At 66.4% G+C, this 115,343-nt stretch carries 96 protein-coding genes, 2 tRNA genes and 1 riboswitch; of the genes, 43 read left to right on the forward strand and 55 right to left on the reverse strand.

Annotated elements, in window-relative coordinates; genetic code table 11:
- Positions 1-20 precede the first annotated feature (20 nt).
- From clpP to ACX12D_RS08080, 6 genes are all read left to right on the forward strand, one after another.
- On the forward strand, positions 21-671 hold the full coding sequence (gene clpP / locus ACX12D_RS08055) for an ATP-dependent Clp endopeptidase proteolytic subunit ClpP (protein ID WP_043345919.1): 651 nt from the start codon (positions 21-23) through the stop codon (positions 669-671).
- A 246-nt stretch (positions 672-917) separates the two neighbouring features.
- Entirely contained in the window at positions 918-2,192 is a 1,275-nt protein-coding gene (gene clpX, locus ACX12D_RS08060) for an ATP-dependent Clp protease ATP-binding subunit ClpX (RefSeq protein WP_006160855.1), read from the forward strand.
- Positions 2,193-2,441: 249 nt separating this feature from the next.
- Positions 2,442-4,853, forward strand: coding sequence for an endopeptidase La (gene lon, locus ACX12D_RS08065; RefSeq protein WP_459373965.1), 2,412 nt, complete (start codon positions 2,442-2,444; stop codon positions 4,851-4,853).
- A 282-nt stretch (positions 4,854-5,135) separates the two neighbouring features.
- Positions 5,136-5,211: transfer RNA gene (locus tag ACX12D_RS08070), tRNA-Val, on the forward strand.
- 56 nt (positions 5,212-5,267) lie between these two features.
- Positions 5,268-5,344 (forward strand) — tRNA-Asp (locus tag ACX12D_RS08075).
- A 245-nt stretch (positions 5,345-5,589) separates the two neighbouring features.
- Positions 5,590-7,539: a SurA N-terminal domain-containing protein gene (locus ACX12D_RS08080; RefSeq protein ID WP_459373571.1), complete on the forward strand. Its 1,950-nt coding sequence runs from the start codon at positions 5,590-5,592 to the stop codon at positions 7,537-7,539.
- 72 nt (positions 7,540-7,611) lie between these two features.
- Here ACX12D_RS08080 and ACX12D_RS08085 read toward each other — a convergent pair whose 3' ends face one another.
- Positions 7,612-8,295, reverse strand: coding sequence for an arylesterase (locus ACX12D_RS08085; protein WP_459373572.1), 684 nt, complete (start codon positions 8,293-8,295; stop codon positions 7,612-7,614).
- On the opposite strand from ACX12D_RS08085, the gene ACX12D_RS08090 reads away from it, so the two are divergent.
- Positions 8,294-8,992: an ABC transporter ATP-binding protein gene (locus ACX12D_RS08090; RefSeq protein ID WP_441630817.1), complete on the forward strand. Its 699-nt coding sequence runs from the start codon at positions 8,294-8,296 to the stop codon at positions 8,990-8,992. The genes ACX12D_RS08085 and ACX12D_RS08090 overlap by 2 nt on opposite strands.
- Positions 8,993-9,004: 12 nt before the next feature.
- Here ACX12D_RS08090 and pgi read toward each other — a convergent pair whose 3' ends face one another.
- The 8 genes from pgi to ACX12D_RS08130 form a co-directional block, all read right to left on the reverse strand.
- On the reverse strand, positions 9,005-10,639 hold the full coding sequence (gene pgi, locus ACX12D_RS08095; protein ID WP_459373573.1) for a glucose-6-phosphate isomerase: 1,635 nt from the start codon (positions 10,637-10,639) through the stop codon (positions 9,005-9,007).
- 238 nt (positions 10,640-10,877) lie between these two features.
- Positions 10,878-11,843: a DMT family transporter gene (locus tag ACX12D_RS08100; RefSeq protein WP_459373574.1), complete on the reverse strand. Its 966-nt coding sequence runs from the start codon at positions 11,841-11,843 to the stop codon at positions 10,878-10,880.
- Positions 11,840-13,465, reverse strand: coding sequence for an NAD(P)H-hydrate dehydratase (locus ACX12D_RS08105; protein ID WP_459373575.1), 1,626 nt, complete (start codon positions 13,463-13,465; stop codon positions 11,840-11,842). Before ACX12D_RS08105 ends, ACX12D_RS08100 begins: the two co-directional genes overlap by 4 nt.
- A gap of 2 nt (positions 13,466-13,467) precedes the next feature.
- Positions 13,468-14,757, reverse strand: coding sequence for a D-amino acid dehydrogenase (locus tag ACX12D_RS08110; RefSeq protein WP_459373577.1), 1,290 nt, complete (start codon positions 14,755-14,757; stop codon positions 13,468-13,470).
- A gap of 13 nt (positions 14,758-14,770) precedes the next feature.
- Positions 14,771-16,081: a TRAP transporter large permease gene (locus tag ACX12D_RS08115; protein ID WP_459373578.1), complete on the reverse strand. Its 1,311-nt coding sequence runs from the start codon at positions 16,079-16,081 to the stop codon at positions 14,771-14,773.
- Positions 16,081-16,632 (reverse strand): TRAP transporter small permease subunit, encoded by a 552-nt coding sequence (locus tag ACX12D_RS08120; protein WP_459373579.1) that lies wholly within the window; start codon positions 16,630-16,632, stop codon positions 16,081-16,083. Before ACX12D_RS08120 ends, ACX12D_RS08115 begins: the two co-directional genes overlap by 1 nt.
- A 169-nt stretch (positions 16,633-16,801) precedes the next feature.
- Complete coding sequence (locus ACX12D_RS08125; RefSeq protein WP_441630916.1) at positions 16,802-17,764, reverse strand: TRAP transporter substrate-binding protein; 963 nt, start codon at positions 17,762-17,764, stop codon at positions 16,802-16,804.
- Positions 17,765-17,910: 146 nt separating this feature from the next.
- On the reverse strand, positions 17,911-19,254 hold the full coding sequence (locus tag ACX12D_RS08130; protein WP_459373580.1) for an amidase: 1,344 nt from the start codon (positions 19,252-19,254) through the stop codon (positions 17,911-17,913).
- A 315-nt stretch (positions 19,255-19,569) separates the two neighbouring features.
- Between ACX12D_RS08130 and ACX12D_RS08135 the strand changes: the two genes are divergently transcribed.
- The 8 genes from ACX12D_RS08135 to ACX12D_RS08170 all read left to right on the forward strand — a co-directional run bounded on the left by ACX12D_RS08135 (position 19,570) and on the right by ACX12D_RS08170 (position 33,844).
- Positions 19,570-20,238, forward strand: a complete 669-nt coding sequence (locus ACX12D_RS08135) for a winged helix DNA-binding protein (protein WP_459373581.1) — start codon at positions 19,570-19,572, stop codon at positions 20,236-20,238.
- A gap of 106 nt (positions 20,239-20,344) precedes the next feature.
- Positions 20,345-23,995: a hydantoinase B/oxoprolinase family protein gene (locus tag ACX12D_RS08140; protein WP_459373582.1), complete on the forward strand. Its 3,651-nt coding sequence runs from the start codon at positions 20,345-20,347 to the stop codon at positions 23,993-23,995.
- Positions 23,996-24,464: 469 nt separating this feature from the next.
- Entirely contained in the window at positions 24,465-26,828 is a 2,364-nt protein-coding gene (locus ACX12D_RS08145) for a hypothetical protein (protein ID WP_459373584.1), read from the forward strand.
- A gap of 21 nt (positions 26,829-26,849) precedes the next feature.
- A complete protein-coding gene (locus tag ACX12D_RS08150; protein ID WP_459373585.1) occupies positions 26,850-28,724 on the forward strand; it encodes a GMC family oxidoreductase in 1,875 nt (624 codons plus the stop codon).
- A 40-nt stretch (positions 28,725-28,764) separates the two neighbouring features.
- Entirely contained in the window at positions 28,765-28,905 is a 141-nt protein-coding gene (locus tag ACX12D_RS08155; protein ID WP_459373586.1) for a hypothetical protein, read from the forward strand.
- On the forward strand, positions 28,905-31,181 hold the full coding sequence (locus ACX12D_RS08160; protein ID WP_459373587.1) for a xanthine dehydrogenase family protein molybdopterin-binding subunit: 2,277 nt from the start codon (positions 28,905-28,907) through the stop codon (positions 31,179-31,181). Before ACX12D_RS08155 ends, ACX12D_RS08160 begins: the two co-directional genes overlap by 1 nt.
- Before the next feature lie 16 nt (positions 31,182-31,197).
- Positions 31,198-31,656, forward strand: coding sequence for a (2Fe-2S)-binding protein (locus ACX12D_RS08165; protein WP_459373588.1), 459 nt, complete (start codon positions 31,198-31,200; stop codon positions 31,654-31,656).
- 259 nt (positions 31,657-31,915) lie between these two features.
- The gene (locus ACX12D_RS08170; RefSeq protein WP_459373589.1) at positions 31,916-33,844 is read left to right on the forward strand and encodes an alkyl/aryl-sulfatase; all 1,929 of its coding nucleotides are present in this window, start codon (positions 31,916-31,918) and stop codon (positions 33,842-33,844) included.
- 56 nt (positions 33,845-33,900) lie between these two features.
- Here the strand turns inward: ACX12D_RS08170 and ACX12D_RS08175 are convergent, their stop codons facing one another.
- Positions 33,901-34,041, reverse strand: a complete 141-nt coding sequence (locus ACX12D_RS08175; protein ID WP_459373590.1) for a hypothetical protein — start codon at positions 34,039-34,041, stop codon at positions 33,901-33,903.
- A 222-nt stretch (positions 34,042-34,263) separates the two neighbouring features.
- On the opposite strand from ACX12D_RS08175, the gene purL reads away from it, so the two are divergent.
- The 3 genes from purL (at position 34,264) to ACX12D_RS08190 (ending at position 39,101) form a co-directional block, all read left to right on the forward strand.
- On the forward strand, positions 34,264-38,310 hold the full coding sequence (gene purL, locus ACX12D_RS08180; RefSeq protein WP_459373591.1) for a phosphoribosylformylglycinamidine synthase: 4,047 nt from the start codon (positions 34,264-34,266) through the stop codon (positions 38,308-38,310).
- A gap of 240 nt (positions 38,311-38,550) precedes the next feature.
- The gene (locus tag ACX12D_RS08185; protein ID WP_459373592.1) at positions 38,551-38,820 is read left to right on the forward strand and encodes a CopG family ribbon-helix-helix protein; all 270 of its coding nucleotides are present in this window, start codon (positions 38,551-38,553) and stop codon (positions 38,818-38,820) included.
- On the forward strand, positions 38,820-39,101 hold the full coding sequence (locus tag ACX12D_RS08190; RefSeq protein WP_459373593.1) for a type II toxin-antitoxin system RelE/ParE family toxin: 282 nt from the start codon (positions 38,820-38,822) through the stop codon (positions 39,099-39,101). Before ACX12D_RS08185 ends, ACX12D_RS08190 begins: the two co-directional genes overlap by 1 nt.
- Positions 39,102-39,112: 11 nt before the next feature.
- Here the strand turns inward: ACX12D_RS08190 and ACX12D_RS08195 are convergent, their stop codons facing one another.
- The 4 genes from ACX12D_RS08195 to ACX12D_RS08210 form a co-directional block, all read right to left on the reverse strand.
- The gene (locus tag ACX12D_RS08195) at positions 39,113-39,433 is read right to left on the reverse strand and encodes a hypothetical protein (RefSeq protein ID WP_459373594.1); all 321 of its coding nucleotides are present in this window, start codon (positions 39,431-39,433) and stop codon (positions 39,113-39,115) included.
- Positions 39,434-39,686: 253 nt separating this feature from the next.
- Positions 39,687-40,439 (reverse strand): molybdopterin-dependent oxidoreductase, encoded by a 753-nt coding sequence (locus tag ACX12D_RS08200; RefSeq protein ID WP_459373966.1) that lies wholly within the window; start codon positions 40,437-40,439, stop codon positions 39,687-39,689.
- A 29-nt stretch (positions 40,440-40,468) separates the two neighbouring features.
- Positions 40,469-41,116 carry a cytochrome b/b6 domain-containing protein gene (locus ACX12D_RS08205; protein WP_459373595.1) on the reverse strand — a complete coding sequence of 216 codons (648 nt, stop codon included), beginning with the start codon at positions 41,114-41,116 and terminating at the stop codon, positions 40,469-40,471.
- Between the two features lie 61 nt (positions 41,117-41,177).
- Complete coding sequence (locus ACX12D_RS08210; protein WP_459373596.1) at positions 41,178-41,819, reverse strand: hypothetical protein; 642 nt, start codon at positions 41,817-41,819, stop codon at positions 41,178-41,180.
- 147 nt (positions 41,820-41,966) lie between these two features.
- Here ACX12D_RS08210 and ACX12D_RS08215 point away from each other — a divergent pair, with 147 nt between their 5' ends.
- On the forward strand, positions 41,967-42,638 hold the full coding sequence (locus tag ACX12D_RS08215; protein WP_441630866.1) for a heavy metal response regulator transcription factor: 672 nt from the start codon (positions 41,967-41,969) through the stop codon (positions 42,636-42,638).
- Positions 42,635-44,059, forward strand: coding sequence for a heavy metal sensor histidine kinase (locus tag ACX12D_RS08220; protein WP_459373597.1), 1,425 nt, complete (start codon positions 42,635-42,637; stop codon positions 44,057-44,059). Before ACX12D_RS08215 ends, ACX12D_RS08220 begins: the two co-directional genes overlap by 4 nt.
- A 96-nt stretch (positions 44,060-44,155) precedes the next feature.
- Here ACX12D_RS08220 and ACX12D_RS08225 read toward each other — a convergent pair whose 3' ends face one another.
- A complete protein-coding gene (locus ACX12D_RS08225; RefSeq protein ID WP_459373598.1) occupies positions 44,156-45,367 on the reverse strand; it encodes a globin domain-containing protein in 1,212 nt (403 codons plus the stop codon).
- A gap of 301 nt (positions 45,368-45,668) precedes the next feature.
- Here ACX12D_RS08225 and ACX12D_RS08230 point away from each other — a divergent pair, with 301 nt between their 5' ends.
- Positions 45,669-46,193 carry an RrF2 family transcriptional regulator gene (locus ACX12D_RS08230; protein ID WP_459373599.1) on the forward strand — a complete coding sequence of 175 codons (525 nt, stop codon included), beginning with the start codon at positions 45,669-45,671 and terminating at the stop codon, positions 46,191-46,193.
- A 44-nt stretch (positions 46,194-46,237) separates the two neighbouring features.
- Here the strand turns inward: ACX12D_RS08230 and ACX12D_RS08235 are convergent, their stop codons facing one another.
- The 8 genes from ACX12D_RS08235 to ACX12D_RS08270 all read right to left on the reverse strand — a co-directional run bounded on the left by ACX12D_RS08235 (position 46,238) and on the right by ACX12D_RS08270 (position 55,857).
- Complete coding sequence (locus ACX12D_RS08235; protein WP_459373600.1) at positions 46,238-46,675, reverse strand: carboxymuconolactone decarboxylase family protein; 438 nt, start codon at positions 46,673-46,675, stop codon at positions 46,238-46,240.
- A 96-nt stretch (positions 46,676-46,771) separates the two neighbouring features.
- Positions 46,772-48,223: a MocR-like pyridoxine biosynthesis transcription factor PdxR gene (pdxR, locus tag ACX12D_RS08240; protein ID WP_459373601.1), complete on the reverse strand. Its 1,452-nt coding sequence runs from the start codon at positions 48,221-48,223 to the stop codon at positions 46,772-46,774.
- Positions 48,224-48,335: 112 nt separating this feature from the next.
- Positions 48,336-49,550 carry an NnrS family protein gene (locus ACX12D_RS08245; protein WP_459373602.1) on the reverse strand — a complete coding sequence of 405 codons (1,215 nt, stop codon included), beginning with the start codon at positions 49,548-49,550 and terminating at the stop codon, positions 48,336-48,338.
- Positions 49,551-49,805: 255 nt separating this feature from the next.
- Positions 49,806-51,371, reverse strand: coding sequence for a DHA2 family efflux MFS transporter permease subunit (locus ACX12D_RS08250; RefSeq protein WP_459373603.1), 1,566 nt, complete (start codon positions 51,369-51,371; stop codon positions 49,806-49,808).
- Positions 51,372-51,480: 109 nt separating this feature from the next.
- Complete coding sequence (locus tag ACX12D_RS08255; protein WP_459373604.1) at positions 51,481-52,758, reverse strand: HlyD family secretion protein; 1,278 nt, start codon at positions 52,756-52,758, stop codon at positions 51,481-51,483.
- An 80-nt stretch (positions 52,759-52,838) separates the two neighbouring features.
- On the reverse strand, positions 52,839-54,365 hold the full coding sequence (locus tag ACX12D_RS08260; RefSeq protein ID WP_459373605.1) for an efflux transporter outer membrane subunit: 1,527 nt from the start codon (positions 54,363-54,365) through the stop codon (positions 52,839-52,841).
- 41 nt (positions 54,366-54,406) lie between these two features.
- Entirely contained in the window at positions 54,407-54,844 is a 438-nt protein-coding gene (locus ACX12D_RS08265; protein WP_441630886.1) for a MarR family winged helix-turn-helix transcriptional regulator, read from the reverse strand.
- 146 nt (positions 54,845-54,990) lie between these two features.
- A complete protein-coding gene (locus ACX12D_RS08270; protein WP_459373607.1) occupies positions 54,991-55,857 on the reverse strand; it encodes an AraC family transcriptional regulator in 867 nt (288 codons plus the stop codon).
- A 112-nt stretch (positions 55,858-55,969) separates the two neighbouring features.
- Between ACX12D_RS08270 and ACX12D_RS08275 the strand changes: the two genes are divergently transcribed.
- Positions 55,970-56,446 carry a hypothetical protein gene (locus ACX12D_RS08275; RefSeq protein ID WP_459373608.1) on the forward strand — a complete coding sequence of 159 codons (477 nt, stop codon included), beginning with the start codon at positions 55,970-55,972 and terminating at the stop codon, positions 56,444-56,446.
- Positions 56,447-56,495: 49 nt separating this feature from the next.
- Positions 56,496-57,731: an FAD-dependent oxidoreductase gene (locus tag ACX12D_RS08280; RefSeq protein WP_459373609.1), complete on the forward strand. Its 1,236-nt coding sequence runs from the start codon at positions 56,496-56,498 to the stop codon at positions 57,729-57,731.
- 203 nt (positions 57,732-57,934) lie between these two features.
- Here ACX12D_RS08280 and ACX12D_RS08285 read toward each other — a convergent pair whose 3' ends face one another.
- Complete coding sequence (locus ACX12D_RS08285) at positions 57,935-58,258, reverse strand: hypothetical protein (protein ID WP_441630894.1); 324 nt, start codon at positions 58,256-58,258, stop codon at positions 57,935-57,937.
- Between the two features lie 662 nt (positions 58,259-58,920).
- Here ACX12D_RS08285 and ACX12D_RS08290 point away from each other — a divergent pair.
- A complete protein-coding gene (locus ACX12D_RS08290; RefSeq protein WP_459373610.1) occupies positions 58,921-59,433 on the forward strand; it encodes a copper resistance protein CopQ in 513 nt (170 codons plus the stop codon).
- Between the two features lie 311 nt (positions 59,434-59,744).
- Positions 59,745-60,311, forward strand: a complete 567-nt coding sequence (locus ACX12D_RS08295) for a TetR/AcrR family transcriptional regulator (protein ID WP_441631845.1) — start codon at positions 59,745-59,747, stop codon at positions 60,309-60,311.
- Positions 60,312-60,635: 324 nt separating this feature from the next.
- Here the strand turns inward: ACX12D_RS08295 and ACX12D_RS08300 are convergent, their stop codons facing one another.
- Both ACX12D_RS08300 and fliD read right to left on the reverse strand, forming a co-directional pair.
- A complete protein-coding gene (locus tag ACX12D_RS08300) occupies positions 60,636-62,342 on the reverse strand; it encodes an MBL fold metallo-hydrolase (protein ID WP_459373611.1) in 1,707 nt (568 codons plus the stop codon).
- Between the two features lie 140 nt (positions 62,343-62,482).
- Positions 62,483-63,913, reverse strand: a complete 1,431-nt coding sequence (fliD, locus tag ACX12D_RS08305; RefSeq protein ID WP_459373612.1) for a flagellar filament capping protein FliD — start codon at positions 63,911-63,913, stop codon at positions 62,483-62,485.
- 607 nt (positions 63,914-64,520) lie between these two features.
- Between fliD and ACX12D_RS08310 the strand changes: the two genes are divergently transcribed.
- The gene (locus tag ACX12D_RS08310; protein ID WP_459373613.1) at positions 64,521-64,784 is read left to right on the forward strand and encodes a hypothetical protein; all 264 of its coding nucleotides are present in this window, start codon (positions 64,521-64,523) and stop codon (positions 64,782-64,784) included.
- A 29-nt stretch (positions 64,785-64,813) separates the two neighbouring features.
- Here the strand turns inward: ACX12D_RS08310 and ACX12D_RS08315 are convergent, their stop codons facing one another.
- Positions 64,814-65,278 (reverse strand): DUF4126 domain-containing protein, encoded by a 465-nt coding sequence (locus tag ACX12D_RS08315; protein WP_459373614.1) that lies wholly within the window; start codon positions 65,276-65,278, stop codon positions 64,814-64,816.
- Positions 65,279-65,658: 380 nt separating this feature from the next.
- Here ACX12D_RS08315 and ACX12D_RS08320 point away from each other — a divergent pair, with 380 nt between their 5' ends.
- The 9 genes from ACX12D_RS08320 (at position 65,659) to ACX12D_RS08360 (ending at position 75,033) form a co-directional block, all read left to right on the forward strand.
- Complete coding sequence (locus tag ACX12D_RS08320) at positions 65,659-66,321, forward strand: porin (RefSeq protein ID WP_459373615.1); 663 nt, start codon at positions 65,659-65,661, stop codon at positions 66,319-66,321.
- A 166-nt stretch (positions 66,322-66,487) separates the two neighbouring features.
- Positions 66,488-67,675, forward strand: a complete 1,188-nt coding sequence (locus ACX12D_RS08325; RefSeq protein WP_459373967.1) for an alpha/beta fold hydrolase — start codon at positions 66,488-66,490, stop codon at positions 67,673-67,675.
- 145 nt (positions 67,676-67,820) lie between these two features.
- Positions 67,821-69,521 carry an AMP-binding protein gene (locus ACX12D_RS08330; RefSeq protein ID WP_459373616.1) on the forward strand — a complete coding sequence of 567 codons (1,701 nt, stop codon included), beginning with the start codon at positions 67,821-67,823 and terminating at the stop codon, positions 69,519-69,521.
- 1 nt (position 69,522) lies between these two features.
- On the forward strand, positions 69,523-70,395 hold the full coding sequence (locus tag ACX12D_RS08335; RefSeq protein ID WP_459373617.1) for a VOC family protein: 873 nt from the start codon (positions 69,523-69,525) through the stop codon (positions 70,393-70,395).
- Positions 70,396-70,415: 20 nt separating this feature from the next.
- Entirely contained in the window at positions 70,416-71,573 is a 1,158-nt protein-coding gene (locus tag ACX12D_RS08340) for an FAD-dependent monooxygenase (protein ID WP_459373968.1), read from the forward strand.
- Positions 71,570-72,034, forward strand: coding sequence for an acyl-CoA thioesterase (locus ACX12D_RS08345; RefSeq protein ID WP_459373618.1), 465 nt, complete (start codon positions 71,570-71,572; stop codon positions 72,032-72,034). Before ACX12D_RS08340 ends, ACX12D_RS08345 begins: the two co-directional genes overlap by 4 nt.
- Before the next feature lie 28 nt (positions 72,035-72,062).
- On the forward strand, positions 72,063-72,818 hold the full coding sequence (locus ACX12D_RS08350) for a maleate cis-trans isomerase family protein (protein WP_459373619.1): 756 nt from the start codon (positions 72,063-72,065) through the stop codon (positions 72,816-72,818).
- Positions 72,819-72,847: 29 nt separating this feature from the next.
- Positions 72,848-74,110 (forward strand): MFS transporter, encoded by a 1,263-nt coding sequence (locus ACX12D_RS08355; RefSeq protein ID WP_459373969.1) that lies wholly within the window; start codon positions 72,848-72,850, stop codon positions 74,108-74,110.
- Positions 74,111-74,205: 95 nt separating this feature from the next.
- Positions 74,206-75,033: a TetR/AcrR family transcriptional regulator gene (locus ACX12D_RS08360; protein ID WP_459373620.1), complete on the forward strand. Its 828-nt coding sequence runs from the start codon at positions 74,206-74,208 to the stop codon at positions 75,031-75,033.
- A gap of 109 nt (positions 75,034-75,142) precedes the next feature.
- On the opposite strand, the gene ACX12D_RS08365 is transcribed toward ACX12D_RS08360, so the two are convergent.
- From ACX12D_RS08365 to ACX12D_RS08390, 6 genes are all read right to left on the reverse strand, one after another.
- Positions 75,143-75,589, reverse strand: a complete 447-nt coding sequence (locus tag ACX12D_RS08365; RefSeq protein WP_441631864.1) for a MarR family winged helix-turn-helix transcriptional regulator — start codon at positions 75,587-75,589, stop codon at positions 75,143-75,145.
- Positions 75,586-75,810, reverse strand: a complete 225-nt coding sequence (locus ACX12D_RS08370) for a hypothetical protein (RefSeq protein ID WP_459373622.1) — start codon at positions 75,808-75,810, stop codon at positions 75,586-75,588. The genes ACX12D_RS08365 and ACX12D_RS08370 overlap by 4 nt, the downstream gene beginning before the upstream one ends.
- A gap of 14 nt (positions 75,811-75,824) precedes the next feature.
- A complete protein-coding gene (locus ACX12D_RS08375; protein ID WP_459373623.1) occupies positions 75,825-77,483 on the reverse strand; it encodes an FAD-dependent monooxygenase in 1,659 nt (552 codons plus the stop codon).
- Between the two features lie 81 nt (positions 77,484-77,564).
- Positions 77,565-77,990, reverse strand: coding sequence for a rubredoxin (locus ACX12D_RS08380; RefSeq protein ID WP_459373624.1), 426 nt, complete (start codon positions 77,988-77,990; stop codon positions 77,565-77,567).
- 64 nt (positions 77,991-78,054) lie between these two features.
- On the reverse strand, positions 78,055-78,759 hold the full coding sequence (locus ACX12D_RS08385) for an alpha/beta hydrolase (RefSeq protein ID WP_459373625.1): 705 nt from the start codon (positions 78,757-78,759) through the stop codon (positions 78,055-78,057).
- A 65-nt stretch (positions 78,760-78,824) separates the two neighbouring features.
- Entirely contained in the window at positions 78,825-79,655 is an 831-nt protein-coding gene (locus tag ACX12D_RS08390) for a dioxygenase family protein (protein WP_459373626.1), read from the reverse strand.
- 152 nt (positions 79,656-79,807) lie between these two features.
- Between ACX12D_RS08390 and ACX12D_RS08395 the strand changes: the two genes are divergently transcribed.
- The gene (locus ACX12D_RS08395) at positions 79,808-80,704 is read left to right on the forward strand and encodes a LysR family transcriptional regulator (protein ID WP_441631876.1); all 897 of its coding nucleotides are present in this window, start codon (positions 79,808-79,810) and stop codon (positions 80,702-80,704) included.
- A gap of 20 nt (positions 80,705-80,724) precedes the next feature.
- On the opposite strand, the gene ACX12D_RS08400 is transcribed toward ACX12D_RS08395, so the two are convergent.
- The gene (locus tag ACX12D_RS08400) at positions 80,725-81,582 is read right to left on the reverse strand and encodes an IclR family transcriptional regulator (protein ID WP_459373627.1); all 858 of its coding nucleotides are present in this window, start codon (positions 81,580-81,582) and stop codon (positions 80,725-80,727) included.
- A 102-nt stretch (positions 81,583-81,684) separates the two neighbouring features.
- On the opposite strand from ACX12D_RS08400, the gene ACX12D_RS08405 reads away from it, so the two are divergent.
- The 6 genes from ACX12D_RS08405 to ACX12D_RS08430 all read left to right on the forward strand — a co-directional run bounded on the left by ACX12D_RS08405 (position 81,685) and on the right by ACX12D_RS08430 (position 90,364).
- Positions 81,685-82,689, forward strand: coding sequence for a Bug family tripartite tricarboxylate transporter substrate binding protein (locus ACX12D_RS08405; RefSeq protein WP_459373628.1), 1,005 nt, complete (start codon positions 81,685-81,687; stop codon positions 82,687-82,689).
- Between the two features lie 21 nt (positions 82,690-82,710).
- On the forward strand, positions 82,711-84,282 hold the full coding sequence (locus tag ACX12D_RS08410) for a class I adenylate-forming enzyme family protein (RefSeq protein WP_459373629.1): 1,572 nt from the start codon (positions 82,711-82,713) through the stop codon (positions 84,280-84,282).
- The gene (locus ACX12D_RS08415; protein WP_459373630.1) at positions 84,279-85,076 is read left to right on the forward strand and encodes a citryl-CoA lyase; all 798 of its coding nucleotides are present in this window, start codon (positions 84,279-84,281) and stop codon (positions 85,074-85,076) included. The genes ACX12D_RS08410 and ACX12D_RS08415 overlap by 4 nt, the downstream gene beginning before the upstream one ends.
- Position 85,077: 1 nt before the next feature.
- Positions 85,078-85,950 carry an SDR family NAD(P)-dependent oxidoreductase gene (locus tag ACX12D_RS08420; RefSeq protein ID WP_459373631.1) on the forward strand — a complete coding sequence of 291 codons (873 nt, stop codon included), beginning with the start codon at positions 85,078-85,080 and terminating at the stop codon, positions 85,948-85,950.
- Positions 85,951-86,320: 370 nt separating this feature from the next.
- Entirely contained in the window at positions 86,321-87,895 is a 1,575-nt protein-coding gene (locus tag ACX12D_RS08425) for a methyl-accepting chemotaxis protein (protein ID WP_459373632.1), read from the forward strand.
- 75 nt (positions 87,896-87,970) lie between these two features.
- Positions 87,971-90,364, forward strand: a complete 2,394-nt coding sequence (locus tag ACX12D_RS08430; protein WP_459373633.1) for a DNA polymerase II — start codon at positions 87,971-87,973, stop codon at positions 90,362-90,364.
- Between the two features lie 149 nt (positions 90,365-90,513).
- Here the strand turns inward: ACX12D_RS08430 and ACX12D_RS08435 are convergent, their stop codons facing one another.
- Together ACX12D_RS08435 and ACX12D_RS08440 are read right to left on the reverse strand one after the other, a co-directional pair.
- On the reverse strand, positions 90,514-91,146 hold the full coding sequence (locus ACX12D_RS08435) for a LysE family translocator (protein ID WP_459373634.1): 633 nt from the start codon (positions 91,144-91,146) through the stop codon (positions 90,514-90,516).
- 20 nt (positions 91,147-91,166) lie between these two features.
- Positions 91,167-91,250: riboswitch (ZMP/ZTP riboswitch) on the reverse strand.
- A gap of 129 nt (positions 91,251-91,379) precedes the next feature.
- Positions 91,380-92,333: a LysR family transcriptional regulator gene (locus tag ACX12D_RS08440; protein ID WP_459373970.1), complete on the reverse strand. Its 954-nt coding sequence runs from the start codon at positions 92,331-92,333 to the stop codon at positions 91,380-91,382.
- A 161-nt stretch (positions 92,334-92,494) separates the two neighbouring features.
- On the opposite strand from ACX12D_RS08440, the gene ACX12D_RS08445 reads away from it, so the two are divergent.
- A complete protein-coding gene (locus tag ACX12D_RS08445; RefSeq protein ID WP_459373635.1) occupies positions 92,495-92,860 on the forward strand; it encodes a nuclear transport factor 2 family protein in 366 nt (121 codons plus the stop codon).
- A 31-nt stretch (positions 92,861-92,891) separates the two neighbouring features.
- Here ACX12D_RS08445 and ACX12D_RS08450 read toward each other — a convergent pair whose 3' ends face one another.
- From ACX12D_RS08450 to ACX12D_RS08540, 19 genes are all read right to left on the reverse strand, one after another.
- Entirely contained in the window at positions 92,892-93,389 is a 498-nt protein-coding gene (locus ACX12D_RS08450; protein WP_459373636.1) for a VOC family protein, read from the reverse strand.
- Positions 93,390-93,529: 140 nt separating this feature from the next.
- Complete coding sequence (locus tag ACX12D_RS08455; protein ID WP_459373637.1) at positions 93,530-94,375, reverse strand: aldo/keto reductase; 846 nt, start codon at positions 94,373-94,375, stop codon at positions 93,530-93,532.
- Positions 94,376-94,505: 130 nt separating this feature from the next.
- Positions 94,506-95,951 (reverse strand): MATE family efflux transporter, encoded by a 1,446-nt coding sequence (locus ACX12D_RS08460; protein WP_459373638.1) that lies wholly within the window; start codon positions 95,949-95,951, stop codon positions 94,506-94,508.
- A 110-nt stretch (positions 95,952-96,061) separates the two neighbouring features.
- The gene (locus tag ACX12D_RS08465) at positions 96,062-98,026 is read right to left on the reverse strand and encodes a sigma-54-dependent Fis family transcriptional regulator (protein ID WP_459373639.1); all 1,965 of its coding nucleotides are present in this window, start codon (positions 98,024-98,026) and stop codon (positions 96,062-96,064) included.
- Positions 98,027-98,152: 126 nt separating this feature from the next.
- Positions 98,153-99,727 carry a GMC family oxidoreductase gene (locus tag ACX12D_RS08470; RefSeq protein ID WP_459373640.1) on the reverse strand — a complete coding sequence of 525 codons (1,575 nt, stop codon included), beginning with the start codon at positions 99,725-99,727 and terminating at the stop codon, positions 98,153-98,155.
- A 79-nt stretch (positions 99,728-99,806) separates the two neighbouring features.
- A complete protein-coding gene (locus ACX12D_RS08475; RefSeq protein WP_459373641.1) occupies positions 99,807-100,391 on the reverse strand; it encodes a gluconate 2-dehydrogenase subunit 3 family protein in 585 nt (194 codons plus the stop codon).
- 144 nt (positions 100,392-100,535) lie between these two features.
- Positions 100,536-101,315: a lipoyl protein ligase domain-containing protein gene (locus tag ACX12D_RS08480; RefSeq protein ID WP_459373971.1), complete on the reverse strand. Its 780-nt coding sequence runs from the start codon at positions 101,313-101,315 to the stop codon at positions 100,536-100,538.
- On the reverse strand, positions 101,315-102,052 hold the full coding sequence (locus tag ACX12D_RS08485; RefSeq protein WP_459373642.1) for a 2-oxo acid dehydrogenase subunit E2: 738 nt from the start codon (positions 102,050-102,052) through the stop codon (positions 101,315-101,317). The genes ACX12D_RS08480 and ACX12D_RS08485 overlap by 1 nt, the downstream gene beginning before the upstream one ends.
- Positions 102,049-102,300, reverse strand: coding sequence for a lipoyl domain-containing protein (locus tag ACX12D_RS08490; RefSeq protein WP_276264419.1), 252 nt, complete (start codon positions 102,298-102,300; stop codon positions 102,049-102,051). Before ACX12D_RS08490 ends, ACX12D_RS08485 begins: the two co-directional genes overlap by 4 nt.
- Positions 102,297-103,370 carry an alpha-ketoacid dehydrogenase subunit beta gene (locus tag ACX12D_RS08495; RefSeq protein ID WP_441631911.1) on the reverse strand — a complete coding sequence of 358 codons (1,074 nt, stop codon included), beginning with the start codon at positions 103,368-103,370 and terminating at the stop codon, positions 102,297-102,299. The genes ACX12D_RS08490 and ACX12D_RS08495 overlap by 4 nt, the downstream gene beginning before the upstream one ends.
- A 22-nt stretch (positions 103,371-103,392) precedes the next feature.
- Positions 103,393-104,421: a thiamine pyrophosphate-dependent dehydrogenase E1 component subunit alpha gene (locus ACX12D_RS08500; RefSeq protein ID WP_441631913.1), complete on the reverse strand. Its 1,029-nt coding sequence runs from the start codon at positions 104,419-104,421 to the stop codon at positions 103,393-103,395.
- A gap of 312 nt (positions 104,422-104,733) precedes the next feature.
- The gene (locus ACX12D_RS08505) at positions 104,734-105,882 is read right to left on the reverse strand and encodes a hypothetical protein (protein WP_459373643.1); all 1,149 of its coding nucleotides are present in this window, start codon (positions 105,880-105,882) and stop codon (positions 104,734-104,736) included.
- 168 nt (positions 105,883-106,050) lie between these two features.
- Positions 106,051-107,124, reverse strand: coding sequence for a 2,3-butanediol dehydrogenase (locus ACX12D_RS08510; RefSeq protein ID WP_459373972.1), 1,074 nt, complete (start codon positions 107,122-107,124; stop codon positions 106,051-106,053).
- A gap of 345 nt (positions 107,125-107,469) precedes the next feature.
- Positions 107,470-109,509, reverse strand: coding sequence for a sigma-54-dependent Fis family transcriptional regulator (locus ACX12D_RS08515; RefSeq protein ID WP_459373644.1), 2,040 nt, complete (start codon positions 109,507-109,509; stop codon positions 107,470-107,472).
- 251 nt (positions 109,510-109,760) lie between these two features.
- The gene (locus ACX12D_RS08520; protein WP_459373645.1) at positions 109,761-110,474 is read right to left on the reverse strand and encodes an orotate phosphoribosyltransferase; all 714 of its coding nucleotides are present in this window, start codon (positions 110,472-110,474) and stop codon (positions 109,761-109,763) included.
- Positions 110,475-110,530: 56 nt separating this feature from the next.
- The gene (locus ACX12D_RS08525; protein ID WP_459373646.1) at positions 110,531-111,784 is read right to left on the reverse strand and encodes a hydantoinase/carbamoylase family amidase; all 1,254 of its coding nucleotides are present in this window, start codon (positions 111,782-111,784) and stop codon (positions 110,531-110,533) included.
- Positions 111,785-111,857: 73 nt separating this feature from the next.
- On the reverse strand, positions 111,858-112,808 hold the full coding sequence (locus ACX12D_RS08530) for a dihydroorotate dehydrogenase (RefSeq protein WP_459373647.1): 951 nt from the start codon (positions 112,806-112,808) through the stop codon (positions 111,858-111,860).
- The gene (locus ACX12D_RS08535) at positions 112,801-113,649 is read right to left on the reverse strand and encodes a dihydroorotate dehydrogenase electron transfer subunit (RefSeq protein WP_459373648.1); all 849 of its coding nucleotides are present in this window, start codon (positions 113,647-113,649) and stop codon (positions 112,801-112,803) included. Before ACX12D_RS08535 ends, ACX12D_RS08530 begins: the two co-directional genes overlap by 8 nt.
- An 81-nt stretch (positions 113,650-113,730) precedes the next feature.
- On the reverse strand, positions 113,731-115,002 hold the full coding sequence (locus ACX12D_RS08540) for an MFS transporter (RefSeq protein ID WP_459373649.1): 1,272 nt from the start codon (positions 115,000-115,002) through the stop codon (positions 113,731-113,733).
- Between the last annotated feature and the right edge of the window lie 341 nt (positions 115,003-115,343).

Consider the following 115,343-nt stretch of genomic DNA (forward strand, 5'->3'; position numbering starts at 1 on the left):
CGAACTCCAGGAGAACTTGCATGACCCGCAATGATTTGCTTGACCGTCTGGCCACCACGCAGGCCTCCGCCCTGGAAACGCAGGGACTGGGGCTGGTGCCGATGGTGGTTGAGCAGTCCGGTCGGGGCGAGCGCGCCTATGACATCTATTCGCGCCTGTTGAAGGAGCGTCTGATTTTCATGGTCGGCGAAGTCAACGACCAGACCGCTAACCTGGTGGTCGCCCAGTTGCTGTTCCTGGAAAGCGAAAATCCCGACAAGGACATCTCGCTCTACATCAACTCGCCGGGTGGCTCGGTGTCGGCTGGCCTTGCCATCTACGACACCATGCAGTTCGTCAAGCCGGACGTGGCCACGCTGTGCATGGGCATGGCAGCCAGCATGGGTGCCTTCCTGCTGTCGGCTGGCGCCAAGGGCAAGCGTTCGGCGCTGCCCAACTCGCGCATCATGATCCACCAGCCGCTGGGCGGCGCGCGCGGCCAGGCCTCGGACATCGAGATCCAGGCCCGCGAGATCCTGTACCTGCGCGAGCGGCTCAACACGATCCTGTCGGAAGTCACCGGCCAGCCGGTCGACAAGATTGCCCGCGACACCGATCGCGACAATTTCATGAGCGGCGAGCAGGCAGTGGACTACGGCCTGATCGACAAGGTGCTCGCCCGCCGTGCCTGACAGACCGGCCCGGCTGCCGCAAGGCGGGCCGGGCAGGGGCCGGGTGGCGATCCTTCGGGTATCGCCGCCCGGCCGCAACGAAGAAGGCTATACAGAAACGAGGCCTTGTGCCTCGTTTTTTGCTTTTGCCCCACAGCTTGGGGGTCTACCCGCCGCGCCATTTTTTTTGGCGTATGATGCGTTTGAAGCGTATCCCCGCAGCGCTCCGGCACTGCGGCACGCACACTGCTAATGTGACTGATTCCTATGGCGGATAAAAAAGGTTCATCCAGCGAGAAGCTCCTTTACTGCTCGTTCTGCGGCAAGAGCCAGCACGAGGTAAAGAAGCTCATCGCGGGCCCGTCGGTGTTCATTTGCGACGAATGCATCGACCTGTGCAACGAGATCATCCGCGACGAGGCTGCTGCATCCGACAAGGACGCGGGGGCCTCGGCCAAGTCCGATCTCCCCACCCCGCACGAGATCCGCGAAAGCCTGGATCAATACGTGATCGGGCAGGAGCAGGCCAAGAAGATCCTGGCCGTAGCGGTGTACAACCACTACAAGCGCCTGAAGCACCTCGGCAAGAAGGACGACGTCGAGTTGTCCAAGAGCAACATCCTGCTGATCGGTCCCACCGGTTCGGGCAAGACGCTGCTGGCGCAAACGCTGGCGCGCCTGCTCAATGTGCCGTTCGTGATCGCCGATGCCACCACGCTGACCGAAGCCGGCTATGTCGGCGAGGACGTGGAAAACATCATCCAGAAGTTGCTGCAGAACTGCAACTACGAGGTGGAAAAGGCACAGCGCGGCATTGTCTACATCGATGAGATCGACAAGATCTCGCGCAAATCCGACAACCCGTCCATCACCCGCGATGTCTCCGGTGAAGGCGTGCAGCAGGCCCTGTTGAAGCTGGTCGAAGGCACCATGGCTTCGGTGCCCCCGCAAGGCGGCCGCAAGCACCCGAACCAGGACTTCCTGCAGGTGGATACCACCAACATCCTGTTTATCTGCGGCGGTGCGTTCGATGGCCTCGAAAAGGTCATCATGCAGCGTTCGGACAAGACCGGTATCGGTTTTGCCGCGCAGGTGCAGAGCAAGGAAGAGCGCGAGGCCAGCGAAGTGCTGCCGCAGGTCGAGCCGGAAGACCTGATCAAGTTCGGGTTGATCCCGGAACTGATCGGCCGCCTCCCGGTGGTGGCTACGCTGGCCAAGCTGGACGAAGCCGCGCTGATGCAGATCCTGGTCGAGCCGAAGAACGCGCTGATCAAGCAGTACCAGAAGCTGCTGGCGATGGAAGGCGTTGAGCTGGAAATCCGCCCGGCCGCGCTCTCCGCGATTGCCCGCAAGGCAATCCGCCGCAAGACCGGTGCACGTGGCCTGCGTTCGATCCTCGAACAATCGCTGATGGATGTGATGTACGACCTGCCTAACTACAAGGGCGTGCAAAAGGTGGTGATCGATGAGAACACCATCACCGGGGACGCTCCGCCGTTGCTGATGTACGAGGAACAGCCTAAGGTGGCTGGTTCGAACTGACGCGAACGCCGGCGCTTATGACGATGCCAGGCCGGCAGCGAGTCCTGAGAGGCCGTTCGCGAAAAGCGAGCGGCTTTTTTTCTTCATTTTCGTAAAACGAAGGGGAGGAAACGGGGGTATGCTGTTTGGACGGGTCTTGCAAGTGCGGGGAGCAGCATTTTGCAACTAGCATCGAATCGCGCGCAAAGGATGTCTTGCAATCGATTCATGAGACCCAATTTACGCCTAAATGACTGACTGGGGAAAATGATGTCCGGAACACAACTCCTCCCGGCTGAGCCGATTCGCTTGCCACTGTTGCCGCTGCGCGACGTGGTGGTGTTTCCGCACATGGTGATCCCACTGTTCGTGGGACGTCCGAAGTCCATCAAGGCGCTAGAAACTGCGATGGAGGCGGGCAAGAGCATCATGCTTGTGGCCCAGAAAACGGCGGCCAAGGATGAGCCGACCGCCGACGACCTCTATGAGGTGGGCTGCATCGCCAACATCCTGCAAATGCTCAAGCTGCCCGACGGCACCGTCAAGGTGCTGGTGGAAGGCACGCAGCGCGCGAATATCCGCGAAGTGAGCGAAGACGAATCGCACTTCATGTGCGAAGCCGTGCCCGTGCCGCCGGGCCCGGTCGAGACCGCCGAGACGGAGGCGCTGCGCCGCGCCATCGTGTCGCAGTTCGACCAGTACGTAAAGCTGAACAAGAAGATCCCGCCCGAGATCCTGACGTCGCTGTCGGGCATCGACGAGCCGGGTCGCCTGGCCGACACCATCGCCGCGCATCTGCCGATCAAGCTCGAGCAGAAGCAGAAGATCCTGGAGATGGTGAATGTCACCGAGCGCCTGGAGAGCCTGCTGTCGCAGCTCGAAGGCGAGATCGACATCCTGCAGGTGGAAAAGCGCATCCGTGGCCGCGTCAAGCGCCAGATGGAGAAGAGCCAGCGCGAGTACTACCTCAACGAGCAGGTCAAGGCCATCCAGAAGGAACTGGGCGAGGGCGAAGAAGGCGCCGACCTGGAAGAACTCGACAAGCGCATCAAGGCTGCGCGCATGCCGAAGGAAGCCAAGAAAAAGGCCGACGCCGAATTCAAGAAGCTCAAGCTGATGTCGCCGATGTCGGCGGAAGCCACGGTCGTGCGCAACTATATCGACACGCTGGTCAACCTGCCGTGGCGCAAGAAGAGCAAGGTCAACAACGACCTCACCAACGCCGAGCGCGTGCTGGATGAAGACCACTACGGTCTCGAGAAGGTCAAGGAACGCATCCTTGAGTATCTTGCGGTGCAACAGCGCGTGGACAAGGTGAAGGCGCCGATCCTCTGCCTGGTTGGGCCCCCCGGCGTGGGCAAGACCTCGCTCGGGCAGTCTGTTGCACGTGCCACGAACCGCAAGTTCGTGCGCATGGCGCTGGGTGGCGTGCGCGACGAGGCCGAGATCCGTGGCCACCGTCGTACGTACATCGGCTCGATGCCCGGCAAGATCCTGCAAAGCCTGGCCAAGGTCGGCGTGCGCAATCCGCTCTTCCTGCTCGACGAGATCGACAAGATGGGCATGGATTTCCGCGGCGATCCGTCGTCGGCATTGCTCGAAGTGCTGGATCCGGAGCAGAACCACACGTTCCAGGACCATTACATCGAGGTCGATTTCGACCTGTCCGATGTGATGTTCGTGGCGACCTCCAATTCGCTCAACATTCCGCCTCCGTTGCTGGACCGGATGGAAGTGATTCGCCTGTCGGGTTACACCGAGGAAGAAAAGGTCAACATCGCCCAGCGCTACCTGCTGCCCAAGCAGATCAAGAACAATGGCCTGAAGCCCGGCGAGATGGAAGTGAATGAAGACGCCCTGCGCGACATCATTCGCTACTACACGCGGGAAGCGGGCGTGCGTTCGCTCGAGCGTGAAGTGTCGAAGATCGCCCGCAAGGTGGTGAAGCTGCTGCTGCTCAAGAAGGAAACCGGCACGGTCAAGGTCGCGTCCGAGAACCTGGACAAGTTCCTTGGCGTGCGCAAGTACGACTTCGGGCTGGCCGGCAAGGAAAACCAGGTGGGCCAGGTGACCGGTCTGGCGTGGACGGAAGTGGGCGGCGATCTGCTGACCATCGAAGCCGCGATCATGCCGGGCAAGGGCAACATCACCCGCACCGGTTCGCTGGGCGACGTGATGAAGGAGTCGGTCGAGGCAGCACGTTCGGTGGTGCGCTCGCGGGCACGTCGTCTGGGCATCACGGACGAGATGTTCGAGAAGCGTGACATCCACATCCACGTGCCTGAAGGCGCCACCCCCAAGGATGGCCCTTCGGCAGGCGGTGCGATGACCACGGCGCTGGTGTCGGTGCTCACGGGCATTCCGGTGCGCGCTGACGTGGCCATGACCGGTGAGATCACGCTGCGCGGCGAAGTCCTGCCGATCGGTGGCCTCAAGGAGAAACTGCTCGCGGCGCATCGCGGCGGTATCAAGCTGGTGCTGATCCCCGAAGAGAACGTGAAGGATCTCGCGGAGATTCCGGACAACGTCAAGAACGCCATCGAGATCATCCCGGTGCGCTGGATCGACAAGGTCCTGGAACTCGCGCTCGAGCGCAAGCCCGAGCCTCTGCCTGAAGAAGTGGCCAAGCCTGCCGATGTGGCGGACAAGGGCGCTGCCAAGGTCGAGATGATTCATCACTGATGATGTCTCGCTGATGCTGCCGTAGCTTCCTGGCAGCGCATGAAAAACGCCGCGGGTGTCCCCCGCGGCGTTTTTCTATTTTGTCTCCTGTTCCGCCTGCGATCCGTGCCACCTTGCGCAAGGTGCAGGTGCATTTTCCGGCCTGTAAAAATGCCTGCGAAGAATACTTGGCAAAACGCCAAAGGCTGTATTACACTTGCGCCCTCGCAACGCAAACAGCAGTAATTACTCTGATATGTGCGCGGCGATGCTTGCAGCATGCAGTGCGGCTGCGGTACGAGCGGGTGCTTAGCTCAGTTGGTAGAGCGGCGCCCTTACAAGGCGTAGGTCGGGGGTTCGAGCCCCTCAGCACCCACCATCGCTCCTGCCGCAAGACAAGCCCGACACACGGATGCATCCTGCAACACCGATTCAGGAGTGGTAGTTCAGTTGGTTAGAATACCGGCCTGTCACGCCGGGGGTCGCGGGTTCGAGTCCCGTCCACTCCGCCAAACAAGCAGTCAGCAAAACGGGCCCTTAGTGGCCCGTTTTGCTTTTTGCGCATCGCATCGCTTTACCCATTCCGCGCTCCGTTCTTGATCAAACCGGCTCCGGCTTGCAGTGTCCCGGAGCACCCGTCCGGCAAGGGCAGATATGGCTCGCCAATTGCGCCGCAGGGCTGCAAATCGCGTGAAGCCTGCCGCTCCTGATAGAATCCCGGAGTTTGCCGTTCGTACAACCCTTTTCCTGAGTCAGCATGCTTGATTTCGTACGCAACAACCGGCGCTTGATGCTTTTGCTGCTGCTGGTGCTTGTCTTCCCGTCGTTTGTGTTCTTCGGCGTGGAGAGCTACTCGCGTTTCATGGACAGCTCGCACGACCTTGCCAAGGTCGACGGCCGCGCTATCACGGCGCAAGAAGTGGATAACGTGGTGCGTGACCAGAGCGAGCGCATGCGCCAGATGCTTGGCACGAACTACGACCCGCGCCAGTTCGAAGGCGCGCAGGCACGCCAGCAGGTGCTCGACCAGCTGATCCTGCAGCGCGTGGTAGCGGATGAGGTGGCCAAGAAGCACCTGACCGTTTCCAATGAACGCTTGCTCGAGACGATCAGCAGCATTCCCGCCATCGCCCAGTTGCCGAAGAAGACAGACGGCACGATCGACGACAAGGCCTACGTCGGCCTGCTGGCCCAGCAAGGCATGACGCCCGAGCAGTTCGACGCCCGCATGCGTTTCGACCTGGCCACGCAGCAGCTCAGCTCCTCGGTTGGCGCTACCGCCTTCGTGCCGAAGTCCTTGCTGGACCGCCTGATCGCCATTCGCGACCAGCAGCGCGACGTGCAGGCGCTGCAGATCAAGCCGGCCGATTTTACCGCCAAGGTCAATCCGGATGACGCCGCGCTGAAGGCGTACTACGAAAGCCACAAGGCAGCGTTCTCGGTGCCCGAGCAAGCCAAGGTCGAATACCTGGTGCTGTCGGCCGACGCGCTGGCCGCCTCGACGCCGGTCACGCCCGAAGAGCTCAAGTCCTACTACGACAGCAACATCGCGCGCTTTCGCACCGACGAGCAGCGCCGCGCCAGCCACATCCTGATTGGCTCGCCCAAGGATGCCCCGGCCGCGGAGCGCCAGGCCGCCAAGGAAAAAGCCACCAAGCTGCTCGAGGACCTGCGCAAGCATCCCGAGACGTTTGCCGACGTGGCCCGCAAGCAGTCGCAGGACCCGGGCTCGGCGGAGAAGGGCGGCGACCTCGGCTTCATGGGCCGTGGCGCGCTGGTCAAGCCGTTTGAAGACGCGATGTATGCGCTCAAGGATGGCCAGATCAGCGACGTGGTCGAGACCGACTACGGCTATCACATCATCAAGCTCACCGGCATCAAGCCGGCCGAGACCAAGCCGCTTGACCAGGTCCGTACCGAACTGGAAGTGGAGTTGCGCAAGCAACTCGCCGCCAAGAAGTACACCGAACTGGCCGACACGTTTGGCAATACGGTCTATGAACAGTCCGACAGCCTCAAGCCGGCTGCCGACAAGTTCAAGCTGACGATCCAGAGCGCCGACAACGTGACCCGCCAGCCGAACCCGGCCCTGGGCGCGCAAAACCCGCTCAATAACGAGAAGCTGCTCAAGGCGCTGTTCAGCGATGAATCCGTCAAGAACAAGCGCAACACCGAGGCCGTGCAGGTTGGCCCCACCACGCTGGTGGCGGCGCGCATCGTCGACTACCGCCCGGCCACGGTGCGCAAGTTCGAAGACGTGCAGGCCAAGGTGCGTGAAGGCTATATCGCGCAGCAGGCAGCCGAGCTTGCCGCCAAGGCAGGCGCTGAACGTCTTGACGCGTTGAAGAAGAGCGGCGGCGCCGACGGCTTCGGCGCATCGGTAACCGTCTCGCGTGCCAAGGCCGACGGCCTGGCACCGAAGGCGGTGGAAGCCGTGATGCGTGCCGATACCGCCAAGCTGCCCGCGTATGTCGGCGTGGATCTGGGTGCCGACGGCTACGCGATCTATCGCATCGGCAAGGTCAGCCAGCCTGCGCAGGCGGATGCCGCGCAGCGCCAGGGCGAGGCGCAGCAACTGGGCCAGATGCTGGGCCAGAGCCAGCTGGAAGCCTTCTACGAAGGCCTGAAGGACCGGGCCAAGGTGAAGCTGCTCAAGCCCGCTGCCACGACGGAAGCGGCTCCGGCCAGCGGCGCTGGCGCGCAGTAATACTGCCGCTCGCAGCCATAAAGAGAAAGGCGCCTTCGGGCGCCTTTCTCTTTATGGCAAAGCCGCCGACAACTACCGGGCAGCTGTCTCGGCCGCTGGTGCCTTCAGCAAGGGCTTGAGCTGCGGCCAGACGGTATCGAGCAGCGTGCCCTGCGCCTGCGCCGTGGGATGGAGGCGGTCCGCCTGGAACCACTCTGGCTTGGCGATGACTTGCTCCAGCAGGAAGGGCACCAGCCGGAGCTTGTACTCGCCGGCCAGCTTGGGGTAGATCGAGAAGAATCGCTCGGTGTAGTCCAGCCCGTAGTTGGGCGGGATGCGCATGCCCACCAGCAGCACGCTGGCCTTGGCTTGCTGCGCGCTGGTGACGATGCTGCGCAGGTTGGCCTCGGTGGTCTGCAGCGGCAGGCCGCGCAAGGCATCGTTGGCGCCCAGCTCCACGATGACCACGGCCGGATGGTGCCTTGCCAGCAGGTCGGGCAAGCGCGTCTTGCCGCCCACCGTGGTCTCGCCGCTGACGCTGGCGTTCACGACGCTATAATCGAAACGTTCCTCCCGCAGCCGCGCCTCCATCAGCTTGACCCAGCCTGTATTGCGGGCCAGGCCATACTCGGCGGACAGGCTGTCGCCCAGCACCAGGATGGCGGGCGTTGCCGCCCGCGCCATCGACGCCGTGGCCGGCACCATCGCGGGCAGCAGCGTGGTCACGCACACCGCCAGCGCCAGTTTTCGCCAACCGCACCAGAACTTCTTGCTCATGTCTTCATCCATTCTTGCAGTCGAGTCATTAGGAAAGACCGTAGCCGACACGACAGGTTCGCTGACGATTTTGCACGACGTGACGTTTTCCGTCACGCCCGGAGAAACGCTGGCCATTGTGGGCGCATCCGGCTCGGGCAAATCAACCCTGCTGGGCTTGCTGGCAGGCCTGGACCTGCCCACCACGGGCACCGTCAAGCTCAACGGGCAGGACCTGTTCCAGCTCGACGAAGACCAGCGGGCAGCGCAGCGCGGGCGCCATGTGGGTTTTGTGTTCCAGTCGTTCCAGCTGGTCGGGCACCTGAGCGCCCTGGAAAACGTCATGTTGCCGCTGGAGTTGCGCGGAGAGACCGCGGGCGTGCGCGAGCGCGCCGCCGACATGCTGGCCCGCGTGGGGCTGAGCGGGCGCCTTTCCCACTATCCGCGCACGCTCTCCGGCGGCGAGCAGCAGCGCGTGGCGCTGGCGCGGGCGTTTGTGGCCCGGCCCGACATCCTCTTTGCCGATGAGCCTACCGGGAGCCTGGATACGGCCACCGGGGAGGCCGTGATTGCGCTGATGTTCGAGCTGAACCGCGATGCCGGTTCCACCCTGGTGCTGGTCACGCACGATCGCTCCGTTGCGGCCCGTTGCGGCCGCATCCTGACCATCGAAGCCGGACGGGTTGCCAGCGACGAGTGGATGACCGCGCCGGTTTGATAAAACGCTGCGTCAGGCGCTGCCGAGCGCCGCGCGCGCGCGCGCAATCAGGCTGCCGGTCGATGCATCGTGCTGCCCGGCGGCGGCACTTGCCGCATTGTTAAGCTCGCCCTCGATCGGCTTGGCCAGGATCTTGCCGAGCTCCACGCCCCATTGGTCGAACGAGTTGATGTTCCAGACCACGCCTTGCACGAAGGTGCGGTGTTCGTAGAGCGCGATCAGCGCGCCGAGCGTATGCGGCGTGATGTCTTCCATCAGCAGCGTGTTGCTCGGCCGGTTGCCCTCGAACACCATGTGGGCGATACGGATCTCGTCGGTGAGGCCCGTGGCGCGCAGTTCCTCGGCCGTGCGCCCGAGCATCAGCGCCTCGGCCTGGGCAAAGCAGTTGGCCAGCAGCTTGGCGTGATGGCCGGGCAGCAGGCGCGGCGGGCGCAGCGGCGCCACGAAATCCACCGGCACGATCTGCGAGCCCTGGTGGATCAGCTGGAAATAGGCGTGCTGGCCGTTGGTGCCGGCGGAGCCCCAGACCACCGGTGCGGTATGGGCACGCACGTGGCGGCCGTCAAGCTGCACCGATTTGCCGTTGCTCTCCATTTCCAGCTGCTGCAGGAAGGCAGGGAACAATTCGAGCGAGGTGGAGTACGGCGCCATGCAGCTGGTCGGCATGCCGAAGAAGTTGCGGTACCAGATGCCGAGCATGCCCAGCACCACGGGCATGTTCTGCGCCAGCGGCGCGCTGCTGAAATGCGCATCCATGGCGCGGCCACCGATCAGCAGGTCTTCAAACGCGTCGAAGCCCACCGCTAGCGCAATCGACAGTCCGACCGAGGACCACAGCGAGAAACGCCCGCCGATCCAGTCCCAGAATTCGAACATGTGCGCCGGGTCGATGCCGAAGGCGCGCACCGCCTCCACATTGGTCGACACCGCGGCAAAATGGCTGGCCAGCTGGTCCAGGGCCACGCCTTTGTCGAGGAACCACTGGCGCGCGCTGCAGGCGTTGGCCATGGTCTCGAGCGTGGTGAAGGTCTTGGAGCAGACGATCACCAGGGTTTGCTCGGGGTCGAGCCGGTCCAGGCATTCGGCCAGTTCGGTGCCGTCCACGTTGGAGACGAAATGCATGCGCGGGCCGCTGCCGGCCAGGTGCGAGAGCGCGCGGCACACCATGCGCGGGCCCAGGTCCGAGCCGCCGATGCCGATGTTGATGACATCGGTGATGCGCTTGCCGGTGAAGCCGGTCCAGTCGCCGCTGCGCACGCGCTGCGAGAACACGCGCATGCGGTCCAGCACGGCGTGGATGGCGGGCATGACGGGCTTGCCGTCGACCTTGAACGTTGCGCCGGCACTGGCGCGCAGCGCGATGTGCAGGACCGCGCGGTCCTCGGTGGCGTTGATGTGGTCGCCGGCGAACATGGCATCGCGGCGTTTGGGCACGCCAGCTTCATCCGCCAGTTGCATCAGCAATGCCATGGTCTGCGGCGTGATGCGGTTCTTGGAGTAATCGAGATACAGGCCTGCGGCTTCCAGCGAGAACTGCTCGACGCGTTGTTCCGCGGAGCCGGCGGCAAACCACTCGCGCATCGGCGTTTCGCGAATGGCGTCGTGGTGTTGCAGAAGGGAGTGCCAGGCGTGGAGGTCTGTGGGCATGCGTGCGGAAATCTTTGAAGGACAGCGCGGAAGTACCGTGTCAAGCTTGGTGTTTCCGCTAGATATCAATGCTCCCCGGCAGCCAGCCCGGCTGGCCTTGCGCAACGGTCAGGAGCGTCTCAAGTATAACGCGCCCGTCTGGCACGACTCGGCGTTTTGGCGGCAAAAGACGGCATTAGTGCTTCCGAGGGGATCGATCGCCGGGCGCATTCCTTCGCGCGCCGGCGCTGTGCTCCCGTCAGCCGGGGCGCCCGAGCCGGCGCGCGACCGCCCGCAGCGCTGACTCGCCCCCCGCCACGCACACCCCGCCCACGCAGATCACCGCCACGCCGAGCGCGGTGATCCAGTCCGGCAACTGGCCGAACGCCAGGTAGCCGATGGTCGTCGCCGACAGGATCTGCAGGTAGAGGAAGGGGCTGAGGAACGACGCATCCGCGTACTGGAACGCGCGAATCACAAAATAGTGGCCAATCGAGCCGGTGATGCCGGTGCTCAGCAGGAGCACGGCTTGCAGCGGCGTGGGTGCCGCTTCGAACCAGAAGAAGGGCACCAGCAGCGTGGTCAGGACGGCGCCGGTCACGCCGCTCTGGATCAAGGTGGTCATGGGCGCGTCATGGGCGGCAATGCGCCGCGTCAGCATCTGCATCAGCGCGAACACCAGTGCCGACAACAAGCCCAGCGCAATGCCGGCCCCGCTCAGCTCGCCGCCGGGGCGCACCACGATCAGCATGCCGACGAAGCCGATAGCCACGCCGCTCCAGCGGCTGACGCGCGCATGCGCGCTCGGGCGCTCGCCCAGCAGCCAGGGCGACAACGCCACCACGAACAGCGGCGCGCAGAAATTCAGCGCCGTGGCCTCGGCCAGCGGCATCAGCTTGAGCACGCTGAAGAACACCAGCGTCGAGACCAGCATCATCCCCCCGCGCAGCCACTGCAGGCCCGGCTTCGCGGGGCGCCATTGCTGGCGCAAGCGCGCCGGCCCCAGCAGCAGGAAGATCGCGGCCACATGGCCCACGTAGCGTACCCAGGCCACGCCCACCACCGGCAGGCCCTGCTGGGTCAGCGTCTTGCTGCTGGCATCCAGCAGGCTGAGGATCCATTGGCCGAGCACCAGCAGGGCCACGCCGGTGAGCAGCTGGCGCCGGGCCGGCGAGCGGCTGGCGGCGGCCTGCAGGCGGGCGCCGCTATCCGTCGCCTTGCTCATGCCTGCTGCGCCCGCAGCAGGGCATTGAACAGGTCGCGCACCGGCAGGTAGAGCTCGCTCGCGGTCAGGCCGGCGGGGCCGGTGCCCTGCGCCACCAGGTGGTCGGCGGCGCGCCCGTGCAGCCAGACCGCAGCCTGCGCGGCTTGCAGCGCCGGCATGCCCTGGGCCAGCAGAGCGCCGATCATGCCGGCCAGCACGTCGCCGGTGCCGGCGGTGGCCAGCCCGGCATTGCCGGTCGGGTTGATCGATAACGACACGCTGCCGAGCGCATCCGGTGGCGACGCGATCACCGTGCCCGAGCCCTTGAGCACGACCACGGCCTGCCACTGGGCCGCCAGCGAGCGCGCCGCCGTCAGGCGGTCACGCTGGATCTCGGCCACGCTGATGCCGGACAGGCGCGCGGCTTCGAGCGGGTGCGGCGTCATCACGCGCACCGGCGGGCCGCCGCCAAGCATGGCGGCAAGCGCGGGGTCCGCGGCCAGCAGGTTCAGCGCATCGGCATCCAGCACCAGCGCGGGCGGCTCGGTGGCGGCCACGCTGGCTTGCAGCAACTGCGCCAGCTGCTTGCGCGCCGCCGTGCCTGTGCCCATGCCCGGGCCGATCACCAGCGCGGACATATTGGTCAGCTCGATCTCCGCGATCGGGTGCAGCATCAGCTCCGGGTGCACGGGGTCGATTAGCGGCGCGGGCTGCGCCAGGAAGGCGATGTGCACGCGCCCGGCGCCAAGGTGCTGCGCGGCACGCGCGCCAAGCAGCGGTGCGCCGGTCATGCCGATGCCGCCGCCGATCACGGCGAGCGAGCCGAACGTGCCCTTGTTGGTGGCATGGCGCCGCGTGGGCAGCGCCGATGCGAACGACGCCGGCACGTTGACCGTGGCGCAGGCAGGCTGGGCCGGCGGATAGTTCAGGCCGAGCGGGGCGATATCTACCTCGCCCGCGCAATCGCGCCCGTCGAGCGTGAGCAGGCCCGGCTTGGCGCCGATGAAGGTGAGAGTGCGCGAAGCGCGTACCGCCGGCGCGCCGGCGCCGGTATCGGCGAACAGCCCGCTCGGGATATCGAGCGAGAACACGGGCAGCCGGGACTCGGCAAGGTGCGCGATCCACTGCGCCGTGAAGCCATCGGCGGTGCGGTTCAGGCCAATGCCGAGCAAGCCGTCGACCAGCGCGCAGGTGTCCGGGGGAAACGGCGGCAGGGTGCCATGGCAGGCGGACTCCGGCATGGCGTGCAGTATCACGCCAGCCGCGCGCGCCTCCAGCCAGGCTCGCCCGGCGTCGGCGGGCAGGCGATCGGGCTCGGCCGTCAGCCACACCTGGACCTGGCGCCCGGCCTGGTGCAGGCGGGTGGCGGCCACCAGCGCGTCGCCGCCGTTGTTGCCCGGGCCGGCCAGCAGCAGCAGCGGGCCCGCGGGCGCGTGGTGCGCCAGCCAGGCCGCCGCCGCGGTGCCGGCCCGGGACATCAGCGCGAAGGCGGGCAGGCTGGCCATGGCGGCCGCTTCGATGTGGCGGATGGCCGCCACGTCGTACAGCGGGATCGCGCTGGCGCTTGCCGCGTCCAGCGGGAGCCAGGCATCGTCGGGCGGCGCAGCGGCAAGCGTGGGAGACGTCGGGGCAGAGCTTTGCATGGTCAGCGTGGGCCTAAGCCGTAGCGGTCGGGGGTCAGGCCATCCAGGTCGATGCCGGGGCGATTGCCTGCGATCAGGTCGGCGGCAATGCGCCCGGAGCCGCATGCCATCGCCCAGCCGGTGGAGCCGTGGCCCAGGTTGAGGTACAGCCCGGGCACGGCCGTGGCGCCGATCAGCGGCGGGCCATCGGGCAGCATCGGGCGGGCGCCGGCCCACAGCGTGGCCGTGCCATAGTGGCCTGCAACCGGGAACCAGTCGCGCGCCACCTTGAGCAAGGTGTTGATGGCTGCGGGGCGCAGGTCGAGCTTGCGCGAGCCGAGCTCGGCGGTGCCGGCAATACGCAGGCGGTTGCCCATGCGGGTGATGGCGACCTTGTAGGACTCGTCCATCAGCGCGCCCAGCGGCGCCTGCAGCTCGTCGCTGACCTGCACGGTGGCGGAATAGCCTTTGACGGGGTAGAGGGGGATGCGCAGGCCCAGCGGGCGCAGCAGCGCGGCGCTGGCTATGCCTGCACTGACCAGCACGCGATCGGCGGTGAGTGTTTCGCGCGCGCTGCGGGCATCGCCGGCACCGGTGCCGCGCAGGTCAAGCGAGAGCTTGCCGCCCGGCAACGGCCGCAGGGCGCTGGCGTCGCTGTCCATGAGAAAGCGCACGCCCGCGGCCTCGGCGAGCACGCGCAGCCGGCGCACGAACATCGGGCAGTTGCCGGATTCGTCCTCGGGAAGGTGCAGCCCGCCGGCCAGCGGCGTGTCGGTGGTCAGGCCAGGCTCGATGCGCCGGCAGCCGTCGGCGTCGACCAGCCGGTGCGGCACCTTGTGCTCGCGCAGCAGGGCCAGCGCCGGCTCGGCGAGGTCCCGGTCGCGCTGGGTACGGAACAGCTGCAGGTAGCCTTGAGATTGCTCGTAGTCGATCTGGAGCTGGCCGCGCAGCGCATGCAGGCACTCCCGGCTGTAGAAGGCCAGGCGCTGCATGCGCAGCTTGTTGATGCGGTAGCGCTCCAGCGTGCATTCGCCCAGCCAGCGCGCGATCCAGCGCCACATGGCCGGATCGGCGCTGGGCCGGAACAGCACGGGCGAGGTGCTGGCGAAGAGGTTGCGCAGCACCTTGCCCGGCATGCCGGGCGCCGCCCAGGGGGTGACATAGCCCGGCGCGATCACGCCGGCATTGCCGAAGCTCGACTCCTGCGCAGGCGCCGCGCGGCGCTCGACCACGGTTACGTCGAAGCCAGCCTCGCGCAGGTACCACGCGGAGCACACGCCGATGACACCGGCGCCGATGACGATCACATGCATGGCGCTCCGTAGATTACTTCAGCTCTTTTTGCATCACCACATCGGGCAGCCAGGTGACGATCTGCGGCCACACCGTGACGATGCCGATGGCCACCACCATCATCATGAAGAACGGCAGCGAGACCCGCGCTATGTAGTTACTGTCCTTGCCAGTCATGCTCTGCAGCACAAACAGGTTGAACCCTACGGGTGGCGTCACCTCGGCGATCTCCACCAGCAGCACGATGAATATCCCGAACCATACCAGATCGAAGCCCGCGGCCTGCACCATCGGCAGCACCGTGGCGGTGGTCAGCGCGATCATGGAAATGCCATCGAGCGCGGTGCCCAGCAGGATGTAGATCACGGTCAGCACGGCGATCAGCGCCCAGGGCGACAGGTGCATCGAGGCCACCCATTCCGCCAGCGCGCGCGGAATGCCCGTAAAGCTCATGGTCACCGACAGGAACGAGGTCGCACCCAGCACGAACATGATCATGGCGGTCAGCCGGGTGGCCGACATCAGGCTTTCCCAGAATGCCTTGCGCGTGAGCGAGCCGCCCACCCACGCCAGCGCCAGCGACACCACCACGCCGTAGGCGGCCGCTTCCGTGGCGGTGGAGTAGCCGGTGATCATGATCCAGGTGATAAAGGCGATCAGCACGATGCACGGCATCAGCTGGCGGATCGAGGCGAGCCGCGAGCGCCAGTTGAAGATTTCTGCCTTCGGCGTCTTGTCCGGGTTCGACAGCGCCCACACCACGATGTAGCCGGAGAACAGCAGCATCAGCAGCAACCCGGGCAGGAAGCCGGCCAGGAACACGCGGATGATCGACACATCGGCCGAGACCGCGTAGACCACCATGGTGATCGATGGCGGGATCAGGATGCCGAGCGTGCCGGCGCACGACAGCGAGCCCAGCGTCACGCGCTCATCGTAGCCGCGCCGGGTCAGCTCGGGCAGCGCCGACTTGGCGATGGTGGCGCAGGTGGCGGCGGACGAGCCCGACACCGAACCGAAGATGCCGCAGCCCAGGATGTTGACGTGCATCAGGCGCCCGGGGAGCCAGTTCAGCCAAGGCGAGAGCCCGTTGAACATCTGCTCGGACAGCTTGGTGCGAAACAGTATCTCGCCCATCCACACAAAGAGCGGCAGCGAGGCCAGGGTATACGACGCGCTGGACGACCACCACGCATTGGCCAGGTTGACCAGCGCATCGCGATCGGCAAACACCACCAGCCCCACCCAGGAGGTGACGGCAATGGCTACGGGAATCCACGCGCCGATGACCAGGAAGCCGATCATCACCACCAGCAGGATCAGGGAAATCAGGACGGTGCTCATCAGACGGTCTCCCCGAAGTCGCCGGCGGCCAGCTTGGCTTCCTGCGCCAGCTGGTAGCGCGGCTTTTGCTTGCGCGCCACGCGCAACAGTTCGTCCAGCACCGCCAGCATGAAGCCGGCGCAGCCCAGCACCGCAAAGCTCTGCGGAATCCACAGCGGCACGACGATCTGGCCCTGCGACACATCGCCGATCTCCCAGCTCTGCCAGGCGAAGCTGAACAAGGCCCAGGTCGCATAGGCGGCGAACACCACGCAGATGGTCAGCGAGATCAGCTCCAGCCACCAGCGCACGCGCGGCTTGACGGCCTCCAGCAGCATTTCCACGCGGACGATGCCGCCGTGCTGGAAGGTCTGGCCCAGTACCAGGAAGGCGGAGGCGGCGCACAGCCATGCAACGATATCGTCGCCGCCCTTGAAGATAAACGTGGTCTCGCGCGAGAACGACATCAGGATCATGATGAGGCAGACCCCGAGGATGCACAGCGCGCCGAGCACGGCGAACAGGTCAAGCAGCCGGTCCAGCCAGCGCTTGTTGACGGAAGTGGCTTCCATGGCGAGTGGGGAGGGTTGATGCGGTGAAAAAGAGGGTGCGGGAGGCTTGCGGCAGCAAGGCCAAGGCGGCGGGCAACGCCGCCGTGGCCGGATACGGATCGCTTGTTTCTCGCTAGGGCGCCAACTACAGCATTGGCTACGGCGCAAACTACGGCAATGACGGCAACGCCTACTTCTTGTATGCGTCCAGGATGGCCTTGCCGTCGTCGCCGGCGCCCTTGGCCCATTCGTCCACCATCACCTGGCCAAGCTTCTGCATGTCTTGCTTCAACTGGGGCGAGGGCGGCTGCACCGCCATGCCGTTCTTGCCGAGCACGGCCAGGTATTCACGCGTCTTTTGCTCCGAGATCTGCCAGCCGCGCTTCTCGGCTTCGGCCACCGTCTTGAGCAGGGCGTCCTGGGTTGGCTTGTCCAGCGCGGCGAAGGACTTCTTGCTGACCACCAGCATGTTCTTCGGCAGCCAGGCATCGACGGTGTAGAAGTACTTCACGCTCTCCCAGACTTTGGTGTCCACACCCGTGGCGCCCGAGGACATGAACGAATTGACGGTGCCGGTGGCGAGCGCCTGCGCCAGGTCGGCGGCCTGGATGGTGACCGGCTGCGCGCCCACCAGTTCGGCGATCTTGGAGGTGGCGGGGTTATACGCGCGCCACTTCAGGCCTTTCATGTCGGCCGCGGCGTTGATCGGCTTGTTGGCGTAGATGCCTTGCGGCGGCCAGGCCACCGCGTACAGCAGCTTCATGCCTTGCTTGTCCAGCACCTTGTCGGTGACCGCGCGCGAGGCTTGCCACAGCTTGTAGGAGTCCTGGTAGCTGGTCGCCAGGAAGGGCACCGCATCCACGCCGAATACCGGGTTCTCGTTGGCCAGCAGCGACATCAGGATCTCGCCCATCTGCACCTGGCCGGTCTGCACGCCGCGCTTGATCTCGTTGGCCTTGAGCAGTGAGCCGTTGGGATGGATCACGATCTTGAGCTTGCCGCCCGTGGCCTTCTCCACATCGGTGGCCATCTGCTGCAGGTTTTCGGTGTGGAGGTTGCTCACCGGGTAGCCGGTTGGCAGGTCCCATTTGGTGTCCGCCTGCGCGGCCGGCGTCATCACGGCAGCGGTGGCAAGCACCCCGCCCAGCAACATGCACTTCAGTGTGGCCTTCCCTTGCATCGATCTCTCCTGGTTAGTCGTTGCGGCTACGTCTGTCTTGGTTTTTGTTCTGAAGTCGTCTTGCCCGCGCCACCTGGCTCAGGGGTGGCGCGGGTTACCTCTGCTCTTGCCGCGGCGCCTCAGGCGGCCGGCTTGATGATGGATTCCAATGCAATTGCCGTGCCTAGCAGTTGCGCGTCGCGCAGCGCACCGTGCGAGAGCATCAGGCCTACGGGCAACTCGTCCGGCTGGTGGCAAGGCAGCGAGATGGAGCAGCCATCGAGGAAGTTGAACGCCGACGTATTGCGCAGCAGCAGGGCGTTGGTGCGGAAGAACAGCGCGTCGTCCGCCACCAGCGGGGCGATCGGCGGCGCCACCATCGGCACGGTGGGGCAGGCCACGGCGTCGAAGCCTTCGAGGCGGGCGGCAACCCGCGTGATCCAGTCGAGGCGGGCGCGCATCAGGTCCACGTAGTCGGCCGCGCTCATGGCCGCGCCGCGGTCGATGCGCGACGCTACGCGCGGATCGTATTGCTCGCGCCGCGTGGCCAGCACGTGGCGGTGGATGGCATGCGCCTCGGCGGCGGTGAAGCCGCCGCTGGCGTTGATGGTGGCCAGCTCGGCCAGCTCCGGCAGGTCGATGTGCTCGATCTGCACGCCGGCCGCGGACAGCCGGCCGAGGGCGCGGTCGAACGCGCGCGCCACCGTGTCATCGAGGTCGTCAAGCAGGACCTGGCGCGGGATGGCCAGGCGGATGCCCGCTGCGCCCTTGATGACGGGGAGCACCGCCTGGTCGGCGATCACGCTGTCCACCAGCACGCAATCCTGCACCGTGCGCGCCATGGCGCAGGCGGTGTCCAGCGTATAGGAGAGCGGGAAGGCGCCGTCCAGCGGCACGCGCCGGGCGGTCGGCTTGAAGCCGGTCAGCCCGCACAGGGCAGCCGGGATGCGGATGGAGCCGCCGGTGTCACTGCCCAGCCCCGCCACCGCCAGGCCTAGCGCCACGGACACCGCGGCGCCCGACGACGAGCCGCCGGGAATGCGCGCGACCTGCTTGTCCACCGGGTTGACCGGGGTGCCGAAATGCGGGTTGATGCCCACGCCCGAGAAGGCGAACTCGGTCATGTTGGTGCGCCCGACCAGCGCCGCGCCGCTCTCGCGCAACCGGCGCACCACCGTGGCGTCGGCCGTGGCCGCCAGCGCGTCGCTGCGCACCGGCGAGCCGGCGCGCGAGGCTTCGCCGGCGATGTTGAACAGGTCCTTGACCGAGACCGGCAGGCCTGCCAGCGGATGCAGCGGCTTGCCCGCCAGGCAGGCCGCGTCGGCGGCCTTGGCGACCTGCGCGGCGGTGTCGAAGGTGGTGTGCAGGAACACGGCGTGCGCGTCCGGCTGCTGCGCGTGCTGCGCAGCCTGGGCGATCACGTCGGCGCGGGAGATCGCGCCATCGTGAAGTCTTGTCTGTAATGTCTGGATATCCGTAGGCATGGGGCTCGCGATCAGTCGCGCTCAGGAGGGGTCCGATCGAGTCTATCCAGTGCGTCCGCGCTGCGCAACCAGCCCATGGCGGGGCACGCCGGCGTCCCCGCGATAGTGCGCAATCCGCGCTTCCCGCGTTCCCCGCCCTTTTTTCGTGCAGAATCCACGGTGACATCCCCGATGTTTTGCTTGGATTTATTTTGTGTTTATCCTCATAATTTGTTAATAAACTGTCAAGCCAAATATGGTGGCCAGGACATCGGGGATACACCTAGTCATCCTTGTCGTTCGCTGCGCACACCAACCCCTGAAAGGAGTGAAGACATGGCGCGTAAGCCAGCAATCGAGCCAGCAATCGAGCCAGTAGCGCAGCCAGCAATCGAGCCAGTAGCCCAGCTGGCAACCGGGCCAGCAGCCGGGCCAGCGGCCGTTCACGCCGAGGGTGGCCAAGCGAGCGCCAGATCCGCGGCCAGCGCGCTGGCGCGTCCGTTGGGCCCCAATATCGTTTCGTCTTCGCACCTGGTGTCGGAGCGCAGCCCGGAGCTGTCGGAGTTCGAGTTCGGCCTGAACACGGCCTACAACGCCTACAGCCGCTGGGTGGTGCGCTGCATGGGCGCCTCCGGCGTGCGCGACCTGACCTTCCTGGACGTGCTGGTGCTGCATCACGTCAACCACCGGGCGCGCCCCAAGCGGCTCGCCGATATCTGCTTCGTGCTCAACGTCGAGGACACCCATCTCGTCACCTACGCGCTCAAGAAGCTGCAGGGCCTGGCGCTGGTGGAGGGCGAGCGCATCGGCAAGGAAGCCACCTACATCACCACTCCCGCCGGCACCGAGGCCTGCGCGCGCTACCGCGAGATCCGTGAGCAATGCCTGACCAGCAACTTCTCCGCCGGCAGTGCCGAGAACGTGGAGATCGGCGAGCTGGCACGGCTGCTGCGTGTGCTGACCGGCCTGTACGAGCAGGCCGCACGCTCGGCGACGTCCCTGTAGCAGCAAGGAAACCGCGCGCGGCCGGCCTGCATCCCGGCCGCGCCGCCGCCTGAGCGCCCGTTTTTTTCCCCGACATCTCCATCACGCCCTAGAAGGAAGCCCCCGTATGCCGCAGTCGCTGCCATCCTCCGCTGCCGTTGTTTCGGACCGCCGCCGCTGGCAATTCTGGATCGATCGCGGCGGCACCTTCACCGATGTGGTGGGGCTCCGGCCGGATGGCACGGTGGTCACGCACAAGCTGTTGTCCGAGAACCCGGAGCAGTACAGCGATGCCGCCGTGGCCGGCATCCGCCACCTGCTGGGGCTGGCCCCGGGCGAGCCGGTCACGCCGGCGCAGGTGGAAGTGGTGAAGATGGGCACCACCGTTGCGACCAATGCCTTGCTGGAGCGCAAGGGCGAGCCGGTGGCGCTGTTCATCACGCGCGGCTTTCGCGATGCGCTGCGCATCGCCTACCAGAACCGGCCGCGCCTGTTCGACCTGAACATCGTGCTGCCGGAGCTGCTCTACCGCGAGGTGGTGGAGGTGGGCGAGCGCCTGGATGCGCAGGGCGAAACGGTGACGCCGCTCGACGAAGCCGCGCTGCGCGCCGATATGCAGCGCGTGTTCGACAGCGGCATCCGCGCCATCGCCATCGTGTTCCTGCACGGCTACCGCCAGGCGGTGCACGAGCAGGCCGCCGCGCGGATCGCCCGCGAGACCGGCTTTACGCAGATTTCCGTCTCGCACCAGGTGTCGCCGCTGATGAAGCTGGTCTCGCGTGGCGACACCACGGTGGTGGACGCCTACCTGTCGCCGATCCTGCGCCGCTATGTCGGGCAAGTGGAGCAGCAGATGCCGGGCGTGCGCCTGCAGTTCATGCAGAGCAGCGGCGGCCTGACCGATGCGCACCGCTTCCAGGGCAAGGACGCTATCCTGTCCGGCCCGGCCGGCGGCATCGTCGGCATGGTGCGCTCATCGCAGAGCGCGGGCTTCGGGCGCATCATCGGCTTCGACATGGGCGGCACGTCGACCGATGTCTCGCACTTCAACGGCGATCATCCCAACGATTTCGAGCGCGTGTTCGAGACCAGCGTGGCGGGCGTGCGCATGCGCGCGCCCATGATGAGCATCCATACGGTGGCCGCCGGCGGCGGCTCCATCCTGCATTTCGATGGCAGCCGCTTCCGCGTCGGCCCCGATTCGGCTGGGGCCAACCCGGGGCCGGCGAGCTACCGGCGCGGCGGCCCGCTGGCGGTGACCGACTGCAATGTCATGCTCGGCAAGATCCAGCCGCGGCATTTTCCCGCGGTGTTTGGCCCACGCGCCGATGCCGCGCTGGACCGCGACACGGTGGTGGCCAGGTTCACGGCGCTGGCGCAAGCGGTAACGGAGGCGACCGGCGATCAACGCAGCGCCGAGCAGGTGGCCGAAGGCTTCATCGAGATCGCGGTCGGCAATATGGCCAACGCCATCAAGCAGATCTCCGTGCAGCGCGGCCACGACGTGACCGGCTACACACTGACCACCTTCGGCGGCGCCGGCGGGCAGCATGCCTGCCTGGTGGCGGACGCCCTCGGCATGCAGACCGTGTTCGTGCATCCGCTGGCGGGCGTGCTGTCGGCCTACGGCATGGGCCTGGCCGACCGCACCGCCATGCGCGAGCGCGCCGTGGAGACGCGCCTGGACGACCGTGCATTGCCCGCGTTGCAAGCCACGCTCGATGCGCTGGCAAGTGAAGCGCGCAAGGAACTGCTGGAGCAGGAAGTCGCCGAGGCGCAGATTGACGTGGTGCGCCGTGCGCACCTGCGCTACGAGGGCACGGATTCGGCGCTGGTGGTGCCGTTCGGCACCTTGCCTGCCATGCAGGCGGCGTTCGATGCCGCGTACCGCCAGCGCTATGCCTTCCTGATGCAGGGCAAGCCCCTGGTCGTGGAAGCCCTGTCGGTGGAAGCCATCGGCAGCAGCGAGCCGCCCGAGGAGAAGCTGCCCGACGCGCAGCCGCGCTGCGGCGGCCCCGTGCCGGCGGAGCGGGTGCGCATGTTCAGCGGCGGCGCCTGGCACGACACCGGCCTGTTCCCGCGCGATACGCTGCGCCCCGGCGACGTGCTGCCGGGCCCCGCCATCATCGCCGAGCGCAACGCCACCACGGTGGTCGAGCCCGGCTGGCAGGCTGAGCTGACCGCGCGCGACCACCTGGTGCTGACCCGTGCCGTGCCGCGTCCCCAGCGGCGCGCCATGGGCACCGACGCCGATCCGGTCATGCTGGAAGTCTTCAACAACCTGTTCATGTCGATCGCCGAGCAGATGGGCCAGCGGCTGCAGAACACGGCATACTCGGTCAACATCAAGGAACGGCTCGACTTCTCCTGCGCCATCTTCGATGCCAGCGGCAACCTGATCGCCAATGCCCCGCACATGCCGGTGCACCTGGGCTCGATGGGGGAGAGCATCAAGACGGTGATCGCGCGCAACGCCGGGCACATGGCCGATGGCGATGTCTACGTGCTCAACGACCCGTACAACGGCGGCACACACCTGCCGGACGTGACGGTGATCACGCCGGTCTTCGACGAGGCCGGCGAGGAGATCCTCTTCTACGTTGGCTCGCGCGGCCACCACGCCGATATCGGCGGCATCACGCCAGGCTCGATGCCGCCGGACTCCACGGTGGTGGAGGAAGAGGGCGTGATGATCGACAACTTTCCGCTGGTGAAGGCCGGCGTGCTCGACGATGCCGGCATGCGCGCATTGCTGGCGGGCGCGCGCTACCCGGCCCGCAATATCGACCAGAACATGGCCGACCTGCGCGCCCAGGTGGCGGCCAACGCCAAGGGCGTGGAAGAGCTGCGCAAGATGGTGGTGCAGTTCGGCCTGCCGGTGGTGCGCGCCTATATGGGCCATGTGCAGGACAACGCCGAGGAAGCCGTGCGCCGCGTCGTCACCGCGCTGAAGGACGGTGCTTATCGCTACCCGCTGGATAATGGCGCGCAAATCCAGGTACGCGTGACCGTGGATCAGGCCAGGCGCGAAGCCGTGGTGGACTTCACCGGCACTTCGGCGCAACTGCCCAACAACTTCAACGCGCCGCGCGCGGTATGCATGGCGGCTGTGCTCTACGTGTTCCGCACGCTGGTCAACGAGGACATCCCGCTCAACGCCGGCTGCCTCAAGCCGATCCACGTGATCATCCCCGAAGGCTCCATGCTCAATCCGTGCTATCCGGCCTCGGTGGTGTCCGGCAATGTGGAAACGTCCTCGTGCATCACCAACGCGCTGTATGGCGCGCTGGGCGTGGTGGCGGCCAGCCAGGGCACCATGAACAATTTCACTTTCGGCAACGCACGCTACCAGTACTACGAGACCATCTCCGGCGGCAGCGGCGCGGGGCAGGGTTTCAACGGCTGCGACGTGGTGCAGACCAATATGACCAACTCGCGCCTGACCGATCCGGAGGTGCTGGAATGGCGCTTCCCGGTGCGGCTGGAGAGCTATGAGATCCGGCCGGGCTCGGGTGGCGCGGGGCAGTGGCGCGGCGGCAACGGCGGCATCCGCAAGGTGCGCTTCCTGGAGCCGATGACGGCGTCGATCCTGTCCAACAACCGCTTGCACGCACCGTTCGGCATGGCCGGCGGCGAGCCCGGCGCCATGGGCCGCAACTACGTGGTGCGGTGTGATGGCAGCGAGCAAGCGCTGGGCCATGTCGGGCGTTGCGAGATGAAAGCGGGCGATGTCTTCGTGGTGGAAACGCCGGGAGGCGGGGGCTACGGCAAGGTGTGAGGGCCTGGCGGGGCGAGCCGGGGCGCAATGCTCCGGCTCGTTGCGCGCGCTTCGCGGGCGCGACAAATTTTCATTTCCATTTATTTCCAACAGATCAGTCTTTCGTCACTTCCTGAATGTCCGATCCATCGTTTTCGCCAGGTTTGGCACGCCTGGCGTCGCTGCCGGACACATCGCGTTGCAGCAATTTCCTTGACTTATCCTCAGGTGATTCCTAGGTTTATGAAGACCCCGGGGGGCGAGGCCATCGTGCAGCATGTGGTCCTTCGCGGGGGGCAAGGGAGGGACCGCGGTGACGCCACGCAGCAGATCAATCGTTCTTGGTATCGCATTGATTGGCGCATTGATCGGCGCGCTCGCCGCGGGCGGGTGTTCCAGGCCGGAGCCGGGCCAAGTCCTTGACGAGGCGAAGCAGGCCGGCCGGGGCCCGGAAACGTTCCGGCACGCATCGGAGGACTATTTCCACGGCATGGATCGTGGCGTTGCGCTGACCCAGGAAGAAATCGCCGGCCGCAATATGTGGCTGGTGTGGAGCGGCGGCAACGACAGGTTCTGGGACGACATGACGAACTTCACGTTCGGCGCGTTCGACCTGCTCAAGTCCATCAGCTCGCATCCGAGCCAGGGCTATTCCCGCGACACCCGCTGGCGCTATCTGGGCCTGCTCAACGAGCCCTGCTTCGAAAAGCCCGCGGGGCCCGATCCGCAGCGCTTCGGGCTGTGGCTGGACCAACGGGTCAAGGATTGCCCGGCCGACCCCTTCGAGAACGAGCAAGCCTATCCGGGCGTCAAGATTGGCGCGCGCGGCACCACGTTCGCCAATGGCGCGAAGCTGCCGGTGGGTTCTTACTACGGCTACCCCACGGGCATCATCGGCTTGCGGCTGTTCCCCAACCCGGCCTTTGACGAGAAGGCCGCGAAGGCATGGGATCCGCAGCGCTATTACACCGATCCCAAGTACTACAACCGCGCGGATCTCGTGCGGCCCTATCGCGTTGGCATGGCATGCGGTTTCTGCCACGTGGGCCCGAGCCCGATCCATCCCCCCGGGGATCCCGCGCACCCGCAATGGCCCGAGCTGAGTTCCACGGTGGGCGCGCAGTACATGTGGGTAGACCGGCTGTTCATCCATAACGCATCGACGCCCGAAGGCCGGCAGAACTTCATGTTCCAGCTCGTGCATACCTTCCGCCCGGGCACCATGGATACTTCGCTGGTGTCCACGGACAACATCAACAACCCCCGCACCATGAACGCGCTCTACGACCTGACGGCGCGCATGGGCGTGGCCAAGCGCATCGGCGAAGAAAAGCTGGCCGGGGGCGAGCTGAACAACCGGCAGCTCAACGACTTCGTCAAGACCGGCGCGTTGACGCAATTCTACGCGCCGCCCGACACGGTATGGACGCCGCACGTCCTCAAGGACGGCGCCGATTCGGTCGGCGTGCTGGGCGCATTGAACCGGGTGTACCTGAATATCGGCCTGTTCAGCGAGGAATGGCTGCTGCACTTCAACCCGATCCTTGGCGGCAAGGCGATCTCGCCCATCGAGCTTGCCGTGGCGCAGAAGAACTCGAGCTACTGGAGGGCGACGGAAGCCGGCACGACCAACATGGCGCTGTTCCTGCTGAAGGCGACCCCGCCGGACCACTTGCGCGATGCCCCGGGCGGCGCCGGCTTCCTGGGCGATACCTCCACGCCGGCCGGCGCGCAGATGCTCGACCGGGGCAAGGTCGTGTTCGCGGACACTTGCGCGCGCTGCCATTCCAGCAAGGCGCCGCCGCCGCCGGCCAGCCTGAACCTGCAGAACTGCGCGGGCCCGAACTATCTCGCCTGCTTCATGCGGTACTGGAAATGGACGCAGACGGATGCGTTCAAAGCGCAGATGCGCGAGATGGTCAAGGCGCCGGACTTCCTGGCGGGCAACTATCTGTCATCCGATGCGCGCATTCCCGCCACGCTGCTGCGGACCAACGTGTGCAGCCCGCTTGCGACCAATGCGTTGCGCGGAAATATCTGGGACAACTTCTCGTCGGAGTCATACAAGACGCTGCCCTCGGTGGGTAGCGTCACCCTCAACGACCCCTTCACCGGCGAGCGCTGGCATTACCGGATGCCGGCCGGCGGCCGCGGCTATACCCGCGTGCCCTCGCTGATCAGCGTTTGGTCGACGGCGCCGTTCCTGCTCAACAACACGCTTGGGCCCTTCAGCGAGGATCCGTCGGTTGCCAGCCGCATCAAGGTCTTCGATGCGTCCATCGAGCAGTTGCTCTGGCCCGAGAAGCGCGTGCATGACGACATCCTGGGCGCCAAGGTGCCGGGCACCATCGACCGCACCACCGAGCGCAGCCAGATCACGGTGCCGGAGGGCTTCGTGCCGGATGCGCTCAAGCCGTTGCAGGGCTTCATGCACCGCTATGCGCCGTGGCTGGTGGGGGCGGGCGGCGATGTGACCATCGGGCCGGCGCCCAAGCAGATGCCGGTCAACCTGCTGGCCAATATCCAGCCGCTGTCGGAAACCAGCGATGTCGGCGCCAAGGCCGAGCACGCGGCCAAGGTGGTGGGCCTTGCGCTCAAGCTGAGATCGGACCTGGCCTCCGTGCCCGAGGGCGCGACCGACGCGGATCTGGGCAAGACCTACGCCAACCTGGTCAAGCCCATGCTGGCACTCAGCAAGTGCCCGGATTTTGTCGTGAACCGCGGCCACTACTTCGGCACGGCGGAGTTCAACAACCAGGCTGGCCTGAGCGCCGATGAGCAATCGTTCGGGCAGGAGCCGGTATTGAGCGATGACGACAAACGGGCCTTGATTGCCTTTCTCAAGACGTTTTGACGTAGGCGGCGCGGCGGGGATATGTCTGCTCCAGGCGAACAAGGATGGGATTACGTGATCGTCGGTTCCGGCGCGGGGGGCGGCACGCTCGCCGCGCGGCTGGCGGAGGCGGGCATGCGCGTATTCCTGCTCGAGGCCGGCAACGACGCGCGCGAGCCTGGCACGGCTTGCATGCCGGAGGACTACGAGGTGCCGGCGTTTCACGCCTGCGCCTCCGAGAATCCGGCGATGAGCTGGAATTTCTTTGTGCGCCACTACGCGGATGAAGCGCAGCAGCGCAGGGACCCGAAGTACGGCAGCGAAGGCGTGCTCTATCCCCGCGCGGCGACGCTGGGCGGCTGCACCGCGCACAACGCGATGATCTTCCTCTACCCGCACGACTCGGACTGGGACGGCATTGCCGAGCTGACCGGCGACCACTCGTGGAAAGCCGCCCGCATGCGCCGGTACGCCAAGACGCTGGAGCAATGCCGGCACCGTCCGCTGTGGGCGCTCGCGCGCCGCCTTGGCTTCGATCCCACGGCGCACGGCTGGGACGGATGGCTCAGCACCGAGCGCGCGTTCCCGCTGGAAGCGCTGACCGACAATGCGCTCACGCGCTTGATCCTGGGCTCCATGGAACTGGCGGCGCGCAGCGTGCCGCGGCGCCTGCACGCGGTCCTGAGCTTCTTGCGCTGGCAGGGCGACCCGAACGCCAGGATCTGGGGAAGGCGATGTTTCAAAGGCGTTTGCTACACGCCGCTTTCCACGCGCGGGCATGCCCGCAACGGCGCGCGCGAACGGGTGCTCGACGTGGCAACCCGCCTGCCGTCGTGCTTGCATATCGAGATGGACGCGCTGGCCACGCGCGTGCTGCTGGACGCGCACGGCACGGCGACCGGTGTCGAATACCTGAAAGGCAAGCGACTCTACCAGGCCCATGTCTCGCCAAGCACGGCGCCCGGCGTGCGCCATGCGGTGCACGCGCGCCGTGAGGTGATCCTGGCGGGCGGCGCGTTCAATACGCCGCAACTGCTGATGCTGTCGGGCATTGGCCCGGCCGAGCACCTTCGCGCGCACGGCATTGCCGTGAACGTGGACTTGCCGGGTGTCGGGCGCAATCTCCAGGATCGCTATGAGGTGGGCGTGGTAAGCCAGATGGCGCAGCCGTGGCGCATCCTCGATGGCGCCCGCTTCCAGAAGGATGATCCGGCCTATTGCAGCTGGCGCGACGGCCGGCATGGGGTCTACACCTCCAACGGCGTGGCGGTCGCGGTGGCACGGCGCTCGCGCAAATCCGCGCCCGTGCCGGATGTGTTCTGCATGGCGCTGGTCGAGCATTTCACCGGCTATTTCCCGGGTTACTCCAAGCTCTTCGCCCAGAGCGACGACGCACTCACCTGGGCCATTCTCAAGGCGCACACGCGCAACCGCGCGGGCACGGTGCGGCTGCGCTCCGCGAATCCGCTCGAACCGCCCTTGATCAATTTCCACTATTTCGAAGAAGGCGGGGCGGGGGCGGACGAGGATCTGCGCGCGGTGATCGACGCCATCCGCTTTGTGCGCAAGCTGGCAGCGCCGCTGACCGAGTGCGGCGTGATCGCGCAGGAGCAGCTTCCTGGCGCGCACCTGCGCAGCGACGATGAGCTGGCCGGCTATGTGCGCGACAACGCCTGGGGGCATCACGCTTCGTGCAGTTGCGCCATCGGCGCGCGCGAGGCGGGCGGCGTGCTGGGCAGCGATTTTTCCGTGCATGGCACGCAAGGGCTGCGGGTTGTCGATGCGTCCGTCTTCCCGAGGATTCCCGGCTTTTTCCTGGCCAGCGCGGTCTACATGATTGCCGAGAAGGCGGCCGATGTGCTCTTGCGCGAAGCGAAGGCCACGGCGAAGGCGACCGCGGCGGCAGCGGCGCCATAGGCAGGCGACCCACATTGGAGGTGCGGATATGGCATGCGACGTGCGCACGCTGCTGGAAATGAGCCCGGACCAGCTTGACGATCTGTTTCGCGCCAGCCCGGCCGGCGACATGCCGGATGGCGAGGCCACCGGCATCGCGATCATCTCGCATCGCCTGATCGATTTCTGCTTCGCGTTCTGATGAAGCGCAGAACGTTCCTGGTCGGTGGCATCGGTGGCATCGGGGCAGCCGGCGCGTTGCTGATCGGCTGGTCGGTGCTGCCGCCACGGCAGCGGCTGGCCACATCGCAGCCCTTGCCGGCGGTTGGCACGCAGGTGGGGCTCAATGGCTGGGTCAAGGTAGCAGCGGACAACACCGTCACCATCATGATGTGCCGCTCCGAGATGGGGCAGGGCGTGCACACCGGCCTGGCCATGGTGCTGGCCGACGAACTGGATGCCAGCTGGGCGCACGTGAAGGTCGAGCACGCGCCCGTGGACAAGATCTACAACAACCTGGAGGTCGTCGTCGAGGATCTCCCGTTCCGCGCGGACGACGACGGCGTGGCCAGGCATCTGGCAGCCTGGCTGACCGCCAAGCTCATGCGCGAGATCGGCGAGATGGTGACAGGCGGCTCGTCGAGCCTCAATGACCTGTGGAACCCGATGCGCGAGGCCGGCGCATCCGCCCGCGCGATGTTGATCGGCGCGGCAGCCGCGCGCTGGAACGTGCCAGCGCGCGAGTGCCGCGCGCAGGACGGCAAGGTACTCCATCCCTCCGGGAAGACAGCCACCTTCGGTGAACTGGCGGCCCAGGCCGGGAAGCTCCCGCTGCCGGCAAAGGTGGTGCTGAAGACGCCATCCGAATTCAAGCTGATCGGCAAGGACATACGCCGCATCGAGGCCGCGTCCAAGCTCGATGGCACGGCGCGTTTTGGCATCGATGTGCTGCCCGAGGGCCTGCTGTACGCCAGCGTGACGATGTGCCCGACGCTGGGCGGCACGGTGGCGAGCTTCGACGGCGCGGTTGCCGCCGCCATGCCGGGCGTTGTCAAGGTGCTCGCGGTCGATGCCTACAACGGCGGCACCGGCGGGGTGGCGGTGATCGCTGACAACGCGTACCGGGCCATGAAGGCGCTGGATGCGGTCAAGATCGTGTGGAACCCTGGCCCCGCCGCCTCGCTGTCCAGCCCGGAGGTGAGCCGCCGTCTCGCGCAGGCGCTGGACGCCTCCGACGGCCACGCCTATTACCGGCACGGCGATGTCGAGGCGGCATTGCAGTCAGCCGCCAGGCCCGTCAGCGCCGAGTACAGCGCGCCCTACCTCGCGCATGGGGCGGTGGAGCCCATCAACTGCACGGCGCAGGTGCGCGACGGCGCGGCCAGGGTCTGGGTCTCGACGCAGTTGCCCGGCCTGGCGCGCCGGGCGGCCTCGAAGGTTCTCGGCATCGATGCCGACAAGGTCGATGTGCAGCCGCAACTGATCGGTGGCGCGTTCGGGCGGCGGCTGGAGGTGGATTTCATCTCCCAGGCCGTGGCCATCGCGCGCGCGGGCGGTGGGCGGCCGGTGCAGACGATCTGGTCGCGGGTCCAGGACACCACGCACGATTTCTACCGGCCCGCCTGCCTCTCGCGCTTCAAGGCCGGGCTCGATGGCGCGGGCAACCTGGTGGCCTGGCACAACACGTCGGCCAGCCAGGCGATCGTGCCGGCCATGCTGGCGCGCTTGCTTGGCCTGCCCGGCCTGGGCATCGACAAGACCACGACGGAAGGCGCGTTCGACCGGCCCTACGAATGGCCGAACGCGCGCGTCGGGCACGTGATTGTCGATCTGCCGGTGCCGGTGGGCTTCTGGCGCTCGGTTGGGCACTCGCACCAGGCATTTTTCACCGAGAGCTTTATCGACGAACTGGCGGCGGCCGCCGGCAAGGATCCCGTTGCCTTTCGCGCCGGCCTGCTGGTCAAGCATCCGCGTCATCTGGCTGTGTTGCACATGGCCGCGGACAAGGCCGGCTGGGGAAAGCCGCTAGGGAAGACGGCAGACGGCGCCGCGCGCGCACGCGGGGTGGCGCTGCACGAGGCATACGGCAGCATCGTCGCGCAGGTGGCGGAGGTGTCCGTGGCGCCGGACAAGGCCGTGCGTGTGCACCGGGTGGTCTGCGCGATCGATTGCGGGATGCCCGTGAACCCGAACCTGATCCGCCAGCAGATGGAAGGCGCGATCATCTTCGGCTTGTCGGCCGCGCTGTTTGAGGAGATCACGATCGCCGATGGCCAGGTGCAGCAGAAAACGTTTGGCGACTTCCCCGTCATCCTCATGAACAACTGCCCGGCAATCGAAACCCACATCCTGCCAAGCCAGGGCCATCCCCAGGGTGTGGGTGAGCCGGGCACGCCGCCCATTGCGCCGGCGGTGGCCAATGCCCTGTTTGCGCTGACGGGACAGCGCCTGCGCGCGTTGCCCTTGAAACTGGCCTGAGTCCCGGGAGAAAGCCATGCTGCCCCTGAACATCAACGGTAAGACGGTGTCCGTGCAGTCCGATCCGGATACCCCGCTGCTGTGGGTACTGCGGTGCGAGCTGGGGTTGACCGGCACCAAATATGGCTGCGGTATCGGCGTTTGCCGGGCCTGTACGGTGCATTTGAACGGCACGCCGCAGGTTGCCTGCATGAGCCCGGTCTCCACGCTGGCCAATATCCGGATCGTGACCATCGAAGGCTTGCGCGGCGCGCAGGCGCAAGCCCTGAAGGCCGCCTGGCTCGATCTGGACGTGGTGCAGTGCGGTTACTGCCAGAGCGCGCAGCTCATGACCGCCAGCGCGCTCCTGAGAAGCATCCCAAAGCCTAGCGATGCCGACATCGATAAGGCGATGGAGCACATTGTCTGCCGCTGCGGCACCTACCCGCGGATCCGCGCTGCCATCCACCAGGCCGCCGGGCAGCCACGCATCTGAGGCAGCCCCGCTTGGCGAGGGTTTTTACCGATAACGTGAACGCAGGGCGCGACAAAGAATGAAACCCGAATTCCTGTTCAGGTTTTTCGCGCCATGCCCATCGAGGCGAAGCCGCCCTTTGCGCTTGCCGCGCCGCCGCGGCTAACAAGCGGGTTGCGTTCGATCATCCATTGCACTGCGTGCCGATTCACCCTGTGCGGACCGGTCCCGGCGTTGTTGGCTTACCTGAACATCGTCAACGCGCCACCAAGGAGACCCCATGCCGGACAACGCAAGCTGTGCCCACGCGGCCACGGCTGACTTTCATCGCCTGCTGGCGCGCGAGCTGCCCGAGCACGACGAACAGGACTGGGAAGACGCGCAGCGCGGCTTTGTCGGCACCATCCCCAATGCCAAGGTGGCGCGCGCCAACGGCCACGGCGTGTGGAACCTGGAGGCCTATGGCTTCCTGGACGCCGCCGAGGCGCCGGATACCGTCAACCCCAGCCTGTGGCGGCAGGCGCGCCTGAACCGCATCCACGGCCTGTTCCAGGTCACGCCGCGCATCTTCCAGGTGCGCGGGTTCGATATCGCCAATATCACCTTTATCGAAGGCGACACCGGCGTGATCGCGCTGGACGCGCTGACCTGCCCGGAGACCGCCGCGGCGGCGCTCGCGCTGTACCGGGCGCATCGCGGCAACCGCACGCTGCACACCGTGATCTACAGCCACAGCCACGCCGACCACTTTGGCGGCGTGGCGGGACTGGTTGACGAGGCCGACGTGCGCGCCGGGCGGGTCCAGGTGATCGCACCCTCCGGCTTCATGCACCACGCCATCGCCGAGAACGTGATCGGCGGCGTGGCCATGGCGCGCCGCGCGCAGTTTCAGTTTGGCCATACGCTGGCCAAGGGGCCGGCGGCGCAGGTGGATGCCGGCCTGGGCAAGACGCTGCCAATGGGCCGCTCCACGCTGATCGCGCCAACGCGGTCGATCGAGGCCGAGCACGAGATCCACGTGATCGACGGAGTGGAGATCGAGTTCCAGCTCACGCCTGAGACCGAGGCGCCCTCCGAGATGCACCTCTTCATCCCGTCCGAGGGCGCGCTCAACCTGGCCGAGAACGCTACCCACAATCTGCACAACCTGTGCCCGCTGCGGGGCGCCAAGGTGCGCGATGCGCTGGCGTGGTCCAAGTACCTGCACCGCGCGCTGCGCCGCTACGGCCCGCGTACCGAGGTGGTGCTGGCCCAGCACCACTGGCCGACCTGGGGCGCGGAGCGCGCCCGGCGCTTCCTGTCCGAGCAGCGTGACCTGTACCGCGTGCTGCACGACCAGACCGTGCGGCTGATGAGCCATGGGCTGAAAGCCGGCGAGATCGCTGAAGGGCTGCAACTGCCGGAGGCGCTGGCCAGGCGCTGGCACACGCGCGGCTATTACGGCACCGTGTCGCACAACGTCAAGGCGATCGTGCAGCACTACCTGAGCTGGTACGACGCGCACCCGGCCAACCTGCATGCGCTGCCGCCGGTGGCCGCCGCGCGCAAGCACCTGGAATACATGGGCGGCATCGACGCCGTGATGGCCAAGGCTCGCGCCGATTACGAGCGCGGCGAGTTCCGCTGGGTGGCCGAGGTGCTCAAGCACGCGGTCTACGCGCATCCCGCGCATGCCGAGGCGCGCGAGCTGGCGGCCCGCGCGCTGGAGCAGATGGGCTTCCAGGCCGAGTCGGCGACGTGGCGCAATGCCTACCTGCTGGCCGCGCGCGAGTATCGGGACGGGCCGCCGCAGGCCAATCCGCAGGGGCCGCCGGCCAACGCGCTGATGGGCGCGATGAGCAACGAGCTGTTGTTCGACGCGCTGGCGGTGCGCATCCACGGTCAGCGCGCGCAGGGCATGGCGTGCCAGATCGGCTGGCAGTTCACCGACAGCGGCGAGCATTGGCTGAGCACGCTGTCCAACTGCGCGCTGAGCAGCCTGCTGGTGGACGCGGCTGATGTGGCGGACACGGCGGACGTGGTCATCGAGACCCGCCGCGACACGCTCGACGCCGTCCTGGCCCGGCGCTGGACGGCGGCCGAGGCTGTGGCGCAAGGCCGGCTCACGCTGCGCGGCGATGTGTCGCTGCTGCCGCGCTTCATGGGCTTGCTGGACCAGTTCAGCGGCAGCTTCCCGGTGGTGGACGCGGCGCCCTGGCCGGACCGCTGAGCCGGCCACGGCCTCGCCGTCTGTGAATCGCAGCCGTTCTGGCTGGGGCTGCAAGGTCACGGCAAGGCCACGGTGGCGCTGGAGCCACAGCACGCGCTGGATGGCAACGCGGTGGCGTGGGCTGGGATGGGGCGGCCGTAGCGGGCCGTAGCGGGTAGCAGGGGGTAGCAGGCGGGATTGGGGTGGGGGAGGGTCATGTGATTTTTCAGGCGCAATTAGCCCAGATGTCGCCTGGCCCGCGTGATGGCTGCGGAGCTTGTCCGGGCCGCCGCCGCCTTTGTCCGTCAGGCCACCTCTGCTGCAACGCGGGAAACCCCCCTCGACAAGGTATAATCCTGGTTTCCCGCCAGCACGGCGCCCCAACCAGCGGCGCCGGCCGGTAGCAGCCCCTACCTCCTGCCCTCCCGACCGCTCAGACCATGGCGCATTTCTCGTGCTTCCCCGGTGCATTGGCGCTTTCCGCCTTTCGCCAGCAACGCCTGCTCACCGCCCTCAAGCAGATCGACGCCGACATCGAGTCGGTGCACGGCCAGTTCCTGCATTTTGTCGACACCGACGTGCCGCTGTCGCAAGACGACAGCGCCCGCATCGCCGCGCTGTTGACCTATGGCGCGCCGTTCGAGGCACAAACCGACGGTGATCGCTTTGTGGTGATTCCGCGCTTCGGCACCATCTCGCCGTGGGCCAGCAAGGCGACCGACATCGCGCATAACTGCGGCTTCGAGCATGTGCACCGCATCGAGCGCGGCATCGAGATCACCGTGATCTGCAAGAAGGGCCTGCTGCGCGGGCGCAAGACGCTGGATGCCGGCACGCGCGCCGCGGTGGCCGCCCACCTGTTCGACCGCATGACCGAAAGCGTGGTGGCTTCGCGTGAAGACGCCGCCGGCCTGTTCCAGGAACTGCCGGCCAAGCCGCTGCGGTTCATCGACATCTCCGGTGGCCGCGCCGCGCTGGCGCAAGCCAATACCGAAATGGGCCTGGCCCTGTCGGAAGACGAGATCGACTACCTGGTCGACGCCTACGCCAAGCTGGAACGCAACCCGACCGACGTCGAGCTGATGATGTTCGCGCAGGCCAACAGCGAGCACTGCCGCCACAAGATCTTCAACGCCACCTGGACCATCGACGGCGTGCAGCAGGACAAATCCCTGTTCGCCATGATCCGCAATACCCACCAGCTCAACCCGCAAGGGTCGATCGTGGCGTACTCGGACAACTCCGCGGTGATGGAAGGCGACGTGGCCGAGCGCTGGTTCCCGCGCGGCACCGGGCAGAAGTACGGCCGCCATGAGGCGCTGACCCACACGCTGATGAAGGTGGAGACGCACAACCACCCGACCGCCATCTCGCCGTTCCCCGGGGCCTCCACCGGCGCCGGCGGTGAAATCCGCGACGAAGGCGCCACCGGCCGTGGCGGCAAGCCCAAGGCTGGCCTGACCGGCTTCACGGTCTCCAACCTGATGCTGCCCGACGCCGTGGAAGGCTGGGAAAACGCGCGCGACGCCGCCCAGCCGGTGGCGCACCGCAATCCGGACGACAAGGTGAGCGTGACCGGCAAGCCGGACCGTATCGCCTCGCCGCTGCAAATCATGACCGAAGGCCCGCTTGGCGGCGCCGCGTTCAACAATGAATTCGGCCGTGCCATCCTGGGCGGATACTTCCGCGTCTACGAGCAAAATGTCGGCGGCACCGTGCGCGGCTACCACAAGCCGATCATGATCGCCGGCGGCATCGGCAACATCGACGCCGGCCACACGCACAAGAAGGCGCTGCCGGCCGGCTCGCTGCTGATCCAGCTGGGCGGCCCGGGCATGCGCATCGGCATGGGCGGCAGCGCCGCCAGCTCGATGGCGACCGGCACCAATACAGCCGACCTGGACTTCGATTCGGTCCAGCGCGGCAACCCGGAAATGGAGCGGCGCGCGCAGGAGGTCATCAACGCCTGCTGGCAGCTCGGCGACGACAATCCCATCCTGTCGATCCACGACGTGGGCGCGGGCGGCATCTCCAATGCCTTCCCCGAACTGGTGGACGGCGCGGGCCGCGGCGCGCGCTTCGACCTGCGCCAGGTGCACCTGGAAGAGTCGGGCATGAGCCCGGCCGAGATCTGGTGCAACGAGTCGCAGGAACGCTATGTGATGGCGGTGGCGCCGGAGTCCTTCCCGCTGTTCCAGACCATGTGCCAGCGCGAGCGTTCGCCGTTTGCCGTGGTGGGCGTCGCCACCGAAGAGCAGCAGCTGCAACTGGTCGACGCGCATGTCGACGCGGCGCTCAAGGAACACTATGCCGTGAACATGCCGATGGACGTGCTGCTGGGCAAGCCGCCGCGCATGCACCGCGACGTCAAGCATGTCGAGCAAAGCCTGCCCCCGGTGGACGTGACCGGCATCGCGCTGGACAAGGCCGTGCGCGACGTGCTGCGCCACCCGACCGTGGCCAGCAAGTCGTTCCTGATCACCATCGGCGACCGCACGGTTGGCGGCATGAACGCGCGCGACCAGATGGTCGGCCCCTGGCAGGTGCCGGTGGCCGACGTGGCCGTGACCACGCTCGACTACAAGGGCCGCGCGGGCGAAGCCATGACCATGGGCGAGCGCACGCCGCTGGCCGTGATCAACGCCCCCGCCTCGGGCCGCATGGCCATCGGCGAGGCGCTGACCAACCTGGCCGCCGCGCCGGTCAAGGACCTGGGCAAGGTCAAGCTGTCCGCCAACTGGATGGCCGCCTGCGGCGTGGACGGCGAAGACGCCAAGCTGTACGACACCGTGCACGCGGTCGGCATGGAACTGTGCCCGGCGCTGGGCATCAGCATCCCGGTGGGCAAGGATTCGCTGTCCATGCGCACCAAGTGGCAGGACGACGGCGTCGACAAGGAAGTGGTCGCGCCGGTCTCGCTGATCATCTCGGCGTTTGCCGCCGTGGATGACACCGACCGCACCCTGACCCCGCAACTGCGCACCGATGCGGGCGACAGCGTGCTGATCGCCATCGACCTCGGCCGTGGCAAGAACCGTCTCGGCGGCAGCATCCTGGCGCAGGTGACGCAGCAGGTCGGCGACACCACGCCGGACGTGGACAGCGCCGAAGACCTGAAGAATTTCTTCAACGTGATCCAGCGCCTGAACCGCGACGGCAAGCTGCTGGCTTACCACGACCGTTCCGACGGTGGCTTCATGGCAGCGCTGGCCGAGATGGCCTTTGCCGGCCATTGCGGCCTGTCGCTCAACGTCGACATGCTGGCGCTGGACCCCGTGCAGGAACAGGACTTCGGCGACGCCAAGAACTGGGCGCAGCAAATCTCCGGCCGCCGCGACGAGCAGACCCTGCGCGCGCTGTTCTCGGAAGAGCTCGGCGCGGTGATCCAGGTACGCCAGGAAGAGCGCGACGCCGTGTTCGCCGTGCTGCGCGAAGTTGGCCTGTCGGCCTGCAGCCACGTGGTGGGCAAGCCCAATGCCACCGACCAGATCGAGATCTACCGCGATGCCAAGAAGGTATTCGGCGCCGCGCGCAGCGAGCTGCAGCGCACCTGGAGCGAAGTCAGCTGGCGCATCGCGCGCCTGCGCGACAACCCGGCTTGCGCCGACAGCGAATACGATCGCGTGCTCGACGCGGCGGACCCGGGCATCTCGCCGGTGCTGACCTTCGATCCGGCGCAAGACATCGCCGCACCGTTCGTGGCCACCGGCGCGCGTCCGCGCGTGGCGATCCTGCGCGAGCAGGGCGTCAACTCGCAGATCGAAATGGCGTACAGCATGGACCGCGCCGGCTTCGACACGCACGACGTCCACATGAGCGACCTGATCGCCGGGCGCGCCAACCTGGCCGACTTCTCCGGCTTTGTCGCTTGCGGCGGCTTCAGCTACGGCGACGTGCTGGGTGCCGGCGAAGGCTGGGCCAAGACCATCCTGTTCAACGCGCAGATGGCCGAGCAGTTCGCGGCGTTCTTCAACCGCCAGGACACCTTCGCGCTGGGCGTGTGCAACGGCTGCCAGATGATGAGCAACCTCGCCCCGATCATCCCCGGCGCGGGCGCATGGCCCAAGTTCACCCGCAACCAGTCGGAACAGTACGAAGCGCGCTACGTCACCGTGGAAGTGCAATCCTCGCCGTCGATCTTCTTCGCCGGCATGGAAGGCAGCCGCATCCCCATCGTGGTGGCGCACGGCGAAGGCTTCGCCGACTTCTCGCAGCAAGGCGACAAGAGCCAGGCCCAGGTGGCGCTGCGTTTCGTGGACAACCACGGCGCGCCGACGCAAACCTACCCGCTGAACCCGAACGGCTCGCCGGACGGCATTACCTCAGTGACTACCACCGATGGCCGCTTCACCGTGCTGATGCCGCACCCGGAGCGCGTGTTCCGCACCGCCACCATGAGCTGGGCGCCGGACGCCTGGAAGCAGGTGGAAGACGGCGGCAGCCCGTGGATGCGCATGTTCCGCAACGCGCGCAAGTGGGTGGGTTGAACGGCCTGCTGTTTTTCGCGCTGTAGAAAGGAAAAGCCCGCTTCGCGCGGGCTTTTCCTTTTGTCGATGCGGGATTCACCGCGCGGGTTGGCTGCCTCAGGCAGGCCGCATTTCAATGCGCGCTCGGCGGAGTAACGCAAATAAGTGCTGAAAAATGCCCAAACAAACCTTCGGTTTGGACAGACCATCTTTAATCGCTATGATTCACTGTGATTCAACCCGCATCGAAGAGGACTAAATATGGCACAGACCGAAACCAAGGTGCTGACCGTGCATGTGCCGTTGCCACTGGCCGAGAAGGTCGATCAGTTGGCGACCCGCCTGGAGCGCTCGCGCGGCTGGATCATGAAGCAGGCCCTATCTGCCTGGATCGATCAGGAGGAAGAGCGCAGCCGGCTGACACGTGAAGCTTTGGCTGACGTGGACGCAGGTCGCGTGATCGATCATCAGGCTGTTCAGGCTTGGGCCGACGGTCTCGGCACGGACACGCCCCCGCCAGCCTCGCGCTGATGCTGATGGACCTGAAGTGGACCAGCAAGGCGCTCTCCGACCTGACACGCCTGTACGAGTTTTTGGCCCCCGTGAATAAGCTGGCAGCTGCGCGAACAGTCCAGGCTCTCGTGGCAGCACCTGCCAGTTTTCTGGCTCACCCACGCATCGGTGAGCAGCTTGATGAATTCGAACCCCGCGAGGTGCGGCGGATTCTTGTGGGGCACTATGAGATGCGCTATGAGATTCGGGATTCGACAATCTACGTGCTGCGGGTGTGGCACACCCGAGAGGATCGCTAAGACGATTTGCCTCAACCCCCCCGCCGTGTACTCCAGGCCTGATAAACGTAATACAACGGCCGCTGCGGATCCGATTGCCTGGCCGATGCCGGCGCCGCGCCGCGGATCTGCATGGTGACCAGGACCATGCGGGCGGCTTTCACGGGGGAGTAGCGGTCGCGCAGCGGCAGCATGGGCAGCACGGCGCGCCATTCCGGGGGCAGGCCATCGTGGCTGAAGGTGCCGAGCGCGCAGTAGCCCCATCCTTCGGATGTGAGGTGCCAGAGTTGCCGGTAGGGACTGCCGCCTGTTGCCACTGAAACCACCGAAACCACCGAAGCCACTGAAGCCATGGTCTCCCTCGTTCGCGCGCCGGTGCCCGCGGCGGGAGATCAGGCGGGCTTGCGCTATGCAGGCTGCGTGCCGGCCAGGGTGGCGGCGGCGCGCGTGGCCTTGATCCTTGATATTACCCATGTGCGGCGGCGGTGGGAATGCTCTACGCGCTTAGTGAGTGCGGCAGTGCGCACACCACGCACCGTGTTTGGTGCCCGGCATACAGTGCATCACCCGGAGTTCGTCACTTGCCGGCGGCGGTGCTTTCTTGTCCTACAGCCCGCTGAACCCGTTATACCCCTGGTCTTCCCAATAACCGCCCGGATTCTCGTTGGTCACGAAGAGTGCGGCGATATGCTTGGGGTTCTTGAAGCCGAGCTTGGTCGGCACCCGCAGCTTGAGCGGGTAGCCATACCGGGCGGGCAGCGGCTCGCTGCCAAAATCCAGCGCCAGCATGGTCTGCGGGTGCAGCGCGGTTTCCATGTCGAGGCTGGAGTAGTAGCGGTCCGCGCATTTGAAGCCGATATAGCGGGCGGTGGTGTCCGCGCCGATGCGTTCCAGGAAGGTGCGCAGCGCAACGCCGCGCCATTCGCCGATCGCGCTCCAGCCTTCGATGCAGATATGCCGCGTGATCTGCCCCGCCTGCGGCAGCGCGCGCAGTTGCGCCAGGCTCCATGTGCGCTTGTCGGCGACCAGCCCGGAGACTTCGAGGCGGTAGCCGGCACCGTCGACCTCCGGCACGTCGTACTCGGGATAGAAGGCGTTGAACGGGAAGGGCTGCGTGACCTGGCTGCGCGCGTAGGTGGGCGCGAGCCGGTTGCGGTTGAACAGCCAGGCCTGCACGCGATCGTTCCAGCGCGACATTGACCACAGCACCTTGTCCACGGCGTCGCCATCCTGCAAGGTGCAGCCCGCCAGCATGGACAGGGCGCCTAGCGACAGCGAGGAGCGCAGCAGCAGGCGCCGCTGGAGCTGCACGAGCTGGGGCTTGAAATCAGCCGCGCATGGCGGCTCCGAAGCCGGCATGACGATCCGCTTGCCATCGTTGGGGGCGCTCATGCTTTGACATCTCCATGGCCAGCGCGCCCGGCGCGTCCGGTCAACATTGGCAACAAGGTGGCCGGCACCAGGATGACCAGCGCCAGGTGAATCACCACAAAGCCCGCGATCCCCGCCATGGCAAAGAAATGCACATGGCGCGCCGTGTCGAACCCGCCAAACAGCGTCGCCAGCCAGTCCAGCTGCACGGGCTTCCAGATGGCCAGCCCGGATGCCACCACCAGCACGCCCAGCAGCAGCACCGCCACATACATCAGCCGCTGCACCGCGTTGTAGGCGCCGGGCCGGTGCGGCAGGCGCAGCCGGATGGCAAGCGACGCGTCACGCACGACGCCGCGCGCGCTCAGCGGCAGGAAGTGGCGCCGGAAATGCCGCGTGGCGAGGCCATAAGCCAGGTAGACCAGGCCATTGGCGGCCAGCAGCCACATGGCCGCGAAATGCCATGCGATCGAGCCGCCCAGCCAGCCGCCTACCGTCGCCCAGGCCGGAAATTTGAAGGCAAAGAGCGGCGAGGCGTTGTAGATTGCCCAGCCGCTCATCACCATGCAGGCCATGGCGAAGGCGTTGATCCAGTGCGTGGCGCGCACGACCAGCGGATGGACGATGGCGCGCCGCGCGGGTGCGGCCGAAGGAAACTTGCGCATGACGGGGAGCGTTGGTGGTACGGCAAGGAGCCAGGCCGGACAGCGCCGGCCCGGGCGGCTCTTACATCGGCGGCACGACGCCTTGCTTGCCGGCCGAGATAAAGCGCGCGGTCAGTCCGCCGTCGGCGCCTTTGCTGGCAAACAGCACGATATGCGCGCCGGGGACCAGCAAGGAGCGGTCGCCGGGTTCCAGGTTGACGATGGGCACGTCGTTGGGGATCACGATGCGCTTTTCGCCGTCGGGGTACTTCACGGTGATGGTGCGGCCGTTGCTGACCACCACGTTGCCTACGGTGCCGTTGGTCATGCTGCTGTTCTTGCCGAGGTCCCACGCACGGTGGCCTTCGCCGCTGCCCCGCATGCTGGGCGGGAACACGTGCACCTCGAGCGCCTTGAGCGAGCCATCCGCCTGCGGCACGGCGGCCGAGCCGATATAGCTGCCGGGCTTGATCTCATCGACCTTGGCCAGCGTCACCGCGCGCACCGCCGTGTCCTTGGTCAGGCCCACTTCCAGGTCCTGTCCCGACCGCGTGCGCACCTTCAGCGTGTCGCCGGCGAAGGCGGTCACGGTGCCGCGCACGCCGGTCGGCGTGGCGGCGGGAGCGGGCTGTGCCAGCACCGCGGGCGATGCGGCAAACATGGTGCCGGCGAGCAGCGCCGGGGCCACCAAGGTACGCGTCAACATGCTCGAAACGATCTTCATCCTGGAACTCCTGGTGCGTGGAAAGTGCTTCGTAGGTTAGGAGGATGGTCGGGTCGCTCGGATGACTTTTTGATGACCAAAATGTCATAAATCAGGGATCCGGCCACCGCTAGAATGGCGGCATACCCTTGAATGGCTTTGCGCATCATGAGCATCCTCGTCATCGAAGACGACCCCAAGACCGGCGATTACCTCAAGAAGGGTTTGCGCGAAAGCGGCTACGCCGTGGATCTCGCGCGCACCGGCACGGACGGCCTGCACATGGCGCTGGAGCATCCCTACGACCTCGTCGTGCTCGACGTGATGCTGCCGGGCATCGACGGTTGGGAAATCATGCGCACGCTGCGCGCGCGGCGCGACCTGCCGGTGATCTTCCTGACCGCGCGCGACCACGTCAACGACCGCATCCACGGGCTTGAGCTCGGCGCCGACGATTACCTGGTCAAGCCGTTCTCGTTCATCGAGCTGGTGCTGCGCATCCGCACGCTGCTGCGCCGCGGCGTGGTGCGCGAGGCGGAACTGTTCGAATTCGCCGACCTCAAGCTCGATGTCCTGCGCCGCAAGGTGACGCGCCAGGGCGTGGAGATCGTGCTGACCAACAAGGAATTCCTGCTGCTGCACCTGCTGGTCAAGCGCCAGGGCGAGGCGCTGTCGCGCACGCTGATCGCCGCCGAGGTGTGGGACATGAACTTCGACAGCGACACCAACGTCGTTGACGTGGCCATCAAGCGGCTGCGCGCCAAGGTCGACCAGCCCTTCGACAAGAAGCTCATCCATACCGTGCGCAGCATCGGCTATACCTTTGGCGAGGGCGCGTGAAAGCCTGGTCCTCGCGCTCGCTGACCGCGCGCACCACGTTGTCGTTCGCCGCGATTGCCTGCGTGGTGATCGGCGCGCTGGGCGCGTATTTCTACCAGTCCGTCAAGACCTCGATGGAGGCCCGCGCCGATCTGCAGCTGATCGGGCGCGTGGCGCATTTCCGCCGGCTGGCCAGCGATGTGTACACCGTCGGCGAGCTCAAGGACCGGCCTTTGCTGTTCGAATCCATGCTCGGCGCCGAGCGCGACGTGCTGATTTTCCGCAAGCCGGGCGAGCCGCCGTTTATCCACGTCAACCCGGACAACCTGCCGGTGCCGGCAAAGCTCGAGGCGTCCCCGCCGGGCGAGGGCGCCGGCCTGAGCGCGGCCAGCATCCTGCGCACCCGGCTGGACAACGGCGTGCCGGTGCACTGGGCGGCCGCGATGGCGCGCTCCAGCGAGGACGGCGGCGTGGTCGAGGTGATCGCCGCGCATCCGATGAGCAACGAATTGCGGATGCTCGCCGCCTACCGCGACCGCGTGGTGCTGGCCGCGCTGGTCGGCATGCTGGCGGCGACCGCGCTCGCTTTCTTCGCTATCCGGCGTGGGCTCAAGCCGGTTGGCAGCATCGCCGCGCGTGCCGCCGAGATCAGCCCGGCCAGCCTGGCGGTGCGCCTGGATGAACGGGATGCCCCCGCCGAGCTGCGTGGCCTCGTCGGCGCGTTCAACGCCATGCTGGACCGGCTGGCCGACGGCTACGAGCGGCTGTCCCAGTTCTCCGCCGACCTGGCTCACGAGATCCGCACGCCCGTGGGCGCGCTGATCGGCCAGACCCAGGTCACGCTGAGCCAGTCGCGCCGGCCGGAGGAATACCAGGACGTCCTCGAGTCCAACCTGGAGGAGCTGAACCGGCTTGGCCATATCGCCGAGAACATCCTGTTCCTGGCGCAGGCCGACCATGCCGGGCTGGTTATCGAGCGTGCCCCGGTGTCGCTGCCTGACGAGCTCAACAAGATCGCCGAGTATTTCGAAGGGCCGGCGGACGAGAAGGCGATGACATTCGAAGTGGAGGCGCTCGGCACGGTCTGGGCCAATCCGCTGCTGTGCCGCCGCGCCATCAACAACCTGGTGGTCAATGCCGTGCGCTACGGCACGCCGGGCAGCGTGGTGCGCCTGAGCAGTACCGAAGAGGCTGACGGCATTGTCGTTTCGGTAGAGAACCAGGGCGAGGCCATCCCGCAAGGCCAGCTCGACCGCCTGTTCGACCGCTTCTATCGCGGCGATGCCGCGCGCAGCCGGGTCACCGAGTCCAACGGCCTCGGCCTGGCTATCGTGAAGGCCATCATGGTGCTGCACGGCGGTGGCGTGAAGGCCAGTTGCCCCGCGCCAGGGCTGGTGCGGTTTGCGCTGCGGTTCCCGCGGCCGCAAGGGCCGGCTTCCTGAGCTTGTGGTGGCTGGCGCCTGCCAGCCGTGCGCGCGGGGTCCCCGCGCGCTTCATTGCCGTCTGGTTTTTAGCTTTACAACAGCGTTACAGCAACGTTACAGCAGCGTATCCAGCAAATCCGGCCCGAACACCTCCCGGTGCACCCGTTCCGCCTTCACCCCACGCGCCTGCAGCGCCGCGCGCTGTGCCTGCATGAACGGCAGCGGCCCGCACAGGTAGAAGTCCGCATCCGCAAGATCTTCGTCGGCCAGAATCACGTCGATATCCATGCGGCCGGGCAGGGCGGGTTGCGCCAGGAATTCCGCCGGCTCCTCGGATTCCAGGAAAAAGTGCGTGCGCAGCTTGGGCAGCTTGCGGGCGGCATGCTTGACGTCCTTCAGGTGCGCCACGTGCGAGGCCATGCGCGCGGCGTGGCCGAACACGACCTTGCGTGAAGGGTTGCGCTGCGCGACGGTGTTCAGCGCGCAGATCATGGGCGTGACACCGACGCCGGCCGAGAGCAGCACGATGGGCGTGCTGGGCTCGATGCGCGGGACGAAGTCGCCGAAGGGCTGGCTGACCAGCAGCACGTCGCCTTCGCGGGCGTTCTCGTGCAGCCAGTTCGAGACCGCGCCGGCGGGCAGGTCCTCGCCATTGCCGCGGTCGCGCTTGACCGAGATGCGCCAGGTCTTGCCGTTGGGTGCGTCGGACAAACTGTACTGGCGTTGCTGGAAGGCGCCGGGGGTGAGTTCCACCACCACGGAGATGTACTGGCCGGGCAGGAAGTCTGCCAGCGTGGTGCCGCCCACGGCTTCGAGCGTGAAGGCGGTGATGTCGGCGCTTTGCTCTTCGCGCGCGACGATGCGCACGGGCTGGCGGTGATCGGGGCCGGTTTGCGCGCGCTCGTAGAGACGGGCTTCCGCGGCGATCAGTTCGGCGGCGAGCAGCCAGTAGGCTTCGTCCCAGGCGGCGACCAGCGCCGGGGTGGCGGCATCGCCAAGCACTTCGCCAATGGCGCCGAGCAGATGGCGCGCGACGATGGCGTAGTGGCTGGGCTTGATGCCGACCGAGACGTGCTTGTGGACGATGCGGCTGACCACCGGTGCCAGGGCGCTGTTGTCGCCATAGTTGGCGGCGTAGGCAAACACGGCGGAGGCGAGCGACTGCTGCTGCGAACCGTTGGCCTGGTTGCCCATGTTGAACAGGTTGGTCAGCTCGGGCCGATCGGCAAACATGTTGCGATAGAACGTCTGGGTAATGGCCAGGCCATGTTCGCGCAGCACGGGCACGCTAGCGTCGATCAGGGGTCTCGATTGTTCGGACAGCACGGCAACCTCCAAAGATGTGCAGAAAATGCAACAAAAAAGAAAAATGACTCCGCAACGTGGTGCGGTGGCGGCGTACGGTCTGGGTGCAGTCTCGGTTCAATCTGGACGCGGTCAGGTGGCGACGCCTTGGAACTGATTTTATTAAACATGCATTTGCAATGCAACATAAAATCTGCGGCAGCGCGCAAAGATGCATCTTTGGTCCATGTTAGACTGCGACGGCCGCCGCACTGAGGCGCAATGCCCGCCGGAGCGCCATCCTGGCTACCCCGTACATCATCGCCGCAAACCGGACTTTTCCATGAGACTGACCGACTACACCGATTACAGTCTGCGGACCCTGATCTATGTCGCGGTCCATCCGGGCGAGCTGGTCACCATCCAGCACATCGCGGATGCATTCGGCATTCCCAAGAACCACCTGATCAAGATTGTGCAAAAGCTCGGCCAGGCCGGCTTCCTGCATACGGTGCGCGGGCGCGCCGGTGGCATCGAGCTGGGCCGGCCGGCGTCGGAGATCAATGTGGGCGAGGTGATCCGGACCATGGAGTCGGATTTCAACCTGGTGGAGTGCTTCCAGGGCGACGACAACCACTGCATCATCACCCGCGTATGCGGCCTGCGCGGCGTGCTGTCCGCGGCGTTGCGGGCTTATTTCGAGGTGCTGGACGCGTATAGCCTGCAGGATCTGGTGGAGAAGCCTGCGGCGCTCACCCGGGCATTTGGCGACGGCGGCGCGGCCACCCTGACCGGCATCCCGGTCAAGAACGTGACGCGCAAGGCCAAGGCCTCCCAGGCGGCAGCCGAGGGCGCTGGCGAGCAGTAAGCCCGCGTTGCGCCGGTCTCCCGGCTGGCGAGGCCGGCCCGGGTTCATGCCGGCGTCTTGCGAAACGCGATGGCGAAGCGGTTCCAGCTGTTGATCGTGGCAATCAGCAGGGTCAGGTCGACCAGCTCGGCGTCTCCGAAGTGGGGGCGAACCGCTTCCCAGACAGCGTCGGGCACATGATCCTGGGCGACCAGCGTGACGGCTTCCGTCCAGGCCAGGGCGGCGCGCTCGCGGTCAGTGAAGAAGGGCGTTTCACGCCAGGCCGACAGGGTGGCCAGGCGGCGGTCATTCTCGCCGCCCTTGCGCGCATCGGTGGTGTGCAGGTCGATGCAATAGGCGCAGCCATTGATCTGCGAAGCGCGCAGGCGCACCAGCTCCACCAGCGGTTTTTCCAGGCCGCTCTTGCCGATGCGTTCTTCCAGGCCGAGCATGGCCTTGATGGCGGCGGGACTGGCTTTGTAGAAGTCGAGACGTTGTTCCATGGTTTGCTCCTGCCTTGCGTTTTGCGCCCTCAGTGTGGAGGCGCGACGGGAACCAGAATAGGACGGCGACTGGCTATGCAAAATAGCCAGTTTTCCCTAATTTGAGGTAACCAGTGGCGGACCGTCCGCCGCCAGCGCCCCGGCCAGCTTATCCATGCCGGCGTGGATGTCCGCCACGCTGATGCCACCGTAGCCAAACAGGATGCCAGGTGCCGGCGCCTGCCCGCCGTACATGCCCGCAATGCCATACAGGCCGACCGATACGGCGGCGGCGCGCGCGATCAGCGCGGTCTCGTCGTGTGGCATCTTCAGGTGGGCCACCATGTGGATGCCCGCGGCCGGCGCGTGGGGCGTGAACCACGGGCTCAGCGGGCCCTGCAGGTGTTCAAGCAACGCGGCGCGGCGTGCGGCGTACTCCTTGCGCATGCGCCGCAGGTGCTTGGCGAAGTGGCCGTCGAGCATGAACTTGGCCAGCGCCGTCTGCGTCATGGTGCAGCTGTGCCAGTCGCTGACCTGCTTGGCGCGGCGCACGGCTGTGCCCAGCTGCGCCGGGGGGATCACGTAGCCGATGCGCAACTCGGGGAAGATCGTCTTGGAGAAGGTGCCGACGTATGCCACCACCCCTGTCTTGTCCAGGCTCTTGAGCGACTCCATCGGGTGGCCCATGAAACGGTACTCGCCGTCGTAGTCGTCCTCCAGCACCAGCGCGCCGCGGCGTTGCGCCCACTCGAGCAGCGCCACGCGCCGCTCCAGGCTCATCGCCATGCCCAGCGGAAACTGGTGGGACGGCGTGACGTAGACAATGCGCGCGTTGTCCGGCAGGGCTTCCACTACCAGCCCCTGCGCATCCACGGGGACATAAGCCACCTGCGCGCCCAGCGCGGAAAACGCAATGCGCGCGGGCGGATAGCCGGGATCCTCCACCGCCACCACGTCGCCGGGGCGGATGACTACCCGCGCCATCAGGTCGATCGCCTGCTGCGCGCCCTGCGTGACGACGACATCCTGCCAGTTGCCGACCACGGCGCGGCTGAACGCCAGGTAGCGCGACACCGCAAGCCGCAGTTCCTGCTCGCCGGCGGGATCCCGGTAGCTGCCGCGCCCGCGGGCCTGCACGCGTAGCGCGTGGCTGACACAGCTACGCCATTTGTCGAAGGGAAACATGCCCTTGTCGGTGACGCCGCCCACGAAGTCGAACGCTGGCGCGGCGCCGGGTGGCGTATGGGGAAGGGGGTCGGGCAGCGCTTCCCAGATCGAGCCGGAGCCGGCGCTGGGGGAGAGCGGTGACGGCGATGGCGCCAGGCCCGTCATCTCGTGCGCGACGAAGGTGCCGTCGCCGGCGCGGGAGCGCAGGTAGCCCTCGGCAATCAGCCGCTCGAACACGTCGAGCGTGGTCTTGCGCGATACCCCAAGCTGCGTGGCAAGGTCACGGGTTGACGGCAGCCTTTCGCCCGGCGCCAGCCGGCCGTCGACGATGCCCGCCCGCAACTGCCGATAGAGTTGGCCGGCAAGGCCCTGCCGGCCGTGAATGCTCAAATGGACATCCATCTCTTCATCTTGTGTCGGTGGTTACCTGGATCCGCCATGATGCCAAAGGCCGAGGCGGCAGGTGGGTAAAGCGGGGCGCGTGGTCTCGTTCGGGGGGGCATCGCGGGAAGCCTTAACCTTCCCGTCCGTCGGCCCGGGGCCGGGTCAGGTAGGGCACGTACTTCAGCAGGTACAGCGCGAAGGCCGCCATCCAGAGCGCCGCCGCGCTGGCGATCCAGTACGGTTTGAATTGCGGCAACAGCAGCGGCCCGATCACGCGGACGACAGCGGCCAGGCCGATGCACGCGTAGGCGGCGTTCTCCATCGCACCCGCTTCCAGCTTGCGGCCGGTGTGGCCCAGCGCGGTGCGCGTGATCATCCCCAGGATGGCGCAGCCGATCGCGCCTACGGTGAGGGCGTGCAGCGCTGTCGAGCGGTCGGTCCAGCCCAGGGCGGATGCCGCCAGCAGTACCAGGCCCAGCGGCAGGCAGGCATACGCCAGGTGAAGGATGGCGATCAGCGGTTTGCGCACCGTGTGCCACGAGCTCCAGCCGCCAAGCCGCAGCGCTTGCGCCAGCGCAGCCAGCAGCGCGATGACCGCGGTTGCCATGCCGCGCGGCGCCAGCGTGCAGGCGATCATCGCGGCCAGCGTCAGCGCCACCACGCTGCGCTCCACCGGCGTCGAGCGCCGGATGCGTACGCCGGGCACGGTATTGGCCGTGAACATCGGGATCACCCGCCCGCCGATCACGGTAATGAAGATGACGACCAGGCCGATGCCGGCATCGGCACTTTGCAGCGCGACGTGCACGGCGCCTCGCGCCATCGCCAGGTGGAACACCGCGTTCAGCGCCCACAGCAGGAACAGGGCGGCGGCAAGGCCATAGTTGCGCGCGCTGCCGGCGCGCACCAGCACGCGCAGGAAGGCGGTGGCGCACAGCAGCAGGAAGGCGAGGTCCAGCACGGCCGCGGCAGGGGCGGGCCCGGTCCACATCGCCACGCGCGCCGCGAGCCACACAGCGGCGAGACCACCCAGCAGCCAGCCCTGCGGCGTCTGCTGTCCCGTCCAGTTCTTGCCGGCGGTAAACAAGAAGCCGGCCACAACCACGGCGGCAAAGCCAAACACCATCTCGTGCGCATGCCACAGCATGCCGCCCATGGCCGGCTGTGCGCCAGACCGGGGCCACCAGCCCAGGTAAATGGCTGCCCACACGCCGATGGCCACTACGGCGAAGCCCGCCGCCAGCAGATAGAAGGGCCGGAACGCGAGCGCAAGCACGGGGTGGCCGTGGTATCCGGCGCCGGTTGGCGGCCGGGTAGATGGCTGGGTCTGTGGCTGGGGCAGCATGACGCCTCTCGCAAAGGGTGGGATGAAACGCGGATTGCCGTTGGTGTTTGTCAGTGTTTGTCGGTCTTTGCCTGTGCGCTTGCCAACAGACCTCGCATATCGTGCGGCGCAGCAAGCTGTGAACGATTCTATAAAACAAGCATTTCAAATGCAACATAAAATGCGGATGTGTCAACGGGGTGGCACGCGGCGCGGCAGGGCGGCAAGCAAGCAGGCCGGATTGCCCCCCCCATTCATACAAGCTCCCGCGCGCCTTCAGTGCGCGGCCGCAGCAGCGGCAGCATTGCCGCCCTTGGCCGGCTTGGTGAACCAGATCAGCGGAATGATCGCGATGAAGATCACGCCCGAGATCCAGAAGATATCGTTCAAGCCAAGCATGGCGGCTTGCGTGGTGAGGTTGCGTTCGAAGAACGCCATCGCCTGCTCATGGCTGAAACCGGCCGTGGCCTGCAAGGCTTCCAGCGCGTGCACAAAGGCCGGGTTGTGCTGGCTGGCCTGCTCCGCGAGTTGCGAGTGGTGCAGGACATTGCGGTCGTTCCAGGCCGTGCTGGCCAGCGACGTCCCTACCGCGCCGGTGAACACGCGGACAAAGTTCGACAGGCCCGCGGCGGCCGGAATCTTGTCCGGGGACAGCCCCGACAGGATGATCGCGGTCAGCGGCACGAAGAACAGCGCGGTGGGGATGCCTTGCAGCAACGTGGGCAGCACCAGCGTCCAGGTGTCCACCGTGGTGGTGTAGCCCGAGCGCATGAAGAACACTGCGGCAAAGCCGGCAAAGGCCATGGTCGCCAGCACCCGCGCGTCGGAGCGCGGCATGATCTTGCCCAGCACCGGCGCCAGTACCACGGCGAAGATGCCCAGCGGTGCGGTCACCAGGCCGGCGTTCACGGCCGGGTAGCCAAGGTACTGCTGCATCCATTGCGGCAGCAGGACCAGGTTGGCGAAGAATACGCCGTAGGCAACCGAGATCGCCACGGTGCCGCCCAGGAAGTTGCGCCCGGCAAACAACTTGAGATCGACGATCGGATGTTCCTCGGTCAGCTCCCAGATCACGAAGAAGATAAAGCTGATCAACGCAACGACGCCCAGGCCCACGATCAGCGACGAATGGAACCAGTCGAGATCCTTGCCCTTGTCGAGCATGATCTGCAGCGCTGCCACCCAGGTGATGAGCGAAGCCAGGCCAACCTTGTCGATCGGCAGCGCGCGCTTCGGTGTTTCACGCGAGCGGTAGATGATCCAGGTGACGGCGGCGGCGAACAGGCCTACGGGAATGTTGATGTAGAAGATCCACGACCAGGAGTAGCGGTCGGTCATCCAGCCGCCCAGCGCCGGGCCGGCAATCGGGCCCACGGTGGCTGTCATGGCCCACAGCGCCAGCGCCGTGGAACTGCGTTGCTTGGGATACGAGCCAAGCAGGATAGCCTGCGAGAGCGGAATCAGCGGGCCTGCCACGGCGCCTTGCAGCACGCGCGCGGCCAGCAGGATTGGCAGGGTGGGCGCAATGCCGCACAGCCAGGATGACAGCACGAACAGCAGGATGGCACCGACGAACAGGCGGATTTGCCCGATGCGCTGGGTCAGCCAGCCTGTGAGCGGGATCGATACCGCGTTGGCGGCGGCGAACAGCGTGATGACCCACGTGCCTTCGTCCACCGATACACCGAGGTTGCCGGAGATGGTGGGAATGGCCACGTTGGCGATCGACGAGTCGAGCACGTTCATGAAGGTGGCGAGCGCTACCGCGAAGGTGGCTAGCACCAGCTTGCCGCCGGTAAGCGGCGGTGGCTGGAGCGGTTCGGCTGTGTTGGCGTTTTCCATATTGAACTCGACGGGTCACTGGCTTGTGTCGGCCGGCTTTGCCGGATTTGATTTCGATTTAAAAATCTGAGTTATCAGATAAATGACGAAGAAAAATCATGGCAAGGCATCACAGGACAGCACCCTTGGCGGGCTTTTCCGCCGACTTCGCGGCAACCGCGGTGGCCTGTGCGCCCTGGCTGGATGCGCCCGAGGTGCTGTTCAGCGCGATGATGCGAGCGATTTCAGCATCGGCTTGCTCCCCATAGCCACGGTAGACATTGGTGCTGTAGGTGGTTTTCTTGACCGCGCCGAGTTGCGCGCCGCTGCGGTTCCTGGTGTCCACGTCGACCTGCATCGACAAGCCGATCTGCAGCGGGTGGGCACGCAGCTCCGCCGGATCGAGCTCGATGCGGGCGGGCAGGCGTTGCACTACCTTGATCCAGTTGCCGGTGGCGTTTTGTGCCGGCAACGCCGAGAACGCGCTGCCGGTGCCGGCGGAGAAGCCCACCACGCGGCCGTGATAGCGCACGCTGCTGCCGTACACGTCCGCGCGCAGTGCAACCGGCTGGCCGATCCGCATGTGCTGGAGCTGGACTTCCTTGAAGTTGGCATCCACCCACACGCCATCCAGCGGGACGATGGCCATCATCGGGGCGCCCGGGGACACGCGCTGGCCGACCTGCACCGAGCGGCGTGCCACATAGCCCGTGACCGGCGCCGGCAGCGTGTTGCGCGCCAGGGCGAGATGCGCGTCGCGCAGCTTGGCGGCGGCGGCCTGTACGGCGGGGTGCTCGGCGACCGTGGTCTGGTCGGTCATGGTGCGGTTGGACGCAAGTTGCTGGCGAGCGGCTTCGAGCGCGGCCTCGGCGGTCTTGACCGCGTCGCGGGCGTGGGCCACGTCTTCCGCCGACACGGCCCCGGTTTCCGTCACCTGGCTGCGGCGCTGGAAATCGTCGCGGGCCTTGGCCAGGTCGGCCTGGCGCTGCTGGATCGCGGCCTGGTAGACGTTGTTGTTGACGTAGAGGGCGCTGACCTGGCGCACCGTTTGCGCGAGCTGGGCCCGGGCGTTGCCCAGCGCGACCTGCGCATCGGCCGGGTCGAGGTTGACCACGGCTTCGCCGGCCTGGACGATCTGCGTGTCGTCGGCGTTGACGCTGATCACGGTGCCGCTGACCTGCGGCGTGAGCTGCACGAGGTTGCCGTTGACGTAGGCGTCGTCGGTGTCTTCGTGATGCAAGGCGTAGGTGAAGTAGTAGCCAGCGTAGCCGCCGGCGGCAATCAGGGAGGCCAGGCCCAGCGCGGCGAGCAGGCGCTTGCGGGTGGCCATCCTGCTGGCGGGGGCGGTGCTGCTGTTGCTGTTGCTGTTGCTGTCGGCGGTGGTTTCGGTCTGGGTAGCTTCGGTCATGTTGATCACCTCGGTATTGGTATCGGTGGCGTGTGGCGTGTGGCGGGTTCGGCGTTGAGCGGCTATCGCGGCTATCCCGGTTATTGCGGCTGTACGGGAGCGCCCAGCGCGGCGGCGCGAAGGACCGGCGGCTGCGCGGCCACCGCCGCGGGCGCCACCCCGGACGTGTCCGTGTAGCCGCCGCCAAGCGATGCCGCCAGCGCGATCTGGCGGTCGCGGCGCGTCATGCGCAGTTGGGCCACGGCCTGGGTGCGGGCCAGCGCGTTGGTTTCCGCGTTCAGCACGGTGAGCTGGGTCGTCAGGCCCTGGCGATATTGCGCAAGGGCCAGGTCGCGGGCACGGCGGCTGTTTTGCTCGGCGCGCAGTGCATCGGCCAGTTGCGCATCGATCGTGCGGATCTGGGCCAGTTGCGTCGCCACGTCGGTCAGGGCGCCGATCAGCGTCTGGTTGTAGTTCGCCACCGCCATGTCGAATTCCGCGTAGCGGCCCTTCAACTGCGCGCGCAGCGCGCCGGCATCGAAGATCGGCAGGTGGATGGCCGGGCCGGCGCTGGCGGTGCGGCTGGCGGCGGTGAGAAAGCGGCCAAAGCCAAAGGCATCCAGGCCAATCGCGGCGCTCAGGTTGATGTCGGGATAGAAGCCGGCCTTGGCCACCTTGATGTCGTGTGTGCTGGCATCCACGCGCCACCGTGCGGCAACGATGTCGGGGCGGCGCGAAACCAGGTCGGCCGGGAGGTTGTCCGGCAGCTGCACTGCATCGCCGGGGCTCAGCGTGGGCCGCGCGAGGGCCAGGCCGCGGTCCGGGCCGCGGCCGAGCAGGGCGCCCAGCTGGTAGCGGGCATTGAGAATGGCGCCGTTGAGCGCCGTGACCGCCGCGTTGCTGGCGTCGAGGTTGGCGTCGGCGGTGCGTTGTTCCACTTCGGTGTCCAGGCCGGAGGTGGCGCGCGCGTGGGTGATGCGGGCCAGCGCGCTGCGCTGCCTGACTTCGTCCTGGGCGATGTCGAGCAGGGCGTACAGGCGGGCCAGTTCGTTATAGGCGCGGGCCACGGCCGAGCTGACGGACAGGCGGACCTGCTCCGATTCCGCCTCGGCGGCACGGCGGGCCGAGACCGATGAGGCCAGGGCTTCGCGGTTCTTGCCCCACAGGTCGAGTTCATAGGTGGCGCTGATCACGCCACGGTTTTCGGTCTGCCAGGAACCCGCGACGGGCGGCGGCACCATGGCCGTGGCCGAGTACTGCTGGCGGGTCAAGGCGTAAGCCGCATCCACGCGCGGCAAGGTGTTGGCATTGGCGCCTTCGCTGTAGGCAGCGGCGGCGGCCAGGCGAGCCTTGGCCATGTCGATCGACGGGCTGCCTTCGAGCGCCTCGGCAATCAGCGCGTGCAGCTGCGCGTCGCCGAACTGGGCGGCCCAGTCGGCCGCGGGCCAGTGGCCTTGCTCGGCGGGCAGGCTGGCAGTGGTTTCCAGCGCGTTGGGCTCGGCGACGTGCTTGTCGCTGGAGATGCCCGCGTAGCTGGCGCAGCCGGCCAGCCAGGCACTGAGCAGCAGGGGCAGGACCTGGGCGGAGCGCAGGGCGCGGCCGGTCGTTCTAGAAGTCTGCGTTTTCATTTTCTGATTTGTCAGATAAATGGTTAAAAAAAGACGCGCGCTCAGGCGGCCGAGAATTTGTCGAGCAGGCGCAACAATTCGTCGAACTCGCTCTTGCTGAAATTCTTGAGGCGCGCATTGAGCACCTCGGGGGCGATCTCCGGGATCTGGTTGGCAACGCTGTGGCCCTTGGCGGTGAGTTCCAGGTTGACCACGCGGCGGTCATCGACGCTGCGCGAGCGGGTCAAGAGGCCCTTGTGCTCCAGCTTGTCGAGGATGCGGGTCATCAGGCCGGTGTCGATCACCAGCAGCTTGCTCAGCTCGAACGGGGTGGTGGCCGTGCCGCGCGACAGCGACAGCAGGATGCCCATCTGCTGGGCGGTGATATCCAGCTCTTTCAGGGCCGCGTCCATCTCCATCAGCACAAGATTGCGGGCCTTGTTGAGATAAAAACCGACGCTATCCGTCAGGTTGAAAGTCCCTTTCGTGTAGTGCTTCATGGTTGCCTCCTGTCTGTCACCTGCCGTCTGTTGGCTGGATAGTATTTGATAAGTCAGATAAATTCAAGGTCAGAATCTACATTGTTTAGCGCGTGCGTAGAAGGCGATCAACAGGTTCCCAATGCGCCGCTTCCCGGCACGGATGGCTACGCATGCACCCCGCGGCTGGCGAAATACCGGGCCGGAGAATCGCCAAACGCACGGCGGAACATGGCGATGAAGTTGCTTGGCGTGGCGTAGCCCAGCGCCTGCGCAACCTCGCCCACGGCCTCGCCGCGCGCGAGCCGCTCCAGCGCCAGCGTGAGGCGCGCCTGCTGCCGCCAGTTGGCGAAGCTCAGGCCGGTCTCGGCCAGGAACAGGCGGGAAAGCGTGCGCGCAGACAAGCCGGCCCAGGCCGCCCATTCCACCAGGCTGCGGTGGTCATCGGGCTGCGCCAGGATAGCGTCGCTGATGCGGCAGGCACGCCGGTCGCTAGGCAGTGGCAGGTGCAGGGGTTGTTGTGGCGCCTGCCGGATCTCATCGAGCAGCACGGCGATGATCCGCTCCTGTGCGGCGTCCAGCGTGAACGGCGAAGGCCACGACGCAGCGCGGCTGATCAGCGCGCGCATGACATCGCTGGTCCCCACCACGCAGGGCATGCTGGGCAGGTCCTGCGCCGCGGCGGGCGCGATCCACACATTCCAGCCGCTCAGCACGCCGCTGATCGTGACCCGGTGCATTTCTCCCGGCGGCATCCAGCCAGCCCGCTGGGCGGGCAGCAGCCAGGAGCCGCGCTGCGTGCGGACGTGCACCAGGCCGTTGTCGATGCAGAACAGCTGGCCGCGCACGTGGCTGTGCCAGCCCAGCTCACGCGTGCCGAGCCGGAACTCGTTGTCCGCCTTGTCGGCGCCGCGCATCGCGATCAGGGCAGGGCCGTCCGGCTGTTCGCTGGTGTCGGCAAAGGCGGCCAGCAGGCTTTCCGTTTCCGCTGTCACGCGGGCAGGGGACGCAGGATGGGATGGATGCGACGACATGGCTGAAACACATTATTTTTAGGCAGGATAACGATATCGAGTCTACGCGTTTACGCCAGATACTGCTCCAAGGCGCTGCCATCCACATTTCCCCGCGCCGCAGGAGATCCACATGCAGACCGCAATCCCCGCAATACCCGCAGCACCGGAAATTCCCAGCTGCCAGATTTACGACGCCAGCCGTTTCCCCATCGTGATCGGCCGCACGCAGGCCATGCAGCCGGGCTATGCCATCCAGTGGCGCGAGGAGATGACCGCGCTGGTCGAGCAGGGCCGGCCTTTTGTCCTGATCCATGACCAGCGGCCAGCGGAGGAAACGCAGGAGGATCGCAAGCAGCGTGCCTTGTGGCTGAAACAGTACAAGGCGCCGCTCGGCGCGGTATGCAAGGCGCTGATCCACATCGAGCCCGACCCGATCAAGCGGGCCGCGCTCAGGGCCCAGGCATTGCTTGCCGTCAAGGCCTTTGGCATTCCCATGGCGATTTCCGCCACCATGGCCGACGCGCTTGCGCTGGCCGCGCGGGCGCTGGACGAGACCACGCCGGATACACCCGCGGATGCCCAGGCACCCGGGGCAGCCGCGCGTTGAGCGCTGTACAAGCACCGTCATGGCCCAAACCGCGACATTCTTCCGGCCTATGAAACCACTGCACATCACCATCGTCGGCGCCGGCCTGGGCGGCTTATGCCTGGCGCAAGGGCTCAAGCGGCGCGGCATTGCCTTTGACGTCTATGAGCGCGACGCCGCGCTGGCCAGCCGTACGCAGGGCTACCGCATCCGGATCGACCACGCGGGCCAAGAGGCCTTGAAGGGTTGCCTGCCGGCGGCGCTGCTCAGCGTGTTCCAGGCGACTGGCGCCATCCCCAACGCTGGCGTCAACATAGTCGACACCGGGCTCGAGGCCGTCAGCGGCAGGTGGGTGGCGTCGTGGCGGCGTGTCCGCGGCGATGCGCCCGCCGCAGCGGACGTGGAAGCCGAAGCGGAAGCAGAAGACCTGAGCGTGAACCGCCAGACGCTGCGTGAAGTCCTGATGCATGGCATCGAGGACCGGGTGCATTTCGGCAAGGCGTTCGTGCGTTACCGCGAGGACGACGACGCTCGCGTGCAAACCGGCTTCTCCGATGGTTCATCCACCGTATCGGACCTGCTCGTCGCGGCGGATGGCGTCAATTCAAGGGTGCGCCGGCGGCGCCTGCCAGGCGCGGCACCGGCCGATACCGGGTTTGCCTGCCTCTACGGCAAGACCTATCCCACGCCTGCCACGCTGGTGCGGCTATCTGGCTTGCTGCCGGCCAGGACGTCGATCGTCTTTGGCGATGGCCTGGCCGTCATCATCGATCCGATGCGGTTCCGGCCGCCGCCCGCGGGGTACCGCCTGAGCATGCCTGGCGACTACCTCTACTGGGCCATCTTTGGCGCGCGCGAAGCCCTTGGCATTGGCTGGGAAGCCGGGGATGCGTTGGAACAGGACGCGCTTGCCGCACGCCTCGAACGCATCACGGCGGGGTGGCATGCCGGGCTGCGCCCGCTGTTCCAGCAGAGCGATCGTGCCTCGCTGGCCATGGTGCCAGTCAGGACGGCAGATGTGCCCGCTGCCTGGCCAAGCAGTGCCGTCACGGTGCTGGGAGACGCCATCCACGCCATGAGCCCGGCCGGCGGCCTGGGCGCGAACACGGCGCTGCACGATGCGCTCCTGCTATCGCAGCAGCTGGGCGAGGCCGCCGCCGGGCGCCGCTCGCTGCGGGCGGCCATTGGCGGCTACGAAACCGCCATGCGCGAATACAGTGCGCGCGCCATCCTGGCATCGCAGCGCGGCACCGAGGTGTTGCTGGGCGCCAGCGGCCGGCAGCCCGAGCGGATCCTGGCTGGCTAGGCGTCGCGATCGGGGAAAGGGGCAGGGGGAAGGGGGAAGTGGGCAACGTGAATTTGCGCACACAAGTGCAGCCTGCGCGACCAGGCAAGGGGTCGCGCGGGGTTGCCGCTGCAAAGGTCCGATGCCGGGGCGCTATCGCCTAGGCATCAGCGTTGCCACTCGGCGGCGCGGCAACGTGGGGTGCCGCGCCTTTCGGCTGTTCGCTACTTCGATTTCGCGCCGTCCGTGTACGGGTCGGCCTTGCCGGCCTTGGCGCCATCCGTATAGGGATCAGCCTTGCCGGCCTTGGCCCCGTCCGTGTAAGGATCGGGCTTGCCCTGCGTGGCATTCAGGTCCATTTGCGTGGATTGCTTCGCGCCATCCGTGTAGGGATCGAATTTGCCGGTTTTCGCCCCATCCGTATAGGGATCGGCCTTGCTGGCCTTGGCCCCGTCGGTGTACGGGTCGAACTTTTTCTGCTGGCCATAGCTCAAGCCTGAAGCCGTTGCGGCGGCGACAAGTAACGTCAACGTGAGTACTCTGCGCATCTCTTGCTCCGGTGGTAAGGAGGTGGTCGCCTATGGTTCAGCGAGGGAGCGCTCGGGCACAGGCTGGCCGGAATAGCTGGCATCTGCGCCACGCCAGACAAACTGGGGCGGTAACCTCGGTGGGCCAGCGGGGCACGCAAGTGAAGGCAGGCCAGGGCATATGCGTACTCGCCCCGCGCCTGCCTATGCCGCGTCCCGCACAGTTCATCGTAGGAGTGAATCCCGGGGGGCCGTAGTAAAACGTTGTAAATCCTTGTTGCGTTTTTCCCTTTCGGCCGTGCCCTTTCCCGGTGCGTGAAGCGTGTGCCGCGGCCGGTGCATTCCTCTGGTTTTCCTGGCTTTCCTGTCCTTTCTTCGAGCGCATCGCCACGGCCCATGTGCGCTTTGCGCGGTATCCTGGATCTCTGGTATCCGATCTAAAAAACCCCTTGACTATCTATCTACCAGTAGATAATATTCAGGACATGGAAGCCGCTGCTCCGCCCCAGCAAGAAAAGCTGAAGCAGGAAAGAGGATCCAGCGCATCACCCGGGGAATCCCCGTTTTTTTTGGCCAGCTTATCTATCTACTAGTAGATAACAAACAGAAGAAGCGAAGGGTTCCAAAGTGTACCGATTCGATTCCGCCCAAGCGCGGGTCCTCAAATGCCAATGGAGAACATCATGACCTCGAACCTCTTCGCCAAGACCCTGATCACCGCCGCCGCCCTTGCCGCCGCTTTCGTTGCCGGCACCGCTCAGGCTTCGGGCCCGAAGGACAGCACCTTCGCCGGTGACAAGTACGGCTACGTGTTCCGCACCACCACGCCTGACGCCTTCACCGACGGCGCCCGCAGCGGCAAGTTCGACCCGTTCACCGAAGGCGCACGCGTTGGCAAGGCCGACCCGTACACGGACGGCGCCCGCATCGTGGCCGGCTTGGACCGCGCGGGTGTGTCGGCTAGCCCGGCCCGCAGCGTTGACGCTTATACCGACGGCGCCCGCAGCGGCAAGTTCGACCCGTTCACCGAAGGCGCACGCGTTGGCAAGGCTGACCCGTACACGGACGGTGCCCGCATCGTGGCCGGCCTGGATCGCAGCGGCGTGTCCGCCAGCCCGGCCCGCAGCGTTGACGCCTACACCGATGGCGCCCGCAGCGGCAAGTTCGACGTGTTCAGCGAAGGCGCCAATGCCTGAGCGCGGCAAGGGTGTCCCGGCGATCGCCGCCTGGATGCCCGATAGCAGTCGGGAAACAGAGTGAGTGTGAAATAGAGTAGGGGTGCATCATGAATTTACGGGATAGTTTCCTGATCCTGGCCGGCTGGGTGGTTCTCTGTGTCGCCAGTGGCTCTGCCATCACCGTGGTGGCGCAAGTGCTCCCGGCGTGAGCCAGCGCAGGGCGGTGATAAGCGCAATAAAGGCGTAACTTGGGGCCAACTAAGCCGGCTTGTTGCGACTGCACACGAAATTGGCTTGAGGATCTATCGATAGATAGATAAGATCACGCTATGAAAACGCAATCCGTACGCGAACAACTGCTCGAACACACGCTGGTGCTTATTCGCCGGCGCGGTTTCAATGGTTTCAGCTACCGCGACCTGGCCGAACTGGTTGGCGTGAAGACGTCGAGCATCCACTATTACTTCCCCGCCAAGGACGACCTGGTGCTGGAGGCGGTGAAAGAATACAGCGCCCGCATCGCCGAGCGGCTGCGTAGCGTGGATGCCTCGCTTCCCCCTGCCGTGCAAGCCGAGGGCTACCTCAACTTCCTGCGTACCGCGGCCTGCGGCGACCAGATCTGCCTCGCGGGTATGCTGTCCACCGAGACGCTGTGCCTGCCGGAGTCGGTCCACGCCGAGCTCAAGGCGTTCTACCGCATGAACGAGAACTGGCTGATGGGGCTGATCGAGCGCGCGCAGAAGGAATACGGCAAGGTCTACCCGGTGACGGCTCGCGCGCTGGCGCAAGTGATCTACGGCGCGCTGCAGAACGGCCTGATCGTTGCGCGGCTGTTTGGGGCGCCCGAGCGGCTGGAGTCCGCCGCCGACCTGCTGATGGCTTCGGTATCCGAGTAAGACGTATTGCTGACAAGCCTGAAGCATTAGCCGAAGCCGCCGAACAGGCCAAAACCGCGCGCCGTGACGATGGCTGTCGCTCCCTCGCCCCTCAGGGGGAGAGGGCCGGGGAGAGGGGTGGCTTAGCTAGGAGCCACTTCAAGCGAAGCCCGTGGTTTTTTGCGGCACGATGGTGTAATGAGCGCCCGCCCTCTCCCCCAACCCCTCTCCCGCGCGCGGGAGAGGGGAGCACGGCAGGGAGCACGGCAACGCAGATCCAGCGTTGTCAGCAAATAAAAAGCCGACCTATCGAGGTCGGCTTTTTGTTTGCATTGCCCGCGCGTTTCAGTCTGATGCGTGCTTCAGCACCTGCCACTTCTCGTCGGACTCCTGCACGCGGCCGTCCTGCACCAGCTTGAGCAGGTGCGCCAGCAGCGAGCGCTTTGCCACCGGGAGCATGCGTTCCGGCACGTCGTCGTAGACGCGCAGGAGCAGGGTATCGATGCCGGTTTCGCCAAGCTCTCGCAACGCGTTGAGCACCTTTGCCTCGCGCTGCATGCGATGGCGGATCAAGGTGCGGATGGCATCCGCGGGCCGGGGCATCAGGAAGCCGTGGCCGGGCGCAAGCCATTCCAGGTCCTCGTCCTGCAACGCGGCGAGCGAGCCCAGGTACGCGCGCATGTCACCGTCGGGCGGGTTGATGACGACGGTGGAGCCCTGCATCACGTGGTCGCCGGTGAACAAGGTCTTTTCTTCCTCGAGCAGGAAGCAAAGATGATTGGATGCATGTCCCGGCGTGTGGACGACGCGCAGCGTGCAGCCTTCGCCCAGCGCCAGGCGCTCGCCGTGCGCCAGGATGTGCTCGGGCTGGAAGGTCTGGTCCTGGCGCGGCGTCTGCGGCGCGGGGCGGCCCAGCACCGGCGCGCCGGTGGCGGCCTTGAGCCTGGATGTCGCCGGCGAGTGGTCGATGTGGGTGTGGGTGGCCAGGATCCAGCGGATCGGGCCGGGCGCGGCCGCCAGCACGGCGTCCACATGGGCTTCGTCGTCGGGGCCCGGATCGATCACCGCCCATTCGTTGCGCGCGGGGTCGCCCACGAAGTACGTATTGGTGCCGGGCCCGGTCATCACGCTGCCATTGCCGGCCGTGACGCGCCAGATGCGCTCGGATAGCCGCACCGCGGCGCCGGTCGCCAGCTCATAGCGCGCATGGCCCTGGCCTTGCGGGTCGATGCGCTCGATCTCGGCGTAGGCGGGCTCAGAGGGCAGCACGGGCCGCAGGCCACCGCCGCCCTGGGCCAGGCGCGGCATGATGCGCGCAATGTCGCGCAACTGCGCCGCATGGTCAAAGCAGGCCTGGGCGGTGTCGAAGCGGGCAATCGATGCTAGCGTGCGCCGCGTGACTGCCACCAGCTTCAGGCCGCGCGCCGGATCGATGGCATCGCTCGGGCGTATCCAGAGATGCTCCACGGCCTCGTCGCCATCGTGCGTGGCGGACTGGCCGGCGGGCGCCACGGCCACGAAAAAGCGTGTGTCGAAGCGCTTGGGCAGGCCGGGTGGCGTCAGCCAGTGGCTGTGATACGCCAGGCGGTCCACGGCCAGGCGCACGCCAAGCCGCTCGCAGAGCTGCGCCATGCCCGGGCCGCCGCTGCGCGCGGACTGGCGCAGCCATGCCTGCTGCGCGGCATCCAGCGTGTCCAGCGCGATCAGCTTGCCGCCGGCATCGCTCGCGAACAGCAGGCCGGCTTCCTCGAAACACTCGCGCACGGCTGCCAGGTAGAAATCCAGGCCGCCGTCAGGCAGCTTGAGACGGGCGCTGGCCGCGGCATCGTCCAGGCCGGCGCAGACATCGTGCAGGGTTCTGTCCTGGGGGTCGAGCGTGCCGCCGGGAAAGACGAAGGCGCCGCTGCTGCGGTCGTCGTTGCGCTCGGGGCGGCGCACCAGCAGCACTTCCATGCCGGCCGCGCCATCGCGCACTACCAGGATGCTTGCGGCTTGGCGCAGGGAAGGCGGGCGTGAGGGAGGGGGGCTTCCGCTCTGTTCTTGTTCGCGCATGTGGGGCGGTTCCTGATTGACTGGCTTGGATCAGGCGACAGTGTAGCGGCATCGCACGGTTATGCCACCAAGGGAAAGCGAGACGGTAAGCCGTTGGCGGGGCCGTCCCGCACTTGCGGGCAGGACGGCTGCGGTGGGGATTACTGGTTGGACGTCTTGTTCATCGCTGCGAATTGCTGCGTGAGGTAGGTCTTGGTGGAGTTCATCCGGCTCATCATCAAGTCAAGCTGCTGGAACTGCGCGCGATAGCGCGACATCGTGGCGTCGATCCCCGCGGAGGTGCGGGTGTAGGCGCTGTCGAGGTTCTTCAGGTTGGTGTTGATGCCTTCGGTGGCCGTCGTCAGCGCGCCCTTTGTCGCGCTGAACGATTTCACCATTTCCGCCAGCTGATTGCCATAACCGGACTTGCCGTCGGCACCGCTGAACAGCTGTGCCACGCCGGTCCGGTTGGAGCCGAGTGCCTTGTTCAGCTTGGCGGTGTCGAGCCCCATGGAGCCGTCGGCCTTGAACGAGATCCCGATCTGGGTCAGGTTGACCAGGCTGGCGTCGCCGGTACCCGTCTGCGGCGTGTTGAACACGGAACGCAACTGGTTCTGGATCGTGCGCAGCGTAGCGTCGCCCAGCAGCGGCGACTGCGTGCCCTTGTTGTTCTTGTCGAAGGCGGACAGCTTGGCGGCGGTGCTTTGCAGCGTGTTGTAGGCCGTGACAAAGCTCTGCACGGCGCTAGACATCGCTCCGGTGTCGGTGACGGCGGTCACCGTACTTTCGCCCTTGCTCAGCAGGTTCAGCGTCAGGCCCGGCGCGGCGCCTTGGACCGAGTTGGTCGGGCTGCTCACGTCGATACCGTTGATGTTCAGCTTGGCATCGAGGGCCTCGATGTTCTGCTTCATCGCCTTGGTGCCGGCCGGGTCATACGCCAGCAGGCCAGCAATGGTGCTGGGGTCGCCGGCGCCGTTGCTGCCCACGGAAACCCGCATGCTGGACTTGGCGCCCGTGGTGTTGGACGTCAGCACCATGCGGTACGGCGTGCTGCCGCCATCGTTGACGATGCTGGCGGTCACGCCGGAATTGGATGCGTTGATCGCATCGCGGATGCCGGTCAGCGTGTTGTTGGTGCCGTTGATGTTGATCGAGGCAGGCTTGCCGGTGCCGGGCGTGAAGACGGCGCCCTCGGTGGTGCCGAACTCGATCGTGATCTTGGCGCTGCCCAGCAACATGCCCGTGCTGTCGGCGATGCCGTTGGACACGAGCGTTTGCGACTGCGCCAGCTGCGACACCTTGACCGCATAGCTGCCCGCCATCGCGGACTTGTCGGCCACGACGCCCAGCACGCCGGTGTTGCTGGATGTGGTGGTGCTACTGTTGTACAGGCTTGCCGTGCCAAGCGCGCTGGCGGCATTCTGGAACGAAGCCAGCGCCCCTTGCAGCAGACCATAAGCGGAGAGCTTGGTGGTGTGGACGGTGGCCTTCTTGGTCAGGGCAGTGAGCTTGGTCTCTTCCGCCTTTTGCAGATTGTCCAGCAAGGCGCTCAGGTCCAGCTGGGCCCCGACACCTATCGAGGAAATAGCCATGGTTGCAATCCCTTAATTGCTTGTTGGAGGAGATCGGCCCGCCGAAGCGGCCCGGCTAGTCAGGAGAGCCAGTTGCGCGCGGATGATACGGCCGGCACGCAGGGCTTCCTCGGGCGAGGTACTGATCGATGGCGTCGCCATAGGCGTGCGCTGTATTGCGACAAGCCGCTGGTTCCTGGCAGGAAATCCGGTGCCCGTGGCCTGGCTGTCGCGTCGCCCTTGATGCTGTCGACACGAGGTTAGATACGGGTGCGCCGGGACAGCCGTGGGACGCCACAGGCCATTAAGATGTTGCTGACTTCACCCCGGCTCGCTGATCTGTCGGCTGTGTGCGCCGATCTTGTCCTCGTCTCGCGCTGAAGATGTGCGCATCGACCGAAAACCAGGGGGTAACCCCGATCGTGTGCTTCACTCTTCACGCTCAAGATCGTAGTGGCGTGGGCCTGGGGCCAATTGAGAGAATAAGGGGGGAAAGTCCGCGCATATCGTTTGGGTTGGCGCCGCGCACGGCGTGTCGCCAACCACAGCGAAACCCATCGCCGGGCCTGCAAAAAAATGTACCGCGGGACCGCTCATTTGCCATTAAGTTCGAGAGGGAGATGCCGATATGGACCGCAAGGGTTTGCTCGACGCAGCGGCAGTACTGGAAGACCTGGCGGCCGGCCTGCAGCCGGACCCTACGCGCCTGGCGGCTGGCGCGCAGGCGCTGGAGGCCATGCACGCCGACCACCCCTCGTGGCGCGACATGACCGACGCCGCCTTCGGCCTGCAGGCGCTGGCCGCGGGCGGCGCGCTTGGCCTGGACGCGAAGGGGCGCGCACGCGCTGCCCGCCTGGCGGAGGTCGTGCGCAGCCTGGTCGATCCGTTGTAGGGCGTTGTAGGGCCAGCTGGCGGCGGTGCCTAAGCCAGCGACAGGACGATGACCGCTGCGCCAATGACGGCAACCAGGTCCTCGATGACTGCCGCCGGCAGGTCCCTGCCGAATATCGCCGCAAGGCGCGCGCGCACAGCCGCGCCGCCGAGCGTGCCGATCACCGCGCCCACGGCGCCAAGAATGCCCCCTCCCACCAGCATGCCGCCACCCGCGCCGATCGTGGCCCCGCACAGCGCTCCCGAGAGAATGCGCGCGCCGAACTGCGGCGGCACCTTGCGGCTCGGCGTGCCGGGCAGCTTGTCGGTGATGAGCTCCACCGCGGCCAGCACGCTGAACATCCATGGCGTGAACCGGTAGCCCATGAAGGCAAGCCAGCTGCCCGACAGATCCAGCAAGCCCGCGTGGACCGCCCAACTGACAGCGGCGGGTGCCGTCATGGCGCGCAGGCCAGCCACGATGCCGATAAAAAGCGAGAGCAAGTACAGGGTCATGGCGGCTGTCCTCAATCAAGGCTGGCAAAGGTGGCACGGCTGACGCAGTGCGCCTAAGCCGGTGCCGTGCGCGGGTACGTGCGCTAACGGTACGTGCGCTAACCCGCTTGGCGAGTATGCCAGTGGCGCTTGTCGAAGCAAGCGTTTGAGCAAGAAGACGCGGCCCCGCCCGGGGCTTGTGGCGCGTCTGGCTGCGGTGTCGCGGAACCGGGAAAACCATTATTTAACACCATATCAAAAAACAATAGCATTTATTGAGTGTATATCAATTGATTGGGCGGACATCCGTTGTCGAGGCTGCCTGTCAGGCGACGGCACGATAGCCCGCGGGCCGATCGCAGCTCGCGGACCAGACCCGATCAAGGATCTCGTTCGACCCCATGTTCTTCGCGCCGAAGTACTCGTCGTTCAGCCACGACAGCTGGCTGGCGGGGCGCGTGGACAACGCGGCCAAGTACACCGGCAAGATTGGCGGGCTGACCGTAGCGGCGCTGTATAGCTTCGGGGTGGATTCCACGGTGGCCAACGGCTCGGAAGTGCCGGGCAACAGCCGCGTGGGGCGCGACATGAGCGCCGGATTTACCTACCAGGCCGGCCGTTTTCGCGTGGGCGGCGTGTATGACCAGCTCAACGGCAACAGCGCAGCGACAGCCGGCAAGACCGAGCGGCGCTATGTCGGCACGGCCGCGGTGGATCTGGAGGCGGTCAGCATCTATGTGGGCTACCGCAGGCTGGCGAGCCAGTTGCTGGCGTCGATGTCGCGCACGGACCTGATGTGGACCGGCGTGAACTGGAACCTGGCACCGGCCGTTGCGCTGACCGGCGCCGTGTACAAGACCAATGACCGCACCTCGGGGAAGGACCCGATCTCCTTTGTGCTGTCGGCCGACTACCGGTTCTCCAAGCGTACCGATGCCTACCTGACGGCCTCCTACACGAAGAACAACGGCGGCTCCGCGCTCAGCGCCAACGGCTATGACGGCTCGATTGTCCCTGGCGCCAATCAGCTTGGCGCGGTGGTGGGCCTGCGGCACAGCTTTTGAGCGGCGGCGCCTGTGGCGGGGCAAGGTTTACCATTATTTGACATACACTCAAATAGTGCCTAAATTATTGAGACGGTAGCATTTAATCAAAGGAGACGTCGTGGCGGAGCAGAACAAGGCACAGGTAACAGCGGGCATGCGTGGCGCGTCGTGGGATGCACAACTGATGACGCGCGCTTACCAGATGGTCCCCTATGCGCTGGGTACCGCGGACGGCCAGCGCACGCTCGGCTTTCTCTTCACGGCGACCGGCAAGGAAAAGACGGTCGTTTCCATCATGCACCCCCGCGAGATGGCGATCACGCACTATCTCGTGCCGTTCATTCTCGACGCCGGCTGCGCCTGCTGGGTGCAGGGCCCCCGGTCGATCGGCAACGACCTGCGGCTGGAGCATGAGATCGCGTTGTTCGACGTGGCGGCAGGCATGACGCACCTGCGCGATCTGGGTTTCGCGCGCATCGTGCTGCTGGGCAATTCCGGCGGGGCTTCGCTGTACACCTTCTACAACCAGCAGGCGCTCGCGCCGGCTGCGCAGCGCATCGCGCGGACCCCGGGCGGCCGTCCGACCAACCTGGCTGAGCTGCAGATGCCCACGGTTGACGGCATGATCCTGGTCTCTCCCCATCCCGGGCAGGGCAAGCTATTGATGACCGGGCTCGATCCCTCCGTTGTCGACGAGAACGACCCGATGCAAACCGATGCGTCGCTCGATCCGTTCTCCGCGGCGAACGGCTTCGACGCCGCCAGTGGACGCGGCAGCTATGCGCCGGACTTTGTCGCGCGCTACTGCGCCGCGCAGGAAGAGCGGGTGAAGCGGATCGACGAGCACGCCAGGCAACTGCTGCTGCGCAAGCAGGCCGCCCGCCAGCGCATCAAGGCAGGCGCCGGCAGCGAGCTGGACCGGCGTGTGGCCGCGCATGCGCCCATCTTCCACGTCTGGCGCACGGACGCTGACCTGCGGTCCTGGGACATTACCCTGGACCCGTCGGACCGCCAAACGGGCACGCTGTGGGGCAAGGACCCCTTTGTTTCCAACTGGGGCAGCGTCGGTTTCGCACGCGTGGTGACGCCGGAGTCCTGGCTGTCGACCTGGTCGGGCCTGACTTCCAACGCATCGCTGGACAAGACCATCGGCGCGGTGCACCAGCCCACGCTGCTGCTGGAATACACCGGCGACCAGTGCACGTTCCCCGCCGATATCGAGTCCATCTACGCGCAGATCGGCAGCACGGAGAAGCGCCACATCCGCGTGCGCGGCAATCACCATGGCATGGCACTGAGCCGCGACGAGGAGCCGGGCCAGCGTATCGCCGGTGCGCACATCGTCGAATGGCTGCGCGAGCTGATGGTGTAAGGAAAGTCATCCGGCGCGCCGCAGGCCAATGTGGCGCGCTGACAGACAACAACAGAAAACAGAAAACAGAAAACAGAAAACAGAAAACAGAAAACAGAAAACAGAAAACAGAAAACAGAAAACAGACAAGCAAGGGTAGAGAGACATGATGCAATCCCAATCGGTACGGCCCCAGGAATTGCTGGCGGGGGTCAGGTACCCCGACGAAGACCGGCTGCGGCGCTATGTTGCCGACGGCGTGCTGACGCAAGAAACGCTGACAGGGGCCTTTCGCGCGTCGTTTGCGACCCATGCGGACCGGCTCGCGCTGGTGGGCCCGGAAGGCCGGCTGACCTACCGCGACCTGGACGAGAAGACCGAGCGCCTTGGCGCCGCGCTGCTGGCGCTGGGCCTGCGGCCCCTGGATCGCGCGGTGTTCCAGTGCGGCAACAGCAATGAGCTGCTGCTGGCGTTCCTGGGCTGCCTGAAAGCGGGCATCATTCCGCTTTGCTCGCTCCAGGCGTTCCGCAAGCTGGAAATCGGCTACCTCGGCAGACTCTGCGAAGCCCGTCTGCATGTCGTGCAGGGCGACGACGCCAAGTTCGACGACGTGGCCTTCGCGCAGGAAATACAGGCCGAAGTGCCGAGCTTATCCATCATCCTGCAAACACGTGGCGAGCGTCGTGGCAGCGCGGTGCTGCTAGCCGACCTGATTGAAGAGATGCCGCTGGCCCACGCGCGCGAGATCCTGGCGGGCGTGACGCTCGATCCCTTCCAGGCTGCCGTGTTCCAGCTCTCGGGCGGCACCACGGGCGTGCCGAAGATCATCCCGCGCTTCCAGAGCGAGTACCTCTACAACATGCGCGCAGTGGCGGCGTGCAATGGCTACACGAAGGACGACGTGCTGTTCTTCCCCACGCCGTACATGCACAACCTCAACATGGGTTGCTTCTTCGGCCCGTTCCTGCTGACCGGCGCCACATTGACGGTTACGCCGGATCTTGGCGAGGAAAGCCTGCGCGGCCTGGTGCGCGACTACCAGCCTACCTGGTTCGGCGTGGCCGGGCCGATCCTCACGCGCATTGCGCCGGAACTGGAGCAGTCGGATGCCAGCGCGCGGGCGCGCAGGAATTTCGTCGCCCCGAAGAACGCCGCGGGCCTGACCCGCCTGACGGGCTCGCCCACGCACCATATCTTCGGCATGACCGAAGGCGTGATCATGTTCACCCGCAAGGATGACCCGCAAGAGATCCGCGACACCTCCGTCGGCAGCCCGGTGTCCACGCATGACGAGGTCAAGCTCGTGTCACCGGGCACGGAGGATCCCGTGGGCGACGGCGAACCCGGCGAGGCCCTGTTCCGCGGGCCTTACACCATCCGCGGCTACTACAAATCCGAGAAGGAGGACGTGACGCGCTTCACCGCGGACGGTTTCTACCGCTCCGGCGACCTGATGACGTCGCGCGTGGTGGACGGCAAACGTTACTACTTCTTCTTCGGGCGCATCAAGGATGTGGTGGATCGCGGCGGCGAGAAGATTAATGCCGAGGAGCTGGAGAACGTCGTCAACCTGCACCCGGGCGTGTTGGCCTGCGCTGTAGTGGGCATGCCCGACCGCGTCTATGGCGAGCGCGTGTGCGCCTTCGTCATACCCAAGCCGCCCGCAAGCGACCTTACGCTGGCGCAACTGACCCAATACCTGCAGGAAGCCGGCCTGGCCAAGTTCAAGTGGCCAGAGCGGCTCGAAGTCGTCCAAGAGTTCCCGCTGACCGCATCGGGCAAGCTCAGCAAGGTGCTGTTGCGCCAGCAGATCATCCAGTTGCTCGAGGCCGAGACGGCCGGCAACACCGTAACCGAAGGGAAGTGAAATGACCGAAGCGAAACACCTTGTCGGCGTGCCGTCCATGCAGTTGCATGGCGTGCATCACACCGCGCGTCCCACCTGGAAGCTGGCCCAGACCGTGCATTTCTACCGAGACCTGCTTGGCCTGCCGCTGGTCCACGCCATCTCGGCCAAGGGCTGGGGCCCGGACAACCATGCGGACTTCCTGCACTTCTTCTTCGATAGCGGCAACAGCAGCACCATTGCCTTCTTCTACTACATCGGCACCGAGCGGCCGGACTGGCTGGCGGTGCGCGAGCACTATCAGGATCGCGCCACGCACACCGCCTGGCGTGTGCGCGACGAAGCGGAGCTGCTGGAATGGCGCCAGCGAGTGGAAGCGGTCGGCATTCCGGTGCGCTACCAGATCCGCCACGAGGTCATTGAGTCGATCTACTTCAACGATCCCAACGGCTATCCGATCGAGATCACCTGGCAACTGCGCCCGTTCAGCGAGGCCGATGCGCTTGACGCGGCGTTGACTATCGAGGCAGCCATGCAGCTGGAGAAGGCGGCGGATGCCGCCACGGCTTTCACGTCCATCGAGCCGGTCTGGCAACGCAAGGCCGTGCAGATCGGCACGGCACCGGAGCAGGCTGGCAAGGCATCGGTCTATGTGCTGGACGTGCCGGAGTTTGCCGCGCTGATTAGCGTGGCGCGTACTACCGACGGCTATGCCACCACCTCGCTGGAAAACGGCTATGTGCGCATCGACGGCAATCCGCAGATCTGCTTCCGGCGCAAGGCGCTAGGCTTCAAGCCGGCAGTCTGGTACGGCGCGCTGACCGGCGGCCTGGTCGGGCGCATCGTCCAGTTCGATATGGACGCGCTGGTGATTTCCCCGGAGGAGGCGCAATGAAAGCCGCAATGAAAGCCGCGATGAAAGTGGCCATCATCGGGGGCGGCCCTTCCGGGCTCTTCCTTTCCATCCTGCTCAAGGAGCGGCTGGCACCGGTGGAGATCGACATCTACGAGCAGAACCCGGAGGACGCCACCTTCGGCTTCGGGGTGGTGCTCGCCGACACTGGCCTGTCCAACCTGCGCGCGGCATCCCCGGTGGTGGTCGACGAGCTCGCCAAGGCGATGCGCTTCAGCGACCGGCACACCATCGTGAGCCACGAGGCGCCGATCACCATGAAGCGCCCCGGCGCGGGCGGCGGCGCGATTCCTCGCATCCAGCTGCTGTCGGTGTTGCAGGCGCGTGCCCGCGAGCTCGGGGTGCGCGTGACGTACAACAAGCGCATCAGCGACTTTGCGGCCATCGAAGCCGACCTGATCGTGGGTGCCGATGGCGTCAACTCGCTGCTGCGGGCGTCCAACGAGGGGGGCTTCGGCACCACGCGCCACAACCTGACCAACCACTTTGCCTGGTACGGCGTGGAGAAGGCGTTCCCCAATCCGGCCCTGGTGTTCCGGCAGTACGAGGGCGGCTATTTTGTCGCGCACTACTACCCGTATTCGGACGCCATGAGCACGTTCGTGGCTGAGTGCGACCACCGGACCTGGCAGGATTTCGATATGGACGCAATGTCCAACGCGGCGCGCCAAGCCCTGTTCGAGACGGTGTTCGGCGCGGAGCTGGGTGGCTACAAGCTGGTCTGCAACAACTCGAACTGGCGCCAGTTCCCGGTCGTGATCAACCAGACCTGGCACGTCGGCAACCAGGTGCTGATCGGGGACGCGCTGACCAGCGCCCACTTCTCGATCGGCTCGGGTACCCGGATCGCCATGGAAGACGCGATCGCGCTGGCCGAGGCCATCGTCGCCTTCCCCGGCGATGTGCCGGCGGCGCTGCAGCGCTACGACGAGGTGCGCCGCCCGCAAAAGGCCAAGCTCATCCGCGCCTCGGAGGCTTCGTACAACTGGTACGAGCGTATCCGCGAATGGATGAACCTGGCGACGCCGCATGAGTTCGTCTACCGCTTCATGACCCGCACCGGCCGCGTGGATGTGAGCCGGCTGCGCGAACAGTATCCCACCCTGATCGCCGAGCTGGCGGCCGCGGGCGTCACCGATCTCACCGCGCCGCAGCCATGATGCGCGCCACCGAATACGTGCTGAGCGAGCAGCCGTTCGTGGTGCGCCGCACCGTGCGCTGGGGCGATTGCGATCCCGCTGGCGTGGTGTACACGGGCCGTTTCACTGACTACCTGCTGGGCGCGGTCGGCCTGTTTGCCGACCACATGGCCGGCGGAGCGGGGCGGTTGGGCGAGGCGCACGGCGTGGGCACGCCGTGCAAGGCGATGCGCCTCGAGTTCATCGGCACGTTGTGGCCGGACGACGTGATCGACATCGAGTGCTTTGTCGAAGCCATCCGTACGCGCTCCTATGACATCCGCTGCATCGCCAGGCGTCCCGGCGGGGCGCCGGTGTTCGATGCCGTGTTTTCCCCGGTCTGCGTGCGGCTGGACGAGCGCGTGGGCACGCCGATCCCGGATTCCCTGCGCGCCGCGCTAGGCGCGTTCCTGCGCAAGCCGGCTGCAGAGCCCCGGATTTAACGAGAACAAGCGAACAAGCGAACCCAAGATGAGTTACCGAATTGGCCAGATCGTCCCCAGCTCCAACATCACGATGGAGCGCGAAGTGCCCGCCATCTTTGCCGGGCGCATGCAACAACTGCCACAGCGTTTCTCCTTTCATTCCAGCCGCGTGCGCATGCACCGCGTGGTGGCGCAAGAGCTGGAGCGCATGAACCGCGACATGGGCCGCTGCGCGCTGGAGCTTGCCGATGCGCGCGTGGATGTGATGAGCACTGCTTGCCTGGTGGCCACGATGTGCATGGGCAAGGGCTACCACCGGCAAGTGATTGAAGACCTTAACGCGGCCATCGCCGATGCACCTTACCGGCCCGCGATCATGACCTCGGCCGGCGCGCTGGTCGAGGAGCTGAAGGACTTTGGCGCCAGGCGCATTGCGCTGATGGCGCCTTACAGCGATGCGCTGACGCGCACCGTGGTCGAGTACATCGAAAGCGAAGGCATCGAGGTCAAGGACGCGATCAACTTCTCGATCCTCGATAACCTGGAGGTCGGCGAGCGCGATCCGCTGCAATTGCTGGAGGACATGAAGCGCCTGGACACCGCCGGCGTGGACACGGTGGTGCTGTCCGCCTGCGTGCAGATGCCGTCGTTCGCGGCGATTGAGCGCGCGCAGCTGGCGCTGGGCGTGCCCGTTACCTCCACGGCCGTCTGCACGGCGCGGCAGATGATGCGGCGCCTGGGCCTCGAAGCGGTGGCGCCGGATGCCGGCGCGTATCTCGGCAGCAAGACCGGGCTGGTGTAAGGGCCGTTAGTGCCCGAGGAGACGACATGATGCAAGAAACCCATGGAACGGCGTCCCGGACTGGACGTTGGCCCTATATCGCGGTAGTGCTGGGCGCGGCGCTTGGCATGCTGGCCGGCTATGCGCCGCTGTTCAATGCCACCGCCGGCGTGTTCGTGCGCCCGCTGGCCGCCGAGTTCGGCTGGGGCCGCTCGGAGGCGTCGCTGTCCTACGCGGCCTCGATGTTCGGGCTGGCGGTGGTGAGCCCGCTGGTCGGGACCATGATGGACCGCTATGGCATCCGGCGCGTGATCGCCGTATCCGCGGTGGTCTTCGGCATCGCCACGGCGTGCATGGCACTGCAGGACGGCAGCAAGGCCATGTGGATCAGCCTGTCCGTGGTGGTAGGCGTGTTCGGCGCGGCCACGTCGGTGCTCGGCTATCTCGCCGTGCTGCCGCAGTGGTTCGACCGCCGTCTTGGCCTGGCGCTTGGCGTTGCCATGTGCGGCCTGGGGGCCGGCACCATATTGATGCCAGCCACCGCGCAGTTTCTGGTGACCGGATATGGCTGGCGCACTGCCTATGTGGCGCTGGGCGCCGGGTCGATCGTCTTGTCCTTGCTGGCGTGCTCGCTGTTGCGGGAACGCAGGACGGCGGGAAGGCCGCAGGGTGCCGCGCGCGGCCAGGTGGTTGACGGCGTGCCGTTCGCCGAGGCGCTGCGCAGCTATCGCCTGTGGGCCATCTGGGCGGTGTTCGTGCTGGGGTCCTCCGCTACGCTGTCGCTCGGGCCGCATCTGCCGGCAATGTTTGCCGACCGGGGCTTCAGCCCGGCGGAGGCAGCGCGCAGCGCCTCGATGGTGGGCATCGGCCTGCTGATCGGCCGCATCCTGACCGGCGTGCTGATCGACCGGATCCACGCACCATTCGTCGCCTGCGTGTTCTTCGGCGGTGGCGCGCTGGGCATCTTCCTGCTGCGCTCGGCGCATGACTACCAGGCGTTGCTGCTCGCCACCACGCTGATTGGCCTCACCATCGGTGCCGAAGGCGACCTGATCTCGTACCTGGTGCGTTCGTACTTCGGCTTGCGCTCCTTTGGTGCCTTGTTCGGCATTGCGTTTTCCGGCTATGGCTTTGGCGCGGTGCTCGGCCCGATCGGGCTCGGCGCCTGGTTCGACCGCCATGGCAGCTACGATGCGCCGCTGCTGGCACTGTCCTGCATGCTGTTGCTGGCCGCCGCGCTGACGCTTTCCCTTGGCCGCTACCGGCGGGCGGGCGAGCTGCCGGCCGTGACGCCGGCGGCCGCTGGCGCCTGAGCACGGGTCAGTACCGAACCTGGCCCGTTGACAGGTAGAATTAGCACGGGCGCAATTATCAAGCCGCGCCACCTGTGCCGATCCGCCACTGACCTATGCCAGCCGCCAAGAAAACCGCCGCCGTAGCCGAACCCCCTCCCGCCATGCCGCGCCGCCGGGGCCGTCCGCCCAAGACGGATTCGCCGATCGGCGCGGAGGCGACGCTGAGCCGGGTCGCCATCCTGCAGCGCGCCATTGAACTAACGAAGACCATGCCGCTGGACCAGATCTCCATGGTCCAGCTGGCCAAGGATTTCGGCGTGGCACCCGGGCTCATCCACTATTACCTGGGCGGGCGGGATCAACTGGTTTCCGGCGTGCTGAATGACTACTACCGGCAGCGGCTGGGCCGGCTCTCGTCGCTCACCGGGGACTGGCGCCGCGACGTGGAGTCTTTCTCGCGGCTGAGTTTCCAGGTGGCGATCGAAAACCCCGGCGTGAGCATCTATGTGGCCTCGCACAACCGGTTCCGGCTGTTCCAGGATGTGCAGCCGGGGGAGACCGACTACGGGATGGAGTTTTTCAACCGCATGACGTCGGCCATCATGCAAGGCGGATTCAATGCGGACCAAGTCGCGCTTGGCTATCACCTGCTGGCGCAATACCTTGTTTCCGCCAGCATGGCGGAGGCTTCCCGCCAGTTGCCGGCCTACCACCAGGCCTTCATCGAGAACAAGCTGGAGTCCGTGTCGCCGCTGCAATATCCCGGCGCCCGCTTTGTCAGCAAGTCGTTCTCGCGGCTGAGCTCGGACATGGCGTTCGAGGAAGGGCTGCGCATTACCTTGGACGGCATCGAGGGATGGAAACGGGGTGCAGGCCTTGCCGCCATCCCAGTGGCCAGCGGTGCCGCCACGCCGCGTAAGCCCCGCGTCAAGAAAGCCTGACTTTTCCACGCCTTCGGGCTCGATGACGGCGAGAGCGCATTGCGCCTCGCCGCGTCCGCTGATTTCCCTCTCCGCTTGCACAGGCCCCCGGCGCGCAACGCAGGCAGCCCTACAGCATCGACTCCACCTGCGCCAGCAGCTTGCCCAGCGCGAGCTCCATCACCGCGCGCTCCTGGGGGGAAAGCGCGGACATCAGCGTCTCGTGCCGGCTGGAGGCGATCCGCATGATCTTCTCAAACAGCGGCTTGCCTTCGGCGGACAGCGAGATCAGCACCGCGCGGCCGTCGGTGGGGGATGGCTCGCGCCTGACCAGGCCTTGCTTGATGAGGTGATCGGCCGCGCGGCTGGCCTGGCTTTTGTCCAGGTTGGCGAAGCGCGCAAGGTCGATGACCAGGAAGGGGCCGAACTCGCCGATGGCGGCGAGCGTCCTGGCTTCGCTGAGCGATAGGCCCAGCGCTTCCGAATAGGCCTGCGCGATGCCGCGGTCGAACTGCTTGACGATGCGGTGCAGGCGGTACGTGGCGAAGCCGGAGAGGGAGAGCTTGGGGCTCGTCATGATGCGCGGCCCGGCGTGTTGTCCGCATCCGTTGCTTCGAAGCTGTGCGAGACCTCATCGAGCAATCGCGTCGCATCGGCAAAGCCGGCATGGCGGCTGAGCGCCAGCAGCGCTACGCGGGCCAGGTAGAGCGGCGTGTTGTGCTCGCCGAGTGCGGTCATGCGGTAGCACATCGCCGTGTAGATTTCATCGAGCTCGGTCGGGCTCATGGTCGTTTGCATAGGGGTCTCCAGCTTCAGTCGATCTGCATGGCAAGGGCGATGGCGTTGCGCACATCGCCGGCGCGGGCTTGTCGCCAGCGGCCGCTGACGTAGCCATCCGGGCGGACCAGGTAGAGCGTACCGTCGACGGCGTCCAGTGCGCGCCGCACGGCATCCTGCGGATCGGCCAGCCGTCCCGCCGCGTGCGCCGTGCCCGCAATCAGGTGGCAATCCAGTTCCAGGCCGCTGTCGCAAAGCTGGCGCAGCCCGGGCACGGCGTCGTCCAGATCCTGGCCGGCACCGGCAAAGCAAAACGCGGTGAAGCCTTTGCCGATGCAGCGGACCAGCGAAGCCGGTGCGCCGTGCGGGCCGACCAGCGGCATGTCAGGCAGCGCGGCGCCCGGCGCAGGACCGGCCTTGAAGGCAGGGTCGTCCGTCGCGGCAATGGGCGAGTCGGCAAAGACCGCCGGACTGGTCTGGCGCGGGTTGATCAGCGAACGCAGTTCCGCATGCGCCGCCGATAGCCCCAGCACGGCTTCACGCATCAAGGCAAAGGCAGGCGAGGGCGGGGCCATGAACTCCGTGCTCTTCGCGCCGAAGCGCATGTTCTCGCGCGCCGCCGCCACGCGCTCCGTGGAGTAGGAGGGCAGCAAGCCGGGTGAGGCCTTGCCGCGCACGGCAAGGGCGAGCTTCCAGGCGAGGTTGAAGGCATCGTCGAAGCCGCTGTTCAGGCCGCGCACGCCAAAGATGGGCACCAGGTGCGCGGCGTCGCCGGCAAAGAGCGCGCGGCCGTGCACGTAGCTATCCAGCGTGAGGCACTTCGCGTTGTAGATCGAGATCCACAGCGGCTCCCACGGCGCGGTCACGCCCATCATCTTGAGGTGGCTTGCCACGCGCGGCAGCACGTTTTCCGGCTTGACGGCCTGCTCCGCATCCTCGTGCTCGCCGACCTGGTAGTCGATGCGCCACACCTGGTCCGGCTGCTGGTGCAGCAAGATGGTGGAGCCGGGGTTGGACGGCGGATCGAACCACGCCAGCCGCTCGACCTCGCGCGGGGCGTCGATAGCGATATCCACGATGACGTAGCGGCCCTCGTACTGCATGCCGCGCAACGACAAGCCTAGCGCATCGCGCACGGCGCTGCGGCCGCCGTCGGCTGCCACCAGCCAGTCCGCGCGCACCGTGTAGGCATGGTCGCCCGCGGCTACTGCCAGCGTCACGCCGTTGCTGTCTTGCGTGACGGCGGTAACGCGGTTCTGCCAGCGGATTTCGATCAGGTCCGGGTAGCGCGCGATGGCATCGAGCAGGTATTGCTCGATGTAGTACTGCTGGATGTTGACCATGGGCGGAAAGACCTGCCCGGGCTCGTGCGCCATGGTGAAGTGCAGGACCTCCTCGTTGCGGTAGTAGCTGCGGCCGCCCGCCCAGGCGAGGCCTTTGTCCAGGACCGGGGCGGCAACCCCGAGCGCGTCGAGGATTTCCAGCGAGCGCCGGGAGATGCAGATGGCCCGGCTGCCTTCACAGGTGCCGTCGTCCGCCTCCAGCACCACGCTGGGGATGCCGTGGCGGGCCAGGGCCAGCGCGGCGGCCAGCCCGACGGGCCCGCCGCCGGCGATGACGACCTGGCGCGGGGCATCCATGCCGCCGGGATGCAGCACTGGCAGGGATGCGGCGTGGACTTCGCGCTGGTACATGTCTTGTCTCCTGGTTGTGTGCGCAACCAGTTCAAGATAATCCAATTTGGTTGCGTGCGCAACCAGATTGCCTGGGTCCGATCAGAATTCCACCATCGCAAAGTCTTCCTTGCCCACGTCGCACAGCGGGCAGCGCCAGTCGTCGGGGATGTCATCCCAGCGGGTACCGGGTGCGATGCCGTCCTCCGGAAGGCCTGCGGCCTCGTCATAGACCCAGCCGCAGATGATGCACACCCATTGCTTGAACGCGTCGGTGGCGGCGGATGTGGCCTTTGCCGCGATGGGGGTTTCCGGCTGCGTGGCGGCCTTGTCTTGTTCCGGCTCGTCCAGGCTGAAGACAAGCGGCGCCGCCGTGGCTTCGCCGCTGGGCGCTAGGCGCGCCTGCAACAGTGCAAGCAGCGCCTGTGCCTCTTCCGTGGTCAGGTCGATCCAGTACGGATCGCCCGCGCCGTCGTTCAGGCGCTGCGGGGAAAACTGGATCTCTACTGCAGTGCCTTTCTTGTACATGCGATCAGGGGGCGGGTTTCGGGTTTCGGGTTTCTTGGTTTTTGGGTTTGGTGCAGGGTAAGGATTAGACAGGAAAAAGCACGCCGGCGAGCCATTGCTGGAAATCGGCTACCACGTCGGCGGTCAGCTCATGGCCAATGGGGTAGCGCCGCGACTGATGCGGCACGCCCAGCGCGTCCAGCCACCGGTCCGCGCGCTCGGCCCAGGCGACGGGCAGCTTGTTGTCGAACTCCCCGTGCGCGATAAAGGCCGATAACCCGGCGAGCGCCTCGGGCGGGGCGAGGTGCGGCTCGATCTCCGGCAGGATGCGCCCGCTCAGCACGGCAAAGCCCGCCACGTCGGCCGGCGCGCTCAGGCCAACGCTGGCGCTGAGGATGCCGCCCTGGCTGAAGCCGGCGATCGCCGTGCGCGCGGGCAGGGCGCCATCCTGCGCATGGAGGGCACGGATGAAGGCAATCAGCTGCTGGCGGCTGCGCTCCGCCTGGACTGCGTTGATGGCGGGCGCGCCACCGGCGAAGCTGACCTCGAAAAAGCCATGCTGGCCGGGCCCGAAGGTGAGCGGGCCTTGCACCAGCACCACGTCCACGCGCGGGTCGATACGGGTGGCCACCGGCGCGAGGCTGGTCTCGTTGCTGCCTACGCCGTGCAGCAGCAGGAGCCGCGCGGCTGGCGCTGCGGCCGCATCCGCTTGCGCCTTTCGCAAGCGATAACGCAGGCCGGTCGCGGGGTCTTCGGCCAGCGGGCCGATTTCATTGCGGGTGGTGTTCATATCGTCTCGCGTGGCTGTGAGCAAGGAATCGGGCAAGGGGATCAGGCAAGGGTTCAGGCAGGGAATCAGGCCGCAATGGGCTGCGCGGCTAGCGGCCGGACTTGGCCGAGCACATACGATTCCATCGACAAGATCCCGTAGGTGATGCCGCCGTCTATCACCGCCAGCGGCTCGCCTGCTTCGGCTGCGCCGATGGCCACCAGCAGCGGCAGGAAGTGCTCGTCGGTCGGGTGCGCGCGCTCCGCGTGCGGGGCCAGACGGCGGTAATCGATCAGCGGCTGCAAGTCTGCGGTGCGCATGGCGCTGCGCACCGCCTCGCGCACCCACTGCGTGAATGCTGCCACGTACGGGGCATCGCCACCGCCATGGCCGCGGAATTCATGGAGGTTGTGCGTCATGCTGCCCGAGGCGACGATCAGCACGCCCTGCTCGCGCAGCGGCGCCAGCGCACGGCCCAGCGCCAGCGCGCCGGCCGGGTCCAGCGGCTGCGGCAGCGACACCTGGAACACCGGCACCTGCGCATCGGGATACAGGTGGCGGATCGGCACCCAGGCGCCGTGATCCAGGCCGCGCTGCGGATCCAGCCCGGCGTTGAACCCGGCCTGCGCCAGCAGCGCCACCGTGCGCCCGGCCAATGCCGGATGCCCGGCCGCCGGGTAGCGGATCTCGTACAGGGCACGCGGGAAGCCGCCGAAATCGTGGATGGTCTCTGGCTGTGCGCTTGCCGTCACGCGCACGCCGCCTCGCGTTTCCCAGTGGGGCGAGACCACCAGCACCGCCTTGGGCGCCGGCAGCACACGGCCCAGCGCGGCGAGTTGCGGGCCGGCCAGGCCCGGCTCGATGGCGAAGGTGGGCGCGCCATGGGAGACAAACAGGACGGGAAGTGCGGTAGACATCTCGGATTCTCCGGTGGCCACGGCAAAACCCGCGGCGTGAGCGACATAGGGAACCTCGCTAGTCTATTGATTCATCCGGCGGTCATAAACCGCCGTCCGCGTGATATATAGTCCCGATTATCGAGACAATGAGCCGATGCCGAGGCAACCCCATGGACCGCGCCCTGGAAATGACCGTATTCACCGCCGTGGTCGACGCCGGTAGCTTTGTCGGTGCGGTCGAGGGCCTGCGCATGTCCAAGGCCGCGGTCTCGCGCCATGTGGATGCGCTGGAACAGCGCCTGGGCGTGCGCCTGCTGCAGCGCACCACACGCCGGCTGTCGATGACCGAGGAAGGGCGCATTTTCTACCAGCGCGCGCGCGAAGTGCTGGCGGCGCTGGATGATGCCGAATCCGAGATCACGTCCCGCAAGCAGGAACCCAGCGGGCTGATCCGTATCAACGTGCCGCTCACATTTGGCATCCTGCACCTCGCGCCGCTCTGGAGCGCCTTCATGGCGGCGTATCCGCAGGTCGATCTCGATATCACCCTCAATGACCGTGTGGTGGACCTGGTCGACGAAGGCTACGACCTTGCCGTGCGCATCGGCGACATGCCAAGCTCCGCGCTGATCAGCCGCAAACTGGTCGCAACCCGCATGGTGCTATGCGCGTCGCCCGCCTACCTGGCGCAGCACGGCGCGCCAACCCATCCGCATGAACTGGCCGGGCACCGCGTGCTGGCCTATACCAACTGGTCCGGGCGCGACGAATGGCAGTTCGATGGCCCGCACGGCAAGGTCAGCGTGAGCACCCGCGCCCGGGTGTACTCCAACAATGGCGACACGTGCCGCGCCATTGCGCTGGCGCATGGCGGCATCATGTTGCAGCCGAGCTTCATGCTCCAGGACGACTTGCGGCGCGGGGACCTGGTTGAACTGATGCCCGAGTTCCGCGCGATCGAGATCGGCGTCTACGCCGTGTATCCGACGCGCAAGCAGTTGCCGCTCAAGGTGCGCCGGCTGGTGGATTTCCTGGTGGAGGCGTTTCGGGATGTGTCTTGGGGGTAGGGGGCTGCCACTTATCGCTTTCACAGCCCCTTAGGCAACAAGGCCGCCAGCGATTCCCGCATGGCCCGCGCAATCAGTTGCTGCCGCTCGCGCGGCATGCGGGCCAGCGTGGAGGCCACGCTGATGCCCGCCACCGGCTCGCCGTCCGTGCTGTGCACCGCCATGCCCACGGCCAGCACGCCGCGGGTGGCGTGATTGCCGATCACGGACCAGCCGCGTTCGCGCGTGGCGCGCACCAGGATATTCATGCGCTCGGGCGTCATGCCGCCATAGTGGCCTAGCGCCGCGGCATTGGCGGCGATGCATTGCGCCACGTCGTCTTGCGGCAGCGCCGCCAGCAGGGCCAGCCCGGCGGCGCCGACGCCCAGCGGCTGGCGCGTGCCGACCTGGATCACGAGGATCTGCACCGGGTGCGTCCCGACATGGCGCGCGATGCAGTGCGAGATCGCGCCTTCGCGCACGATGGCGAAGGCGGCATCCCCACAGGCGGCACTCACGCGTGCCAGCACCGGCTGTAGCCGTGCCGCCAGGCCATCGGTGGCATGCGGCTGCGCAAGCGCCGACAGGCGCGGCCCCGCCACGTAGCGAAAGCGCCCGCGCTGCGCCACATAGCCGCTTTCCATCAAGGTGGCCAGCAGGCGGTAGACCGTGGCGCGCTCCAGCGCCGCGATGCGGCACAGGTCGACTACGCGCAGGCCTTCGCGGCCGCTGGCCAGCACCGCATCCAGCAATTGCAGGCCGCGCCGCAGCGTGCGGCTGCCGCTGTCTTCAGCGGGCTCCGCAGCATCGGCGGCGTCGGGAAGGGGGCCGAGGGCTGCCTTGCCTTTGGCAGAAACGTCCGGCAGGCGGACGTTTTGATTGGCGGAGCGGGCAGGCATGGGGAAGAATTTCTCGGTCGATGGAAGCCACCCGCAGTATGCCGCAGCGCGGCCAGAAGGGGGCCAGCTACGGCATTGCACTGCCAAAACAGGAGACAAACCATGACCTTGCATCATGCCCCGCGCCGGCGCCTGCTGGCGTTCGCGGCGGCCCTCAGCCTGGCCTGCGGCCTCGCGCTGCCGCTTCATGCCCAGCCCAGCGCCCAGGCTGCCTGGCCCACCAAGCCCATCAAGCTCGTGGTCGGCTACGCCGCCGGCGGCGCCACGGACGTGATCGCGCGCATCATCGCGCTCAAGCTGGGCGAGCAGCTGGGCCAGCCAATGGTGGTGGACAACCGGGCGGGCGCCAACAGTAACGTGGGCGCCGAGGTGGTGGCCAAGTCCGTGCCCGATGGTTACACGCTCTACGTCTACACCATCGCCAACACCATCAACGCGTCGCTGTACGACAAGCTTGGCTACGACCCGCAAAAAGACTTCGAGCCCATCGGGCTGATCGCCAGGATTCCCAACATCCTGGTGGTGAACCCCAAGCTGCCGGTGAAAACCCTGGCCGACTACATCCGTTTTGCCAAGGCGTCGCAGGACGGCATCACCTTTGCGTCGTCGGGCAGCGGCTCGTCCATCCACCTGTCGGGCGAGATGTTCAAGATGCAGGCCCGGCTGAACATGCTGCACATCCCGTATCGGGGCAGCGCGCCGGCGGTGACCGACCTGCTGGGCGGGCAGGTGCAATCGATGTTCGACAACACGCCTTCGGCCCTGCCGCACGTGAAGGCGGGGCGGTTGCGCGCCATTGCCATCACCAGCGCCCAGCGCTCGCCGCTGCTGCCCGAGGTGCCGACCGTTGCCGAGTCGGGCTTTCCCGGCTTTGACGTGCAATCGTGGTTCAGCCTGACCGCGCCCGCCGGCACGCCGCGGCCGGTGATTGAGCGCCTGAACTCGGCCCTCAACAAGGTGCTGGCCGCGCCCGACGTGCGCCAGCGCTTGCAGGATCTGGCGGCCACCCCCGAGCCCGGCACGCCTGAGCAATTGCGCCGCCTGATCGCGGCGGAAACCAAGCGCTGGCATGACGTGGTGAAACAGTCCGGCGCCAAGGCCGAATAACAAGCAAGGAGCGTTGCCTACATGTACCCGATCGACTTCTTCTGGCGCGCCGCGGCGCGCTGGCCCGGCAACATTGCCATCGACGCCCCCGAAGGCGCGATCCGCTACGATGCGCTGGCCGCCCAGGTGGCCGCGCTGGCCACGGCGCTCAATGCGCTCGACAACACCCTGCAAAGCCGCGTAGGCATTTGCGCGAAGAACAGCGCCGAGCATATCGTCGCGCTCTTGGCGGTGCTGGCCTGCGGCAAGGTCTGGGTGCCGCTGAACCCCAAGAGCACCCGGCCGGAGATACGCCGCATCATCGACGCCACCGAGCCCTCCATCCTGGTGCTCGATGTGGCCTGCGCCGGACTGCTGGAGGGCGCGGCCGGCGCGCGCATCTATAGCGGCTCGCCGCCGCCCGGGGAGAGGTCGGTGGCCGCGCTGATCGCGCAGCATGCCGGCGCATCGCGCCCGGCCTTTGCGCTGCCGGACGATGCCACGCAGGCGATCAAGTTCACCGGCGGCACCACCGGCTTGCCCAAGGGCGTGATGCAGCCGTACCGCGCCTGGATGACCAACGTCTCCAACCAGATCCACGCCTGGGGCTTTGACGAGCAAGAGCGCTACATCGTGGCCGCGCCGATCACGCATGGCACGTCGACCTACCTGTTGCCCATCCTGGCGCAGGGCGGCTGCCACGTGGTGCTGGCCGAGGCCGGCGCCGAGGCGGTGCGCACCGCGTTTCGCGAGCGCGGCGGCACCGTGTGCTTCATGCCGCCCACGCTGGTCTACATGCTGATGGCGCTGCCCGGCGCCACGCGCGCGGACTTCCCCTGCCTGCGCCGCCTGATCTATGGCGGCGCGCCGATGCCGCCCGAGAAGATCCGCGAGGTGCGCGCGTTCTTCGGCCCCGTGCTGGGCACCACCTACGGGCAGACCGAGGCGCCGCAGAGCCTGACCGTGATGCGCCCTGCGGATTTCGAGGAAGAGCGCAACTGGGCCGCCGTAGGCCTGCCCACCTGGTTCAGCGACGTGGCCATCATGGCCCCGGACGGCCGCCTGCTGCCCCCGGGCGAGGTCGGCGAGGTGGTCGCGCGCGGCGACCTGGTGATGAGCGGCTACTGGCGCCTGCCGGAGAAATCCGCCGAGACGCTGGTGGACGGCTGGCTGCACACGGGCGACCGCGGCCTGATCGACGAACGCGGCTACCTGTACCTCAAGGACCGGCTCAAGGACATGGTCATCACCGGCGGCTTCAACGTCTATCCGGTGGATGTGGAGAACGCGCTGGGCCAGCACCCGGCGGTGCACGAATGCACGGTGTTCGGCGTGCCCGACGAAAAATGGGGCGAGGCGGTGCAGGCTGCCGTGCAGCTGCGCCCCGGCCAGCATGCCACCGAAGGCGAACTGATTGCCTTTGTGCGCGAGCGCCTGGGCCCCGTGCAAACGCCCAAGCGCGTCCACTTTCATGCGAGCCTGCCGCGCTCCGCCGTGGGCAAGGTGCTCAAGACCGCCGTGCGCGAACGCGCCATCGGCCCTGAAGCTCCTGAAGCCCAGTCGCCCCTGCTGGCCCCGACCCCTGCCAACGCATCCACTGAGAACCGATCATGACTTCCTCTGCTTCTTCCAAGCCCGTCACCCGCCTTTGCACCCACACCCTCACCAGCCTGCATTACCGCGACGCGGACCTGGTCGAGGACCTGATGGGCAAGAAGACCTTTACCGAGGTCATGCTCATGCAGATCCTGGGCCGCGAGCCGCGCCCGGTGGACCTGCGCATCACCGACGTGGTGCTGATCGTGCTGATGGAGCACGGCCTCACGCCCAGCGCCATCGCCACGCGGCTGATCTACATGAGCGCGCCCGAGAACCTGCAGGGCGCCGTATCCGCCGGCCTGTTGGCCGTAGGCAGCTCCTTCGTGGGCACCATGGAGAACTGCGCGCAACTGCTCGACCGCATCGGCGCGGCCGCCGATCCCGATGCCGAGGCCATGGAGATCGCGCGCCACTACAAGTCCATCAAGAGCCATGTACCCGGCTTTGGCCACCACCTGCACAAGCCGGTGGACCCGCGCGCCTACAAGCTGCTGGAAATGGGCCGCGCCGAGCCCGACCTGGCCGGCGACAAGATCCGCGCGCTGGAGCGCCTGTCCAGCGCGGTGGATGCCGTGGCCGGGCGGCCCATCACCATCAACGCCACCGGCGCCGTGGCCGCCTTGCTGGGTGAGCTGGGCGTGCCCACGGCCGTGATGCGCGGCTTTGCCGTGATCTCGCGCGCGGCCGGGCTGGTGGCGCATATCGTGGAGGAGCAGCAAAGCCCCTCGGGCCGTTTTATCTGGGACACCGTCGAGCACGCGATTCCTTACGTGGGCGAAGGCGGGCACCGGCCAGGGGAGGGCGCGTGAAATGACGAACGTATCGACCGTATCGAACCTATCGAACCCAGGCGACGGCGCGGCGGCGGCGCGCCCGCCAGCGTTGCCGCTCGATCTCACGGGCCGCACGGTCTTTGTCGCCGGCGCGGGCTCCGCGGGGCCGGGCTGGAGCATCGGCCGCGCGGCCAGCGTGACCTACGCGCGCCTGGGCGCGCAGGTCTGCGTGGTGGACCGCGACGCGGCCTCGGCCGAAGAAACCACGGCGCTGATCCGGGCCGAGGGCGGCATCGCCGAGACCTTCACGGGCGATGTGTCCGTGGAGGCTGAAGTGGCGCGGCTCTTCGCCGCGGCGCGCGAGCGCTTCGGCATGGTGGACGTGCTGCATCACAACGTGGGCATTGGCAAGACTGGTGGCCCGATGGAGACCACCGCGGACGACCTGGACCGCATCCACGCCGTCAACGTGCGCAGCCTGCTGCTGGCCAGCCAGCAGGTGCTGCCCGACATGGTGGCGCGCGGGCGCGGCGCCATCATCGCCATCTCGTCGGTCGCCGGCATGCGCTACGTGGGCTATCCGCACCTGGCCTACAGCGTGACCAAGGCAGCCGTGACGCAGTTCACGCGCATGCTGGCGCAACAATATGCGCCGCATGGCGTGCGCGCCAACATCGTGGTGCCGGGGCTGATCGACACGCCGCGCATCGCCACCACGGTGGCGAAGATGTTCTCCGGCACCAGCTTGGACGAGGCGCGCCGTGCGCGCGCCGCGCAGGTGCCGATGGGCCGCATGGGCAGCGCATGGGACGTGGCCCACGCCTGCGCCTTCCTCGCCTCGGATGCGGCGGCCTATGTCACCGGCACGGAGCTGGTGGTGGATGGCGGCCTCACCGGGAAATTCGTGTGACACGCAATCCGTCGCCCCATGTGCAGTAGTCGCTTAAAAGAAAGGATGGCTGGCTAGGCATATCCGCAGCGCGGATATTCGCGCAACGCCATTGCCCGAGGGGCTAAAGGGCCACTTAGCCCTGCCGATATGTAGTCGTCGGCATAAAGAATGCCGGCATCCCTTGCCGGCACGAGCCGATGTCTTTCTCCCGAAGCCGACGCTCGATCGGTTGCCACGACAAGCGAAGATCAGGCATCCGTGCAGGCGGCATTGCCACGCAGCCGCCTGCCGGTCTCTCGCTTGCCCTTCCGGGATGGCTCTGGCCGATCACCTCTTGCATTCCTCCTTTCTTTTTCCAGGACGACGGACAACCATGCGTTTCAGTGACATGAAAATATCGACCCGCCTAACTGCCGGATTCGGCATTCTGGTTTTGTTGATCGCCTTCATGGGCGGCACATCGATCATCAAGATTCATACCGTGGAAGATGCATTGCACACGGTACTCAGTGATCACTACAGAAAAATAGCGGATCTCAATGCCATTGAGGGAAACCTGAACCAGGTCGCGCGCTCGCTGCGCAATATGGTGATCATGACGGCGGCGATGGATATCGAGAAGGAACGTGAACTGACAGCTGCCACGCAAAAGACCATTGCCGCCCAATGGGCCCGGCTAGAGACCAAGGTCATATCCGACAAGGGTCGGGCCGAGCTGGCCAAGGTGAAAGAGGCGCGCGGTGTGTACGGTGCCCTGCAGGACAAGTTCCTCGGGCTGGTGGCGGCAGGCAATGCCGACGAGGCCAGGAACATGCTGCTGGGCGAGTTGCGCCCGGCCCAGCTGGCCTACTTCGCCGCCGTGGAAGGCCTGATCCAGCATCAGGACAAGCGCATGGAAGCGTCCACCAGCGAGGCCATCGACGCTGTTGAGCGCATGAAGGCCACCATCTGGGCTTCGGGTGCCATTGCGCTGCTGGTCGCCGTTTGCATGGCCACATGGATCATCCGCGCCATCACCCGGCCAATCAATCAGGCTGTGCGGGTGTCGGCGGCCGTGGCCGCGGGTGACCTGAGCCTGCAGTTCGATGCCAGCGGCAACAATGAAACCGCCAAGCTGATGCGCGCGCTGAAGGATATGCAGGCTAGCCTGGTGCGCGTGATCGCCAACGTGCGCGAGAACGCCGAGGGTGTCGCCAGCGCGAGCCAGCAGATCGCCGATGGCAACCGCGACCTGTCCGGCCGTACCGAGGAGCAGGCCAGCGCGCTCGAGCAGACCGCGGCCTCGATGGAGGAGCTCAGCTCCACGGTCAGGCAGAACGCCGACAACGCGCTGCAGGCCAATCAGTTCGCCATCGGCGCCACCACGGTGGCGCGCAGGGGCGGCGACGTGGTCGGGCAGGTGGTGGGCACCATGAAGGACATCAACGACAGCTCGCGCAGGATCGCCGACATCATCGGCGTGATCGACAGCATCGCGTTCCAGACCAACATCCTGGCGCTGAACGCCGCCGTGGAGGCCGCGCGCGCCGGCGAACAGGGGCGTGGCTTTGCCGTGGTGGCGGGTGAGGTGCGCAACCTTGCGCAGCGCAGCGCCGAGGCGGCCAAGGAGATCAAGACGCTGATCAACGCCAGCGTGGAGCGCGTGGAGCAGGGCACGGCCATGGTGGACCATGCCGGCGCCACCATGACGGAGATCGTCGCGGCGATCAAGCGCGTGACCGACATCATGGGCGAGATCAGCGCAGCCAGCACGGAGCAGAGCGCGGGCGTGGCGCAGATCGAAACCGCCATGAGCCAGATGGATCAGGCCACCCAGCAGAACGCCGCGCTGGTGGAGGAAAGCTCGGCGGCGGCGGAAAGCCTGCATGCGCGGGCACGGCAGCTGGTGCAGGCGGTGGCCGTGTTCAAGCTGCATCAGGAGCGTGGAGGGCGGGGCGCGCCATCCGGCCTCACCGGGGCCTGAACGGGGCTTGAGCGGGGCTTGACTGGCCAAGGACCAGTAAAATAGCCGGCCAGGGTGGGTTTTCAAAGGCGGCAGGTGGCTCAACGACAACAGGGTTTTCTTCTGACTCGGCACTGGCGGGATACGGCCGCCGGGACGGAAGTCGAGTTCTGGCTGGCAACCGACAGCGGCCCTCGGCATATCCGCCTGGCGCATCAGCCCTCGGTGGCGTTCGTCCCGGCCGAGCAGCGCGAGACCGCCGAGGCGGTCTTGCGCGGCGAGCGCAACGTGGTGTTGCGCAAACTCCCGCTCGCGGATTTCCATCGCCGCCCGGTGCTGGGCCTGTACTGCCAGCACTACCGCCAGCTCACCAAGCTGGAAAAACTGCTGAAGGAAGCCGGCGTCAGCGTCTACGAGGCCGACATCCGCCCCCCGGAGCGCTACCTGATGGAGCGCTTCATCACCGCGCCCGTCTGGTTTGCCGGCGAGGCCAACGAAGCTAACGAGGCTAACGACGCTAGCGGCAAGGGGCCCCTGCTCAACAGCCAGATGAAACCCGGGCCGGCCTATCGGCCCCGGCTGAAGCTGGTCTCGCTGGACATCGAGACCACCGCCCACGGCGATCTGTACTCGATCGCGCTGGAAGGCTGCGGCCAGCGCCAGGTGTATATGCTCGGCCCACCCAACGGCGACGACAGCGCGGTCGACTTTGACCTGGAGTATTGCGCCAGCCACCCGCTGATGCTGCAAAAGCTGAACCAATGGCTAGCCCGGCACGATCCCGATGCCATCATCGGCTGGAACGTGGTGCAGTTCGACCTGCGCGTGCTGCAGAAGCACGCGGATCGCTATCAGGTCCCGCTGCTGTTTGGCCGGGGCGGCAATGTGCTGGAGTGGCGCGAGCATGGCTTCAAGGAGAACCATTTCTTTGCCTCCGCCGCTGGCCGCCTGATTATCGATGGCATCGAGGCGCTGCGGTCCGCCACCTGGAACTTCCCGTCCTTCAGCCTGGAGAGCGTGGCGCAGACGCTGCTAGGCGAGGGCAAGTCCATCGACAACCCGTATCAGCGGATGGCGGAGATCGACCGCCGCTTCGCCGAAGACAAGCCCGCGCTGGCCCGCTACAACCTCAAGGACTGCGAACTGGTGACCCGGATCTTTGCCAAGACCGAGTTGCTGACCTTCCTGCTGGAGCGCGCCGCTGTCACGGGGTTGCCGGCGGACCGCAGCGGCGGCAGCGTGGCCGCCTTCACGCACCTGTACATGCCGCTGATGCATCGCCAGGGCTATGTCGCCCCGAACCTGGGCGAGGTGCCGGAGGGCGCCAGCCCCGGCGGCTTTGTCATGGATTCGCAGCCCGGGCTGTACGATTCGGTGCTGGTGCTGGACTACAAAAGCCTGTACCCGTCCATCATCCGCACTTTCCTCATCGATCCGCTCGGGCTGGTGGAAGGGCTGCAGGATCCGTCCGACGAAAGCTCGGTGCCGGGATTTCGCGGCGCGCGCTTCTCGCGTACCCGGCATTGCCTGCCGGCCATCGTCCAGCAGATATGGCAAGGCCGCGAAGCCGCCAAGCGCGAAGGCAACAAGCCCTTGTCGCAGGCCCTGAAGATCATCATGAATGCGTTCTACGGGGTGCTAGGCTCCAGCGTCTGCCGTTTCTTCGACCCACGCCTGGCGTCGTCGATCACCATGCGCGGCCACGAGATCATGCACCGCACGCGCGAGCTGATCGAGGCGCAGGGCTACCAGGTGATCTATGGCGATACCGATTCGACCTTTGTCTGGCTGAAGCAGCCGCACGCGGAAGCGGACGCCGACAGGATCGGCCACGCCCTCGTCCAGCAGGTGAACCAGTGGTGGCGGCAGCATCTGCAACAACAGTACGGACTGGAGAGCGCGCTGGAGCTGCAGTACGAGACCCACTACCGCCGCTTCCTGATGCCCACCGTGCGCGGCGCCGAGCAAGGCAGCAAGAAGCGCTATGCGGGGCTGGTCGTCAAGGCGGACGGCAGTGAAGAGATGGTCTACAAGGGCCTGGAAACGGTACGCACGGACTGGACGCCGCTGGCCCAGCAGTTCCAGCAAGCGCTTTATCAACGCGTGTTCAAGCAGCAGCCGTACCGGGAATACGTGCAGGACTATGTCCGCCGCACCATGAGCGGCGAGTTCGACGCGCAACTGGTCTACCGCAAGCGCTTGCGCCGCACGCTCGAAGACTATCAGCGTAACGTGCCGCCGCATGTGCGCGCGGCACGCATCGCGGACGAGTTCAACCGCAAGGAGGGCCGTCCGCTGCAATACCAGAACGGCGGCTGGATCAGCTACGTGATGACGGTAGCCGGCCCGGAGCCGCTGGAAACCCGGCGCTCGCCCATCGACTACGACCATTACCTGACGCGGCAGCTGCAGCCGGTGGCCGACGCCATCCTGCCGTTCCTGGACGATGCGTTCGAGGCGTTGGTGACGGGGCAAAAGGCGTTGTTTTGACGGGGCCTCAGGCGTCGGGGTTTATCCAGCACGGAATGAAAGTCCTCGAGCGTCAAGCACACGCGAGGATATGACCGGCGACGCCTCGTGGGCCACGGACGTTGGACGTTGGCTGCCGGCTGTCGCGCCGGCGTATTGGCAAGGCGCCGCTATTTCTTGGATTCGTATGCCATGCGCACCGCCAGACCTGTCAGAACGCTGCCCATCAGCCAGCGCTGCACCAATAGCCACTGCGGGCGTCCCAACAGGAAGGTAGATATCGATCCGGCCGTCACGATGATCAGTGCATTCACAGCGAGGCTGATCGAAATCTGAACGCTGCCGAGCGCCAGCGATTGGGTAAGAACACTGCCGTGTCCTTCCACAATGAATTGGGGAAGCAGAGACAGATACATGACGGCGATCTTGGGATTCGCCAGGTTAGTGATAAACCCCATGCTGAAGAGCTTCCTTGGGGTATCGACCGGTAGGTCGCGCACTGCAAACGCGGACCGTCCACCCGGTTTGACCGCTTGCCAGGCAAGGTAGAGAAGGTACAAAGCGCCGCCAAAGCGAAGCGTGTCGTATGCGTAAGGTACCGCAAATACGAAAGCCGTAATTCCGAATGCCGCACAGAGCATGTAGAACACAAAGCCCAGAGCAACGCCTCCCAACGAAATGAGGCCTGCTCGCCTACCCTGGCAAATTGAGCGGGAAATTAGATAAATCATGTTCGGCCCTGGCGTTAAAACCATTCCCAACGCCACAAGAGCGAACATGAACAGATTTGCGAAATCAGGCATAACCCATCTCCAAGGATAGTAGGTAATGCCCAGGCGCGCGGCGGCTAGCAACCTCACGCTCCCCGATAGTGCTCTATCTGTATGCGCCAGTCACATGAGTGCAGAAATCATAGCACAGGAGAGAATGCTCCAGGATCGGCGGAGCCGTGGTTGCCCGCTGACAGGCAACCAGTAAACCCGGGACGATCGCTGGCGTGTGTCGGACTGAGATCGGCCACCGAAGAAAGAGAAAATCACCTTCTGCTGTGGCTGGATGATTTCCAATCCATGGACGTCTCTGTGCTCCACTCCGCGGCAGTGAGTCTGGAGATGAAGAAATCGGCCAACGCACTCACCTTGGCGGGCCGCGCGCGGGCAGTGGGTGTGACGAAATACAAACCACCTTCAGGCAAGCGCCAATCGGTCAAAACGGGCTCGAGCTGTTTGTCCCGGAAATACTGTGTCGCGACAAACTCAGGAAACTCGGTGATGGCAAGTCCAGCGAGGACCGTGGGCAGTAATGCCTCCACGCTCGTTCCTCGCAATGCACCGATCGGTGTGACGGTGCATTCTTCGCCACTTTCATGGGTAAATCGCCAGACGTCGCGCTTGCTCCTGTTGGTGTAGGTAAGACACTGGTGGGCGCCAAGATCATGCGGGTGCTGAGGGCGGCCATGGCAAGACAGATAGGCTGGAGATGCCACGACAAATCGACGCACGGGTGCAATGAGGCGGGCGACGAGTGACGAGTCCTCCATGATGGCGATGCGCAGGGCGGCGTCAAAGCCATCGCCAATCAGGTCAGTCTGTGCATCCGTGAGATGAAGTTCGACGGAAATATCTGGATAGGTCCGAAAGAATTCAGGTAACAACGGCGCCACCCAGCGAGCACCAAAGGAGAGCGGCGCCGCGAGCTTTACGAGACCGCGCGGTCGGCTTGACGTCTCACGTGCGAAATCCTCCGCTTCCTCCGCCTCGGCGTAGATTCTTGCCGCTCGCTCGGCAAGCGTGTGGCCATAGTCCGTGAGTGCAAGTCGTCGGGAGGTGCGGTTGAACAGTCGGCCTCCCAGCCGCTCTTCAAGACGGGTAACGGCCCGAGAGACAGTGGCGACCGAGACCCCCATGGCTGTTGCCGCAGCAGCGAACGAGCCTTCTTCGGCAACCTTCGCGAACATCGCGAGCCCTTCGAAATCCGGTAGTTTTGACATCGACAATCCTGCAACGATGGCTTTCATTCATTTCTATTTCGAAAATTAGCATGACGTCGTAGATTTGTCTTGTCGCACCACACCAGCCAGGAGATAGACATCAAGAGATCTCCACACCACGCGACCGCAAACGTCCAAAGTTATCGATCAAGGAGTGTGTTATGAATGACCGTACCCATGAACTGCTTTATCGCAACCTCCAGGAGGTCTTCGGTGAAGGCGACGCAACGCGTCGTCGCGCGGCAATCGAGGCGCTCTATACCGAGGACTGCGTGCTCTACGTGCCTACGGGTGTATTCGTTGGGCACGGCGCTCTCGACAAATTCGCAGGGGATCTTCGCGCGACGCACCCGCACTTCGCTTACACACCGCACGGCGAGGCTCAGGCTCTCCACAACGCCGGTCGTCTGGCTTGGGGTTCTGGCCCGCACGGCGAAGCCCCCGACTATACGGGCTGGGATGTGATCATCGTTCGTGATGAAAAAATCGCAGCGCTTTATGTCTTCCTCGATTCCAATCCCGCATAACCATGCGCTGGCCCTCGCGGGCTTTGCTCCGTCAGCCCGCGGATAGGTTTTGGCCCAGCCGTGCCGCTTCTATCGCGGCGATGTCGATCTTTTTCATGGTCATCATCGCGTCAAACGCGCGCCTGGCCGCCGCGCGATCGGGGTCGGATATTGCAGCGGTGAGGGCGCGCGGGGTGATCTGCCATGACAAGCCCCACCGGTCCTTGCACCAGCCGCATGCGCTTTCCTGGCCGCCATTGCCGACGATCGCGTTCCATAAGCGGTCGGTTTCGGCCTGGTCATCCGTCGCGATCTGAAAAGAGAATGCCTCGTTGTGCTTGAAATACGGGCCGCCGTTCAGGCCAAGGCAGGGGATGCCGGCGACGGTGAACTCAACCGTCAGGACATCGCCCTGCTTGCCGCCAGGATAGTCGCCCGGTGCGCGGTAGACAGCGCCGACAGAACTGTCGGGGAACGTTTCCGCATAGAAGTTTGCGGCGTCAACGGCGCCACCTTCGTACCACAAACAGATCGTGTTCTTGCTGGTCATTTCGTATCTCCTGATGAGTTGACCACCGGCATCCGCCACCGCCAAGATAATCCAGTTACGAACGCGGTGGAGGTGTTCGTCTGGATAGGCCGTGACAACTGCAGGCCTGCCGCAAGTTTCAGCGCCCGGTCAGCGCCCAGTCATCGCAAATCGTCGAGGTCTCCTGGCGCCAGGGTGAGGGCTGCGGCGCGCACGTTTTCCTCGAGGTGATCGATGGATCGGGTGCCGGGGATGGGCAGCATGACAGGCGACTTCGCGAGCAGCCATGCAATCGACAGGGCTGCATGCGTGAGACCGTGACGCGTGGCGGCCTGCTTCACCTTGCGCGCGCGCAGGCCGCGTTTGCCACCCAGCGGATACCAGGGCAGAAAGGCAATCCCGAGACGCTCGCACGCGGCGAGCACGTCCTCGCTGGTTTGATCTCGCAGATTGTAGGCATTCTGGACCGACACGATGGGTGCGATGCTGCGTGCCAGATCAAGCTGCGCGACCGTCACGTTCGAGATGCCGATATGGCGGATCTTTCCTATGCGCTGCAAATCAGCCAGGGCTCCGACCGACTCGGCAAATGGCACGTTCGGGTCAGGCGCATGGAGTTGATATAAATCGATGCGCTCCAGCCGCAAGCGCTGCAAACTGCCTTCGACCGCGCCCCGCAAATGGTCGGGGCGGCCGTCCCGAACCCAGGATCGCCGATCTGGCCGCACCAAACCACCTTTCGTAGCAATGACCAGGTCCGAAGGATAGGGATGCAACGCCTGCGAGATCAAAGACTCATTTGCCTCCGGGCCGTAACTGTCCGCGGTGTCAATGAAGTTCACACCAAGCTCGATTGCCCGATGCAGAACGCGATTGACGTGATCCCGATCCTTTGGTTTTCCCCAAGCCGAATCGCCACACAGACGCATTGCGCCGAAGCCTAATCGATTGACAGTCAAGTCGCCGAGGGCAATCGTTCCGGCGAGCCCCGCACCTTTCTGTTCCAATGCCACCTCCATCTGGTCGGCGTCGTCAATCGCAGTGATGGGTCCCCGGCCGGTTAACGCTGAACGGATCGGCTGCCGACAGCCACCCCGAGACAGGATGCCAGGCACCGAAGTCCGGCGATGTCCGACATCATGCCAGGCGGCTGGCCTCGATGCGCGGGAACACCCGCGCCAGCGTGACGCCGCGCGCGGCCATGAACAGCAGCAGCGCCGCCCATAAGCCGTCGTTGCCGAACGGGCCGGCCAGCGTAAGCGCCGCCACCATGAACGCCGCGAACGACAAGGCCATCGAGTGCATCAGGTCGCGCGTGCTGGTGGCGCCGATAAACACGCCATCGAGCAGGAAGCCCCACACGGAAACCAGCGGCAGGGCGACCGCCCATGGCAGGTAGCGCACCGCCGCGTCGTGGACCGCCCGCTGGTCGGTCAGGCAGGCGATGATCCATTCCCCGGCGCCGGCATACACCAGGGAGAAGCACAGCGCGCCCACCGCGCCCCAGATCATCGTGACCCGGACCGCGCGGCGGAAGGCGTGCCGGTCCCGGGTGCCGATGGCGGCGCCCACCAGCGCCTCGGCCGCATGCGCGAAGCCATCGAGCGCGTACGCCATGAAGGTCTGGAAGTTGAGCAGCAGCGCGTTGGCCGCCAGGATCACGTCGCCTTGCTGGGCGCCCGCATGGGCGAACCAGCCGAAGCTGGCCACCAGGCACAGCGTGCGGATGAAGATGTCGCGGTTGAGGGCGACCAGCCGCTTCAGTTCGTGCGCATCGGCGACCACCGCCCAGCGCAGGGGCGGCAAGCCGTGCGGGCGCAGCCGCCAGAGCAGGGCGGCGCCCAGCACGAAGCCGCAGGCATCGGCGCTAGCGGTGGCGGCGCCGATCCCCGCGATGCCCCAGTCGAATACATAAACATAGAGCAGCACCGCGGCAATGTTCACCGCGTTGATGAAGAGCTGGATGAGCAGGCCGAGCCGCACGTGCTGGCAGCCCAGCAGGTAGCCGAGCACCACGTAATTGCACAAGGCAAAAGGCGCCGCCCAGATCCGCGCCTGGCTGTAGACCCGCGCGTGGTGCTGGAGTGTGTCGCTGCCGCCGATCAGGCCCAGCGCGCCGTGGATCAAGGGCATCTGTACGGCCAGCACGCCGAGCCCGATGACGGTGGCCAGCAGCAGGGCGCGTGCCAGCGTGGCGCGCAGTGCCGCGCCGTCCTGGGCGCCGTAGGCTTGCGCGGCGAGGCCGGTGGTACCCATGCGCAGGAACCCGAAGCCCCAGAACACAAAGCTGAAGAACAGGCCGCCGGCGGCTACGCCGCCCAGGTAGGCCGGGTCCGGCAGGTGGCCGGCAACGGCGGTATCGACCGCACCCAGGATCGGCTGGGTCAGGTTGGCCAGGATGATCGGGAACGCCAGCGCCAGCACGCGCCGGTGCCAGTCCGAAGCGGGGAGGGCCGGCGCTGCGCCGCAAGCGCTGCCGTTGGCGGGGGAAGCGGATGAGGCGGATGAGGCGGCGGATGAGGGCGGACTGTCGGCGTCTGGCACGTTGTGCAGCGAGGGCTGGGTGTTTGGGGCGACCGACATTATGGTCGATCCGCTGCCTTGGTGCCTCGCCGGTGATCAGGAACGATGCCGCTCACCCACGCCGTACGTGCCGGGGATCAGGCGTTCACGGCGCTCCCACGGCCGAAGCCTTATTGCTGGTTGGGCGCGACAATGCCGTAGCGCTCCATTTGACGGTAGACCGTGGCGCGCGCGATGCCCAGGTCAACGGCAACCTGCGTAATACGCCACTTGTTACGCCGCAGGGCAGCCAGCAAGGCCTCGCGTTCGTTGTCGGGCAGCGACGCCGCCTCCGGGCGCGCATCCGGTCGGATTTCCTGCGTGCTATCGAGGATCTCCGGCGGCAGCGCCTCAGTGTCGATCAATCCGTTGTCGCTCATGGCCAGCGCAAAGCGCAGTACATTGCGCAGTTGCCGCACATTGCCCTGCCAGGAATAGGCCCGCAGCAGGGCCAGGGCGGCGGGCGCCAGCACGGCCCGCATATCCAGCTGCCGGCCTTCTTCTTCGGCGATGCGCGCGATCAGGTAATCCTTGTCGCGCCGCTCGCGCAGCGCCGGCAGGTGCAAGGTGGCCCCACACAGCCGGTAGTAGAGGTCTTCGCGGAAGCACTGCTCGGCGATCAACTGGCGCAGGTCGCGGTGCGAAGCGGCGATGACGCGCAGATCCACCGGGACGGGTTTCTCCGCGCCCAGCGGCATCACCTCGCGTTCGGACAGCACGCGCAGCAGCCGGCTTTGCAGGTGCAGCGGCATGTCGCCGATCTCGTCGAGGAAGAGGGTGCCGCCATCCGACTGCGCGATCAGGCCACGCATGCCTTTGTTGCGCGCACCGGTGAAGGTGCCCGGCGCGTAGCCGAACAGTTCGCTCTCGATCAGCGATTCGGGAATGGCAGCGCAGTTGACCGCGACGAAGGCTTTGCCGCGGCGCTCGCTGGCGGCGTGGAGCGCCTTGGCCAGGACTTCCTTGCCGGTGCCGGTCTCGCCATGCACCAGGATATTGAGCGGCTTGTTGGCAAGGCGCCTGGCCTGCAGGATCAGGCGCTGCATCTGCGGGTCGCCCGCGCCGAGCGCGTCCAGCGCGGCGCTGGCTTGCGCGCTCGGCAGCGCGGGCTGGGCGCCGGGCGAGGAGGGCCGGCCCGGTGCGCCGCGCGGGGCGATCGCGGTGGCGTAGTACAGGCCGTGGTCATGCGTGCGCACGGCGGTGCGCTCGGACGACATGCCGGCGCGCGCGATGCGCCAGAGCTCGCTCATGTCCTCGCGGAAGACTTCGGTCAGCAGGTGGCCGCGCACATCCTCGGGCTTGCCGCCGCGCTGTCCTTCGGCGGCGTCGGCCAGCCGCAGCTTGCGCCGGCCGCCGCTGTTGATGCCCCGGATGACGCCGTCGGCGTCGAAGGCGACCATGATCTCGCTGTCCACGTCCAGCAGCGACCAGGTCGAGCCCAGCCGCAGGATCCATTGGTCGCGGAAGTAGCGCAGGAAATTGGCATCCTCGATCATCTGCGCGTACATGGTGGTCATCTGCAGCGCCAGGTGCTGTCCCTCGCGCGGCGCCGGAGCGCTTAGCGCGGAGACGTCGAGCACGCCCAGGAAGCCGCCGGTGGGATCGAACAGCGGTGCGCTGTTGCATGTGAGCGAGATGTGGGACACGTCGAAGTGGTCGGTCTGGTGGCAGGTCACCGGCGCCTGCTCGACGATGCAGGTGCCGACCGCGCAGGTGCCGGCGCGCGGCTCGCTCCAGTCCGCGCCGAGGTAGAGCCCGGCGTGCTTGAGTTCCTGCTCCCAGTGGTCGTTGCCGATGAAGTCCACGGTCACGCCATGGGCGTCGGTGAGCAGCAGCACGCAGTCCAGGGCGGACACACGCTTGTAGAGCTGCTCCATGCCGGTACGCGCCACGCCGAGAAAGTCCTCGATCTGGTCCTTGTGTTCGCGCAGGCGCTGCGCTTCCACGATATAGGCGGGCACCGGCCGGCTCGGATCGAGGCCATAGTCGTTGAAGCAGCGCAGCCAGGAGCGCTCGATGGTGCCGTCGGCCGCGCCGGGCTGCCGCGAAAAGGCGAGCAGGCGCTCGATATGTGCCCGGTGTGCTTGTTGCAGCACGGTTGTCTCCTTGGCCGGTTCATGTGGTGGGCTGGCCGGGGCGATCGGATGCCCGGCGCAGCGCTGGCTCTACGCTAATCGATTTGGCCGCCCCCCGCAATGCGGCGGACGGCCATCCGGTGCGGCTCAGAGCTCGCGCCGTTGCAGCGCGCCGGCAATGTACCCGGCCTGGCGGATCGCCAGCGCCACGATGGTCAGGGTCGGGTTGGACGCCGAGCTGGAGGCGAACTGGCTGCCGTCGGAGACAAACAGGTTGGGGATATCGTGGCTCTGGCCCCAGCGGTTGACCACGCCGTCGCTGGCCTTGGCGCTCATGCGGTTGGTGCCCATGTTGTGGCTGGCGGGATAGGGCGGCATGTCGATCACGCGCGTGGCGCCGACCGCTTCCGACATCTTGCGGAACTGGGCCAGCCCGTGGGCGCGGATGGCGGCATCGTTGGCGTGGTCGGTCTTGCTCACGATCGGCACCGGCAGGCCGTACTGGTCCTTCTCCGTGGCATGCAGGGTAATGCTGTTGCGCTCCTGCGCCAGGTCTTCGCCGCAGACCCAGACGCAGCTCATGTGGTCGTACATTTCCAGCGCCGAGGAGACGTCGCGGCCCCAGCCGCCCGGCTTCATGAAGGCGGCCGTGAAGGGCAGGCCAAGCGCCAGCCCTTCCAGGTGATAGCCGCCAAAGAAGCCGCGGTTGGTGTTGAGCCTGGCCTCGTCCGAGACCACCGCTGCCAGCGCGGTGCCGCGGTACATATAGACCGGCTTGCGGTGGATTGCCACGGCCGCGGCGGTAGTGTGGTTGAGGTAGTTGCGACCAACCTGGCCGGAGGAATTGGCGAGACCTTGCGGGAACTTGCTGCTGGCCGAATTCAGCAGCAGGCGCGGCGATTCGATCGAGTTGCCGGCCACGCAGACGATGCGCGCGCGCTGGAACTGGCGGCGGCCGCGTTCGTCCACGTAGAGCACGCCGGCGACCTTGCCGGCGGCGTCGTGCTCGATCTGCAGCACCATGGATTGCGGCCGCAATTCTGCTTTGCCGGTGGCCACGGCGCGCGGCACCTCGGTGTAGAGCGTGGACCATTTGGCGCCGATCTTGCACCCCTGCATGCAGAAGCCGATCTGCATGCAGCCCGGGCGCCCGTCGTAGGGCTGCGAGTTGACCGCCATGGGCCGCACGATTTCCTTGTAGCCGATCTTGCGCGCGCCCGCCGCCAGCACCTTGTAGTGGTTGTTCTCGGGCAGGGCCGGCAGGCCGGACGCGGCAGTGGTGGTCACGCCCATCTTCTTTTCGGCGAGGTCATAGAACGGCGCGAGCTCGTCGTAAGTGATGGGCCAGTCGATCAGGTTGGCGTCCTTCACGGCGCCATAGGTGCTGCGGTTGTGGAAGTCGTGCGGCATGAAGCGCAGCGCCACGCCGGACCAGTGCACCGTGGAGCCGCCCACGCCCTTGACGATCCAGGCCGGCAGGTTGGGGTAGGTCTTGGTGTGATGCCAGCCGCCGGCCGAGATGCGCTTGTCCAGCCACGAGATCTTGTTGAACATTTCCCACTCGTCATTCTCGAAATCGGCTTGCGTAAAGTGCTTGCCGGCTTCGAGGATCACGCTGCGTACGCCGCGCTGGGCCAGTTCGTTGGCGAGCGTGCCGCCGCCCGCGCCGGAACCGATGATGACGACCACGCTGTCGTCTTTGAGGTCGAACTTCGTTGCCATGCTTGTCTCCATGCGCCGCTCCGGCGGGATTGCCGTAGCCCGGGCGGCCTCTTGTCGGGGGAATGCCGGTGCCGGCGGCTCAGAGCCAGTCGATATCGTCGAAGCCGCGGTGCAGGTAGCCACCTTTCTCCCAGGACGAACCCTCGTAGCCCAGGAGGGGCCAGACCGCCTTGTTGTTGTAGAGGCCGGTGACCAGCTCGCCGCGCACTTTCTCGAAGAAGGGCGTGGCCTCGATGGCCTGCAGCAGTGCCACGCGATCGCTCTCCTTGGCGATTTCGCCATAAGGGCGGCCGAAGCGTTCGCGCGCCGCGGCATCCAGCGCGGCAGCGCCTTGCTGCAGCAGGGTGCGCGTGGCCTTGTTGCCGGCGGCGGACTTCTCCAGCGGGACGATGGCGTCGACGTAGTAGCGGTCGGACAGCTTGTCGTGGGGGAAGATGTCGCGCGACATGGCCACCAGCGTGCGCGCGGTGGCCGGGCCGAGCGCGCGCATGGATGCCGTCATGGCTTCGCGCGGCGGCTGGGCCAGCGCCGCCGGTACCACCGCCACGCCGATGGCGGCAAGGCCGCCGCCGCGCAGGAAGCCCCGGCGTGAAACGGCGGGCTGCTTGCGCAGGATACGCATGGTGGTGCCGGCGCCAGGGCCGGCAGGCTGTGAGAATTTCATCGGTTTTGTCTCCAGTTGTTGTGGGAGCGCGGTGCGGGCGTTGTCCGCCCCCCCCGGGCTCGGTGCATGGCATGGCTTGTCGCCGGTGGCCGCCGCCTCCCGCCGCCTCCCGCCGCTTTGCGCGGCTTGCCGGGGCGGCGCCGTTCAGCACGGGCCGGGCACGGCGCACGGCGCGCCGCAGGCCGGTGCCGGGCGCGTCCTGGGGCGGGGTTGGCCGGGTTCCGCTCGCTCGCCAAGCACGTCGATCAGCATGTGGTGCAGCCGCTCGGCCAGCACCGTGGCCATGAGCGGCGCGCCCAGTTGTTCTGCGCAGGACGTGGTGCAGGCGCGCAGGCGGTCGGCATCGGCGGGATCGCCGCCGAGCGCGCCGCACAGCAGCGGCCATTCGGGCGGGGCGATCAGCGTGCCCGAGGTCAGCAGCACGCCGGTACGCCGGCGCACCTGTGCCAGGCCGACGATCTTGCGCTGGCCCACCACGACTTCCCAGGGCGAGAGCCCGCCGAAGCAGGCCCACTTCAGCGCATCCGCCGGCGGGGCCAGCCGCGCTTCCTCCGGCGGCACCGCATAGGCCGCGATGCCGAGGTCCCGCAGCAGCCCGGCGTGCAGCACGCCCAGCCAGCGGTAGCTCGACACCGTACCGGTGCCGATCAGGGCGTGGCCGGCGGGCAGCACGATCGAGGCCGACAGCATCCACGGGCCGGTCAGCACGGCGCCGCCGCCCGAATCCCGCTGCGCAAACGGGGTGGTGCAGCCTGCCAGGCGCTCGCGCAGGGATGCCTGCGCGCAGCCCAGCACGATGCCCGGCGCGGCGTAGGTCCACAGGCGCACGGCCGGGCGCAGCACCGGCTCCGCCAGGCTGGCCCGGTTCCAGGCTTGCTCTTCGGCACAGCTCGCGCCGCTGGCGAGGAAGGCGGGGGCGAGCATCACAGGCCTTCCACGGTTTCCAGCCGCGTCTTGAGGTCGGTCAGGAAGCGCGCTGCCGGATAGCCGTCCACCGCGCGGTGGTCGAAGACCAGGTGCAGGCCCATCATTGGCGCCACCGCGATCCAGTCGTCCTTGATCACGGCCCGCTTGGCCACGCGCGTCACGCCGAGGATGGCGGCCTGCGGCACATTGAGGATGGGCGTGAAGCTGTCGATGCCGGTCGAGCCCAGGTTGGTCACGGTGAAGGTGCCGCGCTGGTAGGCGCCGGCCGGCAGCGTGCCGGCGCGCGCGCCGGCGGCCAGGGCGCGGCTCTCGGCAGCGATCTGCGCCACCGACCTGGTGTCCACGTCGCGCAGCACCGGCACCATCAGGCCCTCATCGAGGCTGACCGCGAGGCCGAGGTTGATGTTCGGCATCAGCTCGATCTCCTTTTCCAGCACGCGCGCGTTCAGGCGCGGGTGCTGGCGCAGGGTCAGCGCCACGGCGCGCAGCACGAAGGCGGTGAGCGTGATCTTGCATTCGGGCCCCAGGTTCTGCTGCATGGTGTGGCGCGCCAGTTCCAGCAGGGTCACGTCCACCTCGACCGAGTGCGCCACGCGCGGCACGGCCCAGCCCGCGCTCATATTGCGCGCGATGGCGCCACGCATGCCCGTCAGCGGCACGGTGACGCGCGCGTCGGCGCCGGCCGCCGCCGTAGCTGGCGGGCTGCTCAGGACGGAAGCAAGGCTGTGGCTCATGATCTCGGCTCCAGCCGGGCCAGCACGGCGCCGCGCCCGAAAGTGTCCTGTGCTGCCACTGCCAGCGCGGCGACGATACCGTCGGCGGGCGCAACGATCTCATGCGTGGTCTTGACCAGCTCGGCCACGCCCAGCGGCTGGCCCGCGCTGACCGCGTCGCCGGGCTTGACCAGCCACTCCTGCAACAGGGCTTCGGTGCCGTCTTCCACGTCCTGCCAGACGGTGTCGGCCATCGTTACGTCGGTCATGCTGCTTCTCGCTTCAGTTGGTAGGAAAGAGGGCGGTCCTGCACCAGGGCGCGCACCTGCGCGGCAATGGTGTCGACCTGCGGAATCACGTATTGCTCGAGCGGGCGCGAGAAGGGGATGGGCACGTCGGGCACGGCCAGGCGGCGCACCGGCGCGCGCAGCGCCACGCTATCGAGGTTCTCCGCCACGATCGCGGCGATCTCGCCGGACAAGCCGAAGCTCAGGTAATCCTCGTCCGCCACCAGCAGGCGGCCGGTCTTGGCTACCGAGCGCAGCACCGTCTCGCGGTCGAGCGGGACGATGGTGCGCAGGTCGATCACCTCAACGTCGATGCCTTCGGCCGCCAGCTGCTCGGCCGCCAGCAGCGATTTCTGCACCATCTGCGAGAGCGTGACGATGGTCGCGTCGCGGCCGCTGCGCGCCACTCGCGCCTGGCCGAAGGGAATGGCGTAAGCCTCCTCGGGGACGGCATTGGTGCTGCCCTCGAAGTAGGACATCCACGACAAGCCCATGATGCCCTTGTGGTAGCAGAACACCACCGGGTTGTCGTCGCGTATGGCCTGGATCATCAGGCCCTTGGCGTCGTAGGCGTTGGACGGCACCACCACCTTCATGCCCGGCATGTGGGCAAAGCTGGCGTACAGGCATTGCGAATGCTGGGCGGCATCGTTGTAGCCGCCGCCGATGCCGGTCATCACCACCGCCGGCAGGCCCACGCGCCCGCCGGACATATAGGTGTTCTTGGCGAGGTGGTTGTAGATCTGGTCAAAGCACACCCCGAAGAAGTCCACGAACATCAGTTCCGCGATCGGGCGCAGCCCTTGCGCGGCGGCGCCGATGGCCGCGCCCATGAAGGCGGTTTCCGAGATCGGCGTATCCATGATGCGATCGGGCCCGAAGCGGTCCAGCAGGCCGGTGGTGGCGCTGAAGATGCCGCCGTACTTGCCGATATCCTCGCCCATCACGAAGACGCGCGAGTCGCGCTCCATTTCCTGGCCGATGGCTTCGGCGATGGCCTGCGCCATGGTGAGCGTGCGCGCGCCCTGGGGCGCGCCTTGTGCGGTTTGCATGCTGGTCTCCTGTTTATGCTGGTTATGCTGGGGCGAGGTCTTGCTGGACGAAGACGTGTTGCAGCGCTTCCGCGGGCGCGGGGTAGGGGCTGCTGCGGCCAAATTCGTAAGCGGCCTCGATGCGGGCCGAGATGGTCTGGCGCAAGGCGGCTTCGGCGGCGTCGTCGAGCAGGCCGCCGGCGCGCAGCGTGGCGCCCAGGGCGTGGATCGGATCGGCGCTGCGCAGGGTCTTGGCTTCGTCGCGCGGGCGGTAGGTTTCCGGGTCGCCCTGGAAGTGGCCGAGATAGCGGTCGGTCTTGACTTCGATCAGCGTGGGGCCTTCGCCGCGCCGCGCCCGTGCCACGGCCTCGCCGGCGGCGCGGTACACCGCGACAGCGTCGTTGTGATCCACCAGTACGCCCGGCATGCCGTAGCCGGCGGCGCGCACGTCATTGGAAGGCACCGAGGTGGAAGCGGACTTCTCCACCGAGATGCCGTACTTGTTGTCCTCGCAGACGAACACCACCGGCAGTTTCCACAGTGCCGCCAGGTTGAGCGATTCATGGAACGAGCCCTGGTTGGCCGCGCCTTCGCCGAAGAAGGACACGGCCACCCAGTCCTTGCCCAGCTTGCGCGCCGCCAGTGCGGCGCCGCAGGCCTGCGGCGAACTCGCGCCGACGATGCCGCTGCAGGAGAACTTGGTTTCGGCATGGAACAGGTGCATATGGCCGCCCTTGCCGCGCCCGAGCCCGGTGGCCTTGCCGAACATCTCGGCGGTCATGGCATCGAGCGGCACGCCCTTGGCGATGGCGAAGTGGTGCGAGCGGTGCGCGCCGACCACGGTATCCTCCGGCCGCAAGTGCGCGCATACGCCCACTGCCACCGGCTCCTGCCCGGCCGCGAGATGCATCTCGCCCGGCACCGGGCCGGCGCCGATGTCGAAGGCCAGGCCTTTCTGGATCTTCGGCGGCAGCTTGCCTTCCAAGTAGACCTTGGCCATGGTCTCTTCGTATTGCCGGATCTCGATCATCTTCTCGTACATCCACAGAAGATGGCTTGGGGTGGGTTCCATTCGGGGTCTCCTCTTGCTTTCGTTTCAGCGGCCGGCTGCGGTGCCGGGCCAGCTTGAATTGCAAGAGTGGTGCCAGCGCGGGCGGCAAGCCCCGCGCTTGGCCCGGGGTTTCCCGCCAGGCCTTGCCGGAGGCCGCATACGCGTGGGGAGGGCCGGCCTGGCGCCGGGCCCGCAACAGGCAGTTGTCGCGCCTGGCGGCGAGACAGATGTCGCATCGGGCGGGACATCTGTCGCCGTCGCAGGCGCCTCTTCCGGAAGCAAGGCAAGGCGCGCGGGGAGCCGGGGCACCGGCCAAGCCTCGCGGAAGGGATATCAGCCGTTCTTCCTCGAAAGACCGTAGAACTCGAAATAGACGGCGTAGATCAGCATGACGTAGTTGAGCAGGTCGACCCAGGTAAGCGGATCGCCGCCAAAGCCGGGGACGATCTCCGCTTCATGCAGCACGGCGCCGGCAAACCATCGCGTATAGACAAAAAAGGAGACCAGTCCAAGGCCCCAGCACGATGCCGCGCGTATGGCCCGGTTCGTACCTGCGCCGAACCGTGTCGGCCAGTTGCCGGCAACGTTGGCCCAGAAGATCAGCCAGAAGGCAATCCATACGCCTAGCTGCGCAGGCCAGCTTGGAAGCATCGCACCGATTTTTTCAACGGCGCCGGGAGGAATGAGGACCCATCTGAGCAACGCCAGATGCACGGCATAGAGCGCAGTGCCCAGCAGGAAGTTGCCGGCCAGCGCGGCGAGCGCCATATGGCTTTTCCGGGCCAGCCTGTTCCACGGCCAGTTGTCGAAGATCAGGAATGTCGTCAGCCACGCCACGATGACGGAATAGAACCAGCCGATCGCCACCGGCAACGGCAGCAGGATCGCATGCGGCGCGGTGGCGGCCGATACGCTGGGATAGATCAGCAGGAAATAGCCCAGGCCCGTGAGGCAACAGCCGGCGGCGATTTGCGCAAGGCCGCTAGCCGCGGGGCTCAGGCCGCTGTCGGACCATGGCCATCCGGCCATGCCCGTCGCCAGTATGCCGAAGCCGTAGAAGCCGATCAGCACGATCAGGCCGGCCGCGCCGTAGCCGGCGCCGTTGATGGCGCTGAATGCCGGATCCAGTGCGCCGTAGCCATGGACCAGCGCGGCGGGCACGGCGAAGGAGAGCGCCAGCGTCACGGCCGTGGCGGCGCAGCCGCGCACGGGCTGCTTCAGCGCCGAGAAGCCGGCCATGCCGAAGTTGAAGCCGATGAAGACCAGCACCAGGATGCCCCAGAAGAGGTACATGCCAAATGGCTGGGGGGCGTATTTCCAGACGGCCTGGGCGGGGTCGGCGAACAGGCGCCATATGCCAAGGCTGATGCCGTGCACGATCAGGAAGACGGCCACGGAGAATGCCAATGGCCGCAGCGCGAATCCGGCAGGCGCGAGCGCTGGTGTGTCTTGAGCTTCTATATTGGGGCTGAGGGGTTCCATGACCGGCATGTCCAGTACGATGAAAGTCCGGCACGCGAGGCGCGCGCTGGCCGCTGCGCGACGCTGCATCGCGCGAGGCCCGCATGCCGGTGGGATGGGAGGGTGGCCGCGTTGGTCAACGCGGCGCGTTGGAATGAGCGGCCGTCAAGCCGTCAAGCTGTCCAGCGGTCAGGCCGCCAGGCTGGCAACCGGCTGGACGATGATCTTGACGTTGCCATCCTTGTTGTTGACGAGTTCTTCGAAGCCTCGCGACACAATGTCGGCGAGGGAGATCCGCCCGGTGATGAGCGGCTGCACGTCGATGCGGCCATCGGCGATAAAGCGGATCACGTCGGCGAATTCGCCGTTATAGGCGAGCGATCCGATGATTTCCTTTTCCGTCGATACGATCTCGAAGAAATTGAATGCGCTGGGCTCCTCGAAGATGCCCACCATCACGCATTTCCCGGCCTTGCGGATCACGTCGATGGCAAGCTTCGCCGTGGCCTTGTTGCCGATGCACTCGAAGGACACGTCCGCGCCATAGCCGCCGGTCAATGCCTTGACCTCCGCGATCGCGTCGCATTCCTTGGGATCGATGACGACGTTGGCGCCAACCTCCAGCGCCTTCTTCTTGCGCGCCGACGACATTTCGAGCGCGATAATGCGGCCTGCGCCGGCCGCCTTCGCACACATGATCGTGCACAGGCCGATGGTGCCGGCGCCGACCACCACAACCGTCTGGCCGACGATGTTGCCGGCTTTCTTCACGGCATGAAGCCCTACCGCCAGCGGTTCGATCAGTGCCCCCGCCTCGGTGGGGAAGTTCTCCGGCAGCTTGTAGAGCAGCTCCGCCGGCACGTTGACGTATTCCGCGAAGGCGCCGTTGTTCATCAGGCCGGTGAACGCGAGACTCTCGCAGATGTTGTACAGGCCATGGGTGCAGTAATAGCATTTTCCGCAATGCTGGCAGGCATCCGCGGTGACACGCTCGCCGACCTTGAAGCCGGTCACGCCTGCGCCCAGTTCCGCGATCTCGCCGCTGAACTCGTGGCCGAGAATGCATTGCCCCTTCAGCCCGGTGAGCGGGTGGGGATGGTCGACCGGGATAAAGACCGGGCCCGCGACATATTCGTGCAAGTCCGACCCGCAGATGCCGCACCAATGCACACGGATCTTTACCCATCCTTCGGCGGGCTTTTCCGGGACGCGTACCTCCTCGACGCGGACATCGTGGCGACCCCGCCATACGGCGGCCTTCATGCTGGACTGATGCACCGAACCTTCGTTGCTCACGGTAGTGTCTCCATCGTAGTTGTGGGGGGATCGACGAAGGGCCATGCGGGTGCCGTGGGTTAGTGCATGGCGTGGCCTTCGTGCAGGAAGGAAATCGCATGAACCGTGCCAGAGCGGACGGCGGACGAGGGCGGATGGCAAAGGTGCTGCGTGCGCTGCGGCGCAGCGTGGGGAGGGCTCAGGCGCAGGTGGGGTGAAGCGTCGGCCGCGCAGGGTTATTGCTGCGATACAGCACGACGCGGGCGACGGCCCGGCAAGCTACGGCGTGGCCCGCGTGAGACGGCCTGACTCGATCCGGTGAGACAACGTGCCTCAGTCCGCCTCGTCCGCCTGAGACATGGACAAGGGCGGCGATTCCGGCAAGGATGCCGAACCCGGGTAGACAATGTTGTATCTGGCCATCTTGCGGTAGATGGTCGCGCGGCTCATGCCCAGTGCCTTGGCGGTTTCCTTGATGCGCCAGTGGTGGCAGGCGAGCATCTGCGCGATGTTCGCCCGTTCGAGAAGCTCGCTCGGGCGCAGGCCGGCACTGTCGAATGCCTGCGCGGCAACTGACGGGCTCGCGGGCACCGGCGCCGCTGGCGCGGCATCGGCCGGGCAGCGCAGATAGTCGGGAAGATCCTCGGCAACAATGACGCCCCGGGCCGCGGCCAGCGCGCATGCGTACCGCAACGCCATGCGCAGCTGCCGTACGTTGCCGGGCCAGCGATAGCGGCGGATGCACGCCATTGCCTCGTCGGACAGCGCGGACCGGGTGCCGTGCGCCTGGGCTTCATCCGTCAGGAAGAAGTCGACGAGCTCGTCAAGGTCGGTGCGATCGCGCAGGGGAGGCAGCCGGAACACGGCGCCAGTCAGGCGATAGTAGAGGTCTTCCCGGAAGGTGCCTTCGGAGACCATGCGCGCAAGGTCCCTGTGGGTCGCGCAGATGAGGTTGATGTCGACCCGCACCGACTGCTCGGAGCCCAGCGGTGCCAGCTCGTTCTCGGCCAGCACGCGGAGCAGCCTGGTCTGCAGCGGCAAGGCCATGTCGCCGATCTCGTCCAGGAACAAGGTGCCGCCGTGCGCCTGGAGTATCTTTCCCTTGAGACCCTTGCGCTTCGCGCCGGTGAATGCGCCTTCCGCGTAGCCGAACAGCTCGCTTTCGATCAGCGTCTCCGGGATGGCCGCGCAGTTTACGGCGACAAACGGCTGCGACGCGCGCAGCGATCCGCGATGCACGGCGAGCGCGAATGCCTCCTTGCCTGTGCCCGTCTCGCCTTGCAGCAGTACGGGAATACGCCGGTCGATGATCTGGAGCGCGCGGGCGAGATGCGACGAGACCTGCGGGTCGCCGGTGACCAGACGATCGCTGGCGATGGCACGGGCCGCGGGCTCGGCGTGGCCGGTGGCCGGGTGCCCCGGCGACAGCGATATCGTGCGCAAGGCCTGGCGCGGCGGGCGAAGTCTCGCGAAGAAGCGGTCCCCGCCACGGGTCAGGCGCAACGGGAACATCTCCAGGCCGGTGTTCAGGTCGATGACCTGTCCGGCATTCAGATCGAACAGATGCTGGACGTTCGCCGGAATCGCGGTGTATAGCGCGCTCAGCATGCTTTTTGCCTGCCGGTTCATGGATGCGATGTTTCCGGCATCGTCGAACGCAATCAGCAGCTCGGGGTGCAGGCTCAGGTAGTCCTGGCTGCGATGCAGGTACAGGGTCCACAGGTGGCCGGTATCGTGCAGCAGGTAGGCGTTTTCGATCATCTCCGCCGCCTGGCACACCCAGGCGTAGATCAGTTCCTGCGAGTCCCGGTTTTCACTGTTTCGCACGGCCGATACGTCCAGCACGCCGGTGAGTTCGCCGGCTGGCGAGATAATGGGCGCGGCGGTACAGGTCAGGCAGGTGAACGCTGCCCTGAAGTGATCCTCGGTGTGGACGGTGATGGGTTCCTTGTCGGCCAGCACGCAAGCCACCCCGCTGGTTCCCTCGGCGTCCTCCGTGAAATAGCGGCCGTGATACAGGCCGTGCTGCCGGTATTCCTTGCGGCGGTCTTCCTGCCCACGGAAATCGATCAGGGCGCCGCCGGCGTCGGCCACCAGCACGCAATAGCCCGCCTTGCCGACGACGCCGTGCAAGCGCTCCACCACCGGGCTCGAGAAGCGCAGCAGGGCCTCGGCGCGATTGCGTCTGTCTTTCAGTTCCGTCGCACTGATGACGCGCGGGCCGGACGTATTCCCCGGATCCAGCTGAAAGGTATTGAGCGAGCGGGTCCACGAGCGAAACAGGCGCGCCTGCGCCGCCGCTTCATGGAATGCAGCATTGTCGACCACGGATGAAACGCGTCGCGCGTGTTGCAGTGCATATGATTGCGTCATGCCAGCGTCCTCAACATGCGTAACTCCGATTGCAGGGTGCGTCAGCGTTCGATGGGTCGACACGGCCGCGTTGCATGCCGCGATCACGCGGCATTGGTCTGCGTGCCGCGTCTTTTTAGCACATCCCGAACCAGCGCTCACATTGCAGTGCAGCACGGGAACCGCACCGGACGCGCTTCGTACCTCACCCTAATCTCTTCCAACTCCTTCCTTGGCGCCGACGAATGCGGATGCCAGATCCTGGATGCGCACTACGCCTTGCAGGGCAATGTCGTCGTTGCCGTCTCGCCGGCCCCGATGCCGCCGTGGTCCCGCGACCATCGGGCCGGGTCAGCCAGAAAACGCTGCAGCTCGTCAATGCCGCGGCTGTCCACGTTGCCGCTGTCACGCGCGGCCTGCAGAACGTCCTGCCAGTTCGCGAGGGCATGGATCTTGGCCTGCCAGGGGGCGAGGACGCTTTCGGTGGGGAACGTGCCGTAGTCGAACACCACGAAGATGTCCGTCACCACGGCGCCGGCGGCGGCCAGCGCCTCGCAGAAGATCCGCTTGGAGCGCGCGGCGGCCATCATGTCGTCCACCAGCAGCACGCGATCGCCAGCGTTGATGATCCCCTCGATCTGCGCGGCGGGCCCCAGCCCCTTGGCTTCCTTGCGCACATAGAGCAGCGGGAGCGCCAGGGCTTCGGCCATCCAGGCGCCAAATGCGATGCCGCTCGATTCGGCGCCGACCACGGCATCGATGCCGCCGATGCGGTTGCGTGCCCGCAGCAGCGTCAAGCCGCGCTGGATCAGCGCCTTGCGCAGCAGCGGAAACGAGATCAGCCGGCGGCAGTCGATATAGACCGGGCTGGCCCAGCCGGAAGGCAGCCGGAACGGCTCGTCCGTGCGGAATTTCACGCAACCGGCATCCAGCAGGGCCTGGCCTACCGACAATGACAGGTCGGGTTGAGGACGTAGTTGAGACATGCAAGGCTCCAGTGCTTCGGTGTTTCAATGTTTCAGAGTTTGTGCTCGGCCGCGGCTCAGAGGCTCGCGATGGTGTCGTCCAGCACCTGCACGCCAAGCAGGAAATCATCGATGTCCATGGCCTCGTCCGGGTTGTGCGAGCCGTGCTCGTTGCGCACGAAGAGCATGCCGGTGGGGATGCCGGCGTTGGCAAACAGCGATGCATCGTGCCCGGCGCCGCTCGGCACCGGCTCAACCGGGAGGTCACGTTGCCGGCATGCCTGCGTGAGCAGTTCGGAGACCCTCCCGTCCATGGTGGCCGGGGCCGATTCGATGCGGCGGTCGAACTCGAACCGCACGCCGCGATCGCGCGAGATGGCCTTGCATTCCGTGCGCAGCAGCTGATAGAAGCCTTCCAGCGTTTCCACGCTCTTGCTGCGCGCCTCGAAGCTGAAGTTCACCATGCCGGGGATGCGGGAGATCGAATGCGCCTCCGGGCTGGTGCTGACCACGCCGGTGGTGACGACCAGGTCGATGCCGCGCTCCAGCAGCACGCGCCAGTGCTCATCCAGCCGCGTGATCAGGTCGGCCACGGCAAACATGGCGTCCTTGCGCAGCCACCGTGGCACCGCGCCGGAGTGGCCGGCCTCGCCGATGCACTGGATCCGGTTGTGCCGCACATTGCCGCGGATGCCGGGCACCACCGCCACCGGCAAGCCGCGCGCGACCATCACCGGGCCTTGCTCGATATGCAGCTCAAGGTAGGCATGGACCTTGGATTTGTCGAACAGCGGCGCCTGCGCGCGGATCGCCTCGACATCGGCGCCGGCGGCTGTCATGCAGGCCGCCAGCGACTCGCCGGAATGCCGGTGCGCCAGCGCCAGGTCGTCGGCGCTGAGCTTGCCCAGCAGCGCGCCCGAACCCATGTACGCCTTGCCGAACCAGGCACTTTCCTCGCCCCGGAAGCCCACCACCTGCAGCGGCACGCGCGAGTGCCGGCCGGTGCGCTTTTGCCGGAGCTGGCAGAGCAGGCCAGCGACGATCCCCGCCAGCCCGTCGAAGTTGCCGCCTTGCGGGACGGAGTCCAGGTGGGAGCCGACCCACGTAGCTGGCGCGCCCGCGTCGGCTTGCGGCAGGCGGAAGACGAGATTGGCGGCGCGGTCGGCCTGCGCTTCCAGGCCGTGGCGCAGCGCGAAGTCCCGCAGGTAGCCGGCCGCCGCGGTCTCGCCCGCGCCGTAGCTGTCGCGGGTCACGCCAACGCCATCGGACGATAGTTCGCGTATGTCCTTGAAGAGCTGCTCGGCGACCGGCTTGAGTTCCAGAATTTCCATGACACGTTTGTTGATCGTTGCAGTGACGCGCCAGCGGCATGCGCCGGCGCGAGTGGCTTTATGCCGATGGCGCTCAGCCGGATTGCTGCGCGAAGCGCAGCCAGCGGTCGCTTAAGTGCTGGTCGAGCCGGACCTGGCCCACCAGGTCGCGCAGCGCCTCGGTGCCGGTTTCCTGGCAATAGTCCTGCAGCCCGTCGATGATCTTTTGCATGACGCCGGGGTCCCGGAAGGACGCCGTGCCGACCTGGACGGCGGCCGCGCCGGCGAGCATGAACTCGGCACAATCCTCGGCGTTCTGGATGCCGCCGCAGCCGATGATGGGGATGCGCACGGCGCGAAAGCACTGGTGCACCAGCCGCAGGGCAATCGGCTTGATGGCCGGGCCGGACAGGCCGCCCATGACGTTGCCCAGCTTGGGCTTGCGGGTACGCACGTCGATGGCCATGCCCAGCACCGTGTTGCCCATGACGATGGCGTCGGCGCCGGCGTCTTCCGCCGCCCGGGCCACGGCCGCGATATGGCTGGCGTTGGGCGTGAGCTTGACCCAGACGGGGTGGCGCGTGCGCTGGCGGATGGCGCAGACCGCCTTGTAGGTGGTCTCGGGCAGCATGGCAAAGGCCATGCCGTCGGCTTCCAGGTTGGGGCACGAGATATTGGCCTCGATGGCGGCAACCTCGGGCAAGGACAGCTGTTCGCACGCCATGGCGAACGCCTCCGCGGTATCGGCGGAGATCGACACCACCACTGGCGTGTCGTAACGCGTGTAAGGCGGCAGCACGCATTCGCGGTAATAGTCGAGCCCCTTGCTCGGGATGCCGATGGCGTTCAGCATGCCGCCATAGGCCTCGGCTACCCGTGGCGTGGGGTTGCCGGCCCGGGCGCTGGGGGACACGCTCTTGATCACCAGGGCGCCAAGCTGGTTGAGGTCCAGCGCTTCGCGGTACTCGATGGCAAAGCAGCCGGAGGCGGGCATGACTGGGTTGCGCAGCGTCAAGTCGCCAACCCGAACGGTGAGATCAGCCAAACTCCACCTCCCCGACCACTGAATGAATGGAAAACACCGGGCCTTCCCGGCAGACCCGCAGGAATTGCTTGTCGCCATCGCAATCGAACAGCCGCACGCAAGACAGGCACACGCCCATGCCGCACGCCATGCGCTGCTCCATGGCGACTTCGCCCACTACCTCGGGATGGTCGGCCAGCACGCGCTGCAGCAGCATCAGCAAGCGGTGCGAGCCGCAGGTGTAGACCGCATCCGGCCGCTGCTGCCCGATCAGGCCGCGCATGCGTACTTCCATGGCCTGCACCGACGAGGAGCCATCGGCATCGAACACGCTATGCACTTGGGCGTTGGCCCCGCGCAGGAACTCGTGCTCCATCAGGTCGGCGCGGGTGCGGGCCGACATGACCGCGGTAATGGCGACGCCGGCTTCGGCCGCCTGCTGGATCAGCGGCGCCATGGTGGCCAGGCCCACGCCGCGCGCCACCACCAGGACCCGCCTGAAATCCGGCCTGAAGGTGAAGGTGTTGCCGAGCGGGCCGACGATCTCCATGTGGCCATCCACCGGCAGGCTGGCCATGGCGCGCGTGCCCACGCCGGTCACGTTGTAGAGGAACTCGATGCGGCCATCCTCCGGCCCCGCGCCATAGACGCTCATGGGGCGCAGCAGGAACGGCTGTTCCGTGTCGGTGGTGGGGCAGCGGAGCTGGTAGAACTGCCCGGGCTTCGTGATCCTGGCAATGGGCGCGTCCGCTTCCAGGCGGATGTGCTTGTAGCGCTGGTTGACCCACGAATGTTCGACCACGCGGCAGCGATAGGACGCTACCGTGGCGGTGCTGTCCGGGCGGCACAAGGTTGCAGGCATGATGACTCCTGAGTCCTGGCTAATGACCAATGACGAATGACTATTGACCAATGCGATATGGGGCGATGCAGTGCGAGCCGCCTATTCCAGCTCGACACCTTTGAGCTCGGGGATAAGGAAGATCGTGGCGATCATGTCCAGCACGTAGATGCTGGCCAACAGGGCAATGGCCACCTGGAAGGAATAGGCTGCGGCAAGGGCCCCGACCACGATGGGCCCGAAGCCGCCCACGCCACGCCCGATGTTGAACAGGACGTTTTGCGCGGTGGCGCGCGCCGCGGTGGGATAGGCTTCCGAGATCAGCGCGCCGTAGCCGCCGATCATGCCGTTGACGAACAGGCCCATGACCGCGCCGGCCCAGAGCATGGTGACGGGGTCGGACATCTGCGCATACGCGATCACCATCGCCACCGCGCCCGCCTGGAAGATCAGGAAGCTGGGCTTGCGCCCGATGCGGTCGGCCAACTGGCCAAACACGTAGACGCCGACCATCATCCCCACGATGGTGACCGAGGTCCACATGGCGGACTTGGTCAGCGAGAAGCCCAGGGCTTTGGACAAATAGGTCGGCAGCCAGATCATGATGCCGTAGTAGCCAAAGTTCTGGACCGAGCACAGGATCACGATGCCAAGGCTGGTCCGCGTGGTGCGGCCATCGGCCACCAGCAGCTTGAACGCGCTCGGCTTGTTCTTGTGCTGGGTCTTGTCCCGGGCCTCGGCATGCCGCACGAACACTTCCGGCTCATGCAGCCGGTTGCGCACGAACCAGGCCACCAGCGCCGGCACCACGCCCAGCAGGAACATGCCGCGCCAGCCGATATGCGGCAGCAGCAGCGGCGTCAGCAAGGACGCCAGCAGCACGCCGCTCTGCCAGCCCAGCGCCACGTACGACGACACCCGCGCGCGCTTGCTGGCGGGCCAGGCTTCCGCGGCCAGCGCCATGCCGATGCCGAACTCGCCGCCCAGGCCGATGCCGGCGATGGTGCGGTAGGCCAGCAAATCCCAGAACCCCTGCGCGAACGCGCACAGGCCGGTGAAGACCGCAAACAGCACGATGGTCCAGGTGAGCACGCGCACGCGCCCGTAACGGTCGCTCAGCGCGCCGAAGAGGATGCCGCCGGCAACCGCGCCGATCAGCGTCCACGTCACCAGGGCGCCGGACTGTCCGGTGCTAAGGCTCAACGCCACGCTGATGGCGGGCAGCATGAAACCGAGGATGAGCAGGTCGAACCCATCCATCGCGTAGCCGATGGCCGAGCCGGCCAGCGCCTTCCGGGCGTAGGACGAGGCCCGGTCGGGTTGTAGGGGCGGGGCGTCGGACGTGGGGACCGATGCGCGAGCGTTGGCTTCCATGGGGCGTTCCTCTGTGCCTTTGTTGAGCATGTGCGCCGGCCGGCGGGCTGAGTCGTCGACGGGTAGCGCCTTTGGGTTCACTTGTTGCGCGGGTTACTGGTGTTGCCGGCTGGCCCGGGTTATGGGATATGACGGGTAGCCCGAGACTGTCTCAATTTATAGACTACACGGAGAAAAAATAACCGGATGGACCGGGCTGCAGGTACTACGCTGCAAATAGCCTTTGCCATTCGGCATCTGTCTTTTTTTTTAGATTACGCGTAGGAAATCGCCTTTGCAAGGGATTTTTAGGTGCCTGGTGGCATCCCGGGCTGCAGCCCGCGGGCACCTCATGCTGGTCC

Source organism: Cupriavidus sp. PET2-C1 (assembly GCF_054515855.1).

Coding starts and splice junctions, on each gene's coding strand:
- clpP (WP_043345919.1), top strand. CDS start 21: ATGACCCGCAATGATTTGCTTGACCGTCTGGCCACCACGCAGGCCTCC.
- clpX (WP_006160855.1), top strand. CDS start 918: ATGGCGGATAAAAAAGGTTCATCCAGCGAGAAGCTCCTTTACTGCTCG.
- lon (WP_459373965.1), top strand. CDS start 2,442: ATGTCCGGAACACAACTCCTCCCGGCTGAGCCGATTCGCTTGCCACTG.
- ACX12D_RS08080 (WP_459373571.1), top strand. CDS start 5,590: ATGCTTGATTTCGTACGCAACAACCGGCGCTTGATGCTTTTGCTGCTG.
- ACX12D_RS08090 (WP_441630817.1), top strand. CDS start 8,294: ATGTCTTCATCCATTCTTGCAGTCGAGTCATTAGGAAAGACCGTAGCC.
- ACX12D_RS08085 (WP_459373572.1), bottom strand. CDS start 8,295: ATGAGCAAGAAGTTCTGGTGCGGTTGGCGAAAACTGGCGCTGGCGGTG.
- pgi (WP_459373573.1), bottom strand. CDS start 10,639: ATGCCCACAGACCTCCACGCCTGGCACTCCCTTCTGCAACACCACGAC.
- ACX12D_RS08100 (WP_459373574.1), bottom strand. CDS start 11,843: ATGAGCAAGGCGACGGATAGCGGCGCCCGCCTGCAGGCCGCCGCCAGC.
- ACX12D_RS08105 (WP_459373575.1), bottom strand. CDS start 13,465: ATGCAAAGCTCTGCCCCGACGTCTCCCACGCTTGCCGCTGCGCCGCCC.
- ACX12D_RS08110 (WP_459373577.1), bottom strand. CDS start 14,757: ATGCATGTGATCGTCATCGGCGCCGGTGTCATCGGCGTGTGCTCCGCG.
- ACX12D_RS08115 (WP_459373578.1), bottom strand. CDS start 16,081: ATGAGCACCGTCCTGATTTCCCTGATCCTGCTGGTGGTGATGATCGGC.
- ACX12D_RS08120 (WP_459373579.1), bottom strand. CDS start 16,632: ATGGAAGCCACTTCCGTCAACAAGCGCTGGCTGGACCGGCTGCTTGAC.
- ACX12D_RS08125 (WP_441630916.1), bottom strand. CDS start 17,764: ATGTTGCTGGGCGGGGTGCTTGCCACCGCTGCCGTGATGACGCCGGCC.
- ACX12D_RS08130 (WP_459373580.1), bottom strand. CDS start 19,254: ATGCCTACGGATATCCAGACATTACAGACAAGACTTCACGATGGCGCG.
- ACX12D_RS08135 (WP_459373581.1), top strand. CDS start 19,570: ATGGCGCGTAAGCCAGCAATCGAGCCAGCAATCGAGCCAGTAGCGCAG.
- ACX12D_RS08140 (WP_459373582.1), top strand. CDS start 20,345: ATGCCGCAGTCGCTGCCATCCTCCGCTGCCGTTGTTTCGGACCGCCGC.
- ACX12D_RS08145 (WP_459373584.1), top strand. CDS start 24,465: ATGGATCGTGGCGTTGCGCTGACCCAGGAAGAAATCGCCGGCCGCAAT.
- ACX12D_RS08150 (WP_459373585.1), top strand. CDS start 26,850: ATGTCTGCTCCAGGCGAACAAGGATGGGATTACGTGATCGTCGGTTCC.
- ACX12D_RS08160 (WP_459373587.1), top strand. CDS start 28,905: ATGAAGCGCAGAACGTTCCTGGTCGGTGGCATCGGTGGCATCGGGGCA.
- ACX12D_RS08165 (WP_459373588.1), top strand. CDS start 31,198: ATGCTGCCCCTGAACATCAACGGTAAGACGGTGTCCGTGCAGTCCGAT.
- ACX12D_RS08170 (WP_459373589.1), top strand. CDS start 31,916: ATGCCGGACAACGCAAGCTGTGCCCACGCGGCCACGGCTGACTTTCAT.
- ACX12D_RS08175 (WP_459373590.1), bottom strand. CDS start 34,041: ATGACCCTCCCCCACCCCAATCCCGCCTGCTACCCCCTGCTACCCGCT.
- purL (WP_459373591.1), top strand. CDS start 34,264: ATGGCGCATTTCTCGTGCTTCCCCGGTGCATTGGCGCTTTCCGCCTTT.
- ACX12D_RS08185 (WP_459373592.1), top strand. CDS start 38,551: ATGGCACAGACCGAAACCAAGGTGCTGACCGTGCATGTGCCGTTGCCA.
- ACX12D_RS08190 (WP_459373593.1), top strand. CDS start 38,820: ATGCTGATGGACCTGAAGTGGACCAGCAAGGCGCTCTCCGACCTGACA.
- ACX12D_RS08195 (WP_459373594.1), bottom strand. CDS start 39,433: ATGGCTTCAGTGGCTTCGGTGGTTTCGGTGGTTTCAGTGGCAACAGGC.
- ACX12D_RS08200 (WP_459373966.1), bottom strand. CDS start 40,439: ATGCCGGCTTCGGAGCCGCCATGCGCGGCTGATTTCAAGCCCCAGCTC.
- ACX12D_RS08205 (WP_459373595.1), bottom strand. CDS start 41,116: ATGCGCAAGTTTCCTTCGGCCGCACCCGCGCGGCGCGCCATCGTCCAT.
- ACX12D_RS08210 (WP_459373596.1), bottom strand. CDS start 41,819: ATGAAGATCGTTTCGAGCATGTTGACGCGTACCTTGGTGGCCCCGGCG.
- ACX12D_RS08215 (WP_441630866.1), top strand. CDS start 41,967: ATGAGCATCCTCGTCATCGAAGACGACCCCAAGACCGGCGATTACCTC.
- ACX12D_RS08230 (WP_459373599.1), top strand. CDS start 45,669: ATGAGACTGACCGACTACACCGATTACAGTCTGCGGACCCTGATCTAT.
- ACX12D_RS08235 (WP_459373600.1), bottom strand. CDS start 46,675: ATGGAACAACGTCTCGACTTCTACAAAGCCAGTCCCGCCGCCATCAAG.
- pdxR (WP_459373601.1), bottom strand. CDS start 48,223: ATGGATGTCCATTTGAGCATTCACGGCCGGCAGGGCCTTGCCGGCCAA.
- ACX12D_RS08245 (WP_459373602.1), bottom strand. CDS start 49,550: ATGCTGCCCCAGCCACAGACCCAGCCATCTACCCGGCCGCCAACCGGC.
- ACX12D_RS08250 (WP_459373603.1), bottom strand. CDS start 51,371: ATGGAAAACGCCAACACAGCCGAACCGCTCCAGCCACCGCCGCTTACC.
- ACX12D_RS08255 (WP_459373604.1), bottom strand. CDS start 52,758: ATGACCGAAGCTACCCAGACCGAAACCACCGCCGACAGCAACAGCAAC.
- ACX12D_RS08260 (WP_459373605.1), bottom strand. CDS start 54,365: ATGAAAACGCAGACTTCTAGAACGACCGGCCGCGCCCTGCGCTCCGCC.
- ACX12D_RS08265 (WP_441630886.1), bottom strand. CDS start 54,844: ATGAAGCACTACACGAAAGGGACTTTCAACCTGACGGATAGCGTCGGT.
- ACX12D_RS08270 (WP_459373607.1), bottom strand. CDS start 55,857: ATGTCGTCGCATCCATCCCATCCTGCGTCCCCTGCCCGCGTGACAGCG.
- ACX12D_RS08275 (WP_459373608.1), top strand. CDS start 55,970: ATGCAGACCGCAATCCCCGCAATACCCGCAGCACCGGAAATTCCCAGC.
- ACX12D_RS08280 (WP_459373609.1), top strand. CDS start 56,496: ATGAAACCACTGCACATCACCATCGTCGGCGCCGGCCTGGGCGGCTTA.
- ACX12D_RS08285 (WP_441630894.1), bottom strand. CDS start 58,258: ATGCGCAGAGTACTCACGTTGACGTTACTTGTCGCCGCCGCAACGGCT.
- ACX12D_RS08290 (WP_459373610.1), top strand. CDS start 58,921: ATGACCTCGAACCTCTTCGCCAAGACCCTGATCACCGCCGCCGCCCTT.
- ACX12D_RS08295 (WP_441631845.1), top strand. CDS start 59,745: ATGAAAACGCAATCCGTACGCGAACAACTGCTCGAACACACGCTGGTG.
- ACX12D_RS08300 (WP_459373611.1), bottom strand. CDS start 62,342: ATGCGCGAACAAGAACAGAGCGGAAGCCCCCCTCCCTCACGCCCGCCT.
- fliD (WP_459373612.1), bottom strand. CDS start 63,913: ATGGCTATTTCCTCGATAGGTGTCGGGGCCCAGCTGGACCTGAGCGCC.
- ACX12D_RS08310 (WP_459373613.1), top strand. CDS start 64,521: ATGGACCGCAAGGGTTTGCTCGACGCAGCGGCAGTACTGGAAGACCTG.
- ACX12D_RS08315 (WP_459373614.1), bottom strand. CDS start 65,278: ATGACCCTGTACTTGCTCTCGCTTTTTATCGGCATCGTGGCTGGCCTG.
- ACX12D_RS08320 (WP_459373615.1), top strand. CDS start 65,659: ATGTTCTTCGCGCCGAAGTACTCGTCGTTCAGCCACGACAGCTGGCTG.
- ACX12D_RS08325 (WP_459373967.1), top strand. CDS start 66,488: ATGACGCGCGCTTACCAGATGGTCCCCTATGCGCTGGGTACCGCGGAC.
- ACX12D_RS08330 (WP_459373616.1), top strand. CDS start 67,821: ATGATGCAATCCCAATCGGTACGGCCCCAGGAATTGCTGGCGGGGGTC.
- ACX12D_RS08335 (WP_459373617.1), top strand. CDS start 69,523: ATGACCGAAGCGAAACACCTTGTCGGCGTGCCGTCCATGCAGTTGCAT.
- ACX12D_RS08340 (WP_459373968.1), top strand. CDS start 70,416: ATGAAAGTGGCCATCATCGGGGGCGGCCCTTCCGGGCTCTTCCTTTCC.
- ACX12D_RS08345 (WP_459373618.1), top strand. CDS start 71,570: ATGATGCGCGCCACCGAATACGTGCTGAGCGAGCAGCCGTTCGTGGTG.
- ACX12D_RS08350 (WP_459373619.1), top strand. CDS start 72,063: ATGAGTTACCGAATTGGCCAGATCGTCCCCAGCTCCAACATCACGATG.
- ACX12D_RS08355 (WP_459373969.1), top strand. CDS start 72,848: ATGCAAGAAACCCATGGAACGGCGTCCCGGACTGGACGTTGGCCCTAT.
- ACX12D_RS08360 (WP_459373620.1), top strand. CDS start 74,206: ATGCCAGCCGCCAAGAAAACCGCCGCCGTAGCCGAACCCCCTCCCGCC.
- ACX12D_RS08365 (WP_441631864.1), bottom strand. CDS start 75,589: ATGACGAGCCCCAAGCTCTCCCTCTCCGGCTTCGCCACGTACCGCCTG.
- ACX12D_RS08370 (WP_459373622.1), bottom strand. CDS start 75,810: ATGCAAACGACCATGAGCCCGACCGAGCTCGATGAAATCTACACGGCG.
- ACX12D_RS08375 (WP_459373623.1), bottom strand. CDS start 77,483: ATGTACCAGCGCGAAGTCCACGCCGCATCCCTGCCAGTGCTGCATCCC.
- ACX12D_RS08380 (WP_459373624.1), bottom strand. CDS start 77,990: ATGTACAAGAAAGGCACTGCAGTAGAGATCCAGTTTTCCCCGCAGCGC.
- ACX12D_RS08385 (WP_459373625.1), bottom strand. CDS start 78,759: ATGAACACCACCCGCAATGAAATCGGCCCGCTGGCCGAAGACCCCGCG.
- ACX12D_RS08390 (WP_459373626.1), bottom strand. CDS start 79,655: ATGTCTACCGCACTTCCCGTCCTGTTTGTCTCCCATGGCGCGCCCACC.
- ACX12D_RS08395 (WP_441631876.1), top strand. CDS start 79,808: ATGGACCGCGCCCTGGAAATGACCGTATTCACCGCCGTGGTCGACGCC.
- ACX12D_RS08400 (WP_459373627.1), bottom strand. CDS start 81,582: ATGCCTGCCCGCTCCGCCAATCAAAACGTCCGCCTGCCGGACGTTTCT.
- ACX12D_RS08405 (WP_459373628.1), top strand. CDS start 81,685: ATGACCTTGCATCATGCCCCGCGCCGGCGCCTGCTGGCGTTCGCGGCG.
- ACX12D_RS08410 (WP_459373629.1), top strand. CDS start 82,711: ATGTACCCGATCGACTTCTTCTGGCGCGCCGCGGCGCGCTGGCCCGGC.
- ACX12D_RS08415 (WP_459373630.1), top strand. CDS start 84,279: ATGACTTCCTCTGCTTCTTCCAAGCCCGTCACCCGCCTTTGCACCCAC.
- ACX12D_RS08420 (WP_459373631.1), top strand. CDS start 85,078: ATGACGAACGTATCGACCGTATCGAACCTATCGAACCCAGGCGACGGC.
- ACX12D_RS08425 (WP_459373632.1), top strand. CDS start 86,321: ATGAAAATATCGACCCGCCTAACTGCCGGATTCGGCATTCTGGTTTTG.
- ACX12D_RS08435 (WP_459373634.1), bottom strand. CDS start 91,146: ATGCCTGATTTCGCAAATCTGTTCATGTTCGCTCTTGTGGCGTTGGGA.
- ACX12D_RS08440 (WP_459373970.1), bottom strand. CDS start 92,333: ATGTCAAAACTACCGGATTTCGAAGGGCTCGCGATGTTCGCGAAGGTT.
- ACX12D_RS08445 (WP_459373635.1), top strand. CDS start 92,495: ATGAATGACCGTACCCATGAACTGCTTTATCGCAACCTCCAGGAGGTC.
- ACX12D_RS08450 (WP_459373636.1), bottom strand. CDS start 93,389: ATGACCAGCAAGAACACGATCTGTTTGTGGTACGAAGGTGGCGCCGTT.
- ACX12D_RS08460 (WP_459373638.1), bottom strand. CDS start 95,951: ATGTCGGTCGCCCCAAACACCCAGCCCTCGCTGCACAACGTGCCAGAC.
- ACX12D_RS08470 (WP_459373640.1), bottom strand. CDS start 99,727: ATGGCAACGAAGTTCGACCTCAAAGACGACAGCGTGGTCGTCATCATC.
- ACX12D_RS08475 (WP_459373641.1), bottom strand. CDS start 100,391: ATGAAATTCTCACAGCCTGCCGGCCCTGGCGCCGGCACCACCATGCGT.
- ACX12D_RS08480 (WP_459373971.1), bottom strand. CDS start 101,315: ATGCTCGCCCCCGCCTTCCTCGCCAGCGGCGCGAGCTGTGCCGAAGAG.
- ACX12D_RS08485 (WP_459373642.1), bottom strand. CDS start 102,052: ATGAGCCACAGCCTTGCTTCCGTCCTGAGCAGCCCGCCAGCTACGGCG.
- ACX12D_RS08490 (WP_276264419.1), bottom strand. CDS start 102,300: ATGACCGACGTAACGATGGCCGACACCGTCTGGCAGGACGTGGAAGAC.
- ACX12D_RS08495 (WP_441631911.1), bottom strand. CDS start 103,370: ATGCAAACCGCACAAGGCGCGCCCCAGGGCGCGCGCACGCTCACCATG.
- ACX12D_RS08500 (WP_441631913.1), bottom strand. CDS start 104,421: ATGGAACCCACCCCAAGCCATCTTCTGTGGATGTACGAGAAGATGATC.
- ACX12D_RS08505 (WP_459373643.1), bottom strand. CDS start 105,882: ATGGAACCCCTCAGCCCCAATATAGAAGCTCAAGACACACCAGCGCTC.
- ACX12D_RS08510 (WP_459373972.1), bottom strand. CDS start 107,124: ATGAAGGCCGCCGTATGGCGGGGTCGCCACGATGTCCGCGTCGAGGAG.
- ACX12D_RS08515 (WP_459373644.1), bottom strand. CDS start 109,509: ATGACGCAATCATATGCACTGCAACACGCGCGACGCGTTTCATCCGTG.
- ACX12D_RS08520 (WP_459373645.1), bottom strand. CDS start 110,474: ATGTCTCAACTACGTCCTCAACCCGACCTGTCATTGTCGGTAGGCCAG.
- ACX12D_RS08525 (WP_459373646.1), bottom strand. CDS start 111,784: ATGGAAATTCTGGAACTCAAGCCGGTCGCCGAGCAGCTCTTCAAGGAC.
- ACX12D_RS08535 (WP_459373648.1), bottom strand. CDS start 113,649: ATGCCTGCAACCTTGTGCCGCCCGGACAGCACCGCCACGGTAGCGTCC.
- ACX12D_RS08540 (WP_459373649.1), bottom strand. CDS start 115,002: ATGGAAGCCAACGCTCGCGCATCGGTCCCCACGTCCGACGCCCCGCCC.